General features: G+C 58.3%; 115 protein-coding genes, 3 tRNA genes and 4 pseudogenes (2 of these 122 running past the window's edge). 61 read left to right on the top strand and 61 right to left on the bottom strand.

What is annotated here, in order from left to right:
• On the top strand, positions 1-324 hold the end of the coding sequence (locus ACN0SD_RS00540; protein WP_417806268.1) for a TSUP family transporter. 438 nt of this gene lie to the left of the window's left edge; only the last 324 of its 762 coding nucleotides appear in the window; its start codon lies beyond the left edge, outside the window; its stop codon occupies positions 322-324.
• On the opposite strand, the gene ACN0SD_RS00545 is transcribed toward ACN0SD_RS00540, so the two are convergent.
• Positions 321-1,646 carry a FliI/YscN family ATPase gene (locus tag ACN0SD_RS00545; RefSeq protein ID WP_417806269.1) on the bottom strand — a complete coding sequence of 442 codons (1,326 nt, stop codon included), beginning with the start codon at positions 1,644-1,646 and terminating at the stop codon, positions 321-323. The two genes, ACN0SD_RS00540 and ACN0SD_RS00545, sit on opposite strands and share 4 nt — an antisense overlap.
• Before the next feature lie 81 nt (positions 1,647-1,727).
• On the opposite strand from ACN0SD_RS00545, the gene ACN0SD_RS00550 reads away from it, so the two are divergent.
• The 9 genes and pseudogenes from ACN0SD_RS00550 (at position 1,728) to ACN0SD_RS00590 (ending at position 6,279) form a co-directional block, all read left to right on the top strand.
• Entirely contained in the window at positions 1,728-2,114 is a 387-nt protein-coding gene (locus ACN0SD_RS00550; protein WP_417806270.1) for a FlgB family protein, read from the top strand.
• A gap of 2 nt (positions 2,115-2,116) precedes the next feature.
• Positions 2,117-2,519: pseudogene (flgC, locus tag ACN0SD_RS00555) on the top strand (flagellar basal body rod protein FlgC).
• Positions 2,520-2,535: 16 nt separating this feature from the next.
• Positions 2,536-2,829, top strand: a complete 294-nt coding sequence (gene fliE, locus ACN0SD_RS00560; RefSeq protein WP_417806271.1) for a flagellar hook-basal body complex protein FliE — start codon at positions 2,536-2,538, stop codon at positions 2,827-2,829.
• A complete protein-coding gene (locus ACN0SD_RS00565; RefSeq protein ID WP_417806272.1) occupies positions 2,829-3,095 on the top strand; it encodes a flagellar biosynthetic protein FliQ in 267 nt (88 codons plus the stop codon). Before fliE ends, ACN0SD_RS00565 begins: the two co-directional genes overlap by 1 nt.
• 4 nt (positions 3,096-3,099) lie before the next feature.
• The gene (locus ACN0SD_RS00570; protein ID WP_417806273.1) at positions 3,100-3,816 is read left to right on the top strand and encodes a flagellar hook-basal body complex protein; all 717 of its coding nucleotides are present in this window, start codon (positions 3,100-3,102) and stop codon (positions 3,814-3,816) included.
• Positions 3,817-3,828: 12 nt separating this feature from the next.
• Positions 3,829-4,614, top strand: a complete 786-nt coding sequence (gene flgG / locus ACN0SD_RS00575) for a flagellar basal-body rod protein FlgG (RefSeq protein WP_417806274.1) — start codon at positions 3,829-3,831, stop codon at positions 4,612-4,614.
• Positions 4,614-5,036, top strand: coding sequence for a flagellar basal body P-ring formation chaperone FlgA (gene flgA, locus ACN0SD_RS00580; protein WP_417806275.1), 423 nt, complete (start codon positions 4,614-4,616; stop codon positions 5,034-5,036). Before flgG ends, flgA begins: the two co-directional genes overlap by 1 nt.
• A 10-nt stretch (positions 5,037-5,046) precedes the next feature.
• Positions 5,047-5,772 carry a flagellar basal body L-ring protein FlgH gene (flgH, locus tag ACN0SD_RS00585; RefSeq protein ID WP_417806276.1) on the top strand — a complete coding sequence of 242 codons (726 nt, stop codon included), beginning with the start codon at positions 5,047-5,049 and terminating at the stop codon, positions 5,770-5,772.
• Positions 5,773-5,781: 9 nt separating this feature from the next.
• Positions 5,782-6,279: a flagellar basal body-associated FliL family protein gene (locus ACN0SD_RS00590; protein ID WP_417806277.1), complete on the top strand. Its 498-nt coding sequence runs from the start codon at positions 5,782-5,784 to the stop codon at positions 6,277-6,279.
• 42 nt (positions 6,280-6,321) lie between these two features.
• On the opposite strand, the gene ACN0SD_RS00595 is transcribed toward ACN0SD_RS00590, so the two are convergent.
• The 10 genes from ACN0SD_RS00595 to ACN0SD_RS00640 all read right to left on the bottom strand — a co-directional run bounded on the left by ACN0SD_RS00595 (position 6,322) and on the right by ACN0SD_RS00640 (position 16,253).
• Entirely contained in the window at positions 6,322-6,660 is a 339-nt protein-coding gene (locus ACN0SD_RS00595; RefSeq protein ID WP_417806278.1) for a hypothetical protein, read from the bottom strand.
• Positions 6,657-7,742, bottom strand: coding sequence for an EscU/YscU/HrcU family type III secretion system export apparatus switch protein (locus tag ACN0SD_RS00600; RefSeq protein ID WP_417806279.1), 1,086 nt, complete (start codon positions 7,740-7,742; stop codon positions 6,657-6,659). The genes ACN0SD_RS00595 and ACN0SD_RS00600 overlap by 4 nt, the downstream gene beginning before the upstream one ends.
• On the bottom strand, positions 7,739-8,515 hold the full coding sequence (locus ACN0SD_RS00605) for a flagellar biosynthetic protein FliR (RefSeq protein WP_417806280.1): 777 nt from the start codon (positions 8,513-8,515) through the stop codon (positions 7,739-7,741). Before ACN0SD_RS00605 ends, ACN0SD_RS00600 begins: the two co-directional genes overlap by 4 nt.
• Positions 8,512-10,599 carry a flagellar biosynthesis protein FlhA gene (gene flhA, locus ACN0SD_RS00610; RefSeq protein ID WP_417806281.1) on the bottom strand — a complete coding sequence of 696 codons (2,088 nt, stop codon included), beginning with the start codon at positions 10,597-10,599 and terminating at the stop codon, positions 8,512-8,514. Before flhA ends, ACN0SD_RS00605 begins: the two co-directional genes overlap by 4 nt.
• Positions 10,599-11,393: a lytic transglycosylase domain-containing protein gene (locus tag ACN0SD_RS00615; RefSeq protein ID WP_417806282.1), complete on the bottom strand. Its 795-nt coding sequence runs from the start codon at positions 11,391-11,393 to the stop codon at positions 10,599-10,601. Before ACN0SD_RS00615 ends, flhA begins: the two co-directional genes overlap by 1 nt.
• A 105-nt stretch (positions 11,394-11,498) precedes the next feature.
• A complete protein-coding gene (locus ACN0SD_RS00620) occupies positions 11,499-13,835 on the bottom strand; it encodes a hypothetical protein (protein ID WP_417806283.1) in 2,337 nt (778 codons plus the stop codon).
• The gene (motA, locus tag ACN0SD_RS00625) at positions 13,835-14,704 is read right to left on the bottom strand and encodes a flagellar motor stator protein MotA (protein WP_417806284.1); all 870 of its coding nucleotides are present in this window, start codon (positions 14,702-14,704) and stop codon (positions 13,835-13,837) included. The genes ACN0SD_RS00620 and motA overlap by 1 nt, the downstream gene beginning before the upstream one ends.
• 60 nt (positions 14,705-14,764) lie before the next feature.
• Positions 14,765-15,388, bottom strand: coding sequence for a MotE family protein (locus tag ACN0SD_RS00630; RefSeq protein WP_417806285.1), 624 nt, complete (start codon positions 15,386-15,388; stop codon positions 14,765-14,767).
• Positions 15,385-15,738 (bottom strand): hypothetical protein, encoded by a 354-nt coding sequence (locus ACN0SD_RS00635; protein ID WP_417806286.1) that lies wholly within the window; start codon positions 15,736-15,738, stop codon positions 15,385-15,387. The genes ACN0SD_RS00630 and ACN0SD_RS00635 overlap by 4 nt, the downstream gene beginning before the upstream one ends.
• 11 nt (positions 15,739-15,749) lie before the next feature.
• On the bottom strand, positions 15,750-16,253 hold the full coding sequence (locus ACN0SD_RS00640; RefSeq protein ID WP_417806287.1) for a flagellar basal body-associated FliL family protein: 504 nt from the start codon (positions 16,251-16,253) through the stop codon (positions 15,750-15,752).
• 65 nt (positions 16,254-16,318) lie between these two features.
• On the opposite strand from ACN0SD_RS00640, the gene fliF reads away from it, so the two are divergent.
• From fliF to fliP, 4 genes are read left to right on the top strand one after another with little or no spacing between them, the layout of a single operon-like run.
• Positions 16,319-18,004 (top strand): flagellar basal-body MS-ring/collar protein FliF, encoded by a 1,686-nt coding sequence (gene fliF / locus ACN0SD_RS00645; RefSeq protein ID WP_417806288.1) that lies wholly within the window; start codon positions 16,319-16,321, stop codon positions 18,002-18,004.
• Positions 18,001-18,600 (top strand): flagellar biosynthesis protein, encoded by a 600-nt coding sequence (locus ACN0SD_RS00650; RefSeq protein WP_417806289.1) that lies wholly within the window; start codon positions 18,001-18,003, stop codon positions 18,598-18,600. Before fliF ends, ACN0SD_RS00650 begins: the two co-directional genes overlap by 4 nt.
• Positions 18,593-18,874, top strand: coding sequence for a FliM/FliN family flagellar motor switch protein (locus tag ACN0SD_RS00655; protein ID WP_417806290.1), 282 nt, complete (start codon positions 18,593-18,595; stop codon positions 18,872-18,874). Before ACN0SD_RS00650 ends, ACN0SD_RS00655 begins: the two co-directional genes overlap by 8 nt.
• A 4-nt stretch (positions 18,875-18,878) precedes the next feature.
• A complete protein-coding gene (fliP, locus tag ACN0SD_RS00660; protein WP_417806291.1) occupies positions 18,879-19,628 on the top strand; it encodes a flagellar type III secretion system pore protein FliP in 750 nt (249 codons plus the stop codon).
• Positions 19,629-19,931: 303 nt separating this feature from the next.
• Here fliP and ACN0SD_RS00665 read toward each other — a convergent pair.
• The 3 genes from ACN0SD_RS00665 to leuB all read right to left on the bottom strand — a co-directional run bounded on the left by ACN0SD_RS00665 (position 19,932) and on the right by leuB (position 22,264).
• Positions 19,932-20,008: transfer RNA gene (locus tag ACN0SD_RS00665), tRNA-Pro, on the bottom strand.
• A 53-nt stretch (positions 20,009-20,061) separates the two neighbouring features.
• Complete coding sequence (locus tag ACN0SD_RS00670) at positions 20,062-21,045, bottom strand: DMT family transporter (RefSeq protein WP_417806292.1); 984 nt, start codon at positions 21,043-21,045, stop codon at positions 20,062-20,064.
• 115 nt (positions 21,046-21,160) lie between these two features.
• Positions 21,161-22,264 carry a 3-isopropylmalate dehydrogenase gene (gene leuB / locus ACN0SD_RS00675; protein WP_417806293.1) on the bottom strand — a complete coding sequence of 368 codons (1,104 nt, stop codon included), beginning with the start codon at positions 22,262-22,264 and terminating at the stop codon, positions 21,161-21,163.
• 214 nt (positions 22,265-22,478) lie between these two features.
• On the opposite strand from leuB, the gene ACN0SD_RS00680 reads away from it, so the two are divergent.
• Positions 22,479-23,399: an epimerase gene (locus ACN0SD_RS00680; RefSeq protein WP_417806294.1), complete on the top strand. Its 921-nt coding sequence runs from the start codon at positions 22,479-22,481 to the stop codon at positions 23,397-23,399.
• On the opposite strand, the gene ACN0SD_RS00685 is transcribed toward ACN0SD_RS00680, so the two are convergent.
• The 5 genes from ACN0SD_RS00685 to leuC all read right to left on the bottom strand — a co-directional run bounded on the left by ACN0SD_RS00685 (position 23,363) and on the right by leuC (position 28,181).
• Entirely contained in the window at positions 23,363-24,523 is a 1,161-nt protein-coding gene (locus tag ACN0SD_RS00685) for an endonuclease/exonuclease/phosphatase family protein (RefSeq protein ID WP_417806295.1), read from the bottom strand. The genes ACN0SD_RS00680 and ACN0SD_RS00685 overlap by 37 nt on opposite strands.
• The gene (locus tag ACN0SD_RS00690; protein ID WP_417806296.1) at positions 24,409-25,236 is read right to left on the bottom strand and encodes a hypothetical protein; all 828 of its coding nucleotides are present in this window, start codon (positions 25,234-25,236) and stop codon (positions 24,409-24,411) included. Before ACN0SD_RS00690 ends, ACN0SD_RS00685 begins: the two co-directional genes overlap by 115 nt.
• Positions 25,237-25,504: 268 nt before the next feature.
• On the bottom strand, positions 25,505-26,023 hold the full coding sequence (locus ACN0SD_RS00695) for an HdeD family acid-resistance protein (protein WP_417806297.1): 519 nt from the start codon (positions 26,021-26,023) through the stop codon (positions 25,505-25,507).
• 116 nt (positions 26,024-26,139) lie between these two features.
• Positions 26,140-26,745: a 3-isopropylmalate dehydratase small subunit gene (gene leuD, locus ACN0SD_RS00700; protein WP_417806298.1), complete on the bottom strand. Its 606-nt coding sequence runs from the start codon at positions 26,743-26,745 to the stop codon at positions 26,140-26,142.
• 11 nt (positions 26,746-26,756) lie between these two features.
• On the bottom strand, positions 26,757-28,181 hold the full coding sequence (gene leuC, locus ACN0SD_RS00705; RefSeq protein ID WP_417806299.1) for a 3-isopropylmalate dehydratase large subunit: 1,425 nt from the start codon (positions 28,179-28,181) through the stop codon (positions 26,757-26,759).
• 311 nt (positions 28,182-28,492) lie between these two features.
• Here leuC and ACN0SD_RS00710 point away from each other — a divergent pair, with 311 nt between their 5' ends.
• The 8 genes from ACN0SD_RS00710 (at position 28,493) to ACN0SD_RS00745 (ending at position 36,180) form a co-directional block, all read left to right on the top strand.
• A complete protein-coding gene (locus ACN0SD_RS00710) occupies positions 28,493-29,779 on the top strand; it encodes a mechanosensitive ion channel family protein (protein ID WP_417806747.1) in 1,287 nt (428 codons plus the stop codon).
• Positions 29,780-29,911: 132 nt separating this feature from the next.
• Positions 29,912-30,295, top strand: a complete 384-nt coding sequence (gene rsfS, locus ACN0SD_RS00715) for a ribosome silencing factor (RefSeq protein ID WP_417806300.1) — start codon at positions 29,912-29,914, stop codon at positions 30,293-30,295.
• 13 nt (positions 30,296-30,308) lie between these two features.
• Positions 30,309-30,776, top strand: coding sequence for a 23S rRNA (pseudouridine(1915)-N(3))-methyltransferase RlmH (gene rlmH, locus ACN0SD_RS00720; protein ID WP_417806301.1), 468 nt, complete (start codon positions 30,309-30,311; stop codon positions 30,774-30,776).
• Between the two features lie 32 nt (positions 30,777-30,808).
• A complete protein-coding gene (locus ACN0SD_RS00725) occupies positions 30,809-31,525 on the top strand; it encodes a hypothetical protein (RefSeq protein ID WP_417806302.1) in 717 nt (238 codons plus the stop codon).
• Between the two features lie 67 nt (positions 31,526-31,592).
• A complete protein-coding gene (gene gpmI, locus ACN0SD_RS00730) occupies positions 31,593-33,113 on the top strand; it encodes a 2,3-bisphosphoglycerate-independent phosphoglycerate mutase (protein ID WP_417806303.1) in 1,521 nt (506 codons plus the stop codon).
• Positions 33,110-34,255 carry a murein hydrolase activator EnvC family protein gene (locus tag ACN0SD_RS00735; protein ID WP_038128364.1) on the top strand — a complete coding sequence of 382 codons (1,146 nt, stop codon included), beginning with the start codon at positions 33,110-33,112 and terminating at the stop codon, positions 34,253-34,255. The genes gpmI and ACN0SD_RS00735 overlap by 4 nt, the downstream gene beginning before the upstream one ends.
• A gap of 2 nt (positions 34,256-34,257) precedes the next feature.
• Complete coding sequence (locus tag ACN0SD_RS00740) at positions 34,258-35,664, top strand: S41 family peptidase (RefSeq protein ID WP_417806304.1); 1,407 nt, start codon at positions 34,258-34,260, stop codon at positions 35,662-35,664.
• A 30-nt stretch (positions 35,665-35,694) separates the two neighbouring features.
• On the top strand, positions 35,695-36,180 hold the full coding sequence (locus tag ACN0SD_RS00745) for an RNA pyrophosphohydrolase (protein ID WP_417806305.1): 486 nt from the start codon (positions 35,695-35,697) through the stop codon (positions 36,178-36,180).
• A gap of 4 nt (positions 36,181-36,184) precedes the next feature.
• Here the strand turns inward: ACN0SD_RS00745 and nadC are convergent, their stop codons facing one another.
• The 7 genes from nadC to ACN0SD_RS00780 form a co-directional block, all read right to left on the bottom strand.
• Positions 36,185-37,021: a carboxylating nicotinate-nucleotide diphosphorylase gene (gene nadC / locus ACN0SD_RS00750; RefSeq protein ID WP_417806306.1), complete on the bottom strand. Its 837-nt coding sequence runs from the start codon at positions 37,019-37,021 to the stop codon at positions 36,185-36,187.
• 1 nt (position 37,022) lies between these two features.
• Positions 37,023-38,573 carry an L-aspartate oxidase gene (locus ACN0SD_RS00755; protein WP_417806307.1) on the bottom strand — a complete coding sequence of 517 codons (1,551 nt, stop codon included), beginning with the start codon at positions 38,571-38,573 and terminating at the stop codon, positions 37,023-37,025.
• Positions 38,570-39,622, bottom strand: a complete 1,053-nt coding sequence (gene nadA, locus ACN0SD_RS00760; protein ID WP_417806308.1) for a quinolinate synthase NadA — start codon at positions 39,620-39,622, stop codon at positions 38,570-38,572. The genes ACN0SD_RS00755 and nadA overlap by 4 nt, the downstream gene beginning before the upstream one ends.
• Positions 39,623-39,725: 103 nt before the next feature.
• Positions 39,726-40,421: a DNA polymerase III subunit epsilon gene (gene dnaQ, locus ACN0SD_RS00765; RefSeq protein WP_417806309.1), complete on the bottom strand. Its 696-nt coding sequence runs from the start codon at positions 40,419-40,421 to the stop codon at positions 39,726-39,728.
• Positions 40,414-41,013: a dephospho-CoA kinase gene (gene coaE, locus ACN0SD_RS00770; protein ID WP_417806310.1), complete on the bottom strand. Its 600-nt coding sequence runs from the start codon at positions 41,011-41,013 to the stop codon at positions 40,414-40,416. Before coaE ends, dnaQ begins: the two co-directional genes overlap by 8 nt.
• Positions 41,010-41,849, bottom strand: a complete 840-nt coding sequence (locus ACN0SD_RS00775; protein WP_417806311.1) for a shikimate dehydrogenase — start codon at positions 41,847-41,849, stop codon at positions 41,010-41,012. The genes coaE and ACN0SD_RS00775 overlap by 4 nt, the downstream gene beginning before the upstream one ends.
• Positions 41,846-42,439, bottom strand: coding sequence for a Maf family protein (locus ACN0SD_RS00780; protein WP_417806312.1), 594 nt, complete (start codon positions 42,437-42,439; stop codon positions 41,846-41,848). The genes ACN0SD_RS00775 and ACN0SD_RS00780 overlap by 4 nt, the downstream gene beginning before the upstream one ends.
• Positions 42,440-42,839: 400 nt before the next feature.
• Here ACN0SD_RS00780 and ACN0SD_RS00785 point away from each other — a divergent pair, with 400 nt between their 5' ends.
• The 7 genes from ACN0SD_RS00785 (at position 42,840) to ACN0SD_RS00815 (ending at position 50,222) form a co-directional block, all read left to right on the top strand.
• Positions 42,840-43,304 carry a CopD family protein gene (locus ACN0SD_RS00785; protein ID WP_417806313.1) on the top strand — a complete coding sequence of 155 codons (465 nt, stop codon included), beginning with the start codon at positions 42,840-42,842 and terminating at the stop codon, positions 43,302-43,304.
• A 136-nt stretch (positions 43,305-43,440) separates the two neighbouring features.
• The gene (gene rho / locus ACN0SD_RS00790) at positions 43,441-44,712 is read left to right on the top strand and encodes a transcription termination factor Rho (protein ID WP_417806314.1); all 1,272 of its coding nucleotides are present in this window, start codon (positions 43,441-43,443) and stop codon (positions 44,710-44,712) included.
• Positions 44,713-44,745: 33 nt separating this feature from the next.
• A complete protein-coding gene (gene mnmE / locus ACN0SD_RS00795) occupies positions 44,746-46,029 on the top strand; it encodes a tRNA uridine-5-carboxymethylaminomethyl(34) synthesis GTPase MnmE (protein WP_417806315.1) in 1,284 nt (427 codons plus the stop codon).
• A gap of 2 nt (positions 46,030-46,031) precedes the next feature.
• A complete protein-coding gene (gene mnmG, locus ACN0SD_RS00800) occupies positions 46,032-47,903 on the top strand; it encodes a tRNA uridine-5-carboxymethylaminomethyl(34) synthesis enzyme MnmG (protein WP_417806316.1) in 1,872 nt (623 codons plus the stop codon).
• Complete coding sequence (gene rsmG / locus ACN0SD_RS00805) at positions 47,900-48,526, top strand: 16S rRNA (guanine(527)-N(7))-methyltransferase RsmG (RefSeq protein WP_417806317.1); 627 nt, start codon at positions 47,900-47,902, stop codon at positions 48,524-48,526. The genes mnmG and rsmG overlap by 4 nt, the downstream gene beginning before the upstream one ends.
• A complete protein-coding gene (locus tag ACN0SD_RS00810) occupies positions 48,519-49,334 on the top strand; it encodes a ParA family protein (protein ID WP_417806318.1) in 816 nt (271 codons plus the stop codon). The genes rsmG and ACN0SD_RS00810 overlap by 8 nt, the downstream gene beginning before the upstream one ends.
• A 3-nt stretch (positions 49,335-49,337) precedes the next feature.
• Positions 49,338-50,222, top strand: coding sequence for a ParB/RepB/Spo0J family partition protein (locus ACN0SD_RS00815; protein WP_417806319.1), 885 nt, complete (start codon positions 49,338-49,340; stop codon positions 50,220-50,222).
• Here the strand turns inward: ACN0SD_RS00815 and ACN0SD_RS00820 are convergent, their stop codons facing one another.
• Genes ACN0SD_RS00820 through rph form a run of 5 tightly spaced genes read right to left on the bottom strand, consistent with a single transcriptional unit; the run spans position 50,223 to position 53,430 of the window.
• Positions 50,223-50,579, bottom strand: a complete 357-nt coding sequence (locus ACN0SD_RS00820; protein ID WP_417806320.1) for a YbaN family protein — start codon at positions 50,577-50,579, stop codon at positions 50,223-50,225.
• Positions 50,576-51,733 (bottom strand): radical SAM family heme chaperone HemW, encoded by a 1,158-nt coding sequence (gene hemW, locus ACN0SD_RS00825; RefSeq protein WP_417806321.1) that lies wholly within the window; start codon positions 51,731-51,733, stop codon positions 50,576-50,578. The genes ACN0SD_RS00820 and hemW overlap by 4 nt, the downstream gene beginning before the upstream one ends.
• Positions 51,730-52,110, bottom strand: coding sequence for a RidA family protein (locus ACN0SD_RS00830; protein WP_417806322.1), 381 nt, complete (start codon positions 52,108-52,110; stop codon positions 51,730-51,732). The genes hemW and ACN0SD_RS00830 overlap by 4 nt, the downstream gene beginning before the upstream one ends.
• A gap of 1 nt (position 52,111) precedes the next feature.
• Complete coding sequence (gene rdgB / locus ACN0SD_RS00835) at positions 52,112-52,720, bottom strand: RdgB/HAM1 family non-canonical purine NTP pyrophosphatase (protein WP_417806323.1); 609 nt, start codon at positions 52,718-52,720, stop codon at positions 52,112-52,114.
• Positions 52,717-53,430, bottom strand: a complete 714-nt coding sequence (rph, locus tag ACN0SD_RS00840; RefSeq protein WP_417806324.1) for a ribonuclease PH — start codon at positions 53,428-53,430, stop codon at positions 52,717-52,719. The genes rdgB and rph overlap by 4 nt, the downstream gene beginning before the upstream one ends.
• A gap of 120 nt (positions 53,431-53,550) precedes the next feature.
• Between rph and hrcA the strand changes: the two genes are divergently transcribed.
• Positions 53,551-54,612, top strand: a complete 1,062-nt coding sequence (gene hrcA / locus ACN0SD_RS00845; RefSeq protein WP_417806325.1) for a heat-inducible transcriptional repressor HrcA — start codon at positions 53,551-53,553, stop codon at positions 54,610-54,612.
• Positions 54,613-54,617: 5 nt separating this feature from the next.
• Positions 54,618-55,166: a nucleotide exchange factor GrpE gene (locus tag ACN0SD_RS00850; RefSeq protein WP_417806326.1), complete on the top strand. Its 549-nt coding sequence runs from the start codon at positions 54,618-54,620 to the stop codon at positions 55,164-55,166.
• Positions 55,167-55,223: 57 nt separating this feature from the next.
• Here the strand turns inward: ACN0SD_RS00850 and mutS are convergent, their stop codons facing one another.
• Positions 55,224-57,869 carry a DNA mismatch repair protein MutS gene (gene mutS, locus ACN0SD_RS00855; protein WP_417806327.1) on the bottom strand — a complete coding sequence of 882 codons (2,646 nt, stop codon included), beginning with the start codon at positions 57,867-57,869 and terminating at the stop codon, positions 55,224-55,226.
• A gap of 112 nt (positions 57,870-57,981) precedes the next feature.
• Between mutS and ACN0SD_RS00860 the strand changes: the two genes are divergently transcribed.
• Positions 57,982-60,249 (top strand): NADP-dependent malic enzyme, encoded by a 2,268-nt coding sequence (locus ACN0SD_RS00860; protein ID WP_417806328.1) that lies wholly within the window; start codon positions 57,982-57,984, stop codon positions 60,247-60,249.
• Between the two features lie 201 nt (positions 60,250-60,450).
• The gene (locus ACN0SD_RS00865; RefSeq protein WP_417806329.1) at positions 60,451-60,711 is read left to right on the top strand and encodes a PfkB family carbohydrate kinase; all 261 of its coding nucleotides are present in this window, start codon (positions 60,451-60,453) and stop codon (positions 60,709-60,711) included.
• Here ACN0SD_RS00865 and phoB read toward each other — a convergent pair.
• From phoB to tsaD, 10 genes are all read right to left on the bottom strand, one after another.
• Positions 60,634-61,326: a phosphate regulon transcriptional regulator PhoB gene (gene phoB, locus ACN0SD_RS00870; protein WP_417806330.1), complete on the bottom strand. Its 693-nt coding sequence runs from the start codon at positions 61,324-61,326 to the stop codon at positions 60,634-60,636. The two genes, ACN0SD_RS00865 and phoB, sit on opposite strands and share 78 nt — an antisense overlap.
• 1 nt (position 61,327) lies before the next feature.
• Complete coding sequence (phoU, locus tag ACN0SD_RS00875) at positions 61,328-62,029, bottom strand: phosphate signaling complex protein PhoU (RefSeq protein ID WP_417806331.1); 702 nt, start codon at positions 62,027-62,029, stop codon at positions 61,328-61,330.
• A gap of 10 nt (positions 62,030-62,039) precedes the next feature.
• The gene (gene pstB, locus ACN0SD_RS00880) at positions 62,040-62,837 is read right to left on the bottom strand and encodes a phosphate ABC transporter ATP-binding protein PstB (protein ID WP_417806332.1); all 798 of its coding nucleotides are present in this window, start codon (positions 62,835-62,837) and stop codon (positions 62,040-62,042) included.
• 12 nt (positions 62,838-62,849) lie between these two features.
• Positions 62,850-64,202 (bottom strand): phosphate ABC transporter permease PstA, encoded by a 1,353-nt coding sequence (pstA, locus tag ACN0SD_RS00885; protein WP_417806333.1) that lies wholly within the window; start codon positions 64,200-64,202, stop codon positions 62,850-62,852.
• The gene (pstC, locus tag ACN0SD_RS00890; protein ID WP_417806334.1) at positions 64,199-65,407 is read right to left on the bottom strand and encodes a phosphate ABC transporter permease subunit PstC; all 1,209 of its coding nucleotides are present in this window, start codon (positions 65,405-65,407) and stop codon (positions 64,199-64,201) included. Before pstC ends, pstA begins: the two co-directional genes overlap by 4 nt.
• Positions 65,408-65,502: 95 nt before the next feature.
• The gene (locus tag ACN0SD_RS00895; protein WP_417806335.1) at positions 65,503-66,534 is read right to left on the bottom strand and encodes a substrate-binding domain-containing protein; all 1,032 of its coding nucleotides are present in this window, start codon (positions 66,532-66,534) and stop codon (positions 65,503-65,505) included.
• Positions 66,535-66,978: 444 nt separating this feature from the next.
• Positions 66,979-67,401 carry an EVE domain-containing protein gene (locus tag ACN0SD_RS00900; protein ID WP_417806336.1) on the bottom strand — a complete coding sequence of 141 codons (423 nt, stop codon included), beginning with the start codon at positions 67,399-67,401 and terminating at the stop codon, positions 66,979-66,981.
• Positions 67,401-67,670, bottom strand: a complete 270-nt coding sequence (locus ACN0SD_RS00905; protein ID WP_417806337.1) for a YciI family protein — start codon at positions 67,668-67,670, stop codon at positions 67,401-67,403. Before ACN0SD_RS00905 ends, ACN0SD_RS00900 begins: the two co-directional genes overlap by 1 nt.
• Before the next feature lies 1 nt (position 67,671).
• Positions 67,672-68,628: an NAD(P)H-dependent glycerol-3-phosphate dehydrogenase gene (locus ACN0SD_RS00910; protein ID WP_417806338.1), complete on the bottom strand. Its 957-nt coding sequence runs from the start codon at positions 68,626-68,628 to the stop codon at positions 67,672-67,674.
• On the bottom strand, positions 68,625-69,719 hold the full coding sequence (gene tsaD, locus ACN0SD_RS00915) for a tRNA (adenosine(37)-N6)-threonylcarbamoyltransferase complex transferase subunit TsaD (protein WP_417806339.1): 1,095 nt from the start codon (positions 69,717-69,719) through the stop codon (positions 68,625-68,627). Before tsaD ends, ACN0SD_RS00910 begins: the two co-directional genes overlap by 4 nt.
• Positions 69,720-69,798: 79 nt before the next feature.
• Between tsaD and ACN0SD_RS00920 the strand changes: the two genes are divergently transcribed.
• The 9 genes from ACN0SD_RS00920 (at position 69,799) to ACN0SD_RS00960 (ending at position 76,659) form a co-directional block, all read left to right on the top strand.
• The gene (locus tag ACN0SD_RS00920) at positions 69,799-70,521 is read left to right on the top strand and encodes a uroporphyrinogen-III synthase (RefSeq protein WP_417806340.1); all 723 of its coding nucleotides are present in this window, start codon (positions 69,799-69,801) and stop codon (positions 70,519-70,521) included.
• Positions 70,522-70,593: 72 nt separating this feature from the next.
• Positions 70,594-71,877, top strand: a complete 1,284-nt coding sequence (locus tag ACN0SD_RS00925) for a COG4223 family protein (protein ID WP_417806341.1) — start codon at positions 70,594-70,596, stop codon at positions 71,875-71,877.
• A gap of 10 nt (positions 71,878-71,887) precedes the next feature.
• Positions 71,888-73,363, top strand: a complete 1,476-nt coding sequence (locus ACN0SD_RS00930; RefSeq protein WP_417806342.1) for a heme biosynthesis protein HemY — start codon at positions 71,888-71,890, stop codon at positions 73,361-73,363.
• An 87-nt stretch (positions 73,364-73,450) separates the two neighbouring features.
• Positions 73,451-73,526, top strand: a tRNA-Thr gene (locus ACN0SD_RS00935).
• Positions 73,527-73,888: 362 nt separating this feature from the next.
• Positions 73,889-74,401, top strand: a complete 513-nt coding sequence (locus ACN0SD_RS00940; RefSeq protein WP_417806343.1) for a hypothetical protein — start codon at positions 73,889-73,891, stop codon at positions 74,399-74,401.
• Between the two features lie 227 nt (positions 74,402-74,628).
• Positions 74,629-74,892: a hypothetical protein gene (locus tag ACN0SD_RS00945; protein WP_417806344.1), complete on the top strand. Its 264-nt coding sequence runs from the start codon at positions 74,629-74,631 to the stop codon at positions 74,890-74,892.
• Positions 74,893-74,960: 68 nt separating this feature from the next.
• A complete protein-coding gene (locus ACN0SD_RS00950; protein WP_417806345.1) occupies positions 74,961-75,293 on the top strand; it encodes a hypothetical protein in 333 nt (110 codons plus the stop codon).
• A gap of 78 nt (positions 75,294-75,371) precedes the next feature.
• Entirely contained in the window at positions 75,372-75,974 is a 603-nt protein-coding gene (locus ACN0SD_RS00955) for a carbonic anhydrase (RefSeq protein ID WP_417806346.1), read from the top strand.
• A gap of 16 nt (positions 75,975-75,990) precedes the next feature.
• On the top strand, positions 75,991-76,659 hold the full coding sequence (locus tag ACN0SD_RS00960; protein ID WP_417806347.1) for a cytochrome b/b6 domain-containing protein: 669 nt from the start codon (positions 75,991-75,993) through the stop codon (positions 76,657-76,659).
• Between the two features lie 705 nt (positions 76,660-77,364).
• On the opposite strand, the gene ACN0SD_RS00965 is transcribed toward ACN0SD_RS00960, so the two are convergent.
• The 6 genes from ACN0SD_RS00965 to ACN0SD_RS00990 form a co-directional block, all read right to left on the bottom strand.
• The gene (locus ACN0SD_RS00965) at positions 77,365-78,447 is read right to left on the bottom strand and encodes a tellurite resistance/C4-dicarboxylate transporter family protein (protein ID WP_417806348.1); all 1,083 of its coding nucleotides are present in this window, start codon (positions 78,445-78,447) and stop codon (positions 77,365-77,367) included.
• A gap of 69 nt (positions 78,448-78,516) precedes the next feature.
• On the bottom strand, positions 78,517-78,735 hold the full coding sequence (locus tag ACN0SD_RS00970; protein WP_417806349.1) for a hypothetical protein: 219 nt from the start codon (positions 78,733-78,735) through the stop codon (positions 78,517-78,519).
• The gene (locus tag ACN0SD_RS00975) at positions 78,732-79,112 is read right to left on the bottom strand and encodes a DUF488 domain-containing protein (RefSeq protein WP_417806350.1); all 381 of its coding nucleotides are present in this window, start codon (positions 79,110-79,112) and stop codon (positions 78,732-78,734) included. Before ACN0SD_RS00975 ends, ACN0SD_RS00970 begins: the two co-directional genes overlap by 4 nt.
• The gene (locus tag ACN0SD_RS00980; protein ID WP_417806351.1) at positions 79,109-79,447 is read right to left on the bottom strand and encodes a carboxymuconolactone decarboxylase family protein; all 339 of its coding nucleotides are present in this window, start codon (positions 79,445-79,447) and stop codon (positions 79,109-79,111) included. Before ACN0SD_RS00980 ends, ACN0SD_RS00975 begins: the two co-directional genes overlap by 4 nt.
• Positions 79,440-79,928 carry a hemerythrin domain-containing protein gene (locus tag ACN0SD_RS00985; RefSeq protein ID WP_417806352.1) on the bottom strand — a complete coding sequence of 163 codons (489 nt, stop codon included), beginning with the start codon at positions 79,926-79,928 and terminating at the stop codon, positions 79,440-79,442. Before ACN0SD_RS00985 ends, ACN0SD_RS00980 begins: the two co-directional genes overlap by 8 nt.
• A 15-nt stretch (positions 79,929-79,943) precedes the next feature.
• Positions 79,944-80,393, bottom strand: a complete 450-nt coding sequence (locus ACN0SD_RS00990) for a group III truncated hemoglobin (RefSeq protein ID WP_417806353.1) — start codon at positions 80,391-80,393, stop codon at positions 79,944-79,946.
• An 87-nt stretch (positions 80,394-80,480) separates the two neighbouring features.
• On the opposite strand from ACN0SD_RS00990, the gene ACN0SD_RS00995 reads away from it, so the two are divergent.
• From ACN0SD_RS00995 to ACN0SD_RS01040, 10 genes and pseudogenes are all read left to right on the top strand, one after another.
• The gene (locus tag ACN0SD_RS00995; protein ID WP_417806354.1) at positions 80,481-80,888 is read left to right on the top strand and encodes an RrF2 family transcriptional regulator; all 408 of its coding nucleotides are present in this window, start codon (positions 80,481-80,483) and stop codon (positions 80,886-80,888) included.
• A gap of 40 nt (positions 80,889-80,928) precedes the next feature.
• Complete coding sequence (locus tag ACN0SD_RS01000; protein WP_417806355.1) at positions 80,929-81,162, top strand: hexameric tyrosine-coordinated heme protein; 234 nt, start codon at positions 80,929-80,931, stop codon at positions 81,160-81,162.
• 33 nt (positions 81,163-81,195) lie between these two features.
• Positions 81,196-81,340, top strand: a pseudogene (locus ACN0SD_RS01005) (IS3 family transposase); the annotation flags it as partial.
• Between the two features lie 163 nt (positions 81,341-81,503).
• On the top strand, positions 81,504-83,711 hold the full coding sequence (locus ACN0SD_RS01010) for a 4Fe-4S binding protein (RefSeq protein WP_417806356.1): 2,208 nt from the start codon (positions 81,504-81,506) through the stop codon (positions 83,709-83,711).
• A gap of 5 nt (positions 83,712-83,716) precedes the next feature.
• Positions 83,717-85,663, top strand: a pseudogene (nosZ, locus tag ACN0SD_RS01015) (TAT-dependent nitrous-oxide reductase).
• A 3-nt stretch (positions 85,664-85,666) separates the two neighbouring features.
• A pseudogene (locus ACN0SD_RS01020) lies at positions 85,667-87,006 on the top strand (nitrous oxide reductase family maturation protein NosD).
• Positions 86,963-87,862 (top strand): ABC transporter ATP-binding protein, encoded by a 900-nt coding sequence (locus ACN0SD_RS01025; RefSeq protein ID WP_417806357.1) that lies wholly within the window; start codon positions 86,963-86,965, stop codon positions 87,860-87,862. The pseudogene ACN0SD_RS01020 and the gene ACN0SD_RS01025 overlap by 44 nt, the downstream one beginning before the upstream one ends.
• A complete protein-coding gene (locus ACN0SD_RS01030) occupies positions 87,859-88,680 on the top strand; it encodes an ABC transporter permease (RefSeq protein WP_417806358.1) in 822 nt (273 codons plus the stop codon). The genes ACN0SD_RS01025 and ACN0SD_RS01030 overlap by 4 nt, the downstream gene beginning before the upstream one ends.
• Positions 88,677-89,246: a nitrous oxide reductase accessory protein NosL gene (locus ACN0SD_RS01035; RefSeq protein ID WP_417806359.1), complete on the top strand. Its 570-nt coding sequence runs from the start codon at positions 88,677-88,679 to the stop codon at positions 89,244-89,246. Before ACN0SD_RS01030 ends, ACN0SD_RS01035 begins: the two co-directional genes overlap by 4 nt.
• A 1-nt stretch (position 89,247) precedes the next feature.
• The gene (locus ACN0SD_RS01040; RefSeq protein ID WP_417806360.1) at positions 89,248-90,162 is read left to right on the top strand and encodes an FAD:protein FMN transferase; all 915 of its coding nucleotides are present in this window, start codon (positions 89,248-89,250) and stop codon (positions 90,160-90,162) included.
• Between the two features lie 114 nt (positions 90,163-90,276).
• Here the strand turns inward: ACN0SD_RS01040 and ubiV are convergent, their stop codons facing one another.
• The 11 genes from ubiV to ACN0SD_RS01095 form a co-directional block, all read right to left on the bottom strand.
• Entirely contained in the window at positions 90,277-91,188 is a 912-nt protein-coding gene (gene ubiV / locus ACN0SD_RS01045; protein ID WP_417806361.1) for a ubiquinone anaerobic biosynthesis protein UbiV, read from the bottom strand.
• Between the two features lie 5 nt (positions 91,189-91,193).
• Positions 91,194-92,192: a ubiquinone anaerobic biosynthesis protein UbiU gene (gene ubiU / locus ACN0SD_RS01050; RefSeq protein ID WP_417806362.1), complete on the bottom strand. Its 999-nt coding sequence runs from the start codon at positions 92,190-92,192 to the stop codon at positions 91,194-91,196.
• The gene (gene ubiT / locus ACN0SD_RS01055) at positions 92,189-92,716 is read right to left on the bottom strand and encodes a ubiquinone anaerobic biosynthesis accessory factor UbiT (RefSeq protein WP_417806363.1); all 528 of its coding nucleotides are present in this window, start codon (positions 92,714-92,716) and stop codon (positions 92,189-92,191) included. Before ubiT ends, ubiU begins: the two co-directional genes overlap by 4 nt.
• Positions 92,713-93,069 (bottom strand): hypothetical protein, encoded by a 357-nt coding sequence (locus tag ACN0SD_RS01060; protein WP_417806364.1) that lies wholly within the window; start codon positions 93,067-93,069, stop codon positions 92,713-92,715. Before ACN0SD_RS01060 ends, ubiT begins: the two co-directional genes overlap by 4 nt.
• Before the next feature lie 374 nt (positions 93,070-93,443).
• Positions 93,444-93,704 carry a hypothetical protein gene (locus tag ACN0SD_RS01065; RefSeq protein WP_417806365.1) on the bottom strand — a complete coding sequence of 87 codons (261 nt, stop codon included), beginning with the start codon at positions 93,702-93,704 and terminating at the stop codon, positions 93,444-93,446.
• Between the two features lie 99 nt (positions 93,705-93,803).
• Positions 93,804-94,553 (bottom strand): lipoate--protein ligase family protein, encoded by a 750-nt coding sequence (locus ACN0SD_RS01070; RefSeq protein ID WP_417806748.1) that lies wholly within the window; start codon positions 94,551-94,553, stop codon positions 93,804-93,806.
• Positions 94,554-94,555: 2 nt separating this feature from the next.
• The gene (locus tag ACN0SD_RS01075; protein WP_417806366.1) at positions 94,556-94,792 is read right to left on the bottom strand and encodes a biotin/lipoyl-containing protein; all 237 of its coding nucleotides are present in this window, start codon (positions 94,790-94,792) and stop codon (positions 94,556-94,558) included.
• A 30-nt stretch (positions 94,793-94,822) separates the two neighbouring features.
• A complete protein-coding gene (locus ACN0SD_RS01080) occupies positions 94,823-95,839 on the bottom strand; it encodes an alpha-ketoacid dehydrogenase subunit beta (protein ID WP_417806367.1) in 1,017 nt (338 codons plus the stop codon).
• Between the two features lie 43 nt (positions 95,840-95,882).
• The gene (locus tag ACN0SD_RS01085; RefSeq protein WP_417806368.1) at positions 95,883-96,866 is read right to left on the bottom strand and encodes a thiamine pyrophosphate-dependent dehydrogenase E1 component subunit alpha; all 984 of its coding nucleotides are present in this window, start codon (positions 96,864-96,866) and stop codon (positions 95,883-95,885) included.
• A gap of 119 nt (positions 96,867-96,985) precedes the next feature.
• The gene (locus tag ACN0SD_RS01090; protein ID WP_417806369.1) at positions 96,986-98,314 is read right to left on the bottom strand and encodes an acetamidase/formamidase family protein; all 1,329 of its coding nucleotides are present in this window, start codon (positions 98,312-98,314) and stop codon (positions 96,986-96,988) included.
• Positions 98,315-98,955: 641 nt separating this feature from the next.
• A tRNA-Leu gene (locus ACN0SD_RS01095) sits at positions 98,956-99,040 on the bottom strand.
• Between the two features lie 160 nt (positions 99,041-99,200).
• Between ACN0SD_RS01095 and ACN0SD_RS01100 the strand changes: the two genes are divergently transcribed.
• The 8 genes from ACN0SD_RS01100 to mtgA all read left to right on the top strand — a co-directional run bounded on the left by ACN0SD_RS01100 (position 99,201) and on the right by mtgA (position 110,526).
• A complete protein-coding gene (locus ACN0SD_RS01100; protein WP_417806370.1) occupies positions 99,201-100,190 on the top strand; it encodes a complex I NDUFA9 subunit family protein in 990 nt (329 codons plus the stop codon).
• 47 nt (positions 100,191-100,237) lie between these two features.
• Complete coding sequence (locus ACN0SD_RS01105) at positions 100,238-101,038, top strand: undecaprenyl-diphosphate phosphatase (protein WP_417806371.1); 801 nt, start codon at positions 100,238-100,240, stop codon at positions 101,036-101,038.
• A 216-nt stretch (positions 101,039-101,254) separates the two neighbouring features.
• A complete protein-coding gene (locus ACN0SD_RS01110) occupies positions 101,255-102,688 on the top strand; it encodes an NAD(P)-dependent oxidoreductase (protein WP_417806372.1) in 1,434 nt (477 codons plus the stop codon).
• 39 nt (positions 102,689-102,727) lie between these two features.
• On the top strand, positions 102,728-103,438 hold the full coding sequence (locus ACN0SD_RS01115; RefSeq protein ID WP_417806373.1) for a hypothetical protein: 711 nt from the start codon (positions 102,728-102,730) through the stop codon (positions 103,436-103,438).
• A gap of 90 nt (positions 103,439-103,528) precedes the next feature.
• Entirely contained in the window at positions 103,529-108,064 is a 4,536-nt protein-coding gene (gene gltB, locus ACN0SD_RS01120) for a glutamate synthase large subunit (RefSeq protein WP_417806374.1), read from the top strand.
• Between the two features lie 82 nt (positions 108,065-108,146).
• A complete protein-coding gene (locus tag ACN0SD_RS01125) occupies positions 108,147-108,722 on the top strand; it encodes a DUF1269 domain-containing protein (protein ID WP_417806375.1) in 576 nt (191 codons plus the stop codon).
• Positions 108,723-108,839: 117 nt separating this feature from the next.
• Positions 108,840-109,751 carry a Hint domain-containing protein gene (locus tag ACN0SD_RS01130; protein WP_417806376.1) on the top strand — a complete coding sequence of 304 codons (912 nt, stop codon included), beginning with the start codon at positions 108,840-108,842 and terminating at the stop codon, positions 109,749-109,751.
• 31 nt (positions 109,752-109,782) lie between these two features.
• Positions 109,783-110,526: a monofunctional biosynthetic peptidoglycan transglycosylase gene (gene mtgA, locus ACN0SD_RS01135; RefSeq protein WP_417806377.1), complete on the top strand. Its 744-nt coding sequence runs from the start codon at positions 109,783-109,785 to the stop codon at positions 110,524-110,526.
• Here mtgA and ACN0SD_RS01140 read toward each other — a convergent pair whose 3' ends face one another.
• Entirely contained in the window at positions 110,527-111,096 is a 570-nt protein-coding gene (locus ACN0SD_RS01140) for a DUF3833 domain-containing protein (RefSeq protein ID WP_417806378.1), read from the bottom strand.
• 3 nt (positions 111,097-111,099) lie between these two features.
• A protein-coding gene (locus ACN0SD_RS01145) for a class I SAM-dependent methyltransferase (protein WP_417806749.1) crosses the window boundary here: on the bottom strand, positions 111,100-111,170 show its 3' end. 1,093 nt of this gene lie beyond the right edge of the window; only the last 71 of its 1,164 coding nucleotides appear in the window; its start codon lies beyond the right edge, outside the window — the gene reads right to left on this strand; it ends in the stop codon at positions 111,100-111,102.

Genomic DNA, 111,170 nt, shown 5'->3' on the forward strand with positions numbered 1-111,170 from the left:
GGGTTTTATGATGGGTTGATCGGGCCGGGCACCGGGGCGTTCTTTATGATCGGTTTCGTGATGCTGGCGGGTTACGGCGTGCTGCGCGCGACCGCGCATACGAAATTGTTGAATTTCGCCTCGAATATCGGTGGGCTTGTCGGGTTTATTGCGATGGGTGCGCCCCTTTGGGGCTTGGGGCTGGCGATGGGCGTGGCGCAGATCGCGGGTGCGCGGCTGGGCTCAAAGCTGGCGATGCGCATTGGCGCACGGCTGATCAAACCGCTGCTAGTAGCCACCTCGTCTTTGCTGGCGCTCAAGTTGATTTGGGATCGCCTGATCTAACGTCCCGCCTGTGACAACACCTCACCAAGCTGGGCAAAACTGCCCGCCACACCCTCTGGCGCGGGCAAGGCGATGAACCCGTCAAGCTGCGGCCAGATCCGAATCGCGGCATCAACCACCGAATCAGAGCCCGTCGCATAAAGCCCCGCCTGAATCATCATTTCCGCCCGGTCGTAAGCGCCCAGCAAGGCGCGCGCCTGCGCGATCAGCACGTTCTCTTCGGGGCTGGCCGCGTCCGGTAGCGAGCGCGAGACCGAGCGCAGCAAGTTGATCGCTGGGAATCGCCCGCGTTCGGCAATCTCGCGTTCCAGCACAACGTGACCATCCAGCACGCCGCGCAAAATATCTGCCACCGGCTCATCCATATCCGAGCCCGCAACCAGCACCGAAAACACCGCCGTAATATCGCCCGACCCGTCAATCCCCGGCCCGGCGCGTTCGCACAGCGCCATGATTTGATACGACGTCGAGGGCGGATAACCACGCAAAGATGCAGGCTCGCCACCGGCAAGCGCGACCTCGCGATGCGCCTCGGCAAAGCGGGTCACCGAATCAGCGAGATAAAGCACATGCTTACCCTGATCGCGGAAATATTCCGCCACTGACATCGCTGCCCACGCACAGCGCCGCCGCACGAGGGGCGATTGATCAGAGGTTGCCGCAATGATCACCGCGCGCGCCATCCCCTCAGGGCCCAACGTTTTTTCGACGAATTCGCGCAACTCGCGTCCGCGTTCACCGATCAACGCGATCACCACCACATCCGCCTGCACGCCGCGCGCAAAATTCGCCAAAAGCGAGGATTTCCCGACGCCAGAGCCAGCAAACAGCCCGATTCGCTGGCCGCGCACCAGCGGCAACAGCGTGTTGAACGCCGCCATTCCGGTTTCCAGCCGCGCGCCTAACCGCTTGCGTTGCGCGGCTGGCGGAGGTGAGGCACGCAACGCGCGCTCAGTCGCGCCGTGAACCAAGGGCCGCCCATCCAGCGCAACGCCAAACGGATCAATGATTCGCCCGATCCAACTGTCATGGGGCGCGATGCCGCCCTGACCCAGCAACTCCACCTCATCGCTGATCGCCACGCCATCGGCCGCGCCATCCGGCAGCACCGTCACCCCCCCGCGCGAAAGCGACAGCACCTCGGCGCCGATCTCGCGGCCTGACTGGCAGCGAATCAGCGCGCGATCACCTAATGCGGCACGGCGCGTTAGCCCGCTGACCTCAATTGTGCCTTGGCGCACCTGCGTAACGCGCCCCACCGGGTGCACCGATCCGATGCCACGCATCTCTGCGCGCAATAAATCAAATCCTGCGAATGCCATTCTGGACTCCTCATGTTCTCGAAACGTTTTTTAAACCATTCACCCTTAAGGCTTAGTTGATAGCTCGGAGGAGAAGCCCCGATGTTCGAGAAACTTGAGATCCTACAAATGGCCAGTGCGATGGCCACCCATGCGTCCGCTCGGCAAAATGCCGTGGCGCAGAATATAGCAAATGCGGACACGCCCGGTTACGCCGCGCGTGACCTTCCGTCCTTTGACTCGCTTTGCCAAAGCGAAAGCGTTGATGGCATGCGGGCCACGCGTGCGGGCCATATTGGTGCCGATCACACGGTCAGCACCTCGTATGAGGTGGCGGCTGATCCAAACGCGACCTCGCCCGATGGCAATTCGGTTTCGCTAGAAGACGAGATGGTCAAATCGGTGGAGGTAAAGCGCCAACATGACTTGGCACTTGCCATCTATCGCTCGTCTCTGACCGTTCTTCGCACCTCTCTCGGGAGGAGCTGAGCATGAGTGATTTTTCCAGCGCTCTCTCGCTCTCGGCATCGGGCATGAAGGCTCAGGCGATGCGCCTGCGCTATGTCTCCGAGAATATCGCGAACACCGACACCCCCGGTTACCACCGCAAAACCGCCGCGTTTCAGCAAGAATTCGACGGCGGCGCGCAGACCGGCGGTGTCAAGCTTGGCCCGGTTGAACTGGACCGGCGCGAACTGACCCAAATTTACAATCCCGGCCACCCGATGGCGGATGAGAATGGCTACTACGACGGCTCGAATGTCGATCTGGTGGTCGAAATCGCTGACGCGCGCGAAGCGCAGCGCAGCGCAGCGCAGCTACGAGGCGAATCTTAAAATGTTTGATCAGTCACGGCAAATGTCGTCATCGCTGCTTGATCTACTTCGCCGCTAGATAAGGAGACTCTAGAATGGATGTTATAACTTCTCTTGCATCGCAAAGCTATGCCAACGCCCGCGCCGTTGCGGCCCCAAATCCGCAAGCGGCCGGGCCGGCAAGCTCGGCGTTTGAAGATGCCGCCAGTTCCTTTGCCGATACGCTGAAAGCGGGCGAAGAAGCGGCCAAATCCGCGATGACGGGTGGGGCTGATCCGCATGCCTTGGTGCAAGCCTTGGCGCAAACGGAACTTGCGGTCGAAACCGCCGTGACCTTGCGCAACAAAGTAGTCGAGGCGTATCAGGAAATCCTGCGGATGCCCGTCTGATGCAGGAAGCCATTTTCTTTGACACGATGCGGCAGGGGTTGTGGATCGCAGTGATGATTGCGGCCCCGATGCTGGCGGTCGCGCTGATCGCGGGTGTCTCGATTGGTTTGTTCCAAGCCCTCACCTCGGTGCAGGAAATGACGCTGACATTCGTGCCAAAAGTTGGCGCGATGCTGATCGTGTTCTGGGCGTCAATGTCGTTCATGTCCGACAGTCTGGTAGATTTTTTCACCCAGACTCTCGTGCCTCTGATCGCGGGGAGTTAGCGCGATGGATAACGCAATTTACGCCACGCTTTCGCGGCAATCCGGCTTAATGCAAGAAATGCGCACGGTGGCGAATAACATCGCCAACGTGTCGACCACCGGGTTTCGCCGCGAAGGTGTGATCTTTTCGGAATATATCTCGGGACTTGAGGACAACGGCCCCTCGCTGTCGATGGCCTATGCGAACGGACGCAATATCGATCTGCAGCAAGGCGGGCTGACCCAGACCGGCGGGCGGTTCGATTTTGCGATTGAGGGCGAAGGGTTCTTTATGATCGAGACGCCGCAGGGCAATCAATTGACCCGCGCGGGCAGTTTCATCCCCTCCCCCGAAGGTGAGTTGCTTAGCCCCGATGGCTATCGCCTGCTTGATCCCGGCGGCACGCCCGTCGCGGTGCCTAGCGGGGTGCAAGATATCGCGCTTGCCTCGGACGGCACACTTTCGGCGGCCGGTGAGCCGATTGCTCAGGTGGGGGTGTTCCTGCCTAGCGACCCCAACGGGATCAGCCATGTCGGCGGCACCCGTTTTACCGCCGAAGCCGGGTCGGAACCGATGGAAGGGGCCACGCTTTTGCAAGGTTACCTTGAAGATTCGAACGTGAACCCTGTCTCGGAAATCAGCCGCATGATCGAGGTGCAGCGCGCCTATGAGCTGGGCCAGAAATTCCTCGACCGTGAGGACGAACGTATCCGTAGCGTCATCTCGACGCTCGCCAGATAACAGGAGAGAGCCATGCGTGCCCTTCAAATCGCCGCCTCAGGCATGAGTGCGCAGCAAATGCGCGTCGAGGTAATTTCAAACAACCTCGCGAACATGTCCACGACCGGTTACAATCCGCGCCGCGCCGAGTTTGCCGATCTGCACTACCAACAAATGACACGCCCCGGCACGATCAACGCCACCGACGGCACGCAGATTCCCGCAGGCGTGCAACTTGGCCTTGGTGTGCGTCCGACTGCCGTGACCGTGAACCTCTCGCAAGGATCGCTTTCAGCGACCGGAGGCGATCTGGACCTTGCGATTGACGGAGCGGGCTATCTTGAGGTGACGCTGCCCTCTGGCATCTCGGCCTACACGCGCGATGGCGGGCTCAAGCGATCTGGCGATGGTGAAATCGTCACGTCAGACGGCTACCCCGTCGTGCCCGCCATCACGATTCCCGATGATGCCCGCGCCATTGCTATCAACGCCGACGGCGAGGTTTACGCCTATTTTAACGATCAAGTAGATGCCCAGCTTTTGGGTCAGTTTACCTTGGCCAACTTCACCAATGACAAGGGGCTTGAAGCGGTGGGGTCGAACCTGTTTCTCGAAACCGGTGCCTCCGGTCCGCCAAATGTGAATACCCCCGGTCAAGATAGTCTAGGCACGCTGCGCCAAGGCTATCTTGAGGAAAGTTCAGTTGATCCGGTGCGCGAGATCACCGAATTGATCAAGGCCCAGCGCGGCTATGAACTGAACGCCAAAGTCATCTCGGCCGCCGATCAGATGCTTGGCGCAACCACGCAGGTGCGCTGATGAAACAGGCGATGATCTTGGCCGCGTTGATCTTGGCACCCCTGCCTGCACTGGCCGATTACCTTGTGGCGACGCGCACGATCCGGGCAAAGACCGTATTGACGCCCGACGATCTTGCACTGCAAGCGGGCGATCTTCCTACAGGGATCACATCGCCCGAAGATGTGATCGGCCTGGAAACGCGCGCAACGCTTTATGCCGGTCGCCCAATCAACATCGGCGATCTGGGTGCGCCCGCAATCATCGAGCGCAACCAGTTCCTGCCGCTGGTTTATCGCAACGTCGGCTTGGAAATTCGCGTCGAAGGGCGCGCGTTGGAGCGCGCAGGCGTCGGGGACACGATCCGGGCGATGAATGCCAGCTCTCGAACGACAGTTAACGCACGCCTCGCCGCAGATGGCGTGGCCTATGTCACGCAATGAAGGACCAGCTATGAAATCTCCGACCCTGATCTTTCTGATGATCGCGCTCAGCGCGTGTGGGCGCCTTGAAGACGTAGGAAAGGCTCCGAATTTCACCCCCGTTGAAAGTGGTAACGAGTTCTTCGCGATGTCGAGCGTGCCGATGCCCGAGACCATCGCCGCGCAAAAACCGACGCAGCAAGCCTCGCTATGGTCAGGATCGCGCAACTCGTTGCTTGGCGACCGGCGCGCGGTTCAGCGCGGTGATATTTTGACTGTGGTGATTGAAATCAACGATAAAGCCGAGATTTCTAATTCGACCGGGCGGTCGCGTTCTGGCTCGGAAAGTATAGGCATCCCGTCGCTATTTGGCATCCCGCAGCGGATCGATCAGCGGCTGCCGGACGGGGCCTCAATGGCCGATGCGGTTTCGACGAATTCCAGCTCGTCCTACCAAGGCGACGGATCGGTGTCGCGGAACGAAAAGCTAACCCTGCGCATCGCCGCTACAATCACCGAGACTTTACCCAACGGTGTTCTGCGCATTCAAGGCAGTCAAGAGGTGCGGGTGAATAACGAGGTGCGCGAGCTGATTGTAAACGGTTTCGTGCGCCCCGAAGATGTCAGCCGCCAGAACGAAATCACCTATGACAAGATCGCTGGCGCGCGAATTTCTTATGGCGGGCGCGGTCAAATCACCGATGTGCAGCAGCCCCGGATTGGCCAGCAGGTCGCAGATATTCTTTTGCCTTTTTGAGAGGTCGCAATGTTTGGTAAAATTTTTCCTATTCTTCTCGCGGTGATCGGGCTCGCCGCAGGTGGGGGTGCTGGTTACTACTTGCGCCCGCCGCCGCCCGACCCCGAAGCAACGGCGGACTGTGCGCCAATCTCGAAGGATCATGGCGATACCGAGGTCGAAAGCACCGAGGAAATCACGGCAACCTCCGAATTCGTCAAGCTTAACAACCAGTTTATCGTACCGGTTGTGGAAGACGGGCTTGTCAGTTCTCTAGTGATTATGTCGCTTAGCCTCGAGGTCAAAACGGGTTCCACCGAAAAGGTGTATCGCGCCGAACCCAAGCTGCGCGACGCCTTCTTGCAGGTGTTATTCGATCACGCAAATACCGGGGGGTTTGCAGGTGCGTTCACCGGGTCGGCCAATATGGACAGGCTGCGCACCTCGCTGACTGAAACCGCGCGCACAGTCTTGGGCAGCGATGTGATTGGAGTTCTTGTGTCAGATATCGTTCGCCAAGACACCTGAAGTATTGCAGATTTTACCCATAGGGGTCGCAAATCGCGGCCCCTATTTTTTGACCGACAACTTTTGCAAAACCGAATGACGCCCAACCGCGCGCGCAGCTACTGCGCGAGCTTGATCAATCTCGGGGACAAGAGCCGCGATCTGAACATACATCTGATCGCGCCGTGTCAGCGCGAAAGCATCAAACCGCCCTGCTGCAATCGCGATCTCCGGGCATTCCGCACTATAGCCATGCGCGGATCGGCGCGCGGCCTCAAGATCTGCCACCTCAGTTTCAATCTCGCGCTGGCGCTGGGTTAAGGTGCTTAGTTTGGCGAGCTCCAGTTCGCGTTGCATTTCGGCCAAGGCGGTCAAACGGAGCAATTGCTTGCGACGGTTCATGACGCCCCCCGACCACGCGCTCGCTGGCGCATTTTCTCTGCAAAACGGATTGCCGCTGCAACGGGTTTGTAATACTCGGCGCGGATCTCATCACCTACCTCGATCGTCGCATAAAGCGCACGCGCTGTGGGCGGATCGGAATGGATTGGCACCGCGTTTTCTGCCGCAACCTCACGGATACGCGCGGCGATCTCATCGACGCCTTTGGCCAGACAGGTTGGTGCGCGACCGCCCGCACGATCCCATTTCAGCGCGACAGCATAATGGGTCGGGTTAACGATGATCACATCGGCTTCAGCGGCATTGGCGACCGACTGCCCCATCGCGATCTCATAGCCACGTTGACGCCGCTGCCCCTTAAGATGGGGGTCGCCTTCGGATTGCTTCATCTCATCGGTCAGCTCCTTACGGCTCATCCGGTTGCGACGCAGAAATTCAGCGCGTTGCCAAAAATAGTCCACGGCACCCATGATTGTGGCAACGCCCGTTACCAGTGCCAGAAACTCAACGATCATCTTCAAAAGCGCGCTCATTGACTGTCCAGGCGAAACGCGCTGACCGGTCAGAATCGTCTCAAACTGCGCGCGCAGATAGAACCCGAGCACAATCGCGATCACCACCAACTTTACCGCGCTTTTGGCAAACTCGAACAATCCGCTACGCCCAAATTTTTGCACAGCGTTGGCCATAGGATTGATTCGACTCAGCTTGAACTGGAGCTTTTCAGGCGCCACAACGATTGCGCGTTGAGCCCAATATGCGATGAGCGCAGCCACCATTGGCACCAGCAAAAAAGGCGCGGCCGGCGCGAGGACGGAATACACCGCCCCCATGCCAAGCGACGTCCCGCCTGCGAAAATATCGCGCGACAGCGTATCCGCCTGCTCAAGCATCACCATTGCGCGCGTCCCGAACTGATGCAGGCTGACAGCGCCCAGCGCTAAAATCGCCAGTAGAAAACCACCATAGACCGCAGCAACCGCAATTTCCGACGACCGCACCAAATCGCCCTTGCGCCGCGCTTCGTTGAGCTTGTGCTCAGTTGGCTCGTATTCCTTTTCGGCTGAATCGTCTTCACTCATGGGGCCACCGTGAACGGGTTGAGCAGGAACGCGACCACCGCTTCACGCCAGACGATGATTCCCCCCGGAAGAGCGATCGCCAGTAGCATCAACCCACCCGCCGTCAGCGCTGGGGCACCAACAAAGGCGACCATCAGCTGCGGCATCGCCCGGTTGATCGCGCCCAGCGCCACGTTGTAGATCAGCCCCGTCATCACGAAAGGCGCTGCGATCATGAATGCCAGCGAAAAAGCCCGCGTTATCCCCGCCAGACCCCAGTCGTGAAAGGACTGCGCATCAGGGAGCGACCCAGCTGGGATCACGCGGTACGATCCAAGAATGAATTCGGCAAGGTGGACGTGAAATCCCATCTGCATTAGCAGCGCGATCCCGGCCACCACCATAAGATTGCCGATTGCGGGTTGCGGTTCACCGCCCATTCCGCCCAGGAGTTGCGACAGCGAGGTAGCCTGCGCTGCAACCGTTCCCGCTACCTGCAATGCAAAAATAAAGGCGCGCAGACCAAGGCCTAAAAATACTCCGGTGATTATCTCAAACAGCATCCAAAATGGCACACCCGAGCGCGCACGCAACGGCGCAAGCTCACTTGCCATCGCGGGCATCAGCAAAACGGTAAACCCAAGCGCGACCACCGTCTTAATGCGCGCCGGCAGCGTCGATTCACCAAAGCCCGGCGCAAGCGCCACCAGACCGCCCACACGCAGCAGCATGACGAAACCCAGAAACAGCGCGTCCTGACTTGCTTGCAGCAGTTGCGCGAGCGCTTCGTTCATGTTGCGACCATCCCGACGATTGCAGGTCTCGCGTCAAACCCGATTTCTTCGAAGCTAAGAACTGGTGCGGTGATTCCCTTGGCACTTAGGACGGTATGCAAGAACCGCCGTCGCCGCCCCGATGTCACCAGCGCTGGAAAGACGCCGGTTTGACCGGCCGCCGCGATACGCTCTGCGATATTTCTGGCAAGACGATTGAATTTCTCTGGCGGTAGCGCAACATCTCCACCGCCGCGTTCTGCACCGATCGTGTAGCTGCCAAAAGTCTGCTCCCATTCCGGGGCCAACTGAATAAGCGGGATAGTCCCATCGGCACGGCGCAGGTCGGCCACAAGTTGAAAGCCCAGCCTCTGACGCACATGCTCGCAAATCGCCTCGGGTGATTGCAGATTTCGTACCTCTGAAACGGCCTCTGTGATTAATAGAAGATTGCGGATCGATACCCGCTCTTCAAGCAGCAGACGCAGGACCGATAGCAGCAAATCGATCGGTACTTTGTCTGGGATCATCTCGTCCAGAACGCGACGATTTGCATCCGCACGCGCTGGATCCGAGAGGTTAACCACCTCATCCAGCAAGCGGCGCAGGGCGCGCAGCGTCATCAGCCGCGAGAAGTTTGCTTTGATCACTTCAAGAAGATGGGTTGCGAGCACCTCGGTCGGGCTGACAACCGTTGACCCGGCCAGCGCGGCATCCTCTTGTGCATTCATAGGCACCCAGCGTGCCGGCGCATGAAAAACGGGTTCACGGACCTCAGGGCCTTCGGGAAGAAACTCGCGATTATCGGCGATCAGTGCGAGAACGTGATCGGGGTACAAACGGTCGCTCGCCTGCTCCACCCCCTGAATGCGAATGCGATAACAGCCCGCACTCAGGCTCGCATCGTCAGTCAGCCGGATTTCTGGAAGAATTAGTCCAAAATTCGCCGCGACATGATTGCGCATATTCGAAATTCGCGCGTCCAACCCGGTCGCCGGATCAAGCGCCATACTTACAAGATCGGGCGCAAATTCGACATGAATATCATCAACATCCAGCACATCCCCGAGGGACTTACGCTTGGTTTTCTCCTCGGGTGCTGGCATTTTCATTGCTTCACGCCGCAGCCGCGCTTTTTCGGCTCGAGTCAGCATATAAGCTGTTCCACCCAAAATCGCCGCTCCCAGCATAAACGGCACAAACGGCAACCCCGGCACGAGCCCAAAAAGCCCCATCAACACCGCGACGGTCGCCAAAGCGGGTGGGTATTTTCCGAGTTGGCGGAACATTTCAAGGTCAGTCGAGCCCTTGGACCCGGTGCGCGATAGCAAAATAGCCGAGGCAATCGAAATAATAACGGCGGGGATCTGACTAACAAGCCCATCACCGACGGTCAGAATTGTGTAGGTTTCCAGCGCGCGTTCAATTGGCATGCCATGCACGGCGGTGCCGATAATCAGCCCGACCACAAGGTTAAGCATGGTGATCAGAAGCCCCGCGACCGCATCGCCTTTCACGAACTTTGATGCACCGTCGAGCGAACCAAAAAACGTCGTTTCTGCTTGCTCGCGTTCTCGCCGCTCGCGTGCTTCAGCATGATCAATAGCTCCGGCATTCATATCGCTGTCAATTGCGAGCTGCTTCCCCGGCATCGCATCCAACGCAAACCGCGCGCCGACTTCGGCCATCCGGCCAGCGCCTTTCGTTATCACAATGAAGTTCACGATGAGAATCACGCAAAACACCACGAGGCCAATCAAGACCGAGCCGCTCATGATGAAATTGGCGAAGCCCTCAATAACTTCGCCTGCGGCCCCGGTTCCGGTATGGCCCTGTCCGATAATCAACTTGGTCGAGGTAACGTTGAGCGAAAGGCGCAACATCAACGAGCCCAGCAAAATTGTAGGGAAAGCCGAGAAATCAAGCGGCCGTTCGATGAAAAGAGTGACTGTAAAGATAAGGATGGCGAGCGCGAAAGATGTGGCCAACCCCACGTCGAGAATCCAGGAAGGAACCGGCAAGATCATCATGACGATGATCGCCATCAAGACAAGCGCGAGCATAATCGTGGGTTGGAAGATCCGCGAGAGGAGTGGGACGGCCATCACATGCCCTCACGTTTGGAAAGCGCCGTCGCAAATAGTGACGCCCCTGCTGCACGCCCCAACGCCGGAGCAGAATTTTCTTTGCGAATCAACAAAGGATATGTGTTCTGTCGCGTATCCTTGCGACGTGTTTCTTGCTGCGTCAAAACAATGTCTGGAATTTCTGGAATTTCTGAATTTTTATCTGTTTGAAGCTTGGGCGTCTGCCCTGTTGCGAGGCGACTAGGGGCGCTAGGCGACACACCATCTTCGTGCAGATACTTCATTCGGATCGAGGAAAATCGTGCCGAATATTTTTCAGCATATTTCTTTGTGCGCGAATGAAACGCGCCAGCAGCTTTTTTCCAATCGCCCATTTCTGCCTGGAGATCGCTTAAAAACCTGGCCGCATAGCGTCCATTTGCGAGCGGATCAAACATTTCCTCTATCGAAGAAAAATTTTCTCCATGCCACTTATAGTTGATCTGGAAACAACCAACGTCAAAGCTACGCGCTCCGCGTTTGAACTCTTTAAACACATAGGCCAACGCCTGATCGCGGGAGTCAAACCAATGGCCAGCGCCTTCCATATTTACCGTCCAAGGCCATGAACGAAACGCCCCGTTGCGTTTGCGACCCGTCTCGTTCAGAGAAATGGCTTTAAGCACAGAAACCGGTACACCGCTTTCGCGTGAGACTTGCTCTGCGGCCGATTCGCAGATTGCAGAAATCTCTTGAGTACTTGCACTAAGCAAGCGCCCACTCGCCATGCACAACAAAACAGACAGAAACAAAAAACGGATCGTACCGAGCATTGGGTTTTCCCTTCGCAAAGCAATTCTTGCTTTCCAGACAGCTAGAGGAAAAGTCTTGAGATTCCGTTTTCGTTCACCCTACGAATCAATGAAAGTTATCTGATCTCAATTCGTCGGATTGTCTTCAATCAAACCGGAACTCCGCGCGCCTTCTGCGCCGGGTACGGAAAATTTGCCTAGCATTTCTTGGAAAATTTTACGTTCTTTTTCGCTCGCATTAATTAATGCCTCTGCATGGGCGAGCGGACCGCTGGGCTTTGCGGCACTATCTAGCGCAGGCAATTTAGGTGCAAAGGTTTCAACAAAATCTCGCTCCGTATCCACGGCATTATCGCGCACGAAATCCCAATCACCATCGCGCCACGCCTCGCGCAGAGCACCCTCGGGATCACTGACATTGGAGTAAGCGATCTGCGCGGCGCCATGTTCTCCGATCAAAGCCAGCGCCCGAGCTCGTAATTGCTCTGCCTCGGGCCCCGCAATGCCCTCTAGGTGGGTCAGCGCTGCCGCTGCATCGCGTGATGCCAACGCCGCCTTACCCATGAGCAAGAGATCCTTATCACCCGGGGGGCTGGCCTGCGCCAAAATGGGTGTGGCCGTGTCTTCAAAACCTAGCTTTATTAGACGATCCGCCAACTCAAATCGCAAATCATCTCGCTTTGCAGCAGCTACCACTGACTCCCAATTGGCAAAGAGATTTCGCAAAAATATCCCGTTATTTGGATGCTTGGCGAGTAAGCCAACCATTTCGCCACGCGTCCTTGTGCGAAGCTCTGGTTCAGCCCCTCTTGGCCAGTCTGTCATCAATGCAATAGCTTCATCAAATTCGCCCACTGATGCATGCCCCATCACCGCAGCGCGCAACAATCGATAGGCTGCGGGTCCGCCTCTAAGCTCAAATGCCAAGGCACGCGCATTCTGGGTTGTAGCAGAATTAATAGCCTGCCCGTGACTTAGCTTGTCATCCACCAGCAGCAACAACGCATCCGCCGCATGCGTCCCATCTTTTGCAACAACTTTTGCCAGCGCATGATCGGCGTCGTCGCCACCTTCCTGAAGAGTCAATTGCGCATCGACCATATCAAGCGCGCTTTGGTCTTCCACGGTGATGCGCGAGAGTGCTGGCCGAATGGCACGCGCGATATCTGGCGCATCAATGGCGATCAATCGCGCCACCAAATCCGGCCCAATCGTCTGGCGCAATTGCGGCGACAAACCAAGATAGGTGCGTTGGACAGCCGCAAAATTCACGTCTTCTTTTGACGGAAGCGGGTCGGCCCCGAGTAAAGCCCAAACCGAAACATAGCCATCACATCCCACCATCTGAGCAAACGGAGACCGTCTCGCCGCAAGCTGCTCATCGAACAAATCCGCAAGATACATCAGCGCATCACGCGCGTATCCGGGCTCCCCCATGTCGCGTAAAAGCGCACGAGATTCCGCCCCGAAGCCAAATGACAGATAGGTCCGCGCAAGCTTGATCACCTCATCTTGGTTCGGCCTGTCAAACTCACCCATCACGGCACGCCGCCCCTCGCCAATTTGATCGCTAGCGTCTCCGTCTCTCATCCATGCCCCCAAATCGAACAGCGAATCTGGCGCACAACGCAATCCGTTTTCGGTACGTCCCAACGCTGGATGACCAGATGGCCGCGCCTGATCAATCGAAGTCTCCGACTTAAATGCGATATGATCATGGGTTTGATAGTGAGCATCGGGTGCTTCGTCTTGAGCCTCGGGTGTCGGCGCATCTGGCGATGGCCCCTCCACCTCAACAGGCTTGGGTAATTTCGGCATTTCGATTTCAATTAACCCTTGCGAAGCAGCCCGCGCGAGCTCCTGACGCAAGCGCACTTCTACGGCAGTAACGCGTTCATCCGCCCGTTCAATCGGTGGTACGGATAGCGGAGCTTCGTCGGTAACAGGCGTCCGTGGCGTCGCGCGCTGATTATTGGATAATGACGGCTCCGGGTCAGCGACCAAACCGCTCCAGTACAAATCAAGATGCGCCGCGCCAATCGGAACGGGGTGCACGCTGTGAGGCGCAGGAACGGGTGGAGATTTTGAATCTAACGCCACCTCTACCGGGGCGGGCGCATCATAGAAATCAAGAACCACGCCACCCAAACGCAGCTGAAATGAGCGCACTTCGACACCTTTGGCCGTTTCAAAAAGGAGACCGCCAGCCGCTGCATCGCTTTGAACACGCTCAAGCCGAGTCCGCGGAATTAAGCGAAACACATCTTGCAGCTGAAATTCAGGATTTTTCATTTTGGATTCAAGTCGATAGCCGTCTGCGCGGGGCTCAACCTTCCACTGCGCTCCTTTTGGCAGCATAACGACCAATCGCGAAAAATCAGCATGCTCCCCTGATCGCACTGCCACGGGCACAGCGTGCGCTGGCAAAGCCAAACAACAGAGAAACAGAGCCAGACGCAGCATCACGCCGCCTCCGATTTCACGGACTTAAGCGCCTCTTCGAGATCAGCGAAGCTAGGACGAATGTGATGAGGGGTATTCTGGCGTCCAACTTCGATGCAAATATTGGTGGCGTGGTTGTGCAGGTTCGCCACCAAAACTTCGCGGATCAGCTTATAGAAATGGCTGTCCTCATCAATCACCGACTTCATGCGTTCGGCAAAAGGCGCGATGAAGCCGTACGCCATGAAGACGCCCAAAAATGTCCCGACGAGTGCGCCACCGATCATCTTGCCCAAAATCTCGGGCGGCTGATCAATCGAAGCCATCGTTTTGATCACACCCAACACAGCAGCCACAATCCCCAGCGCCGGCATCGCATCTGCGACCGACTGCATCGCATGGCTTGAATGCAACGCGTGATGATAATTGGCCTCAAGTTGCTTATCGAGAACCTCTTCGACCTGATTGGGGTCGTCATAGTTCATCGAGGCAGAGCGCAGCGTGTCACAGATGATCTCAATCGCCTCATGATCATGCAATATCTTGGGATATTTACCGAAGATCGAAGAATTTTCGGGATTTTCGATGTGCTCTTCAATCGCGACGGGATTCTGACGTGCCAGACGAATCAATTCAAACAACAAGCAGAGCAGATCGCGGTAATCCGACGGCTTCCATTTCGCGCCCTTAAAGACCTTACCGACATCCTTTAGCGTTTGTTTGATCGCGGCCATGTCATTGGAAAGCACAAAGGCCCCGACCGCCGCACCGCCGATCATAATCATCTCGAATGGCAAAGATTTAAGGATAATCCCCATCTTTCCGCCAGCGGCGACATACCCGCCGAAGACCATCGCAAAGATAATAACGATGCCGATGATACCGACCATGAGAAACCCTCCAACAATTGCGTCGAAAGCGTGACAGAATTGTTTTAAGAAATGACTTACTTAATTTTTCGGCGCACCGGCATTTCGACCTGCCATCATCACACTGATCGTGTAGGCGGTTTTTGGATCAAGACTTGCCATGACCGCGGCCGCCGTATCCGGGCGCATCCTGCCCAAGAACCCCGCCGCAAACTCTGGCGCCATCTCTTCAAACAGGGGCGCTGCCTGTTTGGGTTTCATGTTCTCATAAAGGGAGACGAGACGGGCCACGTCCTCATCCGCGGATTTGTCAGCGATCGAAACGGTTTGCGACAACGCTTTCTCAGCAGCCACCAGTTCCGCCAATCGCGATTCGATTCGCCCCTCGGCCAAGTTGATCGCCTGTTCACGATCCAGAACCAGCCCCTCGCGCTCTGACAACTTTCCTTCTCGCGCCTGCAACTGCTCATGGAGCACCATCAGACCAGCCTCCGTGACGCAATCTTCGGTCGTATTCGAGCCTCTATCCTCAGCCCCCACCAACTGCTTGGCCACCGCAAACCCGCCGGTCTCGACAAGTCGAATCATGCCCGAGATGCCAAACAACAGCGCGATGATCCACAAGACGCCCCGTCCAAACCAACGCCGTTTGCGCTTAGCTTGCTTTTCGCCGCCTTTCGTTCTTCCGGACGCAGGCTTTTTCATTCTGCCGCCTCCAGATCGCTGTCACGATGGCGACGCCGTTTGACCGTGCGCCGGGTCTCGTGCCCATCCGGAAGATCGTGAAGCGATGCCAGCAGCAGTTCTAGCTTTTCAGCGCCACCTTCTGCGCGTTCGGTTAGCATGCGAAGCTGAGTTTCAGACTGGCTTGCGGTCATCTGCGCTTTTTCCAGTGCGCACGTCATGTCATCAACCTGCGCCGACAGCACCGCAATCGCACCGCCCATGCCGTTTTCCAGCTGAGTAAATCGCTTCAATCGCCGCGCCAGAACTAGGCAATAACCCGCAGCAGCCATGGCCGCGAGGCCCATCAAAAGATCAGCAATAAGCTGCATAAAGCTCTCCATCAGTTCAAAACAAATTCGACGATTAATAGGTCGCGCACCCGCCCATCCCCGGTCACGATCTGCACTCGGCGCAACATCTGCGCGCGCAATCGCATCAAGGCAGAAGGGTCTTCCAGCAACGCCGGATCAACAGCGCGCAGATAGCCGTTCAGCACGTCCATCACCCGCGGCTTGAGGTGCTCGACATCTTTTTCATAGGCCAAGGCCACTTCAAGCTGCGCCACGAACCGCAAATGCTTCGCGCCCTTTCCCGACAGTGAAATCACCATCGGATCTAGCGCAACAAACCCGATTTCAGGCAGCGCATCGGGCACGACTTCGGCGTCATGCGTCATTTCACCATGCGCGCCATCGTCAGCCGCCGGCGCAAGGATCATCCCGGAATAGGCTGCATAGAACCCACCGCCGCCTAGTAAAAGCATCAGCACAAGGCCGATCAACAGCGGCAGTTTTGATTTTTTCTTCGAGGCCTCATCTGTGGCCTCAGTCGTTGCATCTGCCATTTCATCACCGATTTCTTCGTCTCAAATAGCTTTAACCGAAGACGACTAACCGATTGTTAAGCGCAATGGTCGAATGTGGGACCACGCGACAGGGCAGAACGCCCGCTCAATGGAGGTGCGTCTTGCAACAGCTATTCGACGTCTGGCAGGCACTAGATCTGCGCAAAAGGGTGATTGTGATCGCAGCTACAGCGGCCATGTTTGCAGCGATTCTCACAATTTCCTCTATGGCTTCGAAGCCGCAAATGAGCCTGCTTTACGCGGGCCTGGGAGGTGTCGAATCAGGCGAGGTCGTAAGCGCGCTTGATCAGAGCGGCGTGCATTACGAGGTGCGCGGTGATGCAATTTTCGTTCCCGCTTCGCAGCGCGATTCGCTTCGTATGACCCTCGCAGCGCAGGGCCTGCCCGCGGAGGGGGCGGCAGGCTACGAATTACTCGATTCGCTGTCTGGATTTGGCACGACATCGCAAATGTTTGACGCTGCCTATTGGCGCGCCAAAGAAGGTGAGCTAGCGCGCACGATTGCAGCATCTCCATCGATTCGATCTGCGCGCGTTCATATCGCGCACCCCACTGATCAGCCGTTTCGCAAAGACCTTAAGCCGACCGCTTCGGTCACGATCACTGCGGCTTCGGGCGGCCTTGGCACCGCCCAAGTCAAAGCGTTGCGCTACCTAGTGGCCTCTGCAGTCAGCGGGATGTCACCAGACGATGTGTCGGTCATTGATTCGGCGCGTGGTCTGATTGCCTCAGGCGATGAGTCGAACGTAATGACATCCGCCAATGATCGCGCGTCCGCGCTTAAAATAAACGTCGAGCGGCTGCTCGCCGCGCGCGTGGGTACGGGAAACGCCGTGGTCGAACTGTCAGTAGAAACCGTGAACGAGCGCGAGGCAATTACCGAACATCGCTTTGATCCCGAAAGCCGCGTCGCAATTTCTACCGATACGGTTGAGACGTCGAAGAATTCGGATGCGACGCAACCCGGCGCTGTCACTGTTGCCTCAAACCTTCCGCAAAACGCTGGTGGTGACAGCGGCCAATCTACAAGCCAAAGCACCGAGACGCGCGAGCGCACCAATTATGAGGTGTCTGAAACGCGGCGCGAATTGTTGCGCACGCCGGGCGCAATCAAACGTCTTAGCGTGGCGGTACTCGTTGATGGGTTAACCACGGTAAACTCTGATGGCACGACTGGCTGGCAGCCCCGTCCAGAACCAGAGATAGCGGCGCTCAAGCAATTGGTTTCCTCTGCCGTCGGATTCAATGAGGCGCGCGGCGACGTGATCACCCTACAATCCATGCAATTCGAGGCGGTGCCGAAATTGGGCACCACAGCCACCTCTGGTGCGCTAAGCGACGTGTCTGTCGATCTGACTCAAATTATTCAGATCGCCGTCTTGGCAGTGGTCGCGCTGATTTTGGGTCTGTTTGTCGCGCGCCCGATCCTGACACAGAAACTGCAAACTGCCGCAACCGAGTTGCCCGCGCCAGACCGCCCCGCCAGCGCCGCTTTGACCGGTGAAATCGCCGAAGACGAAATGCCCGATATGAATATGCAGGTGATTTCTGATTACGACGTTGGGGATCTGCCGATGACGATGAACTCTGCCTTCGGCATGGGTGAGGCGGGCGACTTTGGCCAATCCGCCGACCCCGTGACGCGCCTCAAAAAGATGATCGCGGAAAGGCAATCCGAAAGCGTCGAAATTCTGCGAAGCTGGATGGAAGATACTGAGGAGAAAGCATGATGGCACTACGTCTGAAACTTGAGTCCTTCGAACCTCGCGCGCCGGAAGATGAAGCGGTTGAAATCGAGCCTGTAGCCTTCGAAGAAGCTAAGCTCACCGCCTTTGAAAAAGGTTATCAGGCGGGTTGGGATGATGCAGTGGCAGCGCAAAATAGTGAAACCGCGCGGCTTCATGGCGACCTGGGCCGCAACCTGCAAGCATTGTCCTTTACCTTTCACGAGGCGCGCCACCATATGCTGGATGCGCTGCGCCCCTTGTTGATCGACATGACCGCCAAAGTTCTTCCTGAAGTTGCCAGCGCCAGCCTTCCCGCCCTTGTCGCAGAACAACTTATGCCACTGGCCGAAGAACTGTCCTCTGCACCCGTCACGGTGCTCGCCAATCCCGCCGCTCTGCCCCAGATCGAGGAAATCTTGACGCGCGACGACAGCCTCCCGCTAGCGTTTATCGCGGAAAGCAGCCTGAGCGAGGGGCAAGTCTATCTGCGCTTCTCCGAGACCGAGACCCGGATCGACCTTGATGCAGTCATCGCCACGATTTCACAGGCCGTTGCCACCTATTTCAACACATCCGCCGAGGAGCCCCGCAATGACTGACGCCCCCCAAGACGCCCCCACCGGCAACCCATTCAGCCAAGTCCCGATCGAAATTACCATCTCGGTCGGCAAAGCGCGTCCCTTGGTGCGCGACATGCTGCGCCTGCACCGCGATTCGGTGTTGCCGCTGGATCGGCGCGTCGATGATCCGGTCGAGCTTTACGTCGGTGACAAGCTGATCGCGCGCGGCGAGTTAACCGAGGTAGAGGGCGATCCGAATGGTCAACTCGCCGTGCGCTTGACCGAGGTCGCTGACCTACAAAACGGGCTGTAATGAGATGCAAACCACCTCTCTTCGCACGCTCGTGCCCGTCGGATTTGCAATATTAACCCTAATGCTTTCTCTCCAACCCACCTGGGCGCAGGATCTTTCGCTCTCGATGGGTAATGATGAAAGCCTTGCGGGTCGCTCGATGCTGATTATCGCCGCGATCACATTGCTCAGCCTCGCACCGGGACTAGCGATTATGGTGACCTGCTTTCCCTTCATCGTTACCGTGATGTCGATTCTGCGCCAAGCCCTTGGTCTGCAACAATCCCCGCCCAACATGCTAATCGTCAGCCTGTCGATGTTCTTAACATGGTTCATTATGGAGCCCGTGTTCATGGAAAGCTGGCAAGTGGCGGGCCAGCCGCTGATTGACGGCACCATTGACTGGCAAACCGGGTTTTTGCGCGGAATAGAGCCGTTTCGTGCCTTCATGGCCAATCGCACCGACCCTGAAACATTCTCGTCCCTCTCCGCGTTGCGCACCGGAACGCCCTATCAAGGAGAGCTAACCGCAGCGCCGCTATCCACGCTCGTCCCCTCCTTCATGTTGTCCGAAATTACCCGCGCCTTTCAAATCGGCTTTCTTATCTATCTTCCATTTCTGATCATCGACCTTGTAGTCTCCGCTGTCTTGATGTCGATGGGGATGATGATGGTGCCGCCCGCCGTTGTCGCGATGCCCTTTAAGCTGGCCTTTTTCGTAGTGGCCAATGGCTGGGTACTGGTTTCGGGCGCGCTGGTGCGAAGTTATTTCTGACCACGTGACGGCAAAGTTTCCGACCTGAGGTTTCGGGCGTGACTGCTCAGGAGGGAGATCTGTGTGTCTACGGTCTGTCGGTCGTTTGCCGCGAGGACAGATAGAATAGGATCGCCGCATTCGAGACTTTCGCAGCACAATCGAACCGTCGTCATGGGGCGCAAGATCCGTCAGCACCCCGGAAGGGGCACGAATGAGTCTCAGGATGTGTATGTGCTGCTTGCCTGCGGCTCACCACATATGCCCATGCGCTTTGTCACACCCCGAGGGGTATTCTTAGGCGATTGTTAAAATGCGGGAAATTGGTCGGAGCGAGAGGATTCGAACCTCCGACCCCCTGCTCCCGAAGCAGGTGCGCTACCAGGCTGCGCTACGCTCCGACCGTGGGCGGGGGATTAGCCGCTTGCGCGGGGTTTGGCAAGGGGGTCTTGGGTCAGCTTCTTGAATTGCGTGCGCGAAGACCCATCACACGCCCCAGCAACGAGGTGCGCGGCGAGGTTACGGTTTCGGTGCGCCCGCGGGTACGCAGCACGGGCTGGTTTTCCGACACGTTCGGACGCGTCTCGCGGAAGACGATATACATGCCAGAGCCAATCACCACACCAGCGCCAAGCATTGTGGGGCCGTCAATGCCTTCGCCAAAAATGAACCACCCATAGAAAATTGCCCAGAGAATTTGCGAATATTGCATCGGCGCGACGATTGCCGCCTCGCCAGCGCGATAAGCCAGAATCTGCAAAAAAGATGCACTCAACCCAAACAGCGCGATCACTGCCATAAAGCCAAGATCTGGCAATTGCAGCGGCACCCAGACGAAAGGCAAAGCCGCTCCCATTACCACCACGTTGCCTAGAATGGGGGACAGCAGAAGCACAACCGAGCGCTCCTCACCCCCGACCTTTCGGACAATGATTGATGCCATCGCCCCGCACATCGCTGCGGTAAGTGCCGCAGCATGACCCAGTTGCAGATCGGCCTGCCCCGGCCGCACCACGATCAGCACACCGATCAGGCCAACGATCACGGCCGCCCAGCGATGCAGGCCGACTTTCTCCCCCAATAGCGGGATAGACAGCACCGTAATCAACAGGGGCGACGCGAAAAGCAGCGGGTAGACCTGCGCAAGCGGCAAGGTCGAAAAGGCGTAGAATGCGAAAAACCCCGCCAGTAAAGCAAAGATCACTCGCGCCGCGACCCAGCCCGGATGAACCGGGCGCAAGCTACCGCCCCGCTTGTCGTTCAGCAGGATGATCGAGAGCAGTGGAAAGCTGAGGAGCGCTGCAAAAAATACGATTTGAACGGGGGAATAGGTTTGCCCGAGATGTTTGATGATCACGTCATGCGTCGCAAAGATCGCCATCGATCCAAGCGCCAGTGACGCGCCCCTGCCATTCGATTTCGTGAAGTCACCGCTCATCAGGCACCCTTGTGTTACCGCTCACATTTTCTGCGGATCGGGACAGGTTGCAACCCCCGAGCAGCAAAAAGGCGCGGGCCACGGCTCGCGCCCTTTCAATCTGTGGAGGGAGCGATCAGAGGCTGGCGTCGAGCGCCGCGATGATCTTGTCGCCCATCTCGCTGGTGGAAACCGGAGTGCCGCCGTCCGGGCCCATCAGGTCTGCGGTGCGCACGCCATCGGCCAGCACTTTTTCAATCGCGGCTTCCAGACGGGTCGCCTCGTCGCCCTGATCGAAACTGTAGCGCAACGCCATCGCAAAGCTGAGGATACTAGCGATCGGGTTCGCCTTGCCCTGCCCCGCGATATCGGGCGCGCTGCCATGCACCGGCTCATACATCGCTTTCGGGCGACCATTGGCCATCGGCGCGCCAAGGCTGGCTGAGGGCAGCATGCCAAGGCTACCAGTCAGCATCGCGGCACAATCCGACAGGATATCGCCGAACAGGTTGTCCGTGACAATCACGTCAAACTGCTTGGGCGCGCGCACAAGCTGCATCGCGCCATTGTCAGCATACATGTGGCTCAGCTCGACCTCGGGGTAGTCCTGACCCACACGGATCACGACTTCGCGCCACAAAATACCCGATTCCATGACATTGGCTTTTTCCATCGAGCACAGTTTTTTGTTGCGCTTCATCGCCAGTTCAAACGCGGCACGGGCGGCGCGCTCGATCTCGGATTCGGTGTAGCGCTGGGTGTTTATGCCGACGCGCTCGTTGCCCTCTTCGAAGATGCCGCGCGGCTCACCGAAATAGATGCCCGACGTCAGCTCTCGCACGATCATGATATCAAGCCCGGCGACGACATCCTTTTTCAACGAGCTGAAATCCGCCAGCGCGTCAAAGCATTGCGCCGGGCGCAGGTTGGCGAACAGGTCCATTTCCTTGCGCAAACGCAGCAAGCCGCGCTCGGGCTTTACGCTGAAATCGAGCACGTCGTATTTCGGTCCACCTACGGCACCCAGCAGAACCGCGTCCACCTCTTGCGCCTTCGCCATCGTCTTATCGGCCAGCGGCACGCCGTACTTGTCATAGGCTGCGCCGCCAACAAGATCTTCGCTCACGTCAAAGGCCATATCGCGCTTGGCGCCATACCAGTCGATGACTTTACGCACCTCAGCCATGACTTCTGGGCCAATCCCGTCGCCGGGCAAGATAAGGATGGAGGGGTTGGGCATGGTGATTTCTCCAAAGAAAACGGGGTTCAAAGGGGGGGTAGCGCCTGCCCGCCCCTTGGTCAAGCTTGGCACGCGTTGAAACAACTCCGAGTCGATCGGCGGTGCTTTGCCGAGACTTCGGCAGGCTTTCGCAAGCGTGATCGCGGATGACTCGCGCATCGCGATGGATCGGCGCATCATTGCGCAAAAGAGCAGATATAGAATGAGGGCGGATATGAATCGCAGGGTGCTGATCCTGGGGATGGGCGGGCATTTTGGCTCGGTTGCGGCGCGCGCATTTCGCGCCGCTGGGTGGAATGTGGATCGCTATCATCGCGGCACTGATATGGCGGTTGCGGCGCGCGGCGTCCGTTGGATCATCAACGCGATGAACCCGCCGAATTATCACGATTGGGCGCATCAGCTGCCCCAGATCACCAGTCAGGTTCTGTCTGCCGCGCGCGATAGCGGAGCCTCTGTGATGGTGCCCGCAAATGTCTATGTTTACGGTCGCGAGCCCGGTCCGTGGCGCGCTGATACGCCTCATCACCCCTGCTCGCGCAAGGGTCGCGTTCGCGCCGAGATGGAAGAGCGCTATCGCGAACACGCCGCCGACGGGCGCTCGGTCGTCTTTCTGCGCGCGGGCGATTTCGTGAACCCGGAATCGCCGGACACACTGCTGAACCGGGTGGTTCTGAAGAACGTGCGCAAAGGTCGGATCACGGCGATGGGCAAGCCCGAGGCGCAACGCGTCTACGCCGATCTTGCGGATCTCACGCAGGTCGCTGTGTCGCTGGCCGATACCGCCGACTCACTGCCGGGGCTGCTGGATCTGGGCTATCCCGGCACAAGGTTCTCGTTTCGCGAAATGGCCGATGAACTGGCGGGGCAGCTTGGGCGTGAGATCACGATTAAGCGCTTTCCATGGACCGCGCTATTACTGGCCTCGCCGGTCTGGGAGCTTGCGCGAGAGTTGCGCGAGATGCGTTATCTCTACGACATGGATCACAAGATTGACGGCACCGATTTTGAGGCGCTTTTCCCAGACTTCGAGTCTAAAACCCTGCAACGTCTGGTGTTTGAGCATCTCTATATGCGCGGCATGAAAGTCGTACCGGATCATGGCGCCAAGATGTCGACCCAAACCAGTTTGTGACGCGAGGCGCGCGCGGCGGCCTCGGCCAGCGGCGCGCCCGGCGCAGGCCAAATGACGCCGGCCCCCGTCACCTGCAAGCGCGCGGATGGCAAAACATAATCCACCCGCAAATTGCCCGGCCCGTTGAAATCTGCGGTGTCTTGCGCCGGGTCGCCCTTGTGATCCGCGTCCGCCACCAGCTTGCCGCCTTCGCTTTGGGGATTGGCATCTTGCAAGCGCGGATCGCTTAACAGCGCGCGCAACGCGGCGCGCCGACCCTCGCCATCTTGCGGATCAATATCGAAATCCCCCAACAGAACGAAGGAGGATTTGGCCGGGGTCTGCGCCAAATCACCATCCATATAACGCAGCCAGAAGGCCGCCTCGTCATGATTACGCCAGCCATTGCGATCCTCGGGCCCGTCGAACACAGGCGGTGTTGCGGCAAAAACGAACAGGTGCAGGGTTTGGCCATCCGATAACCCGATCGGCACATCCCAATGCCCGACCGAGGACAGACGTTGCGCTGCACGCGCTTCAGTTGAAAGCTGCGCGTTACGAATCGAGGTGTTGGGCAAATCCCGCCATAAAAGGGCTGAAAAGTCGCGTGCATCGGCCGCCAAAATCGGCAAACGCGACACTATCGCCATGCCGTCTTGACCCTGGAACCGGCCATAACCTTGGGCATCTCGCGCCTCGCCCAACACACCGTTGCCGTCAAGATCAACGCCGCTCGGCAAACCGGCATTGGGTTGGGGCGCGTAAAGATAGGGGTAAGGCCGGGCAAGCGTCGCATTGAGCGCCGCAAGCGCGTGCCCATCGTAATCCCAGTCAATGCCCGTCAGCAACAGCACATCGGGCTTGGCCTCATCAAGGATCTCACGCACCGCCTTGATCTGGGGGTCTTTGCCCGCCAAGATATCGCGCAGCAACAGCCCCGGCCCTTTGCGACTTAACTCTACATTCCAAGTAGCAACGCGCAGCGTCTCGGCCGAAACCGAGAGCGCGCCTGCAAGCAGCGCCGCAACAATCAGGCCGCAACGTAACCCGCGCTTTCTTGCGCGCGCCGCTTTGCCTCGATCATGGTTGCCACCCGGCCCATCGCGATACCGCGCATGAACAGGCTTACGGGAAGAAAAGCCCATGCTGTCACCGTCCAAATCAGCGCATGCGGATTTTCCAGCGTGATCACCGAAAAATTCATCGAAATCAGCTTGATTCCCGCGGGAATAAGGAAGGGCAAAAGAAAGCCCAGCGCAACGTTAAACCAGGAATCGCGCCGCAGTCTCTCGACAACATCGCCGCCCGCAGTCGGATCAAAAGTCGGCAGATTCACCCAGACATTGAACGTGCCCTTGTCAACCGGCCAGTTGCGAAGCCGCATGCTTATCACGAAATACACCAGCGTAATAATCGTGATGAAATACGACATGCCGACCGCCGTACGTACAGTCTCAATGTGCGCCGGGCTGGAATAGTCGGGCAGCGCCAGCAAGAACAATCGCACAGGACTGTAAGGCATATCCAGCGCGCGCGAAATCGTTTCGCTAAGTACCTCGATCAACCGATTAAACGTATTGGGTTCGTATTGCGCAGCTATGGCGGTCGACATCACGAAGATCATTAAAAACAACGCCGAGAACCGAATGCGGTTGAACGGCGGCGCATCGCGAAACTCCACAAGACCCGGATAGACCGACGCGTATTCGAAAAAGGTCAGAGCTGCCCCGAAAAAGGCGACCACAGCAATGATCTGGGCGGTATCGACATTGGTATGGGGCAACATCAACGCAGGAATGCACATCGTAAACCCAATAATTATCGCGCGCAAAAGCGCTCCTGTCAGACGTGTAAACACTGCCCTACCCCTTCATCACGAACGGTCCTGATACGATGCCGGAACCTTGTTTCGTGTGACGTCCGCCGATTGTGACGGCATGCCTCATTCTTGCCATGATTTTGCCCCTATTCCCCGTGGCTGGCAATCTTTCGTTAACAATAACAAACTGTTTCTGGCATTTTGGGGGAGGAACTGGTGCGGCTTTGCATCAAACTCGGTGCAAAACTGTGGCACCCTAGGAGAGTTTGCTAGATATAGTGGTTGGGGTTATTTTGGGCGCTATTTCCTAAGCGCGCGGGCCGCGGCCACTCAGTCCGAATACAATCAATCCGAATCCATCGAACAGCAATTGCACCCCTAACAAAAGGCCAAGAAGGCTGGTCGCGGCATTCTGGAAATCTGAAAATACCAGGACACCAATCACAATTGAGGCCATGCCCGACAGCCATAGAAGCGGCCGGATCGTGCTGCGGGGCAGTCGCAGGCCGACTATCAGGCGCACGACGCCCATAATCAAAAACAGCGCCCCCACGACCAAGGTCAAAGATACTGTGCCCGAAAGTGGGTTCGCCAGAAGCCAGATGCCAACCACGATGTTGAGCAGCGCAATAACGCCGTGCGACAGACGGTGCTCGGCATCAAATGCACGAAACGTCAGCCACGCCTGCGCGACACCGCCCAGAAGAAATAGAAAGCCGACAAACGTCGTCACGGCAAGCGAGGCGGCAAACGGGTTGGCCAGCGCGAGGCCGCCAAGAGCCACCATGCCAATGCCCATCCATGTGAACAGGTTTGCTGATTTCATCGCCGTGACCCCTTATCTGACATGTCAAAAGACAAACGGATATTCGCAGCACCGGTTCCTTTCCGCAATAAAAAGGCCGCCCGAAGGCGGCCTAATGCGCAGTTTTCGTTTCTAGATCACACCCAAGGACGCGATTGCGAGAGTTGCGTCTCAAAGCTGTCGATGGCCGATGCCTTGGCCAGCGTCAGGCCAATATCGTCCAGCCCTTCAAGCAGGCAATGTTTCTTGAATGCATCGACATCGAACTTGATGACCTCGCCTTCCGAGGTCGTGATCTGCTGGTTTTCCAGATCCACCGTCATGCGCGCATTGGAGCCCTTCTCGGCGTCCTTCATCAACAGATCGACCTGCTCTTGGGGCAGCACAATCGGCAGCATCCCGTTCTTAAAGCAGTTGTTGAAGAAAATATCCGCGAAAGAGGTCGAGATCACGACCTTGATTCCGAAATCCGCCAGCGCCCAAGGTGCATGTTCGCGCGACGAGCCGCAGCCGAAGTTATCGCCCGCGATCAGCACTTGGGTGTCACGATATTGCGGCTTGTTGAGCACGAAATCAGGGTTTTCATTGCCCTCGTCGTCATAACGCATCTCGGCAAAGGCATGCACGCCAAGGCCCGAGCGCTTGATTGTTTTCAGAAAGTTTTTCGGGATGATCATATCGGTGTCGATGTTGACCAGCGGCATGGGCGCTGCGATCCCGGTGAGTTTTTCGAACTTGTCCATATCGCTTCCCCTTATGCCTCTTCCAGTTCCATCAGCTTGCGCACATCGGTGAGCTTGCCAGTGACGGCTGCGGCGGCGGCCATGGCGGGACTCATCAGATGGGTGCGGCCATTGCGGCCCTGACGCCCTTCAAAGTTGCGGTTCGAGGTTGACGCGCAACGCTCGCCCGGAGCCAGTTGATCGGGATTCATCGCAAGGCACATCGAACACCCCGCCATGCGCCATTCAAACCCGGCGTCGAGGAAAATCTGGTCCAGACCTTCTTCCTCGGCCTGCGCGCGCACGAGGCCCGATCCCGGCACGACCATGCCGCGCACGCCCTCAGCCATCTTACGCCCCTTCACCACCTCTGCGGCGGCGCGCAGATCTTCGATCCGACCATTCGTGCAAGACCCGATGAACACCACGTCGATCGCGATATCTTCCAGCTTGGTGCCCGGTTTCAGGCCCATATAATCAAGCGAACGTTTCGCTGCCTCGACCTTACCACCTTTGAAGTCTTCCGGCGCCGGAACGACGCCCGAGATCGGCAACACGTCTTCGGGCGAGGTGCCCCAAGTCACGACCGGCGCGATATCTTCACCGCGGATCGTAACGACCTTGTCGAAATGTGCATCCTCATCGGTGAACAGCGTTTTCCACCAGTTCAGTGCGGCTTCCCATTGCGCGCCTTTGGGCGCATGGGCACGGCCTTTGACATATTCAAACGTAGTTTCGTCCGGCGCGATCAGTCCAGCACGCGCGCCGCCCTCGATGGCCATGTTGCACACGGTCATGCGGCCTTCCATGCTGAGTGCGCGGATCGCCTCGCCACAATATTCGATCACATGGCCCGTGCCGCCAGCGGTGCCGGTCGCGCCGATCACCGAAAGCGTGATATCCTTAGCGGTCACGCCGGGACGCAACTTGCCGGTGATTTCCACCTTCATGTTCTTTGACTTTGACTGGATCAGCGTCTGCGTCGCCAGAACGTGCTCAACTTCCGACGTGCCAATGCCGTGCGCCAGCGCGCCGAAAGCACCATGCGTCGCGGTGTGGCTATCGCCGCACACCACGGTCATGCCCGGCAAGGTCCAGCCCTGTTCGGGACCGACGATATGCACGATACCCTGACGCACATCGGAGACCGGATAATAATGCACGCCGAAATCGCGCGCGTTCTTGTCGAGCGCGTCGACCTGAATCCGGCTTTCCTCGTTCTCAATTACGCCCGAGGCGCGGTCGGTCGTGGTGGGCACGTTATGATCGGGCACCGCAATAGTCTTATCGGGCGCGCGCACCGAACGGCCAGCCAAACGCAACCCTTCGAAGGCTTGCGGGCTTGTCACCTCATGCACAAGATGGCGGTCGATATACAGCAGACAGGTTCCATCTTCGTCTTGCGACACGACATGGGAATCCCAGATTTTATCGTAGAGGGTCTTTGGAGCGGACATGGCTCTCACTTTCATTGGATAGCTTGTAAGTCAGACATGGGAACGCAGGCGCTGCCTGCGGGCTGCCCGATCAAAGTCGGGCCAGCACCGAACGGCTTTCACCGTAGAAACGCTCGCGCAGGCGAGCGCGGTCATCCATGTTAAAAACACGCGTCATGGGCTGTTAAATAGGCGGTTGCGCGCAGGCTGGCAATCAAAAGAGTCGCTTTTGACTTGCTGCGCTGGTCTGATAGCCTGATCACAAAGGAGTGCATGTGGACTTTCTAAGCCCAGACACCGTCAAAACGCTGACCGCGCTCTGGTCGCAGGTCATGATATTCTTCAATTCGATGCTGCTACCCTCGCGGCTATGGCAATTCGCGGTCATTGCCGGGTGCTTTGCGGTGGCACATCTTGGCCGGATCTGGCTGTCGCCCAAGGTCGATGACTGGGCGCGCAAGCGCGAGCTGAGCACGCGCCAAAAACGCTGGGCTATTTTGTTTCGCAAACGCCTGCGCGGGAGTCTGTTTCTTCTGTTGGCTTGGTCATCGGTGCTGGTGCTTGATGCGGTCAAGGGGTTTTATTCTTGGCGCTTTCTGGTGGTGCTGGCGGCAACGCTTGTCACGGCTTGGCTTGTGGTGGGATTGTTCGCGCGGCTGATCCGCAACTCGCTTCTGCGCCGGATCGTCAGCTGGGGCGCGTGGATTTGGGTAACACTTTATTACTTGGGCTTTTGGGATGATGCCGAGCGCCTTCTGGAATCCTTCGCCATCGAGTTAGGCGGGTTCCGCCTGTCAGCCCTAGCAGTTCTCAAGGCGCTGGTGCTGACCACGGTCTTACTGTCGGTTGCGCGTATCATCACGGGCCAAACCACCGCCCGCCTGCGTCACAACGAAGATATCAGTCCGTCAATGACCGAGCTGGCAATCAAGACAATGCAGGTCTTGCTATATGGCACGGCCGTCTTCATCGGCGTCAAGGCGGTCGGGTTTGATCTGACCGGACTGGCATTTTTGTCAGGTGCGATTGGCCTGGGCTTGGGGTTCGGGCTGCAAAAGGTCGTCTCTAACCTGGTCTCGGGCGTGATCATCTTGCTTGATAAATCAATCAAACCCGGTGACGTCATCAGCCTTGGCGAAACCTTCGGCTGGATCGCTTCACTTGGGGCGCGCTATGTCAGCGTCGTCACCCGAGACGGCAAGGAATACTTGATCCCAAATGAGGATCTGATCACTGGGCAGGTGGTCAACTGGTCGCATTCCAACCAATTTGTGCGCGTAGATTTGGAGTTTGGCACCTCCTATCACGACGACCCGCATGTGGTGCGCAAGCTCGCCATTGAGGCTGCGCTATCGGCGGATCGTGTGCTCTCAAACCGCCCCGCCGTGTGCCACATCACGGGATTTGGTGACAGCTCAATTGACTATACCTTAAGATTTTGGATCACAGACCCTGTTGAAGGGCTTACAAATGTGCGCGGCGCGGTCTATCTGGCGCTGTGGGATTCGTTTAAGAAAAACGGTATCTCCATTCCGTTCCCGCAACGCGAAGTGCGCATGCTCGATGGCTCAACACTGGTTGTGCAGAACGGCCGGCAAAATTCGCAGGGCGAAAATTGAAATCGTGCAGAAGCGATGTTACTTTAATAATATGGCCTGCGCCGGGGCCGGACTGGCGTGCAACCACTGGAGGACTATGTCCTGTCTCATCTTTCAATCGTGTCGGGCGACAGCGGCACAAAGGCGGTCATCATGACGGCTAAAACTCTCGGTGCTGACCCCACAAGCGAGGACATTCTCGCACGAGTCATTTCGTCTCTCGAAGATGATAAGGCCGAAGACGTCGTCACAATTGATCTTCGCGGCCGCTCTTCCATTGGCGATTACATGGTTATCTGCTCGGGGCGCAGCTCTCGTCAGGTCGGTGCAATCGCTGAAAACCTGTCCGAACGACTCAAGCAAGATTTTGGCCGCATCTGCAAAGTCGAAGGCAAGGATCAGGGTGACTGGGTTCTGCTCGACAGCGCCGATGTGATCGTCCATGTCTTCCGCCCCGAAGTGCGCGATTTTTATCAGCTTGAAAAGATGTGGATGTCGCCGAGCGTGGATAGCGTGCTGCTCGACGATGATGTCTGATCGCGGCTGACCGATGAAAATCACGATCTGCGCGGTCGGTCGCCTGCGCAAATCCCCCGAACGCGAGTTGATCGATGACTACCTCTCCCGGTTTGAGAAATCGGGGCGAGGGATGGGTCTTGGTCCCGCGCAACTGATCGAAGTTGAGGATAAAAAGGGCCTGGGCCAAGAGGCCGAGGCGCAGCTTTTATCCCGCGCGATTCCCGAAGGCTCGGTAATCGTGACGCTGGATGAGCGCGGCAGCCCGATCTCGTCTCCCGAATTTGCGCAAAAGCTGGAAGCATGGCGCGATACCGCACGCGATGTGACGTTTGTGATCGGCGGCGCGGATGGTATTGTGGCGGATTTGCGCGCGCGGGCCGATTTTTCGATCTCTTTTGGCAAAATGGTCTGGCCCCATATGCTGGCCCGCGTCATGTTGGCGGAACAAATCTACCGTGCCGGCCAAATCATCGCCGGAACGCCGTATCACCGCGCATAACTGACACGCTTTACCCTTTGAGGGCCGCACTTATGGCGAAAATCGCTCTGACCAAGATTTCCTCCAAAGCAATTCCGACCCCTGCGATTGCACTGATCGGTTTCCAACGCACCTCACAAATCAGCCGCAAATCCCGGGTGGCGTGGGAGGCGGGCGACCGCTCGGTTCTGATTGCCGAGGCCGAGGCACGGCGCGATGACATCTTTAAGGGCGCTTTGTCCGAGGTCCATGACGAATTCATGCCGACGCGCGCCGCCCTTACGAAAGCCAAGCGCAAGCCGCAGCACGTCATCGACATTGGCTGTGGTCAGGCGCTGAATGATGTGTTGATGGTCAAAGCATACGACTCGCGCATCACCCTGATCGACATCGAAGAAACCAGCGATCAATACCATTTGTGGCGAGATAGCGGGTCGGGGTATGCGTCGCTTGCCGCAGCCAAGGCCTTTCTAGAGGATAATGGCGCGCGCGATGTGCAAACGCTCAATCCGCGCCTTGATCCCAACGGTTTAGCGGATGTCTCGGGTGATTTGGTTACCAGTCTGATTTCATGCGGGTTTCATTACCCGATTGGCGAGTATTTGGACTTGATGCTGAGCACGGCTAAATCGGGGGGCGCCGTGATTCTGGATCTGCGGTTGCATTATCGTGACGCGCCCGATGATGCGTTGCGCACGCTCTACGCAGAGACGAAGCAAGCCGTCATCAGCGATGCCCCCAAGCGCCAGCGCGTGATGTTCTCGCAGTAAATGTCTGGGCGGTTGCTCGCCTCGCGCGGGAGGCGTAAACAACACCAACAGCTAGCAGGAGGTGGCGATGAGCAATCCGAAACCCGTGGTTTTGTGCATTCTCGATGGTTGGGGCGAACGTCCCGAGACCGAGGGCAACGCGCCTGCGCTGGCTAACACCCCAAATATCGACGCGATCTGGGCTAATGGCACGAAATCGACGCTGGTCACCTTTGGCCCCGATGTCGGCCTGCCGACAGGGCAGATGGGCAATTCCGAGGTGGGTCACACCAATATCGGCGCGGGCCGGGTGGTGGCGATGGACTTGGGGCAAATTGATCTGGCGATCGAGGATGGCTCGTTTTTCAAAAATGAAGCAATCCTGTCCTTTATCGACACGCTGAAAGGCACAGGCGGGCGGGCGCATCTGATGGGCGTTGTCTCGGATGGGGGTGTTCACGGCCATATCGAGCACCTGCTGGCGGCCTGTAAGATGATCTCGAATGCCGGCATCCCGGTGGTCGTTCACGCGATTACCGATGGCCGCGATGTGGCCCCCGACAGCGCCCAGCGGTTCGTCGACGATCTGGTCGCGCGCCTGCCGGACAACTGCACCGTCGCCACTGTGATCGGGCGCTATTTCGCGATGGATCGCGACAATCGCTGGGATCGGGTGCAGCGCGCCTATAATGCGATGATCAAGGGCGAAGGAGAGCACGCCGCGACCCCCGCCGAGGCCGTGGCCCAAAGCTATGCGCGCAAGGAGATGGATGAATTCATTCAGCCCACGGTGATCGGCGATTACGCCGGGGCAGTGGATGGCGACGGTCTGTTCTGCCTCAACTTCCGGGCCGATCGCGCGCGCGAAATTCTCGCCGCCATTGGCGCGCCCGATTTTGACGGATTCGACACGGGCAAGCGCCCGAAACTAGCGGCGATGCTAGGCATGGTGCAATATTCCGAGGCCCATAACGCCTATATGAGCGTCGCCTATCCCAAGCGCGAACTGGTCAACACGCTGGGCGAATGGGTGGCCAAACAGGGCAAAACTCAGTTTCACATCGCCGAGACCGAGAAATACCCCCATGTCACGTTCTTCCTGAATGGCGGGCGCGAAGATCCTTGGCAGGGCGAAGATCGTTTCATGCCAAAATCGCCGAAAGTGGCGACGTATGACTTGCAGCCCGAAATGAGCGCGCCCGAAGTGACCGACCACCTCATCGGCGCGATTGAGGCGGGCTATGACCTGATTATCGTCAATTACGCCAATGGCGATATGGTCGGGCATACCGGCTCGCTTGAGGCGGCAATGGCGGCTTGCGAAGAGGTGGATCGCGATATCGGTCGCGTCGTCGAGGCGCTCAACAAGGCGGGCGGCGCGATGATCATCACCGCCGATCACGGCAATTGCGAAACCATGATTGATCCGGTGACCGGTGGGCCGCACACGGCGCATACGACAAATCTGGTGCCCGTGGCGCTGGTGGGCGGGCCGAAAGGCGCGAAGCTGCACAAGGGGCGGTTGGCCGACCTTGCGCCAAGCCTACTAGAGCTGATGGGTCTGCCGATCCCGCCTGAAATGACCGGAAAGAGCCTGATCGAGACGTGATACGCGCTGCTCTCCTCGCCACTTTCCTGCTAACGGGCGCAGCCGCGCAGGCCGAAACCGCAGCTGATACAGCCATGTCCGCAGCCAGCGATCTGCGCAAGGCGATTACGGCACTGGATGATGCGAACACCAAAGCCGACCGCGTGGGCGCGTTAACCAAAACGATCTCGGCCTATGAGGTTGGCTTGGGCGCGCTGCGTGACGGGCTGCGCCGCGCGGCGATCCGCGAGAATGAAATCAAGCAAGGCTTTGATGCGAAGCGCGAGGAACTGGGCAGCTTGCTGGCTGTGATGTCGACGATGCAGCAATCAGACGGCCCGCTTTTGCTGCTGCACCCCTCGGGGCCGGAAGGATCTGCGCGCTCGGGGATGGTGCTATCGTCGGTCGCGCCCGCGCTGCAACAAGAGGCTGAGGGCCTGCGCAAACAGCTTGATGAAATCGCTACCTTACGGAAATTGCAGGAAAATGCGCGCTCGGTTCTGGAACAGGGCATGACCTCGGTCACGCAAGCGCGCACGGCGCTGTCTGACGCGATATCTGAACGCACAAAGCTGCCTCAACGCTATCTTGAGGAACCCGAAGAGCTGCGCAAACTGGTCAACAGCGCCGATACGCTGGAAGGGTTCGCCACTGGCCTCAGCGGGATGGAAACCGATATCGGCCCGCCGATGGATGACTTCGCAGGCGCTGAAGGCACCCTGAAATTGCCGGTGATCGGATCGCTGCTGCGCCATTTCAACGAAACCGATGCGGCAGGCATCAAACGTCCCGGACTTGTGATCGCGACCGCGCCCGCAGCGCTGGTCACCACGCCCTGGCCTGCGACGATCCGATATCGTGGGCCATTGCTTGACTACGGAAATGTGATGGTGCTTGAGCCAGCAGAAGGATATCTTCTGGTTCTAGCAGGGCTGGGAACAGTCTATGGTGAGACGGGAGATGTGCTTCAAAAAGGGGCACCGATAGGTTTAATGGGCGGAATAGCGCCGGGCGCAAAGGAATTCGGCAAAGAATTCGTGCAAGCGGCGCAAGACGGCGGTAGCGCAGGGCAAAGCGCCACGCTTTATTTGGAGCTGCGAAAGGGCGATACGCCCGTGGACCCGGCCCCGTGGTTCACCCAGACGAAAGGCGACAAAGGTTGAGTATGAAAAAGTTCATGATGGCCGCGCTCGGCGGCACGTTAGCAGGCGCCGTTCTTTCGACACAGGTGGCTGCGCCGCTGATGGCGCAAGAGGCAAAGAAACCCGATTCAGTTTATCAACAACTGGATCTGTTCGGCGATATCTTCGAGAAAATCCGCGAGGATTACGTCGAGCCAGTCGATTCCAAGAAGCTGATCGAAGCCGCGATCAACGGCATGCTCAGCTCGCTCGACCCTCATTCCAGCTATCTGCCGCCCAATGATTTCTCTGATATGCGCGTGCAAACGCGCGGCTCGTTTGGTGGTCTCGGAATCGAGGTGACGCAAGAAGACGGGTTCGTCAAAGTCGTCTCGCCAATGGATGGCACGCCCGCCGATGAAGCCGGAATCAAATCGGGCGATTTCATCACGGCCGTCGATGGCGAGTCCCTGATGGGCCTGCCTCTTGATGAGGCCGTGGACAAAATGCGCGGACCGGTCGGCTCGGAAATCAAGATCACCATCGTGCGCGAAGGCGAAAAAGAGCCCTTCGACGTCACGCTGACCCGTGACACGATCAAGCTGACCGCCGTTAAGGGCCGTCGTGATGGCAATACGGTGATCTTGCGGGTCACGACCTTCAATGACCAGACCTACGCGAACCTCGAATCCTCGATCAAAGAGCAGGTCAAGGAAATTGGCGGGATGGATAAGGTCGACGGGTTTATCGTCGATCTACGCAATAACCCCGGTGGCTTGCTAACGCAGGCGATCAAGGTTTCGGACGCCTTCCTCGACAAAGGGGAAATCGTTTCGACCCGCGGGCGCAATGCGCAAGACAGTGAGCGTTTCAATGCAACGGCTGGCGATCTGGCCGATGGCAAGCCACTTGTTGTGCTGATCAATGGCGGCTCTGCCTCTGCCTCGGAAATCGTGACCGGTGCGCTGCAAGACCACCATCGCGCCATCGTCGTAGGAACCAAAAGCTTCGGCAAAGGCTCAGTGCAGACGGTGATGCCGATCAAGGGTGAAGGCGCGATGCGCCTCACTACGGCGCGCTATTACACACCCTCGGGCCGCTCGATCCAAAGCCTTGGGATTTCGCCGAATGTCGTGGTGCCACAGCTTGATACGCCGCCCGCCGATGAAGCTGCCAAAGACGATGCGCCCAAACCAAAAATGACGTCGGAAGCGGATCTGAAGGGCGCGATCACCAATGACTCGATGACCGAGGACGAAAAGAAACAGGCTTTGGACGAGCGCACCAAAGCTGGCGAGGCCGCCAAGCGCCGCCTCGAAGATTTCCAGATGTCTTACGCCGTTGATCTGATCCAAGGGCTTTCGGCGCTGTCTTCGGACCAGAAAACAGAGCAGCCAACGCAAAAAGCCGAAGCGGCTCCCGCCAAAAAAGATGACACCAAAAAGAACTAAAGGAGAGGGGCCCTCGGGCCCCTTTTTAATATGACCCCTGACGAAATTTCCAAACTTCCCTATCGCCGCAATGTCGGTGTGGTGCTGCTAAACCCGCAGGGCCGCGTCTTTGCCGGTCAGCGCATCGACAATCCCGGCCCCGCTTGGCAGATGCCACAAGGCGGGATCGACAAGGGAGAAAAGCCGCGGGAAGCGGCGCTGCGTGAGCTGGAAGAAGAGACCGGCGTCACTCCAAATCTAGTCGAACTGGTTGCGAAATCTAGCAATTGGATCAGCTACGAACTCCCCCATGATCTGGTGCCCAGAATTTGGAAAGGGCGCTATCGTGGCCAAGAACAGAAGTGGTTTCTTTACCGCTTTCAGGGCCGCGACGAGCAGGTGAAAATCGACACCTCTCACCCAGAGTTTTCCGTCTGGCAATGGATGGAATTTGACGAGCTGATCGGCAAGATTGTGCCCTTCAAACGCCACGTCTATGAGGCTGTACGCGCCGAATTCAGGGACTATCTTAGCTAAAGCTCTAGAAATCGAGGCCAAGATCCAGCGTGCGCGCCGAATGTGTTAACGCGCCTGCTGAAATATAATCAACGCCTGTCGCCGCAACCTCTGCGATGCGTTCGAGCACCATATTCCCCGAAGCTTCCAACGTCACGCGCCCTGCATTCAACGCCACCGCCGCGCGCAGCTCATCATTGCTCATATTATCGAGCAAGATCACATCCGCACCGCCGATATGCAGCGCCTCTTCCATCTGGCGCAACGTGTCCACTTCCAGCTCAATCCGCATCATGTGGCTGCGCGCGGCTTTCGCCGCCTCCAGCACCTGTCGAACGCCCCCGGCGGCAGCGATGTGGTTGTCCTTGATCAGAATCGCGTCTGACAGACCGTAGCGATGGTTGAAGCCTCCGCCATGGCTTACCGCCGCCTTTTCAAGCGCGCGCAGCCCCGGCGTAGTTTTGCGCGTGCAAGTGATCCGCGCCTTGGTGCCCTTGGTTTGCGCAACAAACCCGGCAGTTTTCGTCGCAATCCCGCTTAGACGACCCGCGAAATTCAGCGCAACACGTTCGCCCATCAAGATCGACGCGGCCAATCCCTCAATCGTCATCAGTGTATCGCCAGACTTGCAGGGCGCGCCATCCTTCACCAGAACCTGCACCCGCAGCGCCGGATCGACTAGGCGAAACGCCATCGCGGCCACCTGCATCCCTGAAACGACGCCTTCTTCACGCGCATTCAGCCGCGCGGCATAGGTTTTGCCCGCCGGGATCACTGCCTTGGTGGTCGCGTCACCCATCGGCGAGAGATCCTCGATCAACGCGGCGCGCACAATCGGCTCAATCAACAACTCGGGCAGCATATCAATCCTCCAAGGCGCGGGCGCGAATTTGCATCGCTTCGGCCAGTGTCATTTTGGTTCTTTTGGCCATATCCGGGTCGATTTCGGGGAAATCCGAGCGGAAATGCCCGCCCCGGCTTTCCTGACGTTTCAGCGCCGCAGCCGCAATCAGCGTCGCGGTCGCAGTCATGTTGTGCATCGTCTCGGTGCAAGCCTGTGCCTCGACCTCAGCAATGACACGCAGCGCGGTTTTCAAACCATCCGCATCACGCACCACGCCGACCCCATCGGTCATCGCGTGGCGCATGTGCAGCAACAATGCCTCGTTCACCGGATTATCGCCTTGCGGAAAATCTGGGGTGACCTCTGCCGCGTCTTCGATGTCGCCCAGCGCAGCCCCAATCCCAAGTGCGCAAATGCGGGCGTATACAAGCGCCTCAAGCAAGCCATTCGAGGCCAAACGGTTTGCGCCGTGCAGGCCTGTCGAAGACGCCTCACCGCAAACCCAAAGATGCGCCAGCGAGCTTTGGCCCAGAGCATCGGTATCAATGCCACCCATGTGATAATGCGCGGCCGGCGCTACGGGGATAGGCTGTAAAACAGGGTCTATTCCCGCCCGTTTGCACGATTGTGCGACAGCCGGGAACCGGGTGAGAACCTCTGCGCCCAGCGCCCCGCGAGTATCGAGAGCGGGCTCACGTCCGGCGCGGCGCTCAAGATACACTGCGCGTGCCACGATGTCGCGCGGGGCCAATTCCGCGTCGGGATGAACGGACAGCATGAACCGCTCGCCTGCATTATTGATCAACGTGGCACCCTCACCTCGCAATGCTTCGGTCGCCAAAGGTGCCGGATCTTCGCCACTGGCAATCGCCGTGGGATGAAATTGCACAAATTCTGGATCTGCGATGCAGGCACCTGCCCGCGCGGCCATGCCGATCACCTGACCTCGAATACGCGGCGGATTGGTCGTCACCGCGAACAGCCCGCCAGAACCACCCCCCGCCAGCAACACTGCCGGACTGCGGATCAACGTGGCGCCCGAAGGCGTCAGGGCGCGTTCAATCCAGACGCCCGTGACCGCGCCATCCTGAACCTCAAGCCCCGAGGCCAAGACGCCCTCAAGCACTTGAATTGAAGGAGTTTTACGAACAGCCCCGATCAGCGTTTGCATGATCTCGCGCCCGGCCTGATCGCCTTTGACGCGCACCACGCGGGCCTCGGAATGTGCTGCCTCGCGCGACATCACATAGCCGCCCGATGCATCGCGATCAAACGGCGTGCCAAGGTTGGTGAGTTCAAGAATGTGCTGGCGCGCCTCGTCGGTGACAAGCTGCGCGATTTCAGGTGAAACCGTGCCCGCGCCTGCGGAAATCGTATCTGACGCGTGGGCCTCGGCGCTATCGCTTTCGGCCATGGCCGCCGCGACGCCACCTTGCGCCCAAGCCGAAGACGCGCCCTCGCCCAGAGTTTCGGGCGAAATCACCAGAACCGGGCGCGGCGCAAGCTGCAGTGCCGCATAAAGCGCACCAAGCCCGGCACCGACGATAATGATACGATTGGTTTCAATCACTTGGCCAACGCCTGCGACAGATCAATCATCCGTTCGACCGCGATCTTCGCTTTGGCGGCAATTTCGGCGTCGACTTCAACCGCTTCGGTGCCGGTATGCAGCGACCACAAGATCTTCTCGAGCGTGATCTTCTTCATATAGGGGCACATGTTGCACGGGCCGGTAAAGTCGACCTCGGGCAGGGCATCGGCGATGTTCGACGCCATCGAGCATTCGGTGACCAACATCGCGCTTCCCGGCTTTTCGCGCGTCACATAATCAATGATCCCCGAGGTCGAGCCCGAGAAATCCGACGCGGCAACCACATCGGGCGGGCATTCGGGATGCGCGATGATCCGGGTGTCGGGGTTCATCGCACGAAAAGCGTTGATATCGTCCTTGGTGTACTGCTCATGCACGATGCAGGAGCCTTCCCACCAGACAATCTTTTTCTGCGGCACCTCATTCGCGACATTTTGCGCAAGATATTGATCTGGCGTCATAATCACGACATCGCTATCCATCGCCGCCACAATTTGCGCAGCATTGGACGAGGTGCAGCAAATGTCGGAGGCCGCCTTTACCTCGGCGGTGGTGTTCACATAGCTCACAACCGGCGCGCCGGGATATTTCGCGCGCATCTCGGCGATTCCCTCCGCGGTGATCGATTCCGCAAGCGAGCAGCCGGCTTTGACATCAGGGATCAGAACGGTCTTGGCGGGGTTCAAGATTTTCGACGTTTCGGCCATGAAATGCACGCCGCATTGCACGATCGTGTCGGCCTTAACCTTGGTTGCCTCGATGGCGAGTTGTAGGCTGTCGCCTACTACATCTGCCACCCCGTGATAGATTTCTGGCGTCATGTAGTTATGCGCAAGGATCACCGCGTTTTTCTCGCGCTTCAACTTATTGATCGCGCGGATGTAGGGCGCGTAGCGCGCAAAGTCAGGAAGCGGAACGACCCGGTCCATCTTGGCGTGGATGTCACGCATCTCCTCGGCAAGGTCCAGCGAGGGCGCAAGATCATAGATCTCGGCCAAAGTGGCGCGCATCGTGGTCAGGTCCAGCATGGGTATCCTCCCTCAAGCTCGAAACAGGTCTTGGATGTAAGCAGTCTTGACGTTGGGTGAAATGGGAAACTCGGCGAAACCTGCGCAAAACACAAGTTTCCGCCTAATCAAACCGTTTCCAGATCGCGTTTTCGCCGATTTTGGCAACAAAGGCGGCATGTGCCTCGGCTTCTTCGGCGCTAAGGCGCGGTGGTAGCGGCGTCGGGCGCGGTTGTGGGCGCCAGTTGCTACTTTGGGCGCCTTTGTCCTTGTTATCGCTGGCAAGTTGCAGGCCGAAACCCGGTTGGCGGCCACCGATCAGTTCCAGATAAACCTCGGCCAGAATTTCGCTATCAAGCAAAGCCCCGTGCAGCGTGCGCGACGAATTGTCGATGCTAAAACGCCGACACAGCGCATCAAGCGAGGCGGGGGAGCCGGGAAACTTGCGCCGCGCGATGGCCAACGTATCAAGCGCTCGCTCGTTCGCGATCAGCTCCATCTCCGCCCAACTCAGTTCAGCGTTGAGGAATTTCATATCAAATTTGGCATTGTGGATAACCAATTTTGATTCTGGGCCTATGAAATTAAGAAAATCTAATCCGATCTCGGCGAATTTCGGTTTATCGGACAGGAAGTCATCGCCAAGCCCGTGAACCTCAAAGGCCGATTGCGGCATCTTGCGTTCGGGGTTGATGTATTGGTGATAGGTGCGACCCGTCGGCATGTGGTTGAACAGCTCAATTGCGCCGATCTCTACGATGCGGTCGCCTTCACTTGGCTCAAAGCCAGTGGTTTCGGTATCGAGAACGATCTCACGCATCGCGGCTCTCCCTGATCTGCGCGATCAGGTGTCGCACATCCGCGTGGGTCTGCTCAAGGCTTTGGGTTTCGATGACAAAGGTGGCGCGGGCGCGTTTTTGCGCATCAGGCATCTGACGCGCGAGGATGAGATCAAGCTGAGCGTCGGTCATACCGGGGCGGGCAAGGACTCGCGCGCGCTGCAGGTCTTGCGGGGCAGTGACCACAAGCGTTGCATCGCAGGCTTGATCGGCACCGGTTTCGAACAAAAGCGGGATGTCGAGTAGGATCAGATCCGCGTTGGGATGGGCCGCGATAAACTCTGTGCGCGATTGTGTGGTTAGCGGATGAACAATCGATTCAAGGCGGTTTAGAGCCTGTTTGTCTTGCGAAAGGCGCGATTTCAACGCATCGCGACTAACCGCACGGTCGATGATGGCCTCGGGAAAAGCGGCCGCAATCGGGGCCACGGCGGCACCACCTATGGCGTAAAGATCATGTACGCAGGCATCGGCATCCCAAACCGGTACGCCCTCAGAAGCAAACATCGCGGCGGTCGTGGATTTCCCCATACCGATCGAGCCCGTCAGCCCAAGCAGGAAAGGCCGACTCATAGGCCAAGGACCGCGTCGCGCAATCCGTCGGTGACTTCTGGTCGATGGCCGAACCAGCGCTCAAAACCGGGAACCGCCTGATGGAGCAACATGCCCAATCCATCGACGGTGACGCATCCTGCCTCTTCTGCCGCAGTCAGGAATTTGGTTTTCAGCGGCGTATAAACGAGATCGCAACACGTCGCGCCGGGAGTGAGTGCATCAAGAGGCACGCGGAACTCTGGTTTCCCGGTCATGCCAAGCGAGGTTGTGTTCACGACGGTCGTCGCGCCTTCGATCATATTGCCGGCCTGCACCCAGTCATAGACGACGATCCGTGCACCAAATTCTGCGCGCAATGCATCAGCGCGCGCGCGGGTGCGGTTTGAAATGCGAATTTCAGGGGCGCCAGTTTCCAGAAGGGACGCCACGATAGCACGCGCAGCGCCGCCCGCGCCCAAAACAGCCGCTGATCCGCTGCTTGCACACCAACCAGGCGCATATTGTTTTAGGTTTGCGATAAATCCATAACCATCTGTATTATCTGCATAAATCTTTCCGTCATGACGAAAGATCAGCGTATTCGCAGCCCCGATAAGCGCGGCGCGATCTGAAATCACATCAGCAATTTCAAGCGCGCGGATCTTATGCGGGATCGTCACATTCACACCAACGAAACCCGCCTTTGGTAGCGTGCGCAGGACGGTTTCAAGATCATCGGGCGCAACATCTAGGGGTACGTAATGGCCTCGCACGCCATATTGCCGAAACCAGTGACGAAACAATGCGGGCGAGCGCGAATGCGCGATGGGCGATCCGATCACGCCTGCGATGGGTATTCGGGGATGATCGCTCATGTGCTCAGCTCTCCTCGTGCGCGTAGCCAGTTGAGAAATTCCATTAAGGGTAGTCCCAGAACAGCAAAATAGTCGCCTTCGACGCGAGAGAAAAGCCGCACGCCTTCTTCTTCGAGTTTATAGCACCCGACGGTGTGACGGATGCTATTCCAATTGCGCGTGACATAGGCGTCAATGAACTGTTCGGAAAGCGGGTGCATGGTGAGCCGCACCTCTGCGACATGACGCCAAAGCGGTTCACCATCACGAATCGCAACCAACGCAGACAGGAGTTTGTGGGCCTGACCCGATAGGGCGCGCAACTGAGCGCGAGCGTCATCGGGGGTTTCAGGCTTGGCAAATATCTCGCCTTTAAGGTCAAGCACTTGATCGGCGCCAAGAACGAGTTGACCGGGCGCTTTGCCAGAGATTTTGGCCGCTTTCATTTCTGCCAAAAGGTCAGCAACGTCACGCGGATGCGCCGCCTCGGCTTGCAAGCCCTGACGGATCGCGTCTTCATCGATGCGGGCGGGCAGCGCGGTGACGGCCAGCCCGGCGTTGCGCAAAAGCTGTGCGCGGATCTCGGAAGCGGAGGCTAGAAGGATGTTCATAGCTGTGTGGATAACCCGATGTAGAACCCTAGGGATGAATCTGGGCATAACTACGTTTGCCGGATTTCTCCACCATCTCGTGGCGTTCCACGGTTGATCCACGAAAGTTGTCCACCTGTGGAGCCCAAGATCGCGGGGATGTGCGCAAACGCCGCGATTGCGGTTTCATCCCATGAGTTATCCACAGAACCGCATGCTGAATACATCATTAATGTACATAAAAATCAAGTTGTTACAGGTATTATACAGAGAATGGAGCGAGGACTTATCCCAATCTGACCGGCTGTGGAAAACCCCTTAACAAACTGTTAATCCACATAGTCCACAGGGCCTACATCATCATCATCTTTTCAATATCTATATTTATTTATTAAGAAGAGGCCTGTGACTTGGAGGTGAAATGTCCGATTTCCTGAGCAACTGGTATCCGTGGATCAAGGCTTTGCATGTGATGTCGATCATCACTTGGATGGCAGGTCTGTTCTATCTGCCGAGGCTGTATGTCTATCACGTTGAAGGGCTGAAGAAGCAGGGCGTGGTGCATGGCTCTGATATGGATAAGCTATTTCAGCACCAAGAGCGCTTGTTGCTAAAGGCGATTATGAACCCTTCGATGATCGCGAGCTGGCTATTTGGTCTGATGTTGGTCTTCACGCCAGGGATCGTGGATTGGTCAAGTATCTGGCCCTGGACCAAGGCGGCAGCCGTGCTTGGAATGACGTGGTTTCACATGTGGTGTGCCAAAGAGCGCAAAGCGCTAGCGGATGGCAGTAGCGTGAAAACCGGGCGGCAATATCGGATGATGAACGAAGTGCCCACGGTGTTCATGATCGTGATCGTGCTTTCGGTGGTTGTGAAGTTCTAAGTTTCATTGACTTTGCGCGCGGCGCGACGTATCTGGCAGGCAAGCCCCGGTCGTCCTGACCGAATGGTTTTTCTGTAGATAATGATATGACGCCGCGCGGGTTGCCCCATGCGTGGATCGTCGCGACAGGTGACATATGAGCGAAACGCGTCTCAATCTCTTTGATCTCAAAGCGAAAAGCCCGAAAGAGCTGTTAGCGCTGGCAGAAGAATGGGATGTCGAAAATGCCTCGACCATGCGCAAGGGCGAGATGATGTTCTCGATCCTCAAAGAGCATGCCGAAGATGATTGGGTTATCGGCGGCGACGGTGTTTTGGAAGTGCTGCAAGACGGGTTCGGGTTCCTGCGCTCAACCGAGGCGAACTATCTGCCGGGCCCGGATGATATCTATGTCTCGCCCGAGATGATCCGCCAATACAGCTTGCGCACGGGGGACACCGTTGAGGGCGTGATCCGCGCGCCCGGCGAGAATGAGCGGTATTTCGCGTTGACCACTGTTGAGAAGATCAACTTCGAGCAGCCCGAAAAAGCCCGTCACAAGGTGGCGTTTGATAACCTCACGCCGCTTTATCCCGATGAGCGATTCAAGTTGGAAATCGAAGATCCGACGATCAAGGACCGCTCGGCCCGGATTATTGACCTAGTTGCGCCGATCGGGAAAGGCCAGCGTGCGTTGATTGTTGCACCGCCGCGCACGGGTAAAACTGTGCTGCTGCAGAATATTGCCAATTCAATCGAAACCAACCACCCGGAATGCTATTTGATCGTGCTTTTGATCGACGAGCGTCCCGAAGAGGTGACGGATATGCAGCGTTCGGTGAAAGGGGAGGTTGTGTCCTCTACCTTTGATGAACCGGCGACGCGCCACGTTGCGGTGTCCGAGATGGTGATTGAAAAGGCTAAGCGTTTGGTCGAGCATAAGCGCGATGTTGTGATTTTGCTCGATTCGATTACGCGTCTGGGGCGTGCGTTCAACACTGTCGTCCCAAGCTCGGGCAAGGTGCTGACCGGTGGTGTGGATGCGAATGCTTTGCAGCGTCCAAAACGGTTCTTTGGCGCTGCGCGTAATATCGAAGAGGGTGGTTCTCTGACGATCATTGCAACGGCGCTGATCGATACCGGCTCGCGCATGGACGAGGTAATCTTTGAGGAATTCAAAGGCACGGGTAACTCGGAAATCGTTCTGGATCGCAAAGTGTCTGACAAGCGTGTTTTCCCGGCGATGGATATCTTGAAATCCGGTACCCGCAAAGAAGAGCTGCTGGTCGATCAGAAAGATCTGCAAAAAACCTATCTGTTGCGGCGTATTCTGAACCCGATGGGCACCACGGATGCGGTTGAGTTCCTAGTTTCGAAACTCAAGCAAACCAAAACCAATTCCGAATTCTTCGACTCGATGAACGGCTGACGCTGATTTATCGTTTTCCCTCAGGGGGTTACGATGGACACGATCTTTGCTTTAGCAACCGCGCGTGGCAAGGCGGGGGTTGCGGTAATCCGTATTTCGGGGCCGCAGGCCTTTGTTGCAGCAAGCGCTTTAGCGGGCGATTTGCCGCGATCGCGCGTGGCGGGGCTGCGTAAATTGCGGCTTGGTGCGGACGAGTTGGATGAGGCGATTGTGGTATGTTTCGAACATGGTGCGAGCTTCACCGGCGAGGATGTTGCGGAACTGCATATTCACGGGGCGATTGCGACAGTCAGCGCGGTGCTGAACGCATTGGGTCAGCAGCCCGGTTTGCGCTTGGCCGAGCCGGGCGAATTTACTCGTCGGGCTTTGGAAAACGAACGTCTTGATCTGTCACAGGTTGAAGGTCTGTCCGACCTAATCGATGCGGAAACCGAGGCGCAGCGTAAGCAAGCGTTGAAGGTGCTGTCTGGTGCAGTCGGGGATTGCGTTGAGGCTTGGCGCTCGGATCTGGTGCGGGCGGCGGCCTTGATCGAAGCGACGATCGATTTTGCGGATGAAGATGTGCCGGTCGATGTCGCGCCGGAAGTCACTGCGTTGATTGATAGGGTATCTGCCGGGTTGAGCGACGAATTGCGTCGAATTGATGCGGCAGAACGGGTTCGCGAGGGGTTCGAAGTCGCAATAGTCGGGCGCCCGAACGCTGGCAAATCGACGCTTTTGAACGCTTTGGCCGGACGTGAGGCGGCGATTACCTCAGAAATCGCGGGCACCACCCGCGATGTGATCGAGCTGCGGATGGATATCGCGGGCTTGGCGGTGACGTTGTTGGATACTGCCGGTTTGCGCGAGACGGAGGATACGGTAGAGGCGATAGGCGTTGCGCGGGCATTGGAACGCGCCAGCCAGTCGGATCTGCGGGTGTTTTTGTTAGATGGTGGCGAAGTGCCGCTGATAACCCCAGAGCGCGATGATATTATCGTTCATGGTAAGGCTGATCTTGGTGCTGCAGAGGGGTTTGCGGTGTCGGGTAAAACAGGGCTTGGTCTTGATCGCTTGATTGCAGAAATCGCCGAGCGTCTGTCTGAGCGTGCTGCGGGTGCTGGCGTGATGACGCGCGAACGTCACCGTCGCGGAATTCGCGTTGCATTTGAGGCTTTGGAATCGGCGCGAGATGAGGTATTGCGCGGGTCTGAACGCAGTGAGTTGGCGGCGGAATCACTGCGGCAGGCTGTGTGGGCGTTGGAATCTTTGCTTGGCCGCGTGGATGTTGAGCATCTTCTGGATGAGATATTCTCCAGTTTCTGCATTGGAAAGTAGGAGTGTTTCACGTGAAACATTACGATGTCATTGTGATTGGTGGCGGTCACGCTGGAACCGAGGCGGCACATGCGGCCGGCCGCATGGGTGTTGCATGTGCGCTGGTGACGTTGCGCGCTGATGCCCTTGGAGTGATGTCGTGTAATCCAGCGATTGGTGGCTTGGGTAAGGGCCACTTGGTGCGCGAAATTGACGCGCTGGACGGCGTGATGGGGCAGGCGGCGGATCGTGCGGGTATCCAGTTCCGCTTACTTAATCGCCGTAAGGGGCCGGCGGTGCAGGGGCCACGCGCGCAAGCGGATCGTGCGTTATATAAACGCGCGATTGGTGAATTGACGGTGGCGCAGCCAAATTTGACGGTGATTGAGGGTGAGGTTGCTGATCTGATAATTGAGGACGGGCGCGTCGGAGGCGTTGTTCTCGCAGATGGTTCTGAGATCCGCGCAAGCGCCGCGATTCTCACGTCTGGCACATTTCTGAACGGCGTTATTCACATTGGTGATCAGCGTCAGCCGGGCGGCCGGATCGGGGACAAGCCGTCTCGCGCCTTGGCGGAGCGTTTGAAGGCGTTGGGACTGCCGTTAGGTCGGTTGAAAACCGGAACTCCACCGCGTTTGGATGGGAAAACAATCGCTTGGGACCGGCTAGAGAGTCAGCCTGGCGATGACGACCCAACGATGTTTTCGTTCTTGAATCGCCGACCTTTCGTTCGTCAGATTTCTTGCGGGATCACGCATACAAATGAACAAACGCATGATATTATTCGCGAAAATCTAGAGAAATCGGCGATGTACGGCGGTCATATCGAAGGCGTCGGGCCGCGTTATTGTCCTTCGATTGAGGATAAAATCGTTCGATTTTCGGATAAGACGTCACATCAGATATTCCTTGAGCCAGAGGGGCTTGAGGACGACACGGTCTATCCAAACGGTATTTCGACTTCTCTGCCCGAAGCGGTGCAAGAGGCTTATGTTCACTCGATCTACGGCTTGGAACAGGCACGTATTTTGCAGCCGGGCTACGCGATTGAGTATGATTACGTCGATCCGCGCGCGCTGGATCTGACATTGCAGTTACGCGATTTACCGGGGCTTTATCTTGCCGGACAGATTAACGGAACAACAGGATATGAAGAGGCTGCCGCTCAGGGGTTGGCGGCGGGTTTGAACGCAGCGTTGGCTGTACGGAATCAAGAGCCAGCGCATTTCAGCCGGACCAATAGCTATATCGGCGTGATGATTGATGACTTGGTGACGCGCGGGGTGAGTGAGCCTTATCGCATGTTTACCTCGCGCGCCGAGTTTAGATTGTCGTTGCGCGCAGATAATGCCGATCAGCGTTTGACGCCCTTCGGACTCTCGCTGGGTTGCGTTGGCGCGGTGCGTCAGGATGTGTTTGTACGCAAGATTGAGGCCCTCGACGTCGGCCGTGCCCAAATGGAGGCGGTTGTGCTAAGCCCAACCGAGGCGCAGGCGAAGGGGTTTCGCGTTACCCAAGACGGCACGAGACGAAGTGCGCTTCAGTTGTTGGCGTTCCCAGATATTACAATGGGACAGCTTCAGGATGCGATCCCGAACTTGTCGAGTATCCCGCCTGAGATTTGTGATCAGCTTGCCAAAGACGCGCTTTACGCCAACTACACGGCTCGGCAAGAACGGGATGCTGCCTTGATTAAGCGCGATGAGGGCTGGGTTCTTCCGGTGGATTTCGATTACGGGGCGCTTGTCGGGCTTTCAAATGAGCTAAAGCTGAAGCTGGAAGTGGCGCGGCCTCAGACGCTGGGGCAGGCAGCGCGGGTTGACGGGGTCACTCCTGCGGCCTTGACGCTTTTGCTTGCAAAGCTCCGCCAGAACAAGAAGGACAAAATCGCATGAGTGATGCGTCCGCGCAGTTTCAGGCGGATTTCGATGTTTCACGTGAAACATTGGAGCGTCTTGGGGTGCTCGAGACGTTATTAAAGAAGTGGAATAAGGCGATTAATTTGGTTTCGGTGGCAACCCTGTCAGAAGTATGGACACGCCATTTTGCAGATTCGGCTCAGATTTTAGCGTTAGCGCCAGACAATACGCTGCATTGGGCTGATTTGGGCTCAGGCGCAGGGTTTCCGGGTTTGGTGATCGCGATACTTGCGAAAGAAAAGCAACCTGATCTGGCGGTTACTCTTGTCGAATCGGATCACCGCAAGTCGGCGTTTCTGCTTGCTGTCATCCGAGAACTCGGACTTAAGGCCCGGGTGAAAGCAGAGAGAATCGAGGAAACGGAAAGCCTTGACTGTGATGTTCTGAGCGCACGCGCATTGGCGCCGCTCTCGAAATTGCTAGAGTTTTCTGGGCGTCATCTGACTGATCGAGGCGTAGCGCTTTTCCCAAAAGGGGCGCGTTGGGAAGAAGAGGTTGCGAGCGCTCGCGAAAACTGGTCCTTTGATTTGCAGGTTTTACCGAGCCAATCTAATCCCAGCGGCGTCATTCTGAAAATTTCCGGAGCAAAGCGTGTCTGATCCAATTCGCGCAAGCGATCCTCGCATTATCGCCATTGCAAATCAGAAGGGCGGGGTGGGCAAGACGACCACCGCGATTAATCTTGCGGCTGCGTTAGCCGAAAAAGGCGAAAAGGTTTTGCTGATCGACCTTGATCCGCAGGGAAACGCATCAACGGGGTTGGGGGTTGGATCTGATGATCGCGCGGTCAGCACGTATGAATTGCTGCTTGAAGACGCGCCGATTGCCTCGGTCATTCGCGCGACGGATGTCGAAAATCTTTCTCTCTGTCCGGCGACGACGGATCTGTCTTCGGCGGATATGGAGCTGGTTTCGACTGAAAAACGCAGCTTCCTTTTGCATGATGCGCTACGACATACAGACATCGATCCCTTCGGCTTCACCTATATATTGATTGATTGCCCGCCCTCGCTCAGCCTTTTGACGGTGAACGCGATGGTCGCGGCGCATTCGGTGCTTGTTCCGCTGCAGGCCGAATTTTTTGCACTAGAAGGACTTTCGCAGCTTATGTTGACGATCCGCGAGATCCGCCAAAGTGCCAATCGCGCGCTACGGATCGAAGGTGTCGTTCTGACGATGTATGATGTGCGCAACAACCTGTCGCAGCAGGTTGAAGCGGATGCGCGTGCAACCTTGGGTGAGCTGGTGTTTCGCACAATGATTCCGCGAAATGTGCGCGTTTCTGAGGCGCCGTCTTATGCGATGCCGGTGCTTGGCTATGATAGCGGATCACGCGGGTCTGTGGCATATAGGGCGCTGGCACAGGAATTGATTGCGCGCCATCAGGCGACGAAGAAAAGGGACTGATTCATGGCCGAAAAGCGAAGTGAGCGTCGTGGCTTGGGGCGGGGTTTGTCTGCCTTGATGGCGGATGTCGATCTGAACCCGGCGGTGACTGAGGATGCGCCGCGCCGCGCCGAGCAGTATATACCTATTGAGCGGCTGGAACCGAATCCGGACCAGCCCCGTCGTGATTTTGAGCCGAGCGCTTTGGAGGAGTTGTCGGCCTCAATTCGAGAAAAAGGCGTCATCCAGCCCCTTATTGTGCGCCAACACCCTTCGAAAGCTGGGCATTTTGAGATTGTCGCAGGTGAGCGACGTTGGCGCGCGTCGCAGATGGCGCGCTTGCATGAGCTGCCGGTTATCATTCGTGATTTTAACGACACCGAAGTGCTTGAAGTTGCGATTATCGAGAACATTCAACGCGCCGAGCTGAACCCGCTTGAGGAGGCGCAGGCGTATCGACAATTGATGGACCGCTTTGGTCATACTCAGGAAAAGCTGGCCGAGGCGCTGTCGAAAAGCCGAAGTCATATCGCAAACCTGATGCGGCTTTTGCAGCTTCCCGACGAGGTGCGCGACCTGTTGCGCGAGGGCAAGCTGACAGCTGGGCATGCACGCGCGATGATTACGGCGGATGACCCTGTCGGGCTGGCGCGGCAAGCGGTGGCAAAGTCACTTTCGGTTCGTGACGTTGAGCGCATGGCGAAGAAGCCTGAAAAAGGAACGAAATCTGCACGCCCAAAGCCTCAAAAAGATGCCGATACGCGCGCTTTAGAAGGCGATCTTTCCGCTACAATTGGTATGAAAGTGAATATCGACCACAACGACGTGGGGTCAGGCAAGCTGATCGTCAGTTATGGCGACCTCGATGATCTGGATCGGCTGTGTCAATTGCTTAGTCGCGGTAACTGATCAGCTATTGGGCCGCGTCCAGATAAAGATCGACACCGCGATCAGTGTGGCGGCCTGAATGGCGAGCAGCTTAACGGGTAGGCCGATGATGACAGAGAACAGGAAGGCAATCGCGATTGAGATCGACGCCGCGATTTTCGCGCGTTTTGAGATCGCGCGGTGGTCTTGCCAGTCCTGAATGGCCGTGCCGAACCGAGGGTGCGAAATAAGCCAATAGTGCAAGCGGTCCGAGGATTTCGCGAAGAAGAACGCTGCAAGCAGCATCAGCGGAACGGTCGGCACCAGCGGAACGATTGCACCAATCAGGCCGATGGACAGCGAAAGCAAGCCGAGACTCAGCCACAGTAACCGGATCACGGCATCAACTCGCGGATGATTGCATTCAGCACGGGGCGACCTTGTTCAGTGGCACAAATTCGACCCTCTTCCAGCGTAATCATGCCAATATCCTGTAGATGAGCGATCGAGGACGGGGCCAGTTCAGCGCCCGCAAGAGTAGCATATCTGTTCACGTCGAGCCCTTCCGTCAACCGCATCGCAAAAAGAAGATACTCGATTGCTTGCTCGCTGTCGCTGAGACGTTCGCGCACTCCCTCACCGGATCCGCGTTTGGCGACCTGTTCAAGCCAGAGGGCAGGGGACTTGGGCGTATCCGTCGCGTGGCGCTGCCCCTTCAAGGTTAGGCGCCCATGCGCACCAGGGCCGATCCCAATATAGTCGCCGTAGCGCCAGTAAATCAGGTTGTGACGGCTTTCCGAGCCGGGGTGCGCATGGTTGGAAATCTCGTAAGCTGGTAGCCCGTGCTTGTCACAGATTTCCTGCGTCATTAGATACATATCGGCGGCGTTGTCGTCGATTGGAAGGCCGGGAAGCTTGCCCAGATCGTGGCGCGCGCCGAACACGGTGCCGGACTCAATGGTCAGTTGGTAAAGGGACAGATGATCTGCAGCCATGCTGAGCGCCTCGGTGAGTTCGGTGCGCCATTGGGCGGTGGTTTGATATTGGCGGGCGTAGATCAGATCAAAGCTGACGCGGTCAAACGTGTCGCGCGCGATATCGAAGGCGCGGCGTCCCTCAGCGACGCTATGCATTCGACCGAGGCGGCGCAAATCGTCATCGTTGAGCGCTTGCATCCCCATTGAAACGCGGTTCACGCCCGCCTCAAAGAAGGCTCTAAACCGCCCGGATTCGATACTTGTGGGGTTGGCCTCGAGGGTGATCTCTGGGTCGTTAACCATCGGCCATGTTGCGCGAATTCGCTCGATGATTGCCGCAACGAGATCTGGGTTCATCAGCGATGGCGTGCCGCCGCCAAAAAAGACCGTGCTGAGTGTGCGGCCTTGGGTCTCACGGCCCAGGCGGTCAATTTCGGACAGGTAGGCGCGCCGCCATTGTGATTGATCAATTTCCCCTGCGACATGAGAGTTAAAGTCGCAATAGGGGCATTTGGCGGCGCAGAATGGCCAGTGGAGATAGAGGCCGAAGCCGCCGTTGCGCCAGTCGTCCGTCATCCTTTGAATGCCGTGACTTCTATCTCGATCTTCATCGCGGGATTGACGAGGCCAGCGACGATCATCGTGGCGGCGGGACGAATATCACCGAAAGCTTCGCCCAAAGCTGGTGCAATGACCTCGGCTAGATTTGCATCCGTGATGATGTAATTGGCGCGTACGACATCACACATCGCAAAGCTTGCACTCTCGAGTGTCGCGCGAATGGTCTTAAGTGCGTTTCGAGCCTGTTCCAGTGGGTCTTCGGGGAACTGACCACTTGCATCAGCGCCCGTCGTTCCGGCCACGAAGCACCAGTCGCCCTGAACCACAGCGCGAGAGTAGCCAAGCTTGGGCTCATAGGGGGATGAGCCAGAGATCAGGCGGCGTTCTGTCATTCTAATCCTCGAACACTTTTACGAACTGGCGAAACGCATCCGCACGGTGCGAGATTTGGTTTTTCTCATGGGAGTCCATCTCGGCAAAGGTGATGTCATAACCGTCGGGTTTAAACATCGGGTCATAGCCGTGACCGAGTTTGCCGCGCATCGGCCAGACAAGCTGACCTTCGACTTTGCCTGCGAAGACCTCGTCATGACCATCGGGCCAGGCGAGCACGAGAGTGGAGCGGAACCGCGCTGTGCGCGGGGCGGGGGCGTTGATTTCGTCACAGGCCTTCCACGTTTTTTCCATCGCCATCGTAAACTCGCGACCGGTCGGTGTGGTCGCCCAATCGGCGGTAAACACGCCCGGCGCGCCGTTTAGACAATCCACCTCAATGCCGGAATCATCGGCCAGCGCAGGCAGCCCGGTCGCCTTGGCTGCCGCGTGAGCCTTGATGCGGGCGTTGCCAACAAACGTGCTTTCGGTTTCTTCGGGCTCGGGAAGGTTCATGTCCTTGGCCCCAACGACATGAATGCCAAAAGGCGCAAGAATAGAGACGATTTCTTCGAGTTTTCCCGCATTATGCGTGGCGACTAGCAGCTTAGTATCGGTGAATTTTCTCATCCGATTGCAGCCTTCTGCGCCGCGACCAGCTGTGCCACTCCGGTTTCGGCCATATCGAGGAGTTTGTTCATTTGATCGCGTGAGAAGGTGGCTCCCTCGGCAGACATTTGCACTTCGATCAGCTTGCCTGCGCCGGTCATGATGAAGTTGCCATCGGTGCCCGCTTCGCTATCCTCGGCATAATCCAGATCGGCTACGGGCTGGCCGGCGTAGATACCGCAGCTGATCGCAGCGACATGATCCAGCAGAGGATCAGAGGTGCAGGCACCCGATTTCATCAACTTGTTCGCTGCCAGACGTAGCGCAACCCAACCCCCGGTGATCGAGGCGCAACGGGTGCCACCATCGGCTTGAATGACATCACAATCCACGACGATCTGGCGCTCTCCCAGAGCCGAGCGATCCACGCCAGCGCGCAATGCCCGCCCGATCAGGCGTTGGATCTCCACGGTGCGCCCGCCCTGCTTGCCTGCTGCTGCCTCACGTCGGTTACGCGTATTCGTCGCGCGCGGCAGCATGCCGTATTCGGCAGTGACCCATCCAAGTCCGGAGCCCTTGAGGAAAGAGGGCGCGCGATCCTCGATTGAGGCGGTGCACAGGACATGCGTGTCACCCATTTTAATCAGGCACGAGCCTTCGGCGTGTTTTGTCACACCGGTTTCGATTGAAATTGCGCGAAGTGCGCTTAACTCTCTGCCGGAAGGGCGCATCTTTGAATCCTCTCAACTGGTTTGATTCCATTTGATCCCCGAGGGGCCGCGATGCAACCCCGAAAGCTGAGATTGACGCCCGGCCTCACGCAGCTTTAATTCACTCGGAGGCGCGCTGAGATGACTGATAAGAATGATATTCTAACCGAGATGAATGACCGTTCCCGCGAGGTATTTCGCCGGGTGGTTGAGGGGTATTTGTCGTCGGGCGATCCGGTCGGTTCGCGCACGTTGACCCAGCAGATGAGCGAAAAGCTATCGCCCGCGACCATTCGCAACGTGATGCAGGATCTCGAAGTTCTCGGACTTTTGGACAGTCCGCATGTGTCTGCGGGGCGTATTCCGACGCAGATGGGGCTGCGGATGTTTGTTGATGGCGTGATGGAGCTTAGTCATCTGGACAATTCAGACCGTGCGGCGCTTGAGGCAACGATGGGGGCGAATTCCGGTGATGTAGGGTCTATTCTGGGTCGTGTATCAAGTGCGCTTTCCGGGATGACCCACGGAGCGAGCCTTGTTTTGGCGCCCAAACAAGAGGCGCCGATCCGTCATATCGAATTCGTCTCCCTTGCGGTGGATCGGGCTTTGGTGGTTCTCGTTTTTGCCGATGGGCAGGTCGAAAACCGGGTGTTCACACCGCCAATTGGACAAACGCCGTCTTCGATGCGCGAGGCGGCGAATTTCCTCAATGCGATGGCGGAGGGGCGTACATTGTCAGAATTGCGCACCCATATTTTGCATGAAGTTGCCAATCGGCGGCAGGAAATTGATTCGCTGGCCGCAGAACTGATTGATAACGGGTTGGCAGCCTGGGAGGATAAGGGCGAACGTTCAGAGCGGTTAATCGTGCGCGGGCGGGCGAATCTATTGGGGGAAGAGGTCGACTTGGACCGAATTCGCACCCTGTTTGACGATCTGGAACGCAAGCGCGACATCGCGGAATTCCTCAATCTCGCGGAAGACGGCGAGGGTGTGCGCATTTTTATTGGCTCCGAGAACAAACTTTTTTCGCTTTCGGGTTCCTCTTTGGTGGTCTCTCCTTATATGAACGCTGACCGTAAGATCATTGGTGCGGTGGGTGTGATTGGGCCGACGCGGCTTAATTATGGGCGGATCGTGCCGATCGTGGATTATACAGCGCAGTTGGTCGGGCGGTTGATTTCCGGCCAGAGCAAGGGATGAATGGCATGAGCGATAAGAAAGACGAGTTTGCCGAAGATCAGGCCCATGTGGATGAGACTTTCGCAGATATCATGGCCGAAGAGGCTGATGAGATAGAGCAGTTGCGCGCCGAGCGTGACGACTTCCGCGATCGCTTCATGCGCGCTTTGGCCGACGCTGAGAATGCGCGCAAGCGCGCAGACAAAGAGCGGCAGGAAGCCTCGAATTACGGCGGCTCGCGTTTGGCGCGCGATATGCTGCCGGTGTTTGATGCGTTGCAACGCGCCCTAGAGGCTGTGACGGAAGAGCAGCGTGCTCAAGCTGGTCCGGTGCTTGAGGGCATCGAGTTGACGCAGCGCGAGCTGATCAACGTCTTCGCGCGTCACGGGATTACGTCAATTGTGCCTCAGATCGGTGATCGCTTTGATCCCCAGCAGCACGAAGCGATGTTTGAGGCGCCGCTGCCGGGCACCAAGGCGGGCGATATCATTCAGGTTATGGAGCACGGCTTCATGATCCACGATCGGTTGTTGCGACCGGCGAAAGTCGGCGTGAGTTCAACGCCGAAATCCTGATAGAAAGACTGGGGGCGTCATGCCCCCAGTCGGCCATCAGGTTTTCCAGAATTCAGATCAATCCGTGAGGAGCGCGCGCAATTCGTAAAGTGCGTTTAGCGCTTCCTTCGGCGACATTTCATCAGGGGTGAAGGATTTCAACGCCTCTTCTAGCTCTGAGTTTCCAGCAGGTTTTGGGCTGGGTTGGGGTGTGTTAGAGACTGAAAACAACGGCAGATCATCAATGACCGCCTGTTTCTTGCCGCCATTTTCACGCTCGCCCTTTTCCAAAGCATCCAGAACGACGCGGGCACGTTCGACAACCGAGTTCGGCAGGCCCGCAAGGCGCGCGACTTGGACGCCATATGACCGATCCGCCGCGCCTTTGCGCACCTCGTGTAGGAAAATCACCTCGCCGTCCCACTCTTTGACCGTGACAGTGGCGTTCTCGACGCCGTCAAGTTTGGCCGAAAGCGCGGTCATTTCGTGGTAATGGGTCGCGAAAAGCGCACGGCACCGATTCGTGGCGTGCAGATGTTCCATCACGGCCCAGGCGATAGAGAGTCCGTCATAGGTGGCTGTGCCGCGTCCGATTTCATCAAGGATTACCAAGGCGCGATCATCGGCTTGATTGAGAATCGCGGCGGTTTCGACCATCTCGACCATGAAGGTCGAACGCCCACGCGCAAGATCGTCTGCGGCGCCTACCCGCGAGAAGAGTTGTGAAACAATGCCGATATGGGCCCTTTTGGCGGGGACGAAGCTGCCCGCCTGCGCAAGTAGTGCGATCAGGGCGTTCTGGCGCAGGAATGTCGATTTACCGGCCATGTTCGGGCCGGTGAGCAACCAAATCGCAGGGGTCAATCCACTGGTCAAGTCACAGTCATTGGCAATGAACGGCTCGCCAGATCTTTTGAGCGCGGCCTCAACCACTGGGTGACGCCCGCCTGAAATCTCAAAGGCGCGGCTGTCATCAACTTTAGGTTCGGCCCAGCTTTCGTTTCGCGCCAAGGTCGCAAAAGCGGCGGCAAGGTCGATTTCTGCTAACCCGCGTGAGGCTTCACCGATCGGGCCAGATTGATTGAGAATTGCCTCTTTCAAGCTAGAATAGAGTCTTTTCTCGATCTCAAGTGCGTGGTTGCCAGCGTTCAGAATACGGGTTTCCAGCTCGCTCAATTCAACGGTCGTGAAGCGCACTTGGTTGGCGGTCGTTTGACGGTGGATAAATCGTTCCGAGAGAGGCGGGGCAAGCATCTTTTCGGCATGTGTCGCCGTGGTTTCGATGAAATAGCCTAGAACGTTGTTGTGCTTGATCTTGAGGCCGGTGATGCCCGTAACGTCGACATATTCGGCCTGCATCTTGGCGATCACGCTGCGACCTTCGTCGCGCAACTGTCGTGTTTGGTCGAGTTCTTCGTCATAGCCAGCAGCGATAAAGCCGCCATCGCGGGCCAAAAGCGGAGGTTCTGCAATCAACGCGGCATCCAGAATCGCGACTAGATCTTCGTGACCGATCAGCGCACGCGCAGCGGACTTGAGCAAATCGGGCGCGTCCGTTTGTTCTAGCGCCTCGGCGATGCGCCCGGATTGTTCAAGCCCGTTGCGGATCGCTGTCATGTCTCGCGGACCGCCGCGATCTAACGCGAGGCGCGACAAAGCGCGATCCATATCGGGGCAGCGTTTGAGGTCCGCGCGTAGATCATCGCTGAACTGCGCTTGTTCGAGCAGAAACCGAACGGCGTCATGGCGGGCGTGAATTTCAGGCAGGTTGCGCGAGGGCGCAGACAAACGACGCTCCAACAGGCGCGCCCCCCCAGCGGTTACGCTGCGATCGATGGCGTGCAAAAGCGATCCCTCGCGCCCGCCGGACAGGGCTTGCGTCAGCTCCAGATTGCGCCGGGTTGCAGCGTCAATCTGAACCGCACCGGCGCCATATTCGTGCACGGGACGGCGCAGAAGTGGCAGTTTGCCTTTTTGCGTGATGTCGAGGTAATCGACGATCGCGCCCATCGCGGCCATCTCTGCACGCGAAAACGTGCCAAACGCTTCGAGCGAACCAATCGAATACAAATCAAGCAGGCGCTTTTCGGCGACCTGACTGTCAAAACTGGCACGTGATAGCGATGTGAGTGCGGCGCGCACATCAGAGACTATATCCGCGCAATCTTGTTCTTTTGCCTCGCTAACGAGCACCTCCCGCGGGGCAAGGCGCGCCAGTTCCGGCCCGAGCCGCGTCAGCGGGCATGTCATCACGCGAAACTCGCCGGTCGAGATATCGACCCAAGCCAGCGCACCCGCATCGCGCACCTCGGCCCATGCGGCAAGGAAGTTATGACGGCGCGCTTCGAGCAGGCTTTCTTCGGTTAGCGTTCCGGGGGTAACGAGGCGCACGACATCGCGCTTTACCACGGATTTCGCGCCGCGTTTTTTAGCCTCGGCGGGGTTTTCGAGCTGCTCGGCAATCGCGACGCGAAAGCCTTTGCGGATCAGGGTCAGCAAGTAGCCTTCGGCGGCGTGAACGGGCACGCCACACATCGGAATGTCTTCGTCGTTATGCTTGCCGCGTTTGGTCAGGGCGATATCAAGCGCGGCGGCCGCATCGACGGCGTCCTCAAAAAACATCTCGTAAAAATCGCCCATACGATAAAACAGCAGCGCGCCCGGATTGGCCGCCTTGATCCCAAGATACTGCTCCATCATCGGCGTTACGGTCGGATTGGCCATGTGCCCCCCATTTCCTATCGCGCGACCCTACAAAACCCCGGATTCGGGCGCAATTCCATTGAGCGTGAGAAAGCCGGGCGTTAAGACGGTTAGGCCTGTAGGAGGAGCGCCCATGCCCAGCAAGACCCGTATCACCCCCGAAGAAGCGCTTGCCTATCATCTTGAACCCCGCCCGGGGAAATATGAGATCGTCGCAACGACTGCGATGGCGTCGCAGCGTGATCTGTCGCTGGCGTATTCGCCCGGCGTTGCAGTGCCAGTTGAGGCAATCGCGGCGAACCCCGAGTTGGCGTATGATTACACCATCAAGGGCAATATGGTCGCCGTTATCACGAATGGCTCAGCTATTCTGGGGCTGGGCAATCTTGGCGCGCTGGCGTCAAAGCCGGTGATGGAAGGCAAGGCCGTTCTGTTCAAGCGCTTCGCCGACGTCAACGCAATTGATATTGAGCTCGACACCGAGGACGCCGACGAAATCATCAACGCGGTTAAACTGATGGGGCCGACGTTCGGGGGCATTAACCTTGAAGATATCAAGGCGCCGGAGTGTTTCATCATCGAGCAGCGTCTCAAAGAGATGATGGATATCCCGGTGTTTCACGACGATCAGCACGGCACGGCGGTGATTTGTGCCGCAGGGCTGATCAACGCGCTAGAGCTATCGGGCAAGAAGATCGAGGATTGCAAAATCGTGCTGAATGGCGCGGGGGCGGCGGGGATTGCCTGTCTCGAACTGATCAAAACGATGGGCGCGCGTCATGATAATTGCATCATGTGCGACACCAAAGGGGTGATCTATCAGGGCCGCACCGAGGGTATGAACCAGTGGAAATCGGCCCATGCGGCGGTGACCGATGCACGTAGCCTTGAAGAGGCGATGAAGGATGCGGATGTATTCCTTGGCGTGTCGGCCAAGGGCGCGGTCACGCCGGAAATGGTGGCGGTGATGGCTGATAATCCGGTCATTTTCGCGATGGCCAATCCCGATCCTGAGATTACTCCGGAAGAGGCTCATGCTGTGCGCCCGGATGCGATCGTGGCTACGGGGCGCAGTGATTATCCCAATCAAGTCAACAACGTGCTGGGTTTCCCCTACCTGTTTCGCGGCGCGTTGGATATCCATGCCCGCGCGATCAACGATGAGATGAAAATCGCCTGCGCGCGCGCCTTGGCAGAGCTCGCACGCGAAGATGTGCCCGATGAGGTCGCGATGGCCTATGGCCGCAAGCTGAGCTTCGGGCGTGATTACATCATCCCGACGCCATTCGATCCGCGCTTGATCCATGTGATCCCGCCAGCAGTGGCGCAGGCGGGGATGGATACGGGCGTTGCGCGGCGTCCGATTATCGACATGGAAAGCTATACGCAAAGCCTCAAAGCGCGGATGGACCCGACGGCGTCGATCTTGCAGGGCATCCATTCGCGTGCACGGCAGGCCCAGGCGAAGATGATTTTCGCTGAAGGGGATGATAGCCGCGTCTTGCGTGCGGCGGTTGCCTATCAGCGTGCCGGTATGGGGCAGGCGCTGGTCGTCGGGCGCGAGCAGGATGTCAAAGAGCGGCTGGAAGCGGCGGGTTTGGGCGACGCCTATCGCGAACTTCGCGTCGTCAATGCGGCCAATTCCAAGCACACCGAAAGCTACAAGAGCTATCTTTACGAACGCCTGCAGCGTCAGGGTGTGGATCGCGAGGATGCGCATAAACTGGCCACGCGTGATCGCCATGTGTTTGCTGCGCTGATGTTGGCGCATGGCCATGGCGACGGGCTGGTGACGGGAGCAACCCGCAAATCGGCGCATGTGCTTGAGCTGATCAACAAGGTGATCGACGCTAAGCCCTCGGATGGCGCGGTTGGAATCACTGCGGTGTTGAATAAGGGGCGCGTTGTGCTAATCGGCGATACGCTTGTGCATGAGTGGCCCGATGAGAACGATTTGGCTGATATCGCGATCTCGGGGGCGCAGGTGGCGCGCGGTCTTGGGCTTGAGCCGCGCGTTGCGTTTTGCTCGTTCTCGACCTTTGGCTATCCGGTTTCCGAGCGCGCGACTAAGATGCATCGCGCGCCAAAGGTGCTTGATCAGCGCGGGGTGGATTTCGAATATGATGGCGAGATGACTGTCGACGTCGCGCTGAACATGGATCAGATGGCGAATTATCCGTTCTGCCGTCTAACCGGGCCAGCGAATATTCTGGTGGTTCCGGCGCGTCATTCGGCGTCGATTTCGGTCAAGCTGATGCAGGAAATGGCAGGGGCGACCGTAATCGGGCCGATCCTGACCGGGATTTCGCAGGCGGTGCAGCTCTGCCCGACGTCATCTACGGTGAACGATATTCTCAATATGGCGGCGCTGGCGGCTTGTCGGTTGGGGCAAGCGAAATAGGGTGGGGCGATGATTTATAATCTCGGCTCGATCAATGATGATCACGTCTATCGCTTAGGCAATTACCCACGTCGGCAGAGACTTTGGCGGCGCAGAGCTACTCGGTCGGGCTTGGCGGCAACCGTGCGAATCAGTCACTAGCGATTGTGCGGTTTGGTATGACACGGCGCGCGGCCATGTGATCCGCGTAGCGGGGGGGCTGTGACGGCTATTGATACAACAGGCGCGGGGGATACTTACGCGGGCTATCTGGTTGCCGCGCTGGCTGAAGGTCTGGCAGTGAAAGAGGCGATGCGCCTAGCGGTTGCTGCGATCAAGATCACACGCCCGGGCAGCGCCGATGTAATACCGGTGCGCGCCGAGGTTGATGATTTTCTGGCAGGATCAGCCCAGCGAATAGCCCGTGCCGCGCACCGTGCGCACCGGATCTATGCCGCCATGCGTCATCAGTGCCTTGCGTAAGCGCCCGACATGCACATCGATCGTGCGGGTATCGACATAAATGTCGCGCCCCCACACCCGATCCAGCAATTGATCGCGTGTCCAGACTCGGCCCGGTTTCTCCATCAGGGTCGAGAGTAAGCGGAACTCAGTTGGCCCTAATTTCAATGGCTTACCGCCACGAAAGACGCGATGTTCCTCGGAATCCAGCATGATATCGTCGTAAGTTAGCCGCTCTCCCATCGTCGCAGGGCGTGTTCGACGCAGCTGGGTACGCACACGGGCCATCAGCTCGACCACAGAGTACGGTTTTACTACATAATCATCCGCGCCCGTTTCGAGCCCGCGCACCCGATCTACCTCTTCGGAGCGCGCCGACAGCATGATGATCGGGATGTGCCGGGTGGCGTTGTTCGATTTCACACGTCGACAAATCTCGATACCCGAAACATTGGGCAGCATCCAGTCGAGCACGATGAGGTCGGGCTTTTCTTCGGCGACCATTAGGAGGGCCTCGTCGCCGTTTTCCGCCATTACAACGCGAAAGCCTTCGGCGTCGAGATTGTAGAACAGGACTTCGCGCTGGGCGGATTCATCCTCGACTACCAAAACGCAGGGCTGCTGGGCGGGCGCCATGTCAGGCCTCCGTTTCGATCACGCTGGAAGATTTCGGGCGGCTGTCATCGGGCAACTCTCCGGTGACGAGATAGATCACCTGCTCGGCGATCGAGGTTGCATGATCGCCCATTCGCTCGATATTCTTGGCGATGAAATGAAGGTGCATGCAGGGCGTGATGTTGCGTGGGTCTTCCAGCATATAGGTCAGGAATTCGCGAAACAGCGCGTTATACATCTGGTCGACTTCTAGATCCCGTTGGCGCACATCGCGGGCGAGCTCAACGTCGCGCTGAATGTAGCTGTCGAGCGCGTCTTTGAGCATCGTTTCGGTCGCTTGCGCCATCCGGCGGATCGCGGCGGGCGTGCCGCTGATCGGGGGGGTATCGAGCAGAACCTTAGAGCGCTTGGCGATATTTTTGGCGTAATCCCCGACCCGCTCAAGACTGGCGGAGATCTTGATCACCGAAAGCGCAACGCGAAGATCGCGCGCGGCGGGGGCGCGCAGGGCGATCAGACGGGCCGCCTCCTCGTTGATTTTTTCCTCAAGTGCGTCGACGGCGCGGTCGCGTTCGCGCACAGCCTTCGCCAGATCGGCATCGCGGGTTTCTAATGCCTTGGCACTATTGAGAATTTGCTCTTCAACGATGCCGCCCATTTTGACGACGAGGGCCTGAACGGCCTCTAGGTCGCGGTCGAATGCGGAAAGAATATGGTCGCTCATGCCTGCCTCCTTAGCCGATCCGGCCGGTGATATAGCTCTCGGTCCGGGGGTCGGTGGGGTTTGTAAAAATCTTGTCCGTATCGTCATACTCCACCAGATTACCGAGGTGGAAGAAGGCCGTTTTCTGACTAACGCGGGCGGCCTGCTGCATCGAGTGGGTCACGATCACGACCGAGAAATTGGTCCGCAACTCGTCAATCAGTTCTTCGACCTGAGCTGTGGCAATCGGATCGAGCGCCGAGCAAGGTTCGTCCATCAACAGCACTTCGGGCGAGGTGGCGATGGCGCGCGCGATGCACAGGCGCTGCTGCTGGCCGCCCGAAAGCCCGGTGCCCGGCGCGGTCAGGCGGTCTTTCACCTCATTCCACAGGGCGGCTTTGCGCAGCGAGGCTTCGACAACCTCGTCCAATTCGGTACGATTGCGCGTCAGGCCGTGGATTTTCGGACCATAAGCGACATTATCATAGATCGACTTCGGGAACGGGTTGGGTTTTTGAAACACCATCCCGACCTTGGCGCGTAGCTGCACCGGATCGACGCGGCGATCATAGATATCTTCACCATCCAGCAGGATTTCGCCCTGCACGCGGCAGATGTCGATCGTGTCGTTCATCCGATTGAGGCAGCGCAGGAAGGTAGATTTGCCGCAGCCCGAGGGTCCGATAAACGCAGTCACGGTCTTGTCGAGAATATCGACATCGACATCCTTGATTGCGTGGTTTTCGCCGTAGTAGACCTGCACGTTGCGCGCGGTGATCTTGTTTTCGGTGGCGTTCACAGCTCTCTCCGTCAATGTCATGTCGTTCATGGCTGCGTCTCCTTACCAGCGGCGCTCAAATTTGCGGCGCAAAATGATCGCGATGATGTTCATGCTTAGCAGAAAAACCAGCAAGATGATGATACCGCCCCAGGCGCGTTCGTAAAATGCCGGGTCGGCGCGTTTGGCCCATTCGTAGATCTGGGCCGGCATGGCCGAGTTGGGCGAGACGAAGCCGTCTATGAGCCCGTCAGGCGTGTTCGTTGCGACAAAGCCCACCATCCCGATCAGCAAGAGCGGCGCAGTTTCCCCGAGCGCTTGGGCCAACCCAATGATCGTGCCGGTCAGGATGCCGGGCATTGCCAGCGGCAGGACGTGATGAAACACCGATTGCATCTTGGAGGCCCCGACCCCCAGCGCCGCATCGCGGATCGAGGGCGGCACCGCCTTGAGCGCGGCTCGGGTCGAGATGATGATTGTGGGCAGCGTCATCAGCGTCAGCACCAGACCACCAACCAGCGGTGCGGATTGCGGGAGATGCGCGAATTGGATGAACACGGAGAGACCTAGGATCCCGAACACGATAGAGGGCACCGCGGCGAGGTTGGAGATGTTCACCTCGATCAGGTCGGTGAAGCGGTTTTTCGCAGCGAATTCCTCAAGATAGATCGAGGCGGCAACGCCGATGGGCAAAGCCAGCGCGAGAACGACCAGCATCATGTAGAACGACCCTAGCATCGACACACCGATCCCGGCCTGTTCCGCGCGCGAATCCGAGGCATCCGCCCCAAAGATAAAGGCGGTATTGAAGCCCTTATGGATCACCCCTGCCTTGCGCAAATTGTCCGTCAGGTTGAGCTGAGCGACGCTGATATTCTTGTCCTGTGCGATATCGGCGCGCTTCACCCGGCCCTTCAGGTAGCCATCGACGCGCGAAGAGGCGAGGATCTTGAAATCGACCGTCTGACCGATCAGCGAAGGATCGGCGAGCACCCGGTCACGCACCTGCGCGGCGGCCGAGGCTGAAATCAGGTTCTTCAGATCTTTCGCCTTGCTCAAATCTGTCTCTATCCCTGCCTTTTTTACGACATCCAGCAGTCCGTTCTGAATCAGGGGCGCGTAGATAAAGGTCGTGGTTTTCTTGAGATCGGCGAGATCGCGGTTGCCCTTTTTGTCGATCTTGGCTGGGTCCAGATAGACCGGCACGTCAATGAAGGTCTGCTGAAAGGCCGAGCTTCCGTTGATCACAATTGTCGTAAGCAGCAACACTAGAAAGGCGATGCCGATGCCGATTGCGCCGATGCCCATCGCTTTGAATCGATTTTCAGAGGCGTTACGGCGTTTCGTGCGTGCATCAATCGCATGCAGGGAACGGTTTGTTGGCTTGTGCGGTGCGGAATGGGTCGCGTCGCTCATTCGTATTGCTCCCGATATTTGCGCACGATCCAGAGCGCGAAGATGTTGAGGCCAAGCGTGATGACAAAGAGCGTCATGGCGAGGGAAAAGGCCACCAACGCCTCAGGGGAGGCGAAATCGGCATCCCCGGTCAACTGGCTGACGATCTTGGCGGTTACGGTGGTCATCGCGTCAAACGGATTGAGCGAAAGCCTTGCCGCGGCCCCTGCGCCCAGAACGACGATCATCGTCTCGCCGATCGCGCGCGAAGCTGCCAGCAGGATGGCTCCGACGATGCCGGGAAGGGCGGCTGGCAGGATCACCTGTTTAACGGTTTCCGATTTCGTGGCGCCCAGCCCGTAAGACCCATCACGCAGGCTTTGCGGCACGGCGTTGATGATGTCATCGGACAGCGAAGAGACAAAGGGGATCAGCATGATGCCCATCACCAACCCGGCGGTCATCACTGCGGTGCCAGCGTGCATCCAACCGTTCTCGACAATCGCTGCCGTGGGCCCGTTCGGGCCGAAGATCGACATCAGGAACGGGCCGACGGTGAGTAGGGCGAAAAGGCCGTAGACGATGGTGGGGATCCCGGCGAGGATTTCGAGCAGCGGCTTGATTGCGCTGCGCACCGGATGCGAGGCGTATTCCGACAGATAAACGGCGGCATAGAGGCCGATCGGAACCGCGACTAGGAGCGCGATGAACGAGATGTAGAGCGTGCCCCAAAGCAGCGGCAGAATGCCCAGCTCGGACCCGCCGCCAAAGCTCGGCGTCCAGTTAAGCCCGAGGAAGAAGCCTTTAATCGGGTAGAGATTGAAGAACTCGACCGTGTTAAAGACGAGCGACAGCGCGATGCCGATCGTAGTGAGGATCGCGACGCTCGCAGCCGCAATCAGCAGGCCACGCACCCCTGTTTCGACGGCGTTGCGCGCGCGAAACTCGGGGCTGATCAGACGCAGGCTAAGGGCGAGGCCAATCAGCGTCGCGAGAAGCGTTGCCACAGTCAGGATAATGCCAGTGGCATTCAGGGCGAGCAGCAGAACGAACAGTATCAAGGCGGGGAGAAAGGCGGACATCGCAACCAGCGCGCCCGCGTAGGATGGCAGGGAGTGGAGCCGTCGGCGGTCTCCGTCCACCGAACTAAGCGCCCGCGACCGCCCCATCACAAAGCCCGCACCTGTCAGCGCCAGCACGATTACGAAGATCCAGAAAACAGGCATATGCCTCGCCTTTGTCTTGGAAAAGGTCCTAAAAGGGCGGTGGGGGCGACGGAATATGCCGCCCCCGGAGCCGCGTCATGAAACGCGGCTCCTGTTTATTGCATTGTGGTTTCGTTTGCCACGGCGTCTTGCGTCTGGGCCAGTTCTGGGTCCGAAACGAGACCGTATTGCGCCAGCGGGCCGTCGGAGCCAGCCATGTCGTCAGAGACGAAGAACTCGGCATACTCTTTCAGGCCGGGGATCTCGCCGATATGCGCTTTCTTGACGTAGAAGTAGAGCGGGCGCGAAACCGGGTAGCTGCCATCGGCGATGGTCGCCGTCGAGGGCGCAATGCCCGACATGGTCGCAACTTTAAGCTTGTCGGTGTTGTTCTCGTAGAAGGCCAAGCCGAAAACGCCAACGCCATTCGGGTTGGATGCGATGCGGGCGAGGGTCTCGGTGTAGTCGCCGTCGATATCGACAGCTTTGCCGTCGGTGCGCACTTTCATGCAAGCCTGCGAGGCGGCCTTGTCGTCCATGCCCTCGGCCTTGTAGGCTTCGAGTGCCCCGGTGGCTTCGCAGCCAGCTTCGAGAACTTTTTCTTCGAAGACTTCACGGGTGCCGTGCTTGGTGCCGGGGATGAAGGCCATGATGTCGGCATCGGGGAGGTTCGCGTTGAATTCGTTCCATTTGCCGTAGCTGTTGTCGACGAGCTTGCCGTCTTTCATCACCTTCGCGCCGAGCGCGTTATACAGGTCCGCCGGCTCGAAGGCGGAGAAATCCGGGCCGTCCTTCTGGCTGGCAAAGACGATTCCGTCATACCCGATGCGAACTTCCATGATGTCTTTCACGCCGTTTTCGGCGCAGGTGGCGATTTCTTTGTCCTTGATCTTGCGCGAGGCATTGGCCACGTCGATCGAGCTCTCGCCTACGCCTTCGCAGAAACGCTTGAGGCCAGACGACGAACCGCCCGATTCCACGACCGGAGTCGGGAAGTCGAAGTTTTCACCGAAGGCTTCGGCAACGATCGACGCATAGGGCAAAACGGTCGAGGAGCCAGCAACCTGGATATTGTCGCGGGCCAGAGCTGCGGTGCCGGAAGCTGCAATCAGGGCAATCGCCGAGGCGGTGAGGGTTACGGATTTCATAGATCTCTCCACAGTGTTCAGTTTTGGCCCTCGTGGGGCTTGATGGCGTCCTATTGGGCTTCGGTGACGCTTATGCGAACGTTGTGTAACAGCTGTATGACATTTCGCGTGGTCGATAAGCTGGCGTGATCTTGAGCGTTTGTGGACCGCGAGATGTTACCGCTGGTGAGGATCAGGTGTCTCTCCCAGCCTCCAAGCCAGTGGTAGCGTTGTGGCGTGCCGAAATCCGCCAAGAACAATTAAGATATTGTTATTGTTATAATTTTAACGAAAGTAAACTTGCGCCGACTCGGATCTTTAGGTAGAACCAACCTACCGGCCAGGATGGCCAGATCCGATATACAGTTTCACGTGTGGTGCGTTACGGGAGCACGTGGGTGGCAGAGGGTTCTGGTAGGGGTGCCGGAACCCTCTTTGTCTTTTCAAAGGGGGCGTATATGATTCCTACTCGGGATCGACGCCGCCCAGATCGCAGACGATCTTCCATTCTTTCTCGGTTACCGGCTGAACTGAAAGCCGCATTGAGGTTACCAGCGACATTTCCGTCAAACGTGGGTCAGCTTTGACCTCGGCCAGCGTTACCGGGCGCTTGAACGGCTTGACGGCCTTGATGTCAACGCAATCCCAGCGCGGATCGTCGGTGGTGCTGTCGGGATGGCTGAGCGCGCAAACCTCAACAATGCCGACAACCTCTTTGCCGATATTTGAGTGATAGAAGAACGCGCGATCGCCTATTTTCATTTCACGCATGTTGTTGCGCGCCAGATAATTGCGAATCCCGTCCCATTCTTCGCCAGTCTCGCCTTTGGCGACCTGCTGATCCCAGGACCATTTGTTGGGCTCGGATTTGAACAGCCAGTAGCGCATTAGCCCACCACCTTTTTCCATTCCTGAACGCTGACATCGGCGAATAGTCCGGCCTTGGCGTAAGGGTCATTCGTGGCCCATTCCCGCGCAGCCTCTAGGCTGTCGAGCGTGAGGATGACGAGCGAGCCGCGCATTTCGCCCGCCTCAATGAACGGCCCGGCCATAAACACCACACCGGTTTCAGCGATATAAGCCAGATGAGCGTCGCGGTTGTCTTTGCGAATTTGGAGCGCGCCGGGCTTATCGCGGCAGATAAGGGCAAAATACATGTCATTCCTCCTTTAGGGGACGTGCGAGAAGGGCCTCAACGGCGTCGCGCACGCTAATTTTCTGTTCGGTCAAGGCAGTAACCATCGCAGCGATGGGCATCTCAATATCGCGGTTTTGCGCCAGTTTAGAGACTGCTTTGGCTGTGGCGACTCCTTCAACCGTAGTCGCGGGATCAAAGGGTTCGTTGGCGCCAAGCGCATGGCCAAGTTTGAAATTGCGCGATTGCACCGATGTGCAGGTCAGCACCAAATCACCAAACCCCGACAGGCCCGAAAGCGTTTCAGCGCGCGCGCCCAGCGTGGTCGCAATGCGCAACATCTCGGCAAACCCGCGCGTCATCAGCGCTGCGCGTGCAGAATCGCCCAAGCCCGCGCCAATCACCGTTCCCGCCGCGATGGCGTAGACATTTTTAAGCGCGCCACCCAGTTCCGCTCCGATCGTATCGGTTGTGCGGTAGAGTCGCAGATTTGGCGTCGACAGCGTGGCCTGCAGGCTTTGCGAATGATCAATGCAGGCCAGCGTAAGTGCGGTCGGCAATCCCCGCGCGATATCGGCGGCAAAGCTGGGCCCGGTCAGCACGGCGGCGCGCGCACTGGGGCAATGTGCGTGGATCAGGCCGGTTGGCCCTTGCCCCGTGGCGATGTCGATCCCTTTAGAGCACGACACCAGCGTTTTGCCTGAAAGCGCTTTGGCGTGAGCGTTTAGAAAGCCGCCCATTTGTTGCATCGGCATCGCGAGAAGCAGAGTATCCGCGTCGAATACATCGCCCAGATCCGCCGTGATAGAGACGTTTTTCGGCAGATTGACGCCCGGCAACCGTCGTGCATTGCTGTGCGATACCTGCATCTGCTGCGCATGCAATTCATCGCGCGCCCAAAGCGCCACGGGACCATTTTGGGCAAGGCTGACGGCGAGTGCAGTGCCAAAGGCACCCGCGCCGAGAACGGCAATACTCATGCTTTGGCTCCTTTTTTGCCTGATCCCAAAAGTGCAGGCGACGTTTGATCCAGCGGCCAGCGTGGGCGAGCGGCAAGATCCATCCCGTCGCGCGCACCTGCACGAAAGCGCTCAATCCCCGCATAGGCGATCATTGCCGCATTATCGGTGCAAAGGCGCAAGGGCGGCGCGAGGAATTCCGCGCCAAGCTCCACGCAAACAGTCTCTAAGCTGGCACCAATGGCCTTATTTGCCGCGACGCCTCCGGCGACGGCCAATGCGGGGCGCTTTGGTGCATATGCGAGATAATCGTGCAACGCCCGGCGTGACTTTTCTGTCAGAACATCTGCCACAGCCGCCTGAAACGAAGCGCAGAGATCGGCGCGCTGGGCGCGCGGCAGACCGCCATGCTGGGCAATAATCTTGTCGCGCGCGCGCAAGACGGCCGTCTTGAGGCCGGAAAAGGACATATCACAGCCCGGTCTGTCGAGAAGCGGGCGCGGCAGAGGGATCGATTTGGGATCGCCCTTGGTGGCCTCGACCTCAACTGCGGGGCCTCCGGGTTGGGGCAAGGCCAATAGCTTGGCAACCTTGTCAAAGGCTTCGCCGGGGGCATCATCGATGGTACCACCAAGGCGGGTGAAGTCTTCGGGGCCCTTCGCGATCAAAAACTGGCAATGACCGCCTGAAACAAGCAGCATCAGATACGGAAAATCTAACCCATCGGTCAGGCGCGGCGTCAGCGCATGGCCCGCCAAATGGTTCACGCCAATCAGCGGAAGCCCAGCCCCCGCCGCAAGCCCCTTGGCGCACATCACGCCCGACATCACGCCGCCAATCAGCCCCGGCCCGGCGGTGACCGCGATCCCATCCAGCGCGTCCAGCCCGATCCCGGCTTGCTCCAGCGCCTCTTCGACGCAAAGATCCAGCTTTTCGGCGTGCGCGCGCGCGGCAATTTCGGGTACGACGCCACCAAACGGCGCGTGCAGCTCGGTTTGTCCCGCGACGACGGAGGACAGGATCTCATTTCCATCGGGCGTGCTGCGCACCACGGCGGCGGCGGTGTCGTCGCAGCTGGACTCGAGTCCGAGGAATGTAAGCGTCTGTGTCATCAGGGCCGATGTTGCTTGGGCGTTGCTTCGCAGGTAACACCGGGGAAGGGTTCACACAATCCCGAGGCGTATCTGGCAGATGGGTGAGCGTATCGAAAAACCGATTCTGCTGCTGACGCGGCCGCGTACCAGCTCCGAAGCGTTCGCGCGCCAGTTTCACGCGCGGTTCGGGGCGGATTGGCCTGTGATCGTCTCGCCATTGCTTGAAATTGTGCCTTTGGATGCGACAATTCCACCTGCTGATGCGCTTATTTTCACCTCACAACATGGCGTGAACGCGTTCGCTACGCACGAGGGCGCAAACGGGCGCGTTGCCTACTGCGTTGGCGCGCGAACGGCGCAGGCGGCGCAGGCCGCCGGGTTTAGGGCGATTGTGGGTGACGGGGGCGCCAAAGCCTTGGTGCCAATAATCGCGGCGGCGTATCGCGGGGAAAGTTTGCTGCATGCACGCGGCGAAGAGGTGGCGTTCGATGTCCAAGAATCTCTGAATTCCGCAGGAATAGTCACTAAATCAGTCATTTTGTATCGACAACACTCTTTGCCTTTATCCGCAGAAGCGATTACCGCACTTAAGCGAGAGAGAGGTTTGTTGGTGCCGCTCTTTTCACCCAACAGCGCCCGCGCTTTTCATGTGGCACTTCCCGACCCTCATGCGCCACTGCTCATTGCGGCGATTAGCGCGGCAGTGGCACAAAGCTGCGCCCCAGCAGCCGATATGCGCATCGAAGTGGCCCCCTCGCCGGACGCGAACGGGATGCTGGAAGCCATATCCTCTCTGCTGCGCGCGCAAATGGCGGGTTGAGCCGGGGGCGGCACCTCTCTAGATTGATGGAATACCGCGAAATTTCGGCGCGAATCTTGGAGGGCGTGGCCAATGGCAAAACCGAGAACCCGGAAACCGAAATCCGAGGATCTGCCAAATGATATCGTTGAAGATGCTGAAGTTTCGGGTGTTGATCCGAAAGCTGACGTGACCGAAGATACTCAGCCTGCGGGCATGGATGAAACCGAGGTGGCGCTCGATAGCGCGGGCCCATTGGCATCTTCCGATGAGCCCGCCGTGACGGATGAGCCGATCTTGACGCAAGATCCCATAGATCCGCCCGACGCCAGTCACGAAGCCGCTCCTGAGACCTTGGATGAGCCTGCCGAGGAAGCGTCAGTAGATGATACGCCTAAGCCAGAGCCGGTGATGCAGCCGCAAGCTGTCCCAGTGAAACGCGGTGGTTTCATGCCGCTATTGCTGGGCGGCGTCATCGCCGCAGTGGTCGGTGCGGGTGCTGCGATTTACACGCTCCCCAAGCTGCCGCCGCAATTTGCCGCATGGTTCCCCGCCGCGCCTGATAATGGGGCCAGTGCCGAATTGGATGCCAAGCTAAGCGCACAATCGGATAAGATCGACGCGCTCAGCTCGGATCTGGCGGCGATGAAATCGGCGCAGCCGCCTGCACCCGATTTGTCGGGCGTCCAAGGCGCGTTGGATCAGATCGGTTCAGAGGCGCGGGCGAATAAAGCGGCTTTGGATGCGCTCAAGGAGCAAGTCTCGGGCTTGGCGGCGTCTGGATCTGCTTCGGATGCAACGGCGCAAGCGCAGATCGAGGCAGCTGCAAAAGCCGCGCAAGAGCGTATTGATCAGGCCGAGCAACAGGCAAAGCAGCTGCAAGAGCAGTCGCAGGCAGCGGCGAAGGCTGCGATGGCGCAAGCGGCAAGCGCGCGGATGAAAGCCGCGCTTGATGCAGGCGCCCCGCTTGATCCGGCGCGGGCCGATTTGCAGGCCGCGGGTGTGACAATTCCAGCGGCGCTGAGTGGCGATGTGCCTTCACTGCAATCTTTACAAGCCAGCTTCCCCGAGGCTGCGCGATCCGCTTTGGCGGCGGCGCGTAAGGCTGATAGCGGCGCAAGCCTGAGCGACAAGCTGGGCGCGTTTTTGCTAACCCAGACTGGCGCGCGGTCTTTGACGCCGCAAGAAGGTGATGGTCCGGATGCGGTATTGTCGCGCGCTCAGGGCGATGTGAATACGGGTGATCTGAAAGCGGCCTTGGCCGAGATCGCGAAATTGTCCGAAGCGGCGCAACCTGCATTGGCCGATTGGTCTGCGCAAGCGCAGGCACGAGTCGCGGCGCTGGATGCGGCCGGCCAGCTTGGCCAGAATCAATGAGGAGCCGCAGATGATCTGGACGTTTATTAAAGTCGCCCTTTTTCTTATTATCGTAGCTGCGGCGACGCTCGGGGCCTCACATCTCGCGGATATGTCGGGCGGTTTACGGATTTCGACGCTTGGAATGGAGTTCACGCTTGGCCCGTTGCAGGCGCTGATTGCGGCGATCTTGCTCTTTGTTGCGATCTGGTTAGTGATCCGGATTGTCGGGTTTTTGGTGGCGTTCCTGCGGTTTATCTCGGGCGATGAAACTGCCATTAGCCGCTATTTTGATCGCAACCGTGAACGCAAGGGCTATGAGGCGCTGGCTGAGGGTATGATGGCAGCGGCGGCAGGCGAAGGGCGGCTCGCACTGTCCAAAGCAGCCAAGGCCGAGCGGTATTTGCAGCGCCCCGAACTGACCAACCTGCTCACGGCGCAGGCAGCCGAGGAAATGGGCGACACCAAGAAGGCGAGCGAAGTTTACAAGCGCTTGCTGAGCGATGATCGCACCCGTTTCGTGGGCGTTCGCGGGCTGATGCGCCAGAAGCTGGAAGAGGGTGACACTGATACCGCGCTGGAGCTGGCAAAAAAGGCCTATGCGCTCAAGCCGGGTCAGCGTGAGGTGCAGAATACGCTGCTCAAGCTGCAGACGGAAAAGGGCGATTGGAAAGGCGCGCGTGGCGTACTGCAATCCAAGCTGCGCCAAGGGGAATTGCCCCGCGATGTGTATAAGCGGCGCGATGCTGTGATGGCGTTGCAAGAGGCCAAGGACGTGATGGCCGAAGGTGCAAGCGTCGAGGCCCGCGAAGCTGCGATTGCTGCGGCAAAATCATCGCCCGATTTGATTCCGGCAGTTGTTATGGCTGCGCGGTCTTATATCGAGAAGGGCAAGCCGCGCGCCGCCGAGCGTCTTTTGCGCAAGGCTTGGGGGGCGCAACCTCATCCCGATTTGGCGTCGGCCTATGCCGAGATCGCGCCGGATGAGGAGCCTGCAAAGCGCCTCAAGCGGTTTGACAAGCTGTTGGTGACGCGTCCCGAGCACGAGGAAACGCGGCTTTTGAAGGCCGAGCTGAACATCGCCGCCGAAGATTTCCCCGCCGCGCGTCGCGCGCTGAGCGATCTGCCTGAAACCCATCCGACGGCGCGTGTTCTTACGATCATGGCGGCGGTTGAGCGGGGCGAGGGTGCCGATGATGCCGTCGTGCGGGGGTGGTTGACGCGCGCACTGACGGCTCCGCGCGGGCCACAATGGTGCTGTGACAATTGTCAAAATATCCAATCCGAGTGGACTCCGGTTTGTGACAATTGCGGCGGGTTTGACACGTTGAGCTGGCGCGAAACCACGCAGCAAGCAGCGCCTTTGCCGCATGGAGCCGAGATGCTGCCGTTGATCGTGGGCAAGCCCCAGTCTGCGGCAGAACCGGAAGAAGACGTCGTTGACGCCGAAGTTGTTGAGCCCAGCGAGACGGTCGACGCCACAGAGGAAAAACCGGCAGCGATCTGAGGCATTTTTGGGCTACACATCCGTGCGCGCCCATGCTAATCGCCCGCTAACGGGGCAAATTGCCTATGGCGTTTTGTTCATAAGGTCGCCGCACTAGCTCAGTTGGTAGAGCACATCATTCGTAATGATGGGGTCGGGGGTTCGAATCCCTCGTGCGGCACCACTTCTTCTTGTTTTGTCTGACCTGCCTCGGGATTTTTCTCCACTGTGGATTAGAGTCCGGCCCAACTTGAGGGCGGTCGATAAGGCGAACGAGGTTCACGGACCAGCAGCTCATCCTTGGCCCGGTAGGCGATTGCAAAGCATTCGGCCGAGTGTGGTAAGCCAGGCAACTGAACGCCGATCTCTGTAACCGAGCAATCATTTTTGGTTGCTGGGCATTGCCGAGAAAATCCTGGCCAAGAGCGGCACCCAACCACCGCAGCAATCTTAGAAATCGTTTAGGTGGACCGATATCTGGGCATGGCTCTGTTCCCATGTGAAATTGGACGGCGATGAAGGAGCCATTATTGAAGGTCGCGGATCTTGCTGACAATCAAGATCGTGATCGCTCGCAGCGATCCATTCAGCGCACGGCCAAAGAGCAGGGCGATCAAAAGGCTTTTCATACCTTCGTTCCATTACTTGCCTGCTGACAATCTGCTGACAGCCTCAATCAGCGGCGCGTCAGGCGACTCGTGTCATCAATGCTGCATCAGGGATGACAACATCGTCTCTCGCAACGTCAATATGGAGAAAGATACCATGAAACGCACAATTCTTTTCACGACCGCACTGGCAACCACCGTTAGTTTTGCCGCAATAGGCGCCGCCCAAGCATCGGGAAAATCCGACAACGGCGAATACGGAAGCGTGTTTCGCAATGCTTACGAGTTCGTTTCAACCCAAATGTCGGACGAGAGCAACACATACCGCGAACGCAATGAGTACACGCAGCGCAAAGAATATCGCGAGCGCAACAGGCATCAAGAGCAGGAAAACGCCCGGGGAAATGAAGGCCGCGGCGAAGGTCGTAGTGATGGCCGCAGCGGCGACTGATCAGAGCGACGGTACCGAGGCACCCCGAAACTGCGCAACAGCTGTTTCGGGGTGATAATCCGGGCGCGGCGCCTCCATCGGTCGAACGGTGACCAACGCCGCCGTTCGGTGGTTTCTGGCCTGCTCTTGGCGGACGATCGTGGTGGGTTAATCAAGATCAATGGAGTGGCGGCGTGGCCATGTAAGCCTCGATCTTCGGAAACGGATAGCAGGAAAGGACAAAGGTTATGAAGCTCACTTTGATTTCAACGTTTGCGCTTGCGATGAGCATCACTGTTCCCAACATAGTTGTCGCACAGGACCAAACTCAGGACCGCAACCAGCTTAAAGGTTGCGATGGCGTGTCATCGAATGCCTGCGCCATGCTTTTGCGCGAACGTGATCTTTTGCAGGAATGTGCCGACCAAGATCGGGACAGGGACCAATCCAAGGATCAGGACAGGGGCTGCGCCCCGAATTCTGCAGGCTCGGGCGGTTCCGGTAAGAATTGAACTCAAGCGATATCGGTTTAATCGCTGCGATCGGCACTTCTTTCCCCAACACAAAGCTAGAGTCTAAGATGCCCAAATACATTTCAGTTCGCTGCTTGGTGGCCGCAACCACGGTTATGGTCTCATTGGCAACCGGAACGGTCGTTCTGGCGGAGAGTGACTCTGAAAATGACGACATGATGCAGGTCGTTCCGTTCTGGTGCGGACCCTATGGTGGCGGCGCGATGGGAATGGTGGCGCGCCCGGTCGATACTGACGGCGACGGGATCGGCCGGGCATCTGAAGCATCGACACATGCTGAGTTCATGGCAAAGGCGCAGGCCAGTTACGAACCTGCGGACACTAACAAAGATGGCAAGAATACCGTCTGGGAATTTCGCGCGCAACAAAACCCGTTCTGACCCGACGCCCTGTCTGCACCAGCCTTTCCCCCTGTTGCGTGGCGATCTCTTGATCCGCCCGCGTAGCGGGGGAGCTTCTTGCAAAACACGACGAAGCCCAAATTGAAAAGGAAAAATCCCATGTGTGAAAACCATATTCCGGAACCGCAGTGTCAGCATAAACCGAAGCCAGCGGCCATTGGCAGACGCGAGTTCGTCAAGCTCGCCGCGCTTGGCGGCGCGGTCAGTCTATATCAGATGATCGCCCCAACTGCGGCGCTGGCCGCAACAACCGATGCCTTGCTGCTGAGTTGCATGGACTACCGTTTGATGGATGACATCGTGCGCTACATGGACGGGCGAGGCATGACTGACAAATACGACCATGTCGTACTTGCGGGTGCGTCGCTCGGGGCGATGACCGATCAGTTCTCGGAATGGGGCAAGACGTTCCGGGACCATCTTGAAGTTGCGATTGACCTGCACCAGATCAAGCAGCTCATCATCATGGATCACCGCGATTGCGGCGCTTACAAGACCATCCTTGGCGAGGATTTTGCCAAGGATCCTGCAAAGGAAACGCAGGTCCACACAGAATATCTCGCCCTGCTGGCAGCAGAGATCAAGACACTTCATCCCGAACTGCCGGTGGAAACGCTGCTGATGAACCTCGATGGAAGCGTCGAGCGTATCGCAATCTGATTGGGGAGCACCTGCGATGAAACCTGCAACAACACCCGCCATCAAAGTCTGGGATCCGTTCGTGCGCGTTTTCCATTGGTCCCTCGTCTTGGCCTTTCTGGCCGCCTACTTCATCGAACCCGAAGACAGCACCTTGGCGGTTCATGTCTGGGCCGGATATGCCGTTGGTGGACTGATTGTCCTTCGCATTATCTGGGGGTTTGTAGGGTCTCTGCACGCGCGATTTAGCGATTTCCTGTTTGGTCCTCTGACCGCATTTCGATATCTGCTGAGTTTGTTTGGCGGTCGTTCAAAACGCTACCTTGGCCACAGTCCCGCCGGGGCGTGGATGGTCTTTGGGCTACTCATAGCGCTGTTGATCACAGTTCTGAGCGGCATGTCAGTTTATGCTCAGGACGAGAACAAAGGGCCGCTGGCACCTCTATTCGCCTCTTCGGGTGACATGCTGAGCGGGATTTCCTTCGTCGCTCCGGCCAGTGCAGATGTTGGTGAGGAGAGTGACGACGATGGAGGTATGCGGGGCGAAGGGGCCCAAAACGAGCTGTTCAAGGATCTGCACGAAGTGGCCGCCGATCTCACCCTGATCCTTGCTTTGTTGCACATTGGCGGCGTTTTCCTTGCGAGCGTTGTCCACAAAGAAAATCTGGTTCGTTCCATGGTGACGGGTCGAAAGAGACCGGAGTAGGTGATTGGGCGGGCAGGGCGTTAATAAGACCGCCCGCCAATTGAGATATTTCTGCAAACCTGCCGGTCCATTTGGCTCTCGGCAGGCTCAGTCCTATCTTTTCTTCCGGTAAGGGGGATTTGGGCACCACCGCAGACGAGGCTCCAATCAGAAAAACGAGTCCGCCCAGCCGTGTGTTCAGTTAGAACACACGGCTGGGCGCTCGCCGCCGATCCTCCTTCTGAGCTTTGCGCTTAGTAAGAGCAAAGCTCAGAAGGCACGCATTTTTTGCCAGACCTCTCAATCATCCCCAGAGGCCCATCCTCGAATCCCGGTCATGCCGCTCCCTTGGCGGACCGGGTCAGGGAGGATTAATTAGATTCAGGATAAGTTATATCCTCGCACGAGAACTCGCGGGAACTCGACCGCGTCGCCGCCAACATGACACAAGAAGATGTCGCATTGTATCGCTCAGCTGTCTGCGCGCACCCTTCCGCAGCTTGAAGCGGGCGTTCCAATTCATGGCACGACCAAAAGGTGCTATGTCGCCCTAAGCGGTAGCCTGATGCATTGAGAAAATGAGACGGCAAGATGGAAGACGCCCAATCCAAACAGATCCCTGACGCATGCTCGCAGCAGACGTCGAAAGGAAAGGCCTCCTGTGCTGGGTGCGCAAAAAAGCCAAGCCCGAGGCAGTCTTCAAGGCGCTCGACGAAGCTGAGAGTGTCATGATCTGTTCGTACCCCGCGAACGCAACGCATCGTATATGCGGCGCGCAAGTCCGGCCATGGCCAACAGCCAGGCCAAGAGTGCCACGAAGATCAATAGCTTTGGCAGTGGATCGAGGAACCCGTATTCCATTGCCCGGTCGAACTGGTAGGTGCTGGTCGTGTACATTCCCAACGGGAACACCATTCCCCAGACCGCTGGCTCATATGTGAATCTGTCGCGCAACCAGACATAGCGCCAGCCCATCAGCGCGAAAAGAAACGGAATCCACCAGCTCGCCAGCGACCAGAAGAAAAACGTGAACCCCTTGATGAACGGCAACAACGGCCCGAGCATTGGCCAAGTCTCGCCTCTGAGTATCAGGATAGATCCTGCGAGGGCCGTTATTGCGACGGCTCCCATGTTGATCCAATAGGGCGGCGTGAAATCCTCCCGCCCCATCGATACGAAGGTAAGCCGGTAAAAGATCAGGGGTATGATCGCCAGATAGAGCGCGCAGCCGATCATGAACATTTCGATAACCAGAAACTGGATCATCTGCGGCGGCGGCGAGGCGATGTCGATGACGCCGCGCAGAACGACCACAGCCTGAGTCGCAACGGCTGCAATCAGCCAGGCGCCATTGATGCCGCGCGCAAGCGTGGGTTTGCGTTTGCGCACCGTCACGGCGGTAAAGAATGTGTACATGACCCCGAACCACATGATCAGCCCCAGCCACCACAGCCCTTGGCCAATCCCAATCGTACCCAAGACGACGACATTCTGCGTCCCGAGAACGCAGGTCCCGGCCACGATCGTGAAGAAGCCGGGCGCGCGCTGATGATCCGAGATATCAAGCAGCAGCAGGTCGCGAAACCGCAGTGCTCGGGTGATCGTGAGCATCCAAAGCACCAGATACGCGATCCAGTTGACCGCGATCAGGGCCAACGAGATCGGCCGCATGCCCAGGAAATGGCAAGCGATGGATACTACTCCGGTCGCCATAACCAGTGCGAAATATCCCGGAAACAGCGATTGCGCCCCGTTCAGGATCGCGTTTTGCAGCCTCGATCGCTTGCGCAAGGCATTCTCAACCGGCATCGCTCTGCCTATGCGCCAATAGCGAAACCTGCAAAAGACCTCGGAAAAATGCGCCGTTCATCTTCCAGTTCATGGTTCACCCGCCGCTGATGGGTTGAGGGTGCCGATCCCGGTCAGGTGTTCGGATGCCTCCAGCGCCATGCGGCGCAACCGCGCCACCGCCTGAGGGACGACATCCCAGAAGTACGAGACCGCGCTGATGTCTAGATCAAGACAACGGGCGATCTGGGCGTCAAGCAGGATCGGCACACCGCAGAGCGAGGGGCGCGGGTCCGTGCGCCGGGTCATGCTGGCCGACCCTGCTTAAGCGCCGCGTTCAGGTAATCGCGCAGAACGACGGCCTGATTAAAGTCGCGGTCCTTCGCCGCGTAGAGCAGGATGACGGGGCCTTTTCGGCACCAGTCAAGACAGCGTTCGACCGCGCCGGGGTTGCTCTCAAGCTCGGCCCAGTAGCGTTCGCGAAATCGCTCCCACTTCTCGGGGACATGGTCGAACCATTTTCGCAGTTCGGTGCTGGGGGCCGCCTCCTTGATCCACTCATTAAGGCCCAGGCGTTCTTTGGCGATGCCGCGTGGCCAGACACGATCTACCAACAGGCGCGCACCGACGGTTTCGCCGAGGTCGTCATAGACTCGGGCGATGCGGATGCTGGCAGTGCTGGTCACTCGGTGTTCTCCTCGTCCAGAAGGTCGAGCGCCTTGATCGAATGAGCAAAGGCAGCCCCCGCGCGCATCTCGGCAGCGACCCAGATCGCCTCCATGATCTGCTTGCTTGAGGCACCTGCCCGCTGTGCCGCCTTGGTGTGGCCCTCGATGCACCAAGGACATTGCGTCACATGGGCCACGGCCACCGCGATCAGCTGCTTGGTGCGCGAGTCAAGCGCGCCTTCGGCAAAGACCGCCGTGGAGAAGGCATGAAAGGCATCGTCGGCCTCGGGGGCAAGCGCATGCCGACGTTCGGCCGTCTCGCGCGTGGGTTTGGGGAAGCGAAGATCAGCCATGGACCTGCACCGCTTGTTCGAATTGTGGAAACAGCACGTCGTTTTCCAGCCGGATATGCTCTTCAAGGTCGGTGATGAATTCGTCCAGCCCGGAATACAGCTCGGTCAAGGTGCCACAGGCCCCATCGGGCACCGCCAGATTTCCGGTCAGACGACGGATCTCGGCCAGCTCGGCGGCATGATCGTCATGGTCGGCGCGCATCACGGCAATGGGAGTCTCGATGCTGGGCGTCCCGCCCTTGCGGATTGCCGGAAACAGGATCAGTTCCTCTTTCTTCATGTGCACCTCCATCTCGCCGACCATCTTTTCCAGCAGATTTGCCAGACCTTCGGGCACATGATCGTCGCCAAAATGCACTATCTCGACCTTTTCTGCCATCGCGGCCAGTGCGGGAAGCTGTTCGCGATGCCGCGCGTGATAGCGGGTCTCGATATGGCGGGTCAGGGCGGCGGGATCGTGAAGGGGGGCGGTCTGGGTCATCGCGGCATCCTTTCATCAGCGCAAGGTGGGAATGGCGTTCTCGCGGGTGCTGGCTGTGTCTTCGACGGCCATGTAAAGCGATCTCGCGATGCGCTCGGCGCGCTCAATCACATGTGCAGCACCCTCGGGGGTGCAGGTTTCATGCGCGGTCTCGCGGAACAGCGTCAGCCAGTGCTCGAAATGTCGCCACATGACCGGCAAATTCGTATGCGCCGGGACCGGAGCGCCGTGATAGGCTCCCGTCATCAATGCGACCGACGACCAGAATGACACCATCCGCTCCAGATGTGGCGGCCAATCGGTAATGCGGCTGGCGAATATCGGTCCCAGAACGGCATCTGCGCGTACTTTTTCATAGAAGCGGTGCACGAGGTCGGTCAAAACCGCCAAGTCAATCCCGGTGCGCGCAATGATCGTGCGTGTCAACTCGGGCCGTGCCGATGCGATACGGGAGGTGTCGGCCATGCTGGCCTCCTGCGACATTTGTGTTGCGTCAAGAAATAGACCTGTTAATGGGTATTGTAAATACCACTTCAATGAACGGACCCTCATATGCGTCTCACTTCGTTTACGGACTACGGCCTGCGCATGTTGATGCGCATGGCAGCTGCGCCGGAACGCGCTTATTCCACGGCGGAACTGGCGACGGAATTTGGCCTGTCGCGCAACCACCTGAGCAAGATTATGCAGCGCTTGTCACGCGGCGGGATCGTGGAAACGCGGCGCGGAGGCGGTGGCGGTGCGATGCTGGCGCGGACCCCGAATGACATCCTCTTGGGAGACATCGTGCGCTTACTTGAAGAGGATCTGCCTCTTGTCGAATGCTTCCTGCCCGAAACCAATAGTTGCGCTCTTGATGGCCGATGTCGGCTGAAGGCCCGTTTGCGCGCCGCCGAAACGGCGTTCCTAGCCGACCTTGATCGCTCGACTCTTGCAGACATTGCGCTGACGGCTGCGTGACGCTGCCGTCGAAATCACCGAAACGAAGAAAGGACGCAACATGTCGACATGGCTGCCCACCCTGATCACGAGCACCCCAGAAGAAGGCTATGCGCTGGCGATTATTCTTGCGCGTATGGCGGTCAAACTAACCCAACCTGACCCTGAGATACGCGACCGTCTGCGCCCCGAATATTCCGAAGATGCTGAGGCTTTGATCTCTGTCTCGCAAGTCGTCGCCACGCATTTCGCAACTGTCGCTGCGGCCAACGGCTACTGGAAGGATGTGTCGTGACGGCGATCGAAACGGCCGATGACGGACGGGTTTTTCGTCGAATACCAAAACAACCAGCGCCACCACGAAAGCCTGAACAACGTCACACCAGCTGACGTCTACTGCGGCCGTAACAAAGCCATTCTGCGAGAACGCGGGGAAACCAAAAAAACAGACGATCCATCACCGCCGCTTATGACATCAAAAACAAGCGGCATAATCAAACATATAGACGGACCAGAGCTTCCAAAGCTCAAACCGGTCTGAAGTCCCAGTTTGCTTGATGTCAGACAAGCATTGAAGTGCTTCGTAACAAGTGCGAGGCTGCGACAATCTGTCGCAATCCGTGGAGAGATGAGTTCATGATCAGCGGTAGCTTACTCACTTTACTCCGTGTCGCTATTTTGGTGGCGGTTGGGTTCCTTGCTGCTTCGGCGCAGGCGCAGACACCGGTCCTTGCGGGGTATCTCGAAAAGATGCCCGCTGCTGATCTGGTCGCGGGTGCGGATGGCTATGGCGAAATTCGCCCTGACCTCCCTGTGGCATCGGTTCTGAAGGGCGACGAAATCCTCGGCTGGGCCTTTGTCACCTCTGATTTCGTCGGCACCACGGGCTACTCTGGGAAGCCGATTCACACGATGGTTGCCGTTAATGCCGAGGCGCAGGTGATCGGTGTGAAGCTTCTCAAGCATTCCGAACCGATCGTGCTAATCGGCATTCCCGATTCAAAGATGCAAGCTATGGTTGCTGGCTATGTCGGGCTTGATCTTGCAGCCGAAGCCAAGGCGAGCGGCGAGGCGCATAAGTTGAACATTATTTCCGGCGCGACGGTCACCGTGATGGTGATCGACGATTCTATCGTGCGCGCCGGGCTCATGGTAGCGCGCGGGCTTGGCTTGGGCGGGCTGACGGCCCCGATTGCCGCCGTCGGGCCGCAACCCGAGATCGATCCCGAGGTGCAAGTGACGGGTGATTGGGCGACGTTGGAGGGCGACGGCACGATCCGCAAATTGTCGCTGGACGTGGAACAGATCAACACGGCCTTTGCGACGCTTGAGGATAAACGCGCGGCCGCTCGTCCCGAGACGGCGCCCGCCGACGCAACTTTCATCGACATGCGGACGGCGTTGGTCAGTGTTCCCGGCATCGGCCGGTCGCTGCTGGGCGACGCGGAATACCGCAATCTCGAATCGTGGCTGAAGGAGGGCGACAGCGCGATCGTGATCGCCGGGCGCGGGATCTATTCATTCAAGGGGTCGGGCTATGTTCGCGGCGGCATTTTTGACCGCATCGTGTTGGACCAAGGCGATATTTCGGTGCGCTTCCACGACCGCGATCACCGTCGCTTGGGCCGCTTTGCCATTGATGGTGCCCCGGAGTTCCCCGAGGTAGATTTGTTTCGAATCCCCGCCGATTCCGGTTTCGATCCGGCCAAGCCGTTCCGGTTGCAGCTCCTGGTCCAACGCCCTGTCGGAGCGATCGAGAAGGTTTTCACGACCTTTGACCTCGCGTATCAACTGCCCGAGCGCTTTCTGAAGATCATGGCGCCCGCGCCCGGCCCCGCTCCAGCGAGCACGGCTGCAAGCGCAAGCGAGCAGGCCGCCCAAGCAGCCCTTTGGCAACGCATCTGGCGCGACAAGACCCCCGAGATCGTCGGGCTGGCCATCATGCTTCTGGTGCTTACCGGGGCGTTCTTCTTCCAGACTTTCGTAACCCGCTCCGAGCGGTTCACGTTCTGGTTCCGGATGTCGTTCCTGACGGTCACGCTGGTCTTTCTGGGCTGGTATGCCAACGCCCAGCTTTCGGTTGTGAACATTTTGGCATTGGCGGGCACGCTGGTCACAGGCTTCAGCTGGCAGGCGTTCCTGCTCGATCCGCTGACCTTCATCTTGTGGTTCTCTGTCGCGGCCGCGATGATTTTCTGGGGGCGCGGTGCTTATTGTGGATGGCTGTGCCCGTTCGGTGCGCTTCAGGAGCTCACCAACCGCATCGCACGCGCCTTGCATGTCCCACAATGGACATTGCCGTGGGGCCTGCATGAACGTCTTTGGCCGATTAAATACATAATATTTTTGGGTCTATTCGGAGCCTCTCTGGCATCAATCGATCAGGCCGAGCATCTGGCCGAGGTCGAGCCATTCAAGACGGCAATCGTGCTCAAGTTCATCCGCGCCTGGCCATTCGTCGCTTACGCGCTGGCCGTGTTGGTCGCAGGTCTGTTCGTCGAGCGGTTCTATTGCCGATATCTCTGCCCCTTGGGCGCCGCGCTCGCGATTCCGGCGCGCATCCGAATGTTTGACTGGCTCAAGCGGTATCAGGAATGCGGGAATCCCTGCCAGACCTGCGCCATCGAATGCCCCGTTCAAGCAATTCATCCCACCGGCGAGATCAACCCGAACGAATGCGTAAACTGTATGCATTGCCAAGTTCTGTATCAGTCCGACACCAAATGCCCGGTCGTTATCCGGAAACTGAAAAGGCGCGCGGTCGGTGCTGAAAGCACGGCGAGCTTGGATCGCTTCATCAAGAACAAACCCACGACCGAGAACCCATCCAATCTAAGAGGATAGCAATCATGGCTAACGATACCGAAAAGAAGGGTCTGAGCCGCCGTAGTCTTATCGGCGCGACGGCAAGCGGTGCGGCACTGTTGGGCGGCGCGGCTGGATCGCGAATGGCACTCATGGGCGGCGCGGCCGGACTTGCGACGGCGCTCGGCGCGACTTCGGCAAGCGCGCAAGAGTCGAAATTCGAGCTCGCTCCGGGTGAGTTGGACGAGTATTATGGCTTCTGGTCTTCGGGTCAGGCTGGCGAGATGCGCATTCTGGGTTTCCCGTCGATGCGGGAATTGATTCGCGTTCCAGTCTTCAACCGATGCTCGGCCACCGGCTGGGGAATGACCAATGAGTCCCTCAAGATTCTGACCGAAGGCCTATTGCCCGAGACGAAGGAGTTTCTCGCCAAGCGCGGCAGAGTGACCTATGACAACGGCGACCTGCATCATCCGCATATGTCATTCACCGATGGCACCTATGATGGGCGCTATGTGTTCATGAATGACAAGGCGAACACCCGCGTCGCGCGCGTGCGCTGCGACGTGATGAAATGCGACCGGATCATTGAAATCCCCAACGCCCATGCGATCCACGGTCTGCGCCCACAGAAATTCCCGCGCACCGGCTATGTGTTCGCCAATGGCGAAGATGAGACGCCGATGGTCAACGATGGCAAAATCTTGGATGAGCCGGATAAATACGTGAACTTCTTCACTGCTATCGACGGGGACGAGATGACGGTCGCTTGGCAGGTGATGGTGTCGGGAAACCTCGACAACTGCGATTGCGACTATCAGGGAAAATACGCGTTCTCGACCTCGTATAATTCGGAAATGGGGATGAACCTCGCCGAGATGACCGAAAACGAAATGGACCATGTCGTGGTCTTCAACATCAAGGAGATCGAGAAAGGTGTCGCAAGCGGCGACGTTGAGATGCTGAATGGCGTTCCGGTGATCGACGGGCGCAAGGGACAGAACAAGAAGTATACCCGCTACATTCCGATCCCCAACAGCCCGCATGGCTGCAACACCGCGCCGGATGGCAAATATGTCATTATAAACGGCAAGCTGTCGCCGACCTGTTCAGTGATTGACGTGCGCAAACTTGACGCCCTATTCGATACCGATGCCGACCCGCGTTCGGCCGTGGTCGCAGAGCCGGAGCTTGGTCTCGGTCCGCTTCATACTGCCTTTGACGGCAACGGCATGGCGTATACTACGCTCTTCATCGACAGCCAGGTGGTCAAGTGGAACATCGAAACGGCGATCAAGGCCCATGCGGGGGACGAGGTCGATCCGATCATCTCGAAGGTCGATGTGCACTATCAGCCCGGTCACAACCACACTACAATGGGCGAGACCAAGGAGGCCGATGGCAAGTGGTTGCTTTCGCTGAACAAGTTCTCGAAGGATCGATTCATCAACGTCGGCCCGCTGTAGCCTGAGAACGAACAGCTTATCGACATCGCCACCGATGACATGAAAGTGGTCCACGATGGCCCAGCCTTTGCCGAGCCCCATGACGTGGTTTTGGTCCGGCGCGATATCGTCAACCCATTGAGCGTCTGGAACCGTGACGACCCGATGTGGGAAGACGCGCGCAAGCAGGCAGAAGCCGACGGGGTCGACCTAGAGGAAGGTAGCGAAGAGGTAATCCGCGATGGCAACAAGGTGCGGGTCTACATGTATTCGATGGCGCCAGTTTTCAGTCTAGAGAAGTTCACGGTGCGACAAGGCGACGAGGTGACGATCTATGTTACCAATATCGATGATGTCGATGATCTGACGCACGGCTTCACGCTGAACAATTACGGAGTCGCGATGGAGATTGGCCCGCAGGCCACCGCCTCCGTCACGTTCACGGCCGACCGGCCCGGCGTTCACTGGTACTACTGCCAATGGTTCTGCCATGCGCTTCACATGGAGATGCGCGGCCGGATGCTGGTCGAACCGGCTGGCGTCTGAACCATGCCACGCCTCGGGTCACTTGTTTTCATTCTCATAGTCTCGGCCTTGCAGGTCGGGGCGGGGACGATTCAAGTCACACCGGGACCGGGGGCGCTGGTGCAGGCCATCTCCAATGCAGACGTCGGCGATGAACTTATCCTTGCGCCGGGCCGTTACGATGGCCCGGTGGTTCTGGATCGTGCACTCACGCTTGACGGCGGCGGGGTAGCGGTGATCGACGCCCATGGTAAGGGCAGCGTGATCACCCTGTCCGGCCCCAATATAACCGTTAGGGGCCTCGAAATTGTCGGGTCCGGCTCATCGCATGACACTATCGATTCCGGTATCCGGTTAATCAAGCCCGCGACCGGAGCCGTGATCGAAGACAACCGCATCCTCGGCAATCTCTACGGCGTTGATATTCATGGCGCGAAAGATACCCTTGCGCGTGGCAATAAAATTGTCGGGCGTGACGATCACCGCATGAACGCACGCGGCAACGGCTTTTATGTCTGGAACGCACCGGGCACCGTCATCGAGGGCAATTCGATCCGGCTTGGCCGTGACGGCATATTCGTCAACACCTCGCGCAAGAACATCTTTCGCGACAACGTCTTCCGCGATCTCCGTTTTGCCATCCATTACATGTATGCGAACGATTCCGAGGTCTCCGGCAACATCTCGATCGGGAGCCATCTTGGCTATGCGCTAATGTTCTCGAGCCGCATCAAGGTTGTGGGCAACCTGTCACTGCAGGACCGCGATCACGGGATCATGCTAAACTATGTCAACGACGCCGATATCCGCGGCAATCTAGTGCGTGGCGCGCAGAAATGCACATTCATCTACAACGCCCATCGCAACGTGATTGTCGGCAACCGTTTCGAGGGGTGTGATATCGGCATCCACTTTACCGCCGGATCAGAACGCAACGTGTTGTCTGGCAACGCGTTTATCGGCAACCGTACGCAGGTCAAATATGTCGGCACGAAAGACGTGGAATGGAGTTTCGAGGGCCGTGGCAACTATTGGTCGGATCATCCCACATTCGATCTGGATGGCGATGGTGTCGCCGACGGTCCCTTTCGCCCCAACGATCTGATGGACCATATCCTGTGGTCTCAGCCTGCCGCATCGCTGCTGCTGGGCTCACCCGCCGTCCAGCTTGTCCGCTGGTCTCAGACTAGCTTTCCCGCGACGCTTCCCGGCGGGGTCGTGGACAGCTTTCCAAGCACCACCCCAATCGCAATTCCGGTTCCCGATGCCATCGAGCGGCTCGAAACCATGACGGTGCCCGCTGGGGCGAGAGAGTGACAGATGACGCAGACGCTATCCCTTTCGCATATCACCAAGGGTTTTAACGGCGTGACCGCGCTTTCGGATGTCTCGCTGGAGGTGGCCGCAGGAGAGCGTGTCGCGCTGCTGGGTCATAATGGCGCGGGCAAATCAACCCTGATGAAGATCGTGCTTGGCCTAATGTCGCGCGACGGGGGAGAGGTAAGCGTCGCAGGCGCTGCACCGGGAACCGCTCGGGCGCGTCGCGCTGTGGCCTATCTGCCCGAAAATGTCGCCTTCCACCCAGCCCTGACAGGGTTGGAGCAGATCCGCTACTATCTTAGGCTGCGCGGCGAGACGCCAGCGCTGGCGCCGTCCTTACTTGATCGCGTAGGTATGGGCGATGCCGCACGCCGCCGGATCGGCACATATTCGAAGGGAATGCGGCAGCGCGTCGGCTTGGCGCAGGCATTGATCGGTGCCCCTGAGCTGATGGTTCTGGATGAGCCGACGAGCGGTCTGGATCCGATCTCGCGACGTGATTTTTACACACTTCTCGACGACTTGGCGCGGCGTGGCACAGCGATTCTGCTATCCAGCCACGCCCTGACCGAAGTCGAGGCGCGTACCGACCGCATCATCATCCTGTCGAACGGCGTCGTCGCTGCCACCGGGTCGCTGGCAGAGCTGCGAAAGCAGGCGGCGCTGCCAGTCGCGCTTGTCGTTACCCCGCGAGAGGGGGCTCTGCCCGTCCTTGCCCAAGCCCTGCCGGATGCCACGCTGGAGCTAGGGGGGCAGCTGCATCTGGAATGTGCGCAAGAGGCCAAGCTGGCTCTGCTGGCGCGGATCACGGAGCTTAGCGATCACGTCGCAGATCTCGATGTGATACCGCCGAGCCTTGAAGACATCTACAGCCATTTCAGCCGGGGGGCGGTGCTGTGATGCGCCTTCTTGCCACTGCCGTGATCGAATTTCGCATCGCATTGCGCAACCGTTGGGTTGCGATTTCGATTGCGATAATGGTCACATTCTCGGTCGTCCTCGCCGCCGCGGGAAGCGCCCCGACAGGGGCGCTCGGCGCCGATCGATTGTCGGTGACGGTGGCCAGCCTCACTTCGCTCGCAGTCTACCTAGTGCCGCTGGTGGCGTTGTTGATGGCCTTCGATGCCGTCGCGGGCGAGACCGAACGTGGCACGCTGCCCTTGCTGCTGACCTATCCGCTGTCCCGCTTCGAGCTGATCCTCGGCAAGCTTGTGGCGCATCTCGGGATCATCGCACTGGCTGTTACCCTTGGCTATGGTTCTGCCGCTGTGGTGACGGCCGCTGCCGATCCGAGCTCGGTTCAGGGCTTGCCGGCGCTCTGGCGGTTGATTTGGACATCGGTCCTGCTTGGCGCGACGTTTCTCGCAGCAGGATATACCCTGTCGGCGCTGTCGCGACGCCCGGCCAGCGCGGCGGGGCTTGCCATCGCGCTGTGGCTGACGGCAGTCGTTCTATATGATCTCGGCTTGCTCGCGGTGATTGTCGCCGATGATGGCGGCACGCTGACGACCAGAGTCTTTCCTTGGCTATTGACCGCCAACCCGGCAGATGCGTTCCGCCTGTACAACCTGTCCGTATCAGAGGCCACGGCTGCGGCTTCGGGCCTGTCTGGCGCCGCCCAGACGATACCGGCTTGGCAGCCTCTCCTGTCGCTCGTCCTGTGGCCCTTCGCCGCACTCGCATTGGCGTTAGTCGCAATCAAGAGGGTCGTTCCATGAAATCCACCCTCCTCGCCGTTGCCCTGATCGCGTTGGTGGCCTGCCGAGATGAAGCCGCAGACCTGCCATCCCCGACAACCATGACCGCTGCAGCAGTTGGTCACTATTGCCAGATGAACCTGCTGGAACATGTCGGCCCGAAGGCGCAAGTTTATCTCGCCGGAATGCCACAACCGCTATTTTTCTCGCAGATCCGTGATGCGATCGCCTATCAGCGGCTTCCCGAGCAGAGCGATACGATCCGCGTAATCTATGTCAGCGATATGGGCTCGGCCCCTAGCTGGGACGCCCCCGGCGCAGACAACTGGATCAACGCGGCCGATGCGTTCTACGTTCTCGGCTCAACCCGGACAGGCGGCATGGGCGCGCCCGAATTTATTCCGTTCACAAGTACCACCGAGGCGGAGAAATTTGCCACACGCTATGGCGGCACCGTGATGCAGTTGGACGAAATCCCGGATGCTGATGTTCTAACACCGGTCGAAATCGCGCCCGACACGGCAGATAGCGACGAGTTGAACTATCAAAAAAGACTTCGTGCGCTTTCCAGAGAAATCGGAGACTGAGATGACCCTATTTACCCGCCGTAGGTTTCTGTCGATAAGCGCCGGTTGTGTCGCGCTTGCTGGCCTGCCCAGCCAGGCCGCACCCACCCTCTACCGCTGGCATGGCGTGGCGCTCGGGGCCGGAGCAGAGATCATCCTGGCCCATCCCGATGCCGAGGCGATAACCGAAAGCGCCCGTATCGAGATCGCGCGACTTGAGGCTATATTCAGCCTCTATCAGCCGGACTCGGCGCTGTCGCGGCTCAACGCTATGGGCCAGCTCGACGATCCACCGTTCGAACTTCTCGAATGTCTCTCGCTTTGCGCCAGCATTCATCACGCCACCGCTGGGCGCTTCGATCCCACCGTGCAGCCGCTCTGGACGCTTCATGCCGACTCCTACGTGGCAGGGGCGGCACCTGACGCGGTGCAGATCGACGCGGCGTTGGCCCGGACCGGCTGGTCGCGTGTGCAGTTCGACAGTACTCGGATCGCGCTCGCCCCCGGGATGGCGCTAACCTTGAACGGCGTTGCTCAAGGCTACATCGCCGATCGGATCACCGCACTTCTGGGCGAGGCGGGGCTCAGCAACATCCTGGTCAATACCGGCGAGATCCGCGCGCTTGGCGGTCGGCCTGGCGGTGGTGGCTGGCCCGTCACCATAAAAGATGTGGGGCAACGCGAACTTTCCAATCGGGCCCTTGCAACATCAGCCCCTCTTGGCATGGTGTTCGATAAAGCGGGGCTTGCCGGACACATCCTAGATCCACGAACCGGCCAACCCGTGCGCGCCATCTGGCATCAAATCAGCATAAGCGACAAGTCTGCGGCGCTGGCAGACGCGCTCTCGACGGCGGCTTGCTTGATGCCCGACCGGTCGACGATCATGGACACGCTTCGCAGGTTCCCCGAGACGCGGCTGGAAGCGCTCATCTGAACGCGGCCGCATTTGCATGTCGATGCGCGATGCATCCGCGTTGCCGGTAAATGGCACACGCGCCGACTCTCTCGGGCGGCGCTGAAATGGACCGGACTGCTCTCCTGCGTGCGCTCAGGCCTGAGAGGCCATGGCGATGCGCCGATAGCCGGCCTGCCCATGATAGAAGCCGTTGCTGAAGCGAGTCGTCCCGCAAAGCTCGCAAAGCGATGCTTCCGCCTCTTCCAGGGCAATAGTTTCGTCCAACGCGCCACGGAAGGCACAAGCCACCGCCACCATGTCCACCGCCTGCGGCATCAGCCGAAGATGGGTGACACCGTCAGCCACCAGCCGCGCGGTTTCGGGCAGCAGATCGACATAGCTTTCGGACTGGGTCTGGATGCCGTTCACCCTCAGGATTGGCCGGTCATCCGTGGTGCGCAGCGGCATCCCGTCCGCGTCATTCTCGCAGACGAACTGGCAATTGTCTTTGGTACGGCCATGGGCACGGGCGTGGTAGCAACGCGCCGACACCGCAAGCGATGCCCTGCCAAAGACCTGCACCTCGACGCCCAATTCAAGATCGCGCGCTGCCTGCGCTGCAACGGCAATAGCCGGGGCGGGCATCTCGCTGGGCAGGCAGACATGGGTCGCCCCCTGCCCAGCCATCCAGGCGATCGTGGCCTCGTTATAGACATTCATGAACGCGCCGACGCGATGCGAGCGCTTGCCCCGCGCATATAGGCCAGCGGCATTGTTGATCTCGATCTCAGGGCCGTCCATCTCGACCAGATCGTCGGTGGCCTTGCGCTCGCGCTTCAGCATGACCTCGGCCAGGGTGGAGAGGATCACCGTCTTGCCCGCGCGTTGCAGGCGCTCGATCGTGGCCGGCAGATCGGCTTCGTGGAAGGGGGCCCGTTTGGAGCAGATTACCTCTCCTAGGTAGACCTCATCTACCGGGGCTTCGTCGGCGATCCGGGCATAGAAGTCGCGGCGCGTCTCTGCGGACCAATGATAGGCGATCGGGCCAAGGGTCAGTTTTGTCATCTCTCTCACCGCCATTTTTTTGTTTCGAACGCGCCCTGGGTTTGTTTCTGCCCTTCGGTCAGCGCAACCAGATCGGCCATGTTCGCCGGCCGTCCCGCACGAATGTCATCCACGGCCTTGCGGAACGCCGTTACTACGCCGCGCACGTAGCTCTTTGAGCGTTGCCGCCCCTCGATCTTGAAGGCATGAACGCCCGCGTCGATAAGTTCGGGCAAGAGCCGCGAAAGGTTGAGGCTGATCGGTTCCTCGAAAGCATAGTAACCCTCGGAACGGTGCGGCGCGGTGTAGCGGCCCTTGCAGATCGTGGGATATCCAGCCTTCTCATCAGCGCCGAAGCAATCGATGGTGAAGCCCGCGAGTTTCGAAGACATTGAGCCATCCTCGTGGCGGGCATATTCCACGTCCGAGGCCGGGGAACAGACCCCGTCCATATTTGTGGACTGCCCCGTAAGATAATTTGTCAGGCTACACCGACCTTCGACCATCAGTCCGTGATTGCCGAAAATGAAGGTCTCAATCTCGCAGGGGATTTCCTTGCGGATCTCGCGGATCTCGGGGATCGTCAGGATGCGTGGTAGGACAACGCGCTTAACCCCGAAGTTCTCGCAGTAGTAGCGGATCGCCTCGGGGCTTGAGGCTGCGGCCTGCACGGACAGGTGCAGACGGATAGCGGGATGCGTGCGCGCGATGTAGTCGGCCACACCCATATCGGCGACGATGAAGGCATCGACACCAAGCCGCGCCCCGGTATCGGCTGCCTGTCGCCAAAGGTCGACCTTGCCCGCAGGCGGATAGGTATTGAGGGCCAGCAAAACCTTGGTGCCCTTGGCGTGGGCATAGGCGACGGAATCGCCCAGCTCTTCCGGGGTAAAGTTCAGCCCGGGAAAGTTCCGCGCATTGGTGGCATCCTGAAAGCCGCAATACACGGCGTCAGCGCCCGCATCGACGGCGGTGCGCAGCGCGGCTGGTGTCCCGGCAGGGCAAATCAATTCAGCGAGGCTCATCTCGGGTCATTTCCTTTCGCATCGTTTGGATAGGCGCGCCGCAGCCGGGCCAGTATCGCGCGACCGGGCGCCCCGAACATTTCGGCCGCTTCTTCGGCAATCGAGCCGTCGATATCATCCAGCGCGTTGCGCAGTCGCACTACGGCCTCGGTATCCCCCGAAACTTCGAGGTCGCGGGAAAAGAATGCAGCATCGCCATCTTCTTCCGAGTCAAGCAACTCCAGCAGCAGCATGAACTTCCCCCGGATCACTGCGCCCGCGCTTGGTGCGGCATGGCGCGGGACAGCGCGCAACACCAGCGCCTGCGGGTCGGGGCGCAGGTGGAGCGCAAAAGGAAGCTCTAGCGGATCGATCAGAAAATCAGTTGTTTGATGCGCACCCAGCCGCGCGAAAAGTGTCGGATGCCGAGACGCGATGCGCCGGACGACTCGGGTTAGGATCGGCTGCGCAAGCCCGCAGGCAAGTCGCGATAGGACTGCCTTGCGTTTGGGTGCATGGGGATGGGTATCGGAAGTCATGCTCATGATAGTGAGTCCCATTCTACAGCCGTACCGGGGCAGGTCACGATCGGGCTGACCGGCAGGAAATTGGGGTTGCGGATCGATCTCGCGGCCCTGCGGGGCCGCGAGGCGAATTGTCCAGTTGCGCTCATCGCCCGATCTCGAACCGGTGAAAGGGTGACATGCGTTGAACCCGTAGAGTGCAGGTCTCGCGCGGTGAGGATCGGGCCGAGCACCGGGGCGCGGCAAACCTTGTCATAGAATCGGAGCATGTGGTTGCGCAGCAAATCTTCGTTCAGACCTGTTCCTGCCATGATGGCAGCCGTCATGGCTGCCCGGGTAGAGGCGATCTGCGGTGATGCGCTGACAATGGCCATGGAATTCGGGCCTTCTCCATTTTCAATCGCAACTACGCCTACTAATGGGTATTGTAAATACCCATACGACAGCATCGAACAGCAACAATGCGTCTTGCCACTTCTACCGATTACGGTCTGCGCATGTTTATGCGCATGGCCGGTTCGCTCTCGCGCGCAATCAGCGGGCCAAAATTATGTACCACCTCACCCACGCCGCGTTGATCGAGACGCGACACTGCATCAGTATCCAGTTCGCAGTCATCCCGAGGCTGCGCTTTCCTGTCTGTATTCCGGGTTGACGGTTGGTCAGGGGGCGACAAGTTTTATCATCCGCCAAGCGTCCGTTGCATTAACGCCAATAACCCGCAGCTAAGGCTGATAGTGCTATCCGGTCATGCCGTGTCCGAGAACGGTCTGGCAACGAAGTCGATCTCGTTGATCACCCCGGTTTCGCAATTTTCGAACTGTCCTTTATGGATGGTGCAGAAGGTTCCGATGGCTATAAGCGGAGCCTTGGCTCCGGCGAGTGTGAGAAAGCCGCGCATGGATCGCAATCGCGGCTTATGGGCAACATGATCGATCTTGAGGCGACGGTTCAAGGTGCTCGCGCTCGATAGACCATTGCGGCCCGCGCTAGGAGCGATGTGCGCCATAGGCACGCCTACGCAACTAGGGCCAAACCTACCTATCCAGCGGTGGATGGGTGAGGCGTCGACAGTCACGCTCCGCTCGGCTAACGCAACAGTCCCTTTCTACCTAACACTTCGCGATAAAATCCTTCTCTTCGCAGTAGGGGCGCGCGCCAACGATGCTCGCGCCCGGACAGCGATCATGCGCAGGAATCGGTGCTGTGCCAGCTTGGCTATGTCCTTCGGAAACAGGTCGTGCAATCCGACATGTGCACCGGCATCAATAGCGCGGTTTATGCCGCAATCATGATAGAATCGGTTCAGCGTCGCGACCGAGTTCCCATCTAAAGAGCGCATGAGCATCAGGGCATGACTCTGAACTGCATTTCCATCCGGCATCGGGCGCCAGCGCTGTGCAGTTCCCGCGAACTTTCGCCCTGCTATCGTGATGTTGAATCGTCCGTCACAAAAGGCCCCCGGCACGGCCCCATAACTCGCGCTTATACCTGCATCAGAAAGAGCCTCGCAAATCGGAGAGGTTAGTTGCCTATAGGCATCCTCAAGCCCGAAAGCTGCGCCCGGAGGGGCGCGGAACAACAGCGATAAGTTCACAATGTCAGGGCCCTGCGGCACCAGATCGCCGCCTGTGGCGCGCAGATGAACCGGCCAGCCTGCGTCATTGGCGCGTGAACATGCGCGCTTAAATCCGGGTTGTCGGCTGAGGCTTGCGGGCGCAACCAGCGCGCGTTCGCAGGACCAAAGCAGAGCAGCGGCGCAGCAACGCCCTGCGGCGATGTTTGCCAAACGTGCAGCCTCCCATTCCAGTGCGTCGGCAAGCACCAATTCTCGCACCGGACTATCCACCGCTGTCATGGTCACGCGATCGTCCCGATCACGTCTCCCTTGCGCACAATGTCATTGGCCTGTTTCGTGATCGTCAGGACGCCATCGGCGGGCGCAGTCACTTCAAACTGCGATTTCTCGACCATGATCTCAGCGATCAACGCCCCCTTTCGCACGGTCGCTCCGTCGCTTGCCAGCCAGTTTGTAATAACGGCTTCCATACTGTCGTCCTGCCACAAATCCTGTGGCACCTTCACCTCGGTCGCCATGCGGCCACTCCTTTATGTGATGACCACGAATTACATCTTGCGATACGCGGCGATGATCTTGTCGGGATTGGGCAGGCAGAGCTGCTCCATATGTCTGGCATAGGGGATCGGCACATCCGGATATGTAACGCGTGCCGGGGACGCCTTGAGCTTTGAGATGTCATGCTCGGTCACGGTGGCTATGATCTCGCCTGATACGCCATAGCTGTGGTAATCTTCGTCGATCACAATAAGACGCCCGGTCTTAGCGACCGAATTGATCACCGTCTCACGATCAAGCGGAACCAGCGACACGAGGTCAATCACCTCGGCGCTCACACCTTCCTCTGCCAGCCTGTCAGCGGCCTTCAGCGCGTTATGGACCCCCATTGCAAGGCCGACCAGCGTCACATCGGTGCCCTCGCGCACGACCTTCGCCTTGCCGATCTCGACAATATAATCGCTTTCGGGTGTGTTGACGGTAGCGCCGGGTTCGGTGCTCAACCAACCCATCCCCTGCAACCCCTTGTGAAACATATAGATCACGGGGTTGTCGTCGCGGATCGCAGCGGTCATCAGCCCTTTGGCGTCATAGGCATTCGAGGGCGATATGACCTTCATTCCCGGCAGATGCGCAAAGGTGCCGTAGAGACATTGCGAATGCTGCCCCGCATCCGAATAGCCGCCACCGGTCGAGGTCATCAGCACCATCGGAACGGAGGCATTCCCGCCCGAGAAATAGGTATTTTTGGCCATCTGATTGTAGATCGCGTCAAAACAGACGCCGAAGAAGTCGACGAACATCAGTTCGACGACAGGCCGCATCCCGTCCATCGCCGCGCCCACGGCGGCGCTGATAAAGCCGGTTTCGGAAATCGGGGTGTCGCGCACGCGCTCCTTGCCGAATTCCTCGAACAGGCCGCGGGTATTGCCGAAGATGCCGCCGAAGCTGCCGATATCCTCGCCCATCACAAAGACAGTTGGGTCACGTTGCATCTCTTGCTGCATCGCCTCGGCCATCGCGCGCGCGATGGTCAGACGGCGTTCGTTTGTTGGCTGGTCAAGCATGGGTCAAATCCTTTCATGCCACAGATTTGTGGAGGTCGGAAAATCAGACAAAAACGGCGGTCAACGCATCGGTTTCCGGCGCATACTCGCTGTTGCGGGCAAAGGTGATCGCTTCGGCCACGCGGGCCTCGGCGCGCTCTTCAAGCTTGTCCAGGCTCTCGTTGGCATGGCCCTCAGCGATTAGGCGTTCGCGCATTTTGGGGATCGGATCCTTGGCAAACAGCGCTTCCTTCTCCCCTTTTGGGCGATACTGCTCCGCATCTCCCATGAAATGCCCTGCCAACCGATAGGTTTCGATTTCGATCAGCGTCGGACCCTTGCCGTCGCGGGCGCGCGCGATTGCCTGACCTGCGATGTCAAAGATCGAATAGGGATCGTTGCCGGGGATGTAATGACCGGGCATACCGTAGCCCGCCGCGCGCACATCATTGCGTGCCACGGCTGTCGCCTCGGATTTGGGAACCGAAATGCCCCAGGAATTATCCTCGATCACGAAGACTACTGGAAGCTTCCAGACCCCAGCGAGATTGAGAGCCTCGTGAAATGCGCCTTGGTTGGCCGCACCCTCGCCCAGAAAGGCGACCGCAATCCCCGGCTTTTTCTGCAGCTTGCGTGACAGCGCAGCGCCGCACGCTGGACCACAGCTTTCAGCGATGATGCCCGAACAGGCGAAATTCACCGCCGGATCGAACAGGTGCATGTGGCCACCCCGCCCACCAGACAATCCGGTGGATTTGCCAAATATCTCGGCGGCCATCCTTTTAAGATCCACCCCCTTGGCAATCGCCTGATGGTGCGGGCGGTGGGTTGCTGTTACAGAGTCACCAGCTTCCAGATGCGCACAAACGCCGACGGCTACCGGTTCTTGCCCGTTCGACAGGTGCATCTCGCCCGGTATCGGACCGTTGGCCATGTTGAACGCAGGGGTCTTGCCTTCGAGATAAACCTTCTCGATCGCTTCTTCGAAGCGGCGGCTGACCACCATGGTTTCATACATCCATAGTGATTGCTCTTTCGTCGGTTTCATGTGAGTCCTCCGATCAGTAGCTTTCGTGCAAGCGCACGAACCCGTTAACGCTAACCGGCATCCGGCAGTCCGCTTTGATATAGGTCAATGCAGGCTGCCGCCGCGTCACTTCTTTCCAGTTACAACGCGTATTGCTCGCGCGCGAATTTCCCGATGCCGGCAGCGTCCAATGCAGACAGCGGCGCGAGGAACGTCACCTGAATGACGCCCGGCGCACGACCGATTTCGATAGCCCCGTTGATGGTGGCGCGGTTTCGCACCTCGGGCACCGTCATGCCAAGCAGGTCGGCAGCTCGACCTAGACCGTTCTCGATCGCCTGATTTAGTGTCGGGCCAGTGCCGATAACCGAGATCGGAGCCGTTTCCTCCAACTGGTCGATGTCCCATTCCCGCGCCAGTGCGATGGCTTTCGCCTTTTCATCGGCGCTGAAGGGTCGGGCCATGGGCGGCAGATCGTCAAGCCGGGGAAACAGCACCGGACCGGCAAGGGTGCGGCCCTTGATCACCTCGACCTGCAATGTGACGCTGCCAGCCACATCCATCGTGTGCCCCGCGATCTCACCATCGCCCTGTCCGGCATGCATGTCACCGATATAAACGCCCGCCCCCGGCACCTTGACCGGAGTCAGTAGAATTGCGCCTTCGCGAACTGCATCGATATCCATGTGACCATCTGTGCGATGCTCATCCAACTGCTCAGCCGTCACCGCGTATTGGTGCGGGGCGCCAATCAAGGCCGAGCCAAAATCACCCGCATTGTGCGAGTCTGGCAATGGCATCGACGGGGTCGTGCCAAGTTGCCCAAGAAACGGTCGCATCCGGACCATCACTGCGGGCATGTCAGAGGGCGCATAGACGAGGATGGGGTGCTGAACCGAATGATCGGGCAGCGCTGCATAATGTTCGGCGTTATGCGCAATCTTTTCGGCCGCCTTCTTGGGCATGGTTACCCCAACACTGCGGGTCTCGTCGAAAACAACGGTGTATCCGTGAACCACCTCAAACGGCTTGACGGGATTGCCGCACTTGTCGCAGCGCACTGCGTCTGGTCCGATACCTTCGACATGGGTTTCAGGCCAGAGCGTGTCGCAATGCGGGCAGCGAGCCGCCACATAGGGATCGCCAAGACAGAACCCTTCGGGTGAGGAATCGTGACCCGAGGCAGTGGCGATCGCGGTCACGGTGATGTCGCGAATCCGGATCGCCAGCGCATCGCCTGGCTCTGCGCCATTCACGTAGACAGGTCTTGTGACTTCGTGTCCGCCGCGAAGACGCGGAGTGATCATTGGTCCCCAGCATCCCGGTGCGGTATTGGCGATGATCGTGCCGCCGTCTTCAACTGGTCCAAGCATTGGCTGCGATGGGTCCAGAATGCCGTTTGTAAATTCCTGTACGACAAGACTGCGCTGCGCTGTGCGGGGGCCGTTTTCAGTTTGATCTTTTGCCACGGGTGTCTCCTATCTGGGATAGGTGCCGGTCAGGTCGCGACCAGCGCCTGGTTGAGCGGAATCAATTGGCAACAGCGTTCGCAGCAAGCATGAGTGTCGAAAGACTGCGACCTCGAAAGGCGACTCGTTGCCTAGAACGGCGCTACCAGTCAGCTTCATCCTCGTTCTGAGATAACCGCGAGTCAATTGGTTTGACTGGCCGCGCATGCCTAGATCGGTTAGGGGGAAAATGTGTATCTGGTCGCTATCACGATGTCCGACATCCGTGCTGAGGACTGCATAAAGACCTCGTTCAATTGCTACTGCCCCTTGGGATAGGCGCACAGTCGAATGGCCCATGTCGTTTTTGAAAGTCATTCAAAGCTGACCCGGAGGAGCCAAGAATTGTCACTGACCGTTTTCGCGCCGCAGGGAACCCCGACAAAGTCGTTATTACAGCCGTAACTAGAAAGATTGTCACAATCGCGAACGTGCTTTGCGAAGCTCAATTTAAATGGGCCAACCACCACGCCTGAGGACTACTGTTGCTAGACGCTCGAGACCGGAAACCTTGACGTGTTCGCCGCAGCTCCGTTTTGCGGCCCGCCCAAAAACAAAAAACCCGGAGAAACCAAGTTTCTCTGGGTTTTTGTGACTAATTTTGGTGCCCAGGAGAGGACTCGAACCTCCACGCCTTGCGGCACACGGACCTGAACCGTGCGCGTCTACCAATTCCGCCACCTGGGCAGGTGTCGTGGAGCGCGATTTACAGAGCGGCGCAGGTGCTGTCAACGGGGCGCAGCACGAATTCTTGTACGACCGGCATGTTCGTCGCCTTTGGCCTTGTTCCTGTGAGGGCGAGGCGGTAATCAGGAAGCCAATTCTTTGCAAGGAAAGGCCTATGCGCATGTCCAAGCTGGTCACGATCTACGGCGGTTCGGGGTTTGTCGGGCGGTATATTGCGCGCAGGCTCGCAAAAGAGGGTTGGCGTATCCGGGTCGCCGTGCGCCGCCCGAATGAGGCGCTTTTCGTCAAGACTTACGGCGCTGTGGGGCAGGTTGAGCCCGTTTTGTGCAACATTCGCGACGAAAGCAGCGTGCGTGCCGCGATGATCGGGGCCGATGCGGTGGTCAATTGCGTCGGCATCCTTGTGAACGAGGGCAAGAACAAGTTTGATTCGGTTCAGGCGGCGGGGGCTGCGAACGTTGCACGCATCGCGGCTGAGCAGGGTGTTGCGAAACTGGTGCAGATTTCCGCGATCGGCGCGGATGCCGAGAGCGAAAGCGCCTATGCCCGCAGCAAGGCCGCTGGCGAAGCTGCCGTCCTTGAGGCCTATCCGAATGCGGTGATTCTGCGTCCGTCGATCATCTTTGGCAATGAAGACGGGTTCTTTAACAAGTTTGCCGCGATGGCGCGGTTTACGCCTGTTGTGCCGATCGCCGGAGGCGACACGAAATTCCAGCCGGTTTATGTCGATGACGTCGCCAAGGTCGCGGCGATGGCGACAAGCGGCGATGTCGCGTCCGGCATCTATGAGCTGGGCGGTCCCGATGTCGAAACCTTCCGTGATCTGGTCAAGAAAATGCTTGGCGTGATCAATCGCCGCCGCCTTGTTGCCTCGCTACCGTTCTGGCTGGCGGGCCTTATGGGAGGCGTATTTGATCTGGTGCAAACGGTCACGGGCGGGTTGATCGTCAACCGCATCCTGACGCGCGATCAGGTAAAAAACCTGCGCGCCGATAATGTCGTGGCCGAGGGTGCCAAGGGATTCGCCGATCTGGGCATCACGCCTACCGCGATGGGCGCGATCCTACCCGACTACCTGTGGCGCTTCCGTCCCGACGGCCAGTATGATGCGATCAAGGCATCGGCGAAAAACCTGCATAAGTCTTTGTGATTAGGCGCTGTTTGCGCATCCCGACCCTTTAACAAAGGCTGCTCAGATTGACCTATTTCAACGACGTCCTGCTTGGCGTAATCGAAGGCATCACCGAATTCCTTCCGATTTCCAGCACCGGGCATTTGTTGCTGGCCGAACATTGGCTCGGCGCGCGCTCGGATACCTATAATATTGTAATTCAGGCGGGCGCAATTTTGGCCGTGACTCTGATCTATTGGCGCCGGATCGTTGAGCTGCTGACCAACTGGAGTGACCCCGACAACCGCGACTATCTGGCGAAGCTGACGGTGGCGTTTCTGATCACCGCCGTGCTGGGCTTGATCGTGAAGAAACTGGGGTTCGAGTTGCCGACGACGATCCAGCCGATTGCCTGGGCGTTGGTGATTGGCGGCTTCTGGATGATTGCCGCCGAGCGGTTTGCCGAAAATCAGCAGGACCGCAGCGCTATTCTTTGGCGCGTGGCGATTGCCGTTGGTCTGGCGCAGATCGTGGCGGGGATATTTCCCGGCACCTCCCGCTCTGCGGCGACGATTTTCGCGGCAATGCTGCTGGGCACCTCGAACCGCGGGGCGGCGACCGAGTTTGCATTTCTGGTTGGCATTCCCACGATGTATGCGGCGAGCGGCTATGAATTGCTGAAACAATTCACCAGCGGCGGCGGCGCGCATGCTGAAAACTGGACGTCGATGGGTATCGCCTTTGTTGTTTCGACGGTGACGGCCTTTATTGCGGTGAAATGGCTGTTGGGGTTCATCCAGACCCACCGCTTTACTGCGTTCGCGATCTACCGCATCCTTTTCGGCGGGCTTCTTTTAGGATTATCTGCGACGGGGCTATTGGGCTGAGGGTGGCGAATCGGCCTTTGTAGCGGAGGCCGTGCGTTGATTTCTTCATCGATCCGGCATTTGGGTAAATGTTGCTGACCTAAAGCCAGCGATATTTTCAGCACCAGACCTCCGCAACTCGAATTATTTCGTATTTAGGTCAGCGTCACTTACTTTTATTGATGCGCGAAGCAGTGTAGCAAGTCTTACCCACAGTATTCCTAGGGAGACGCCGACATGGCCAAGCAGCCGATGCTCAAGTTCGTGAAAACGGCGAAAGAGATGCCTCAGAAGCGTGACGCCGATGTGCGCTCGCATGATTTTGACGAAATCTATCGCGAATTCGCGGCGGAAAAAGCAGCCGAGCAAGCCAGCCGGTGCAGCCAATGCGGCGTGCCCTATTGCCAATCGCATTGCCCCTTGCACAACAACATCCCAGACTGGCTGCGCCTGACCGCCGAGGGCCGGTTGCAAGAGGCTTACGAGCTAAGCCAAGCCACGAACACCTTCCCGGAAATCTGCGGCCGTATTTGCCCACAGGACCGCCTGTGCGAAGGCAACTGCGTGATCGAACAATCCGGCCACGGCACTGTCACCATCGGCGCGGTAGAAAAATACATCACCGACACCGCCTTTGATATGGGCTGGGTCAAGCCGATCAAACCGATGCAAGACCGCGCTGAATCTGTCGCCATCATCGGCGCTGGTCCCGGTGGGTTGTCGGCGGCAGATGTGCTGCGTCGTGCCGGTGTGCAGGTAACGGTTTATGACCGCTATGACCGCGCGGGCGGCTTGCTGACCTACGGCATCCCTGGCTTCAAGCTGGAAAAAGATATCGTCATGCAGCGCGTGCAGCAGCTTGAGGATGGTGGCGTCGAGTTCGTGATGAACTGCAATGTCGGCACGGATATCTCTTTTGATGCGATCCGGGGCAAGCATGACGCGGTTCTGGTCGCTGCGGGTGTTTACAAGACGCGCGAACTGACTGATCCAGGCGCGGATGCTGACGGGATCGTGCGTGCGATCGACTTCCTGACGGTGTCGAACAAGAAAAGCTTTGGCGACGAGGTGCCCGAGTTCGATAACGGCACGCTGAACGCCGAAGGCAAGCGCGTGGTTGTCATCGGCGGTGGCGACACCGCGATGGACTGCGTGCGCACGGCGATCCGTCAGGGCGCGACATCGGTGAAATGTCTCTATCGTCGCGACCGCGCCAATATGCCCGGCAGTCAGCGCGAAGTGCAAAACGCTGAGGAAGAGGGCGTCGAGTTCGTCTGGCTCGCAGCGCCTGCGGGCTTCGCGGGCAATCCGGTGGCTTCGGTCTCGGTGCAGCAGATGCGGTTGGGCGCGCCCGATGCCTCGGGTCGTCAAAGCCCCGAGAAAATCGAGGGTGGCATCTATGATGAGCCTGCTGAACTGGTGATCAAGGCGCTTGGATTTGAGCCCGAGAACCTGCCCGAGCAATGGGACGCGCAAGAGTTGGAAACAACGCGTTGGGGAACGGTTAAGGCCGAGTTTGGCACGCATGCCACCTCGATCCCCGGCGTTTATGCGGTGGGCGATATCGTGCGCGGCGCAAGCCTGGTGGTTTGGGCGATCCGCGACGGGCGCGAAGCGGGGGATGAAATCCTGCGCTATCTCGAAAATGTAGCGGCGGTGGCGGCCGAGTGATCGCGCCGCGACGACGTTTCAAAAAGGGCTGACATAACAATGAACGCAGGCGCAATTTTGTGGGCAATCTGTGGGGGGCTACTGGCCGTCCTGCCTGCGCATGCGGCCAATTTCACCCCGCCTAAAGGCTGCGAGGTTTACATGACTGCGCAGCTTCACAACTGTCAGGTTGCTAATTTCTACACCTGTGCGGCGGATGATGCGGGCGATCAATGGGTGTCATATGCCGATGGCGAGGGCACCTATTTCCTAAGTCACATCGATAGCGAAACCCGCTGGATCGAGGCGTATTCGCTGGAAACCGGAGAGATCGCTTTGATCGATCAGGCCGCGTCCAAAGACAACGCGTCGTTCAACGCTTTGTTGGCCTCGGGGCGCGATGATTATGACTTCATCACGCATAACAATTTCGCGCAAACCCTGCGCTATGTGGGGGTTGATACGCTGACGGGCGAAAGCGTTACGATTGATGGCGTGCCGCTGGAAAAATGCAGCTTTAATCTGAGCGAATATGATGCGCAGGGTCAAAAGCTATCCACCAGAAGCGGTCTGCAATATATTAGCCGGAAATATCGAATTTTCCTAAGCGGGCCGGAAAGTTACGAAAACGCCTCGGGTGAGAAGCAGTCTTTTGACGACAGCCCCGCGCGGTTTGATTTTCCCGGCGATCCGGGCTTTTCCACCGCAACGCCTGAATATGACTGCGACATGATGATGACGGGGCTTGCCCCTGCGGACGAGCGCGGATGAGCGCCGCCCCAACTTTGCCGAGTGCCGCCGAACATTGGCGCGCCGATCTAGAAGCCACAGGTTTAACGCTTTCTCCGAAGGAGGCCGGACATGACGAAATATGATGAATCCTGGGTTGCAGCCCAAGAAGCCAAACGCCAGTGGATGCATGAAAATTCGCTGTGGAAAGAAGGCGACGAAAAGGCCTCTTGCGGCGTTGGTCTGGTGGTTGCAATCGATGGTAAGCCCTCGCGCAGGGTCGTCGAAAACGGCATCGACGCGCTGAAAGCGATCTGGCACCGCGGCGCTGTGGATGCTGATGGCAAGACCGGTGACGGCGCTGGTATTCACGTGCAAATCCCCGCCCCGTTCTTTTACGACCAGATCCGGCGCACCGGGCATGAGCCCGATATGGAAAAGATGGTCGCTGTCGGTCAGGTCTTTTTGCCGCGCACCGATTTTGGCGCGCAAGAACGCTGCCGCACGATCGTAGAATCCGAAGTTCTGCGGATGGGCCACTATATTTACGGCTGGCGCCACGTCCCGGTGAACACGGCGGTGCTGGGGGAAAAGGCGAACTCGACCCGCCCCGAGATCGAACAGATCCTGATCCGCAACGAAAAGAACATCGACGACGAGCAGTTTGAGCGCGAGCTTTACATCATCCGCCGCCGGATCGAGAAAGCCGCCGTCGCGGCGCAGATCGCCGGTCTATACATGTGCTCGCTGAGCTGCCGCTCGATCATTTACAAGGGCATGATGCTGGCCGAGCAGGTCGCGGAATTCTATCCCGATTTGAAAGACGAGCGGTTCGAAAGCGCCTTTGCGATCTATCACCAGCGCTATTCCACCAACACTTTCCCGCAGTGGTGGCTGGCCCAGCCCTTCCGCATGCTCGCCCACAACGGTGAGATCAACACGCTTCGGGGGAACGTTAACTGGATGAAGAGCCATGAAATTCGCATGGCTTCCACCGCGTTCGGCGAAAGCGCCGAAGATATCAAGCCGATCATCCCGGCGGGCGCGTCCGATTCCGGCGCACTTGATGCAGTGTTTGAGTTGATGGTGCGCTCTGGTCGCTCGGCACCGATGGTGAAAACCATGCTGGTCCCCGAGCCGTGGTCAAATGATGAAACCATGCCGCAAGCGCTGCAAGATATGTATGCCTATTCCAATGCCGTGATCGAGCCGTGGGATGGCCCCGCCGCTTTGGCGATGACCGACGGTCGTTGGGTTTGTGGCGGGCTGGATCGCAACGGTTTGCGCCCGTTGCGCTATGTCATCACCGGTGATGGCGTGCTGATCGCAGGCTCTGAGGCCGGGATGGTGCCGATTGACGAGTCGATGGTCGTTGAAAAAGGTGCGCTTGGTCCGGGCCAGATGATCGCGGTCGATATGACCAATGGCAAACTTTATCACGATTCCGAGTTGAAGGATAAACTGGCCCATTCGCAGCCTTTCTCGGAATGGGTCAGCAAAGTCACGGATCTGAACGAACAGTTGCGTGAAGTGCCTGAAGCCCCGAAATTCGAGGGTGCCGAGTTGCGCAAACGCCAGATAGCGGCGGGCTATTCGGTTGAAGAAATAGAGCAGATCCTTGCGCCGATGGCTGAGGACGGCAAAGAGGCGATTGCCTCGATGGGCGACGACACGCCCCCGGCGGTGCTGTCCAAGCAATACCGGCCGCTGAGCCATTTCTTCCGCCAGAACTTTAGCCAGGTCACCAATCCTCCGATTGATAGCTTGCGCGAAAGCCGGGTGATGAGTCTGAAAACGCGCTTTGGCAACCTCAAGAACGTGTTGGACGAGGACAGCTCGCAAACTGAGATTTGGCTGCTCGACAGCCCGTTCCTTGCCAATTCCGAATTCGACGCAATGCTGGATCAGTTTGGCGAACAGGTCACAGTGATCGACTGCACCTTCGCGTCGGGCGGCAATCAGGAAACGCTGCATGATGGGCTGACGCGGATCCGCAACGAGGCCGAAGATGCCGTGCGCTCGGGTGCGCTGCATCTGGTGCTGACCGATGAGGGCCAAGACCCCGACAAAGTCGCGATGCCGATGATTTTGGCGACTTCGGCCGTGCATAGCTGGCTGACCAAGAAGGGCCTGCGTACCTTCTGTTCGATCAACGTGCGCGCCGCCGAATGTATCGACCCGCATTATTTCGCGGTGCTGATCGGGTCGGGGGCGACCACGGTGAACGCCTATCTGGCCGAGGATACGATTGCAGACCGGATCGCGCGCGGCTTGATCGAGGGAAGCCTTGTCGATGCGATGCGGCGTTATCGCGATGCGATTAATTCGGGCCTCCTCAAGATCATGTCGAAGATGGGCATTTCGGTGCTGTCCTCGTATCGCGGTGGTCTCAACTTTGAGGCTGTGGGTCTGAGCCGTGCGATGGTCGCGGAATATTTCCCCGGCATGCACTCGCGCATTTCCGGCATCGGTCTGCACGGCATTCAGCACAAGCTGGAACAAGTCCACGCCAAAGGCTGGAAGGGCGGGCAAGACGTGCTGCCAATCGGCGGGCTGTATAAAGCACGCCGCACGGGGGAGACCCACGCTTGGGGCGCGCAGACGATGCATATGCTGCAAACGGCGTGCAACCGCGCCAGTTATGATCTGTGGAAGCAGTATTCCGCGATGATGCGGGCCAATCCGCCGATCCATATCCGCGATATGCTCGATATCAAATCGCTGGGCAAACCGGTGCCGATTGAAGAGGTGGAAAGCATCACCTCAATCCGCAAGCGGTTCGTGACGCCGGGGATGTCGCTGGGGGCGCTCTCGCCCGAGGCGCACAAACTGCTCAACGTCGCGATGAACCGGATCGGTGCGAAATCCGACTCCGGTGAAGGTGGCGAAGATCCGGCGCATTTCGTGCCTGAACCCAATGGCGACAATCCAAGCGCCAAGATCAAACAGGTGGCGTCAGGGCGTTTCGGCGTGACCGCCGAATACCTGAACCACTGCGAAGAGCTGGAAATCAAAGTCGCGCAGGGGGCGAAGCCCGGCGAGGGTGGCCAGCTTCCGGGCATGAAGGTCACAGACCTGATCGCGCGGCTGCGGCACTCGACCAAGGGCGTGACGCTGATTTCGCCGCCGCCGCATCACGACATCTACTCGATCGAAGACCTCGCGCAGCTGATCTACGATCTCAAGCAAATCAACCCGCGCTGTAAGGTGACGGTGAAGCTGGTGGCCTCGTCTGGTGTCGGCACGATTGCGGCTGGCGTGGCCAAGGCCAAGGCCGACGTTATCCTGATTTCGGGGCACAATGGCGGCACGGGTGCCTCGCCCGCGACCTCGATCAAATATGCCGGTCTTCCGTGGGAGATGGGCCTGACCGAGGCGCATCAGGTTCTTGCGATGAACAACCTGCGCGAGCGCGTGACCTTGCGCACCGATGGCGGCTTGCGCACGGGGCGTGACATCGTGATGGCGGCGATGATGGGGGCCGAGGAATACGGCATCGGCACCGCCGCGTTGATCGCGATGGGCTGTATCATGGTGCGTCAGTGTCAGTCGAACACCTGCCCGGTGGGCGTGTGTACGCAAGACCCTGAACTGCGCGCCAAGTTTACCGGAACGGCGGATAAGGTGGTGAACTTGATCACCTTCTACGCGCAGGAAGTGCGAGAACTGCTAGCCTCAATTGGCGCGCGGTCCTTGGATGAGGTGATCGGGCGCGCCGATCTGCTGACGCAGGTCAGCCGTGGCTCGGCGCATCTGGATGATCTTGATCTCAACCCGCTGCTGATCACGGTCGATGGCTGGGACAAGATCGTTTACGACCGCTCCAAGCCGCGCAACTGGGTGCCTGATACGCTGGACGCCGAGATCATCCGCGATGGTGCGCGCTTCTTTGAAGAGGGCGAGAAGATGCAGCTGTCCTATGCCGTGCGCAACACGCTGCGCACCATCGGCACGCGCGCCTCAAGCCATATCGTCAAGAATTTCGGGATGCGCAACGCGTTGCAGCCCGACCATCTGACGGTCAAGCTGACCGGATCGTGTGGGCAGTCTTTGGGGGCATTTGCGGCACCGGGTCTCAAGATCGAGGTCTCGGGTGATGCCAATGACTACGTTGGCAAGGGCCTGTCGGGGGGCACGATTGTGGTGCGTCCGCCGATGACCAGCCCGCTAGTGGCGGCTGAGAATACGATCATTGGCAATACGGTCCTTTACGGTGCGACCGACGGGTATCTGTTTGCCGCAGGGCGCGCGGGCGAGCGCTTTGGCGTGCGCAACTCGGGGGCCAAGGTGGTGATCGAGGGCTGCGGGTCGAACGGCTGTGAATACATGACTGGCGGGATCGCGGTGATCTTGGGCTCTATCGGGCCGAATTTTGGCGCGGGGATGACGGGCGGTATGGCCTATCTCTATGATCCCGATGGCGCGGCCGAGGATCTGATGAACCTTGAAAGCCTCGTCACCTGCGGCTTGGGTCATCCCCACTGGGAAGCCCAGCTTAAGGGTTTGATCGAACGCCACGTTGCCGAGACCGGTTCGCGAAAAGCCGCGGATATTATGCAGCATTGGGCCAGCGAAAAGGCCAACTTCCTGCAGGTGTGCCCGAAAGAGATGCTGCTCAACCTGACGCACCCGCTTTCCGATGAGCCGCAGGCGATGCCAGCCGAGTAAGGGAACCCTTACGCAAACCAGACGTTTTAAACGGGCGGGGCTACAGGTCTCGCCCGTTTTGTATCTTTCTGGAGGTTGCCTGATGTCCGAGTTGCTTGTGATTGCCCGTGACAACGAAGAGGCGGCGTTTGAATTACGCGATACATTGCAAAACTTTCAGAAACAGGGTCTGTTTCGTGCCGAGGATATCGTTGTCGTGACGCGCGAAGACGACGGTGCCGTGCGCTTGCATCAGATGAGAAACACCACGGCGATGGGTGCAGTTGGTGGTGCTGTGTGGGGTGCTCTGCTGGGACTAGTGTTCATGTCGCCGGTCATAGGCGCTGCGATTGGGGCTGGAACCGGGGCAGTGGCCGGGCATGCCACCGATCTTGGAATAAATGACGATTTCATGCGCGAAGCGGGCACCAACCTGCCCCAAGGCGGCGCGGCGGTGTTCATGTTGATCCCCAAAGCGGGTGCCGAACCGCTGATGGCCCAGCTTCAAACGCTAGGTCACACCGACGCTATGATCAAGCGATCTGATCTACATCCCGATTTCCGCGACCGTCTTGCGAAGACTCTTGCTGCCGGGGGTGCAACGACTCTTGCTGGTGAAGAGCTGACTGCGGGTGCCGCTGGCAAGTCTGGTGACATCGTCGGGGGCTCGGTGCGTTAGGAAAATAAGGCCAATCGTACTACGAAGAGATAAGGCGGTGGCCAGCTTGCCATACTTCTGCCGTAATTTTGGCGCCTTTTTGGAAACAATAAGAGCAATAAATAGCAGGCTCCTTTCATGGCAACGTATTACGACCAGTTCTATTATATTGATCCGGGCAATCCTCCGGACGCGGGCACATCTCTGACCCCTCAAACACTGGAGATCACTGATCGCAACAACGATGATTGGATTTCGTACAGCGGTGCGGACCGTATTGACGGCTCTCGTGTAGACTATGTCTGGCGCGGCGATACGATTACCGTTCAAAATGAAAACGGCCGTGAATTCACGATCACTGGCGACACTTTCTACCTAAGAAACGGTGATCGTGTGTTTACGCCAAGCGATGGCTCGATCCTGCACAACGCAACCTTTGTCAGTTCGACCTATGTCACGACCAGCACACAGGCCCCAGTGGGCGATCTCGGTCCCGAATGTTTCGCAGCAGGTAGCTTGATTGATACCCCAAGCGGGCCAACTCCGGTTGAATGGCTGAGGCAAGGCGACTTGGTTTTGACACGCGATAACGGGGCGCAACCGATCTTGTGGACTGGCGGGCGTTTTGTGGAGGGAACGGGCAAATTCGCCCCCGTGCGCTTTGAGACTGGCGTAATTGGCAATCGCCGCCCGCTGCTGGTTTCGCAACAGCATCGAATATTGATCGAGGGTTGGCGTGCGGAGCTGGCATGCGGCACGTCCGAGGTCTTGGTGGCCGCCAAACATCTCGTGAACGGCCAGACCATCCGCGTCACACCGGTGCCGAGATTGCGCTATATCCACGTGTTGCTCGACGCTCATCACGTTCTGAGTGCCGAGGGTGCCCCGTGCGAAAGTCTGTTCCCCGGTGAGATGATTCTTGATGAAGATCGTGCAATTTACGGCGAAATACGTGACGCTTGGGCCGCACATCACAGCGATGCAATCGAGACCATGGTAACCGCGCGACAGGTCGCGCGCGGCGCGGAGGTTTCGCTTTTGGCGGCTTGACCGCCCCCGTGCGAGCGTGACTTATACGCCCATGGCGAAAACGAGAAAATCGAAAAAGAAGACCCGCCGGGGCAGTGCAACTTCGGGTCTGATCGCGGGAATGACCGCGCCATTCCGGCTAATCCTGAAATGGATGGGCCGTGCGGCCTTGGTCGTAATCGCGATCTATTTGGCGCTGATCGTTGTTTTTGCCTTCATCAATCCGCCGACCGATTACTACATGTGGTCTGAACGCCACCGCCTTGGCGCGGTTGATCAGCAATGGGTCGCGATGGATGATATCGCCCCCGTCATGGCGCGCTCGGTTGTCGCCGCAGAGGATGCAAATTTCTGCAATCACTGGGGTTTTGACATGCACGCGATCCGCTCGGCTATTGATGACGGGGCTAATCGTGGGGCCTCGACGATCAGCCAGCAGGTCGTGAAAAACGTCTTCCTCTGGCAAGGGCGTAGCTGGATTCGCAAGGCGATGGAGGCCGCGCTGACCCCGGTTGTCGAGGCCGTCTGGTCTAAGCGGCGCATCCTAGAGGTTTATCTCAATGTCGCGGAATTCGACGAGGGCGCTTTCGGTGTCGATGCCGCAGCGTTTCGTTACTTCCGCACCTCGCCAGACAAGCTGACCGCGCGCCAGGCGGCTTTGATCGCCGCCGTTCTGCCCGACCCCAAGGGGCGTTCGGCCGCCAAGCCTTCGGCCTTTGTGCAGCGTCGGGCGCGCGCCATTATGGACGGCGCGGCGACGATCAAGAATGATGGCCGCGCTGCGTGTTTCGAATGATCACTCGGCGGGTCGACCGTCGGGCATGCGGCGCATCACTGCGAACAGCTCGGCCACTTTGATCCCGAATTTACGCATCTGCGAACGGTTCAGCAATGTGCCATCGGGCATCTGGTAGATCCAATCGGTCACATCCAGAACATGCCCGCCCGCATCCTCGGGCAACCGCAACTTGTAATGCATCTCAAGCGCATTGCCGCGTTGGGCCATCGTGGCCACGCCTTCGATATCATCAGCGGTCGAGCTGATCGTGCCATCATCGGCAAAGCGGATATTCCACGCCCGGTTTTGCGTGCGCCCCGAGGCGTAATGAAACTTCTCGTTAATCACGCCGCCTTCATTGGTGAACGTGCCGACCATCATCGCGCGAAATCGCGACGTGACCCGTCCGGTCGGTCCGTAAATCATGCCATGCGCCTCAACCGGCCCCTCAAATGCCTCACGAATGTCGAAACTTGGGCTCTCGCTGGCATAATCGGATAGGCGCTGCGCCGGGTAGCCGAAAAACACCTGCCGGATGATGAGAGCGGCGAAAATCAGAACGGCTATTGCCAAGAGAATCTTGATCATCACTCACGCCCTCGCATGCACAAGTTGAACCTGAACCACATCGGTATGATTGACGGTAAAGGCCGCCGCGCAGG

Origin of the sequence: Thioclava sp. (assembly GCF_048263065.1) — a bacterium.
GTDB lineage: Bacteria > Pseudomonadota > Alphaproteobacteria > Rhodobacterales > Rhodobacteraceae > Thioclava.

Excerpts from the sequence above, each read along its gene's own strand:
- ACN0SD_RS00910 (WP_417806338.1), bottom strand. The coding sequence starts at position 68,628 with ATGAGTATTGCCGTTCTCGGCGCGGGTGCCTTTGGCACTGCACTCGCC.
- ACN0SD_RS00615 (WP_417806282.1), bottom strand. The coding sequence starts at position 11,393 with ATGCTCGGTACGATCCGTTTTTTGTTTCTGTCTGTTTTGTTGTGCATG.
- nadC (WP_417806306.1), bottom strand. The coding sequence starts at position 37,021 with ATGCTGCCCGAGTTGTTGATTGAGCCGATTGTGCGCGCCGCGTTGATC.
- ACN0SD_RS00970 (WP_417806349.1), bottom strand. The coding sequence starts at position 78,735 with ATGACCCGGCGCACGGACCCGCGCCCCTCGCTCTGCGGTGTGCCGATC.
- pstB (WP_417806332.1), bottom strand. The coding sequence starts at position 62,837 with ATGAACGACATGACATTGACGGAGAGAGCTGTGAACGCCACCGAAAAC.
- hrcA (WP_417806325.1), top strand. The coding sequence starts at position 53,551 with ATGACTGATAAGAATGATATTCTAACCGAGATGAATGACCGTTCCCGC.
- gltB (WP_417806374.1), top strand. The coding sequence starts at position 103,529 with ATGACGAAATATGATGAATCCTGGGTTGCAGCCCAAGAAGCCAAACGC.
- ACN0SD_RS00900 (WP_417806336.1), bottom strand. The coding sequence starts at position 67,401 with ATGCGCTACTGGCTGTTCAAATCCGAGCCCAACAAATGGTCCTGGGAT.
- ACN0SD_RS00925 (WP_417806341.1), top strand. The coding sequence starts at position 70,594 with ATGGCAAAACCGAGAACCCGGAAACCGAAATCCGAGGATCTGCCAAAT.
- rsmG (WP_417806317.1), top strand. The coding sequence starts at position 47,900 with ATGAGTGATGCGTCCGCGCAGTTTCAGGCGGATTTCGATGTTTCACGT.
- fliE (WP_417806271.1), top strand. The coding sequence starts at position 2,536 with ATGGATGTTATAACTTCTCTTGCATCGCAAAGCTATGCCAACGCCCGC.
- ACN0SD_RS00980 (WP_417806351.1), bottom strand. The coding sequence starts at position 79,447 with ATGGCTGATCTTCGCTTCCCCAAACCCACGCGCGAGACGGCCGAACGT.
- ACN0SD_RS00725 (WP_417806302.1), top strand. The coding sequence starts at position 30,809 with ATGGCGAAAATCGCTCTGACCAAGATTTCCTCCAAAGCAATTCCGACC.
- ACN0SD_RS00670 (WP_417806292.1), bottom strand. The coding sequence starts at position 21,045 with ATGAGCGGTGACTTCACGAAATCGAATGGCAGGGGCGCGTCACTGGCG.
- leuC (WP_417806299.1), bottom strand. The coding sequence starts at position 28,181 with ATGTCCGCTCCAAAGACCCTCTACGATAAAATCTGGGATTCCCATGTC.
- ACN0SD_RS00920 (WP_417806340.1), top strand. The coding sequence starts at position 69,799 with ATGGGTGAGCGTATCGAAAAACCGATTCTGCTGCTGACGCGGCCGCGT.
- rsfS (WP_417806300.1), top strand. The coding sequence starts at position 29,912 with ATGACGGCTAAAACTCTCGGTGCTGACCCCACAAGCGAGGACATTCTC.
- ACN0SD_RS00995 (WP_417806354.1), top strand. The coding sequence starts at position 80,481 with ATGCGTCTCACTTCGTTTACGGACTACGGCCTGCGCATGTTGATGCGC.
- ACN0SD_RS00650 (WP_417806289.1), top strand. The coding sequence starts at position 18,001 with ATGATGGCACTACGTCTGAAACTTGAGTCCTTCGAACCTCGCGCGCCG.
- fliF (WP_417806288.1), top strand. The coding sequence starts at position 16,319 with ATGGTCGAATGTGGGACCACGCGACAGGGCAGAACGCCCGCTCAATGG.
- ACN0SD_RS00550 (WP_417806270.1), top strand. The coding sequence starts at position 1,728 with ATGTTCGAGAAACTTGAGATCCTACAAATGGCCAGTGCGATGGCCACC.
- ACN0SD_RS01070 (WP_417806748.1), bottom strand. The coding sequence starts at position 94,553 with ATGACAGCGGTGGATAGTCCGGTGCGAGAATTGGTGCTTGCCGACGCA.
- ACN0SD_RS01065 (WP_417806365.1), bottom strand. The coding sequence starts at position 93,704 with ATGGCGCACATCGCTCCTAGCGCGGGCCGCAATGGTCTATCGAGCGCG.
- ACN0SD_RS00985 (WP_417806352.1), bottom strand. The coding sequence starts at position 79,928 with ATGACCCAGACCGCCCCCCTTCACGATCCCGCCGCCCTGACCCGCCAT.
- rdgB (WP_417806323.1), bottom strand. The coding sequence starts at position 52,720 with ATGAGAAAATTCACCGATACTAAGCTGCTAGTCGCCACGCATAATGCG.
- gpmI (WP_417806303.1), top strand. The coding sequence starts at position 31,593 with ATGAGCAATCCGAAACCCGTGGTTTTGTGCATTCTCGATGGTTGGGGC.
- ACN0SD_RS00600 (WP_417806279.1), bottom strand. The coding sequence starts at position 7,742 with ATGAGTGAAGACGATTCAGCCGAAAAGGAATACGAGCCAACTGAGCAC.
- ubiU (WP_417806362.1), bottom strand. The coding sequence starts at position 92,192 with ATGAGCCTCGCTGAATTGATTTGCCCTGCCGGGACACCAGCCGCGCTG.
- ACN0SD_RS00830 (WP_417806322.1), bottom strand. The coding sequence starts at position 52,110 with ATGACAGAACGCCGCCTGATCTCTGGCTCATCCCCCTATGAGCCCAAG.
- rlmH (WP_417806301.1), top strand. The coding sequence starts at position 30,309 with ATGAAAATCACGATCTGCGCGGTCGGTCGCCTGCGCAAATCCCCCGAA.
- ACN0SD_RS00950 (WP_417806345.1), top strand. The coding sequence starts at position 74,961 with ATGCCCAAATACATTTCAGTTCGCTGCTTGGTGGCCGCAACCACGGTT.
- pstA (WP_417806333.1), bottom strand. The coding sequence starts at position 64,202 with ATGAGCGACGCGACCCATTCCGCACCGCACAAGCCAACAAACCGTTCC.
- flhA (WP_417806281.1), bottom strand. The coding sequence starts at position 10,599 with ATGGCCGTCCCACTCCTCTCGCGGATCTTCCAACCCACGATTATGCTC.
- ACN0SD_RS01125 (WP_417806375.1), top strand. The coding sequence starts at position 108,147 with ATGTCCGAGTTGCTTGTGATTGCCCGTGACAACGAAGAGGCGGCGTTT.
- rph (WP_417806324.1), bottom strand. The coding sequence starts at position 53,430 with ATGCGCCCTTCCGGCAGAGAGTTAAGCGCACTTCGCGCAATTTCAATC.
- ACN0SD_RS00605 (WP_417806280.1), bottom strand. The coding sequence starts at position 8,515 with ATGAACGAAGCGCTCGCGCAACTGCTGCAAGCAAGTCAGGACGCGCTG.
- mnmE (WP_417806315.1), top strand. The coding sequence starts at position 44,746 with ATGGACACGATCTTTGCTTTAGCAACCGCGCGTGGCAAGGCGGGGGTT.
- ACN0SD_RS00860 (WP_417806328.1), top strand. The coding sequence starts at position 57,982 with ATGCCCAGCAAGACCCGTATCACCCCCGAAGAAGCGCTTGCCTATCAT.
- fliP (WP_417806291.1), top strand. The coding sequence starts at position 18,879 with ATGCAAACCACCTCTCTTCGCACGCTCGTGCCCGTCGGATTTGCAATA.
- ACN0SD_RS00850 (WP_417806326.1), top strand. The coding sequence starts at position 54,618 with ATGAGCGATAAGAAAGACGAGTTTGCCGAAGATCAGGCCCATGTGGAT.
- ACN0SD_RS00655 (WP_417806290.1), top strand. The coding sequence starts at position 18,593 with ATGACTGACGCCCCCCAAGACGCCCCCACCGGCAACCCATTCAGCCAA.
- tsaD (WP_417806339.1), bottom strand. The coding sequence starts at position 69,719 with ATGACACAGACGCTTACATTCCTCGGACTCGAGTCCAGCTGCGACGAC.
- coaE (WP_417806310.1), bottom strand. The coding sequence starts at position 41,013 with ATGAGTCGGCCTTTCCTGCTTGGGCTGACGGGCTCGATCGGTATGGGG.
- pstC (WP_417806334.1), bottom strand. The coding sequence starts at position 65,407 with ATGCCTGTTTTCTGGATCTTCGTAATCGTGCTGGCGCTGACAGGTGCG.
- leuD (WP_417806298.1), bottom strand. The coding sequence starts at position 26,745 with ATGGACAAGTTCGAAAAACTCACCGGGATCGCAGCGCCCATGCCGCTG.
- ACN0SD_RS00740 (WP_417806304.1), top strand. The coding sequence starts at position 34,258 with ATGAAAAAGTTCATGATGGCCGCGCTCGGCGGCACGTTAGCAGGCGCC.
- ACN0SD_RS00785 (WP_417806313.1), top strand. The coding sequence starts at position 42,840 with ATGTCCGATTTCCTGAGCAACTGGTATCCGTGGATCAAGGCTTTGCAT.
- phoU (WP_417806331.1), bottom strand. The coding sequence starts at position 62,029 with ATGAGCGACCATATTCTTTCCGCATTCGACCGCGACCTAGAGGCCGTT.
- ACN0SD_RS01000 (WP_417806355.1), top strand. The coding sequence starts at position 80,929 with ATGTCGACATGGCTGCCCACCCTGATCACGAGCACCCCAGAAGAAGGC.
- ACN0SD_RS00905 (WP_417806337.1), bottom strand. The coding sequence starts at position 67,670 with ATGTATTTTGCCCTTATCTGCCGCGATAAGCCCGGCGCGCTCCAAATT.
- ACN0SD_RS00965 (WP_417806348.1), bottom strand. The coding sequence starts at position 78,447 with ATGCCGGTTGAGAATGCCTTGCGCAAGCGATCGAGGCTGCAAAACGCG.
- ACN0SD_RS01110 (WP_417806372.1), top strand. The coding sequence starts at position 101,255 with ATGGCCAAGCAGCCGATGCTCAAGTTCGTGAAAACGGCGAAAGAGATG.
- ubiV (WP_417806361.1), bottom strand. The coding sequence starts at position 91,188 with ATGACAAAACTGACCCTTGGCCCGATCGCCTATCATTGGTCCGCAGAG.
- hemW (WP_417806321.1), bottom strand. The coding sequence starts at position 51,733 with ATGACGGACGACTGGCGCAACGGCGGCTTCGGCCTCTATCTCCACTGG.
- ACN0SD_RS01140 (WP_417806378.1), bottom strand. The coding sequence starts at position 111,096 with ATGATCAAGATTCTCTTGGCAATAGCCGTTCTGATTTTCGCCGCTCTC.
- ubiT (WP_417806363.1), bottom strand. The coding sequence starts at position 92,716 with ATGAGCATGACTTCCGATACCCATCCCCATGCACCCAAACGCAAGGCA.
- ACN0SD_RS01010 (WP_417806356.1), top strand. The coding sequence starts at position 81,504 with ATGATCAGCGGTAGCTTACTCACTTTACTCCGTGTCGCTATTTTGGTG.
- ACN0SD_RS00775 (WP_417806311.1), bottom strand. The coding sequence starts at position 41,849 with ATGAGCGATCATCCCCGAATACCCATCGCAGGCGTGATCGGATCGCCC.
- mutS (WP_417806327.1), bottom strand. The coding sequence starts at position 57,869 with ATGGCCAATCCGACCGTAACGCCGATGATGGAGCAGTATCTTGGGATC.
- ACN0SD_RS01100 (WP_417806370.1), top strand. The coding sequence starts at position 99,201 with ATGTCCAAGCTGGTCACGATCTACGGCGGTTCGGGGTTTGTCGGGCGG.
- mtgA (WP_417806377.1), top strand. The coding sequence starts at position 109,783 with ATGGCGAAAACGAGAAAATCGAAAAAGAAGACCCGCCGGGGCAGTGCA.
- ACN0SD_RS00595 (WP_417806278.1), bottom strand. The coding sequence starts at position 6,660 with ATGAACCGTCGCAAGCAATTGCTCCGTTTGACCGCCTTGGCCGAAATG.
- ACN0SD_RS00895 (WP_417806335.1), bottom strand. The coding sequence starts at position 66,534 with ATGAAATCCGTAACCCTCACCGCCTCGGCGATTGCCCTGATTGCAGCT.
- rho (WP_417806314.1), top strand. The coding sequence starts at position 43,441 with ATGAGCGAAACGCGTCTCAATCTCTTTGATCTCAAAGCGAAAAGCCCG.
- ACN0SD_RS00630 (WP_417806285.1), bottom strand. The coding sequence starts at position 15,388 with ATGAAAAAGCCTGCGTCCGGAAGAACGAAAGGCGGCGAAAAGCAAGCT.
- flgH (WP_417806276.1), top strand. The coding sequence starts at position 5,047 with ATGAAATCTCCGACCCTGATCTTTCTGATGATCGCGCTCAGCGCGTGT.
- ACN0SD_RS00635 (WP_417806286.1), bottom strand. The coding sequence starts at position 15,738 with ATGCAGCTTATTGCTGATCTTTTGATGGGCCTCGCGGCCATGGCTGCT.
- leuB (WP_417806293.1), bottom strand. The coding sequence starts at position 22,264 with ATGCCCAACCCCTCCATCCTTATCTTGCCCGGCGACGGGATTGGCCCA.
- flgA (WP_417806275.1), top strand. The coding sequence starts at position 4,614 with ATGAAACAGGCGATGATCTTGGCCGCGTTGATCTTGGCACCCCTGCCT.
- motA (WP_417806284.1), bottom strand. The coding sequence starts at position 14,704 with ATGGTCGGTATCATCGGCATCGTTATTATCTTTGCGATGGTCTTCGGC.
- ACN0SD_RS00570 (WP_417806273.1), top strand. The coding sequence starts at position 3,100 with ATGGATAACGCAATTTACGCCACGCTTTCGCGGCAATCCGGCTTAATG.
- ACN0SD_RS00545 (WP_417806269.1), bottom strand. The coding sequence starts at position 1,646 with ATGGCATTCGCAGGATTTGATTTATTGCGCGCAGAGATGCGTGGCATC.
- ACN0SD_RS00745 (WP_417806305.1), top strand. The coding sequence starts at position 35,695 with ATGACCCCTGACGAAATTTCCAAACTTCCCTATCGCCGCAATGTCGGT.
- ACN0SD_RS01080 (WP_417806367.1), bottom strand. The coding sequence starts at position 95,839 with ATGCTTGACCAGCCAACAAACGAACGCCGTCTGACCATCGCGCGCGCG.
- ACN0SD_RS00930 (WP_417806342.1), top strand. The coding sequence starts at position 71,888 with ATGATCTGGACGTTTATTAAAGTCGCCCTTTTTCTTATTATCGTAGCT.
- flgG (WP_417806274.1), top strand. The coding sequence starts at position 3,829 with ATGCGTGCCCTTCAAATCGCCGCCTCAGGCATGAGTGCGCAGCAAATG.
- phoB (WP_417806330.1), bottom strand. The coding sequence starts at position 61,326 with ATGGCGCCCGCCCAGCAGCCCTGCGTTTTGGTAGTCGAGGATGAATCC.
- ACN0SD_RS00710 (WP_417806747.1), top strand. The coding sequence starts at position 28,493 with ATGATATTCTTCAATTCGATGCTGCTACCCTCGCGGCTATGGCAATTC.
- ACN0SD_RS00565 (WP_417806272.1), top strand. The coding sequence starts at position 2,829 with ATGCAGGAAGCCATTTTCTTTGACACGATGCGGCAGGGGTTGTGGATC.
- ACN0SD_RS01040 (WP_417806360.1), top strand. The coding sequence starts at position 89,248 with ATGACCCTATTTACCCGCCGTAGGTTTCTGTCGATAAGCGCCGGTTGT.
- ACN0SD_RS00945 (WP_417806344.1), top strand. The coding sequence starts at position 74,629 with ATGAAGCTCACTTTGATTTCAACGTTTGCGCTTGCGATGAGCATCACT.
- ACN0SD_RS00780 (WP_417806312.1), bottom strand. The coding sequence starts at position 42,439 with ATGAACATCCTTCTAGCCTCCGCTTCCGAGATCCGCGCACAGCTTTTG.
- ACN0SD_RS01085 (WP_417806368.1), bottom strand. The coding sequence starts at position 96,866 with ATGAAACCGACGAAAGAGCAATCACTATGGATGTATGAAACCATGGTG.
- dnaQ (WP_417806309.1), bottom strand. The coding sequence starts at position 40,421 with ATGCGTGAGATCGTTCTCGATACCGAAACCACTGGCTTTGAGCCAAGT.
- nadA (WP_417806308.1), bottom strand. The coding sequence starts at position 39,622 with ATGCTGGACCTGACCACGATGCGCGCCACTTTGGCCGAGATCTATGAT.
- ACN0SD_RS00990 (WP_417806353.1), bottom strand. The coding sequence starts at position 80,393 with ATGGCCGACACCTCCCGTATCGCATCGGCACGGCCCGAGTTGACACGC.
- ACN0SD_RS00960 (WP_417806347.1), top strand. The coding sequence starts at position 75,991 with ATGAAACCTGCAACAACACCCGCCATCAAAGTCTGGGATCCGTTCGTG.
- ACN0SD_RS00590 (WP_417806277.1), top strand. The coding sequence starts at position 5,782 with ATGTTTGGTAAAATTTTTCCTATTCTTCTCGCGGTGATCGGGCTCGCC.
- ACN0SD_RS00620 (WP_417806283.1), bottom strand. The coding sequence starts at position 13,835 with ATGCTGCGTCTGGCTCTGTTTCTCTGTTGTTTGGCTTTGCCAGCGCAC.
- ACN0SD_RS01035 (WP_417806359.1), top strand. The coding sequence starts at position 88,677 with ATGAAATCCACCCTCCTCGCCGTTGCCCTGATCGCGTTGGTGGCCTGC.
- ACN0SD_RS00695 (WP_417806297.1), bottom strand. The coding sequence starts at position 26,023 with ATGAAATCAGCAAACCTGTTCACATGGATGGGCATTGGCATGGTGGCT.
- ACN0SD_RS00680 (WP_417806294.1), top strand. The coding sequence starts at position 22,479 with ATGAATCGCAGGGTGCTGATCCTGGGGATGGGCGGGCATTTTGGCTCG.
- ACN0SD_RS00815 (WP_417806319.1), top strand. The coding sequence starts at position 49,338 with ATGGCCGAAAAGCGAAGTGAGCGTCGTGGCTTGGGGCGGGGTTTGTCT.
- ACN0SD_RS00640 (WP_417806287.1), bottom strand. The coding sequence starts at position 16,253 with ATGGCAGATGCAACGACTGAGGCCACAGATGAGGCCTCGAAGAAAAAA.
- ACN0SD_RS01130 (WP_417806376.1), top strand. The coding sequence starts at position 108,840 with ATGGCAACGTATTACGACCAGTTCTATTATATTGATCCGGGCAATCCT.
- ACN0SD_RS01075 (WP_417806366.1), bottom strand. The coding sequence starts at position 94,792 with ATGGCGACCGAGGTGAAGGTGCCACAGGATTTGTGGCAGGACGACAGT.
- ACN0SD_RS01025 (WP_417806357.1), top strand. The coding sequence starts at position 86,963 with ATGACGCAGACGCTATCCCTTTCGCATATCACCAAGGGTTTTAACGGC.
- ACN0SD_RS00685 (WP_417806295.1), bottom strand. The coding sequence starts at position 24,523 with ATGGGCTTTTCTTCCCGTAAGCCTGTTCATGCGCGGTATCGCGATGGG.
- ACN0SD_RS01115 (WP_417806373.1), top strand. The coding sequence starts at position 102,728 with ATGAACGCAGGCGCAATTTTGTGGGCAATCTGTGGGGGGCTACTGGCC.
- ACN0SD_RS01060 (WP_417806364.1), bottom strand. The coding sequence starts at position 93,069 with ATGGCCATTGTCAGCGCATCACCGCAGATCGCCTCTACCCGGGCAGCC.